111 protein-coding genes, 5 tRNA genes, 1 other RNA gene and 4 pseudogenes (2 of these 121 only partly in view) are annotated in these 112,415 nt (G+C 72.1%); 82 read left to right on the top strand and 39 right to left on the bottom strand.

Annotation, left to right across the window (positions count from 1 at the left end):
* The 5 genes from ACIOC0_RS10290 to ACIOC0_RS10270 all read left to right on the top strand — a co-directional run.
* Window positions 1-333, top strand: the end of a protein-coding gene (locus ACIOC0_RS10290; protein ID WP_402154289.1) for an ABC transporter ATP-binding protein. 675 nt of this gene lie to the left of the window's left edge; 333 of the gene's 1,008 nt are visible here — the last part of the coding sequence; its start codon lies off the left edge, out of view; its stop codon occupies window positions 331-333.
* Window positions 330-1,154 (top strand): ABC transporter permease, encoded by an 825-nt coding sequence (locus ACIOC0_RS10285; RefSeq protein WP_402154287.1) that lies wholly within the window; start codon window positions 330-332, stop codon window positions 1,152-1,154. The genes ACIOC0_RS10290 and ACIOC0_RS10285 overlap by 4 nt, the downstream gene beginning before the upstream one ends.
* A gap of 29 nt (window positions 1,155-1,183) precedes the next feature.
* Window positions 1,184-2,473, top strand: coding sequence for a sensor histidine kinase (locus ACIOC0_RS10280; RefSeq protein WP_402154285.1), 1,290 nt, complete (start codon window positions 1,184-1,186; stop codon window positions 2,471-2,473).
* Window positions 2,474-2,475: 2 nt separating this feature from the next.
* A complete protein-coding gene (locus ACIOC0_RS10275) occupies window positions 2,476-3,078 on the top strand; it encodes a response regulator transcription factor (RefSeq protein WP_351094487.1) in 603 nt (200 codons plus the stop codon).
* Between the two features lie 23 nt (window positions 3,079-3,101).
* Window positions 3,102-3,174: transfer RNA gene (locus ACIOC0_RS10270), tRNA-Gly, on the top strand.
* Window positions 3,175-3,455: 281 nt separating this feature from the next.
* Here the strand turns inward: ACIOC0_RS10270 and ACIOC0_RS10265 are convergent.
* The 6 genes from ACIOC0_RS10265 to ffs all read right to left on the bottom strand — a co-directional run bounded on the left by ACIOC0_RS10265 (window position 3,456) and on the right by ffs (window position 12,611).
* A complete protein-coding gene (locus ACIOC0_RS10265) occupies window positions 3,456-4,355 on the bottom strand; it encodes a phosphoribosylaminoimidazolesuccinocarboxamide synthase (RefSeq protein WP_402154283.1) in 900 nt (299 codons plus the stop codon).
* Between the two features lie 106 nt (window positions 4,356-4,461).
* The gene (locus tag ACIOC0_RS10260) at window positions 4,462-6,027 is read right to left on the bottom strand and encodes a N,N-dimethylformamidase beta subunit family domain-containing protein (protein WP_402154281.1); all 1,566 of its coding nucleotides are present in this window, start codon (window positions 6,025-6,027) and stop codon (window positions 4,462-4,464) included.
* Between the two features lie 291 nt (window positions 6,028-6,318).
* Window positions 6,319-8,076, bottom strand: coding sequence for a hypothetical protein (locus ACIOC0_RS10255; protein ID WP_402154279.1), 1,758 nt, complete (start codon window positions 8,074-8,076; stop codon window positions 6,319-6,321).
* 537 nt (window positions 8,077-8,613) lie between these two features.
* On the bottom strand, window positions 8,614-9,879 hold the full coding sequence (gene purD, locus ACIOC0_RS10250; RefSeq protein ID WP_402154277.1) for a phosphoribosylamine--glycine ligase: 1,266 nt from the start codon (window positions 9,877-9,879) through the stop codon (window positions 8,614-8,616).
* A gap of 91 nt (window positions 9,880-9,970) precedes the next feature.
* Window positions 9,971-12,442 carry a DNA polymerase III subunit gamma and tau gene (locus tag ACIOC0_RS10245; protein WP_402154275.1) on the bottom strand — a complete coding sequence of 824 codons (2,472 nt, stop codon included), beginning with the start codon at window positions 12,440-12,442 and terminating at the stop codon, window positions 9,971-9,973.
* 70 nt (window positions 12,443-12,512) lie between these two features.
* An RNA gene (gene ffs, locus ACIOC0_RS10240) (signal recognition particle sRNA small type) lies at window positions 12,513-12,611 on the bottom strand.
* Window positions 12,612-12,683: 72 nt separating this feature from the next.
* On the opposite strand from ffs, the gene ACIOC0_RS10235 reads away from it, so the two are divergent.
* A tRNA-Ser gene (locus ACIOC0_RS10235) sits at window positions 12,684-12,771 on the top strand.
* Between the two features lie 839 nt (window positions 12,772-13,610).
* Here the strand turns inward: ACIOC0_RS10235 and ACIOC0_RS10230 are convergent.
* Together ACIOC0_RS10230 and ACIOC0_RS10225 are read right to left on the bottom strand one after the other, a co-directional pair.
* Complete coding sequence (locus tag ACIOC0_RS10230; RefSeq protein WP_402154273.1) at window positions 13,611-14,012, bottom strand: PIN domain-containing protein; 402 nt, start codon at window positions 14,010-14,012, stop codon at window positions 13,611-13,613.
* Complete coding sequence (locus tag ACIOC0_RS10225; protein ID WP_402154390.1) at window positions 14,009-14,203, bottom strand: hypothetical protein; 195 nt, start codon at window positions 14,201-14,203, stop codon at window positions 14,009-14,011. Before ACIOC0_RS10225 ends, ACIOC0_RS10230 begins: the two co-directional genes overlap by 4 nt.
* Between ACIOC0_RS10225 and ACIOC0_RS10220 the strand changes: the two are divergent.
* Both ACIOC0_RS10220 and ACIOC0_RS10215 read left to right on the top strand, forming a co-directional pair.
* Window positions 14,198-15,007 (top strand): annotated as a pseudogene (locus ACIOC0_RS10220) (DEAD/DEAH box helicase); the annotation flags it as partial. The gene ACIOC0_RS10225 and the pseudogene ACIOC0_RS10220 overlap by 6 nt on opposite strands.
* Window positions 15,004-16,278 carry an SWIM zinc finger family protein gene (locus ACIOC0_RS10215; protein ID WP_402154271.1) on the top strand — a complete coding sequence of 425 codons (1,275 nt, stop codon included), beginning with the start codon at window positions 15,004-15,006 and terminating at the stop codon, window positions 16,276-16,278. The pseudogene ACIOC0_RS10220 and the gene ACIOC0_RS10215, both read left to right, overlap by 4 nt.
* 195 nt (window positions 16,279-16,473) lie before the next feature.
* Here ACIOC0_RS10215 and ACIOC0_RS10210 read toward each other — a convergent pair whose 3' ends face one another.
* The 3 genes from ACIOC0_RS10210 to ACIOC0_RS10200 all read right to left on the bottom strand — a co-directional run bounded on the left by ACIOC0_RS10210 (window position 16,474) and on the right by ACIOC0_RS10200 (window position 21,534).
* The gene (locus ACIOC0_RS10210) at window positions 16,474-18,294 is read right to left on the bottom strand and encodes a copper resistance CopC/CopD family protein (RefSeq protein WP_402154388.1); all 1,821 of its coding nucleotides are present in this window, start codon (window positions 18,292-18,294) and stop codon (window positions 16,474-16,476) included.
* A gap of 259 nt (window positions 18,295-18,553) precedes the next feature.
* The gene (locus tag ACIOC0_RS10205) at window positions 18,554-19,153 is read right to left on the bottom strand and encodes a GNAT family N-acetyltransferase (protein ID WP_402154269.1); all 600 of its coding nucleotides are present in this window, start codon (window positions 19,151-19,153) and stop codon (window positions 18,554-18,556) included.
* Entirely contained in the window at window positions 19,153-21,534 is a 2,382-nt protein-coding gene (locus tag ACIOC0_RS10200) for a penicillin acylase family protein (RefSeq protein WP_402154267.1), read from the bottom strand. The genes ACIOC0_RS10205 and ACIOC0_RS10200 overlap by 1 nt, the downstream gene beginning before the upstream one ends.
* A 76-nt stretch (window positions 21,535-21,610) precedes the next feature.
* On the opposite strand from ACIOC0_RS10200, the gene ACIOC0_RS10195 reads away from it, so the two are divergent.
* From ACIOC0_RS10195 to ACIOC0_RS10180, 4 genes are all read left to right on the top strand, one after another.
* The gene (locus tag ACIOC0_RS10195) at window positions 21,611-22,333 is read left to right on the top strand and encodes a siderophore-interacting protein (protein WP_402154265.1); all 723 of its coding nucleotides are present in this window, start codon (window positions 21,611-21,613) and stop codon (window positions 22,331-22,333) included.
* 89 nt (window positions 22,334-22,422) lie between these two features.
* On the top strand, window positions 22,423-23,019 hold the full coding sequence (locus ACIOC0_RS10190) for an HhH-GPD-type base excision DNA repair protein (protein WP_402154264.1): 597 nt from the start codon (window positions 22,423-22,425) through the stop codon (window positions 23,017-23,019).
* A gap of 111 nt (window positions 23,020-23,130) precedes the next feature.
* Window positions 23,131-23,463, top strand: coding sequence for a hypothetical protein (locus ACIOC0_RS10185; RefSeq protein ID WP_402154262.1), 333 nt, complete (start codon window positions 23,131-23,133; stop codon window positions 23,461-23,463).
* A 64-nt stretch (window positions 23,464-23,527) separates the two neighbouring features.
* Window positions 23,528-23,671 (top strand): hypothetical protein, encoded by a 144-nt coding sequence (locus tag ACIOC0_RS10180; RefSeq protein WP_165430369.1) that lies wholly within the window; start codon window positions 23,528-23,530, stop codon window positions 23,669-23,671.
* Between the two features lie 24 nt (window positions 23,672-23,695).
* Here ACIOC0_RS10180 and ACIOC0_RS10175 read toward each other — a convergent pair whose 3' ends face one another.
* Window positions 23,696-25,219 carry a helicase HerA-like domain-containing protein gene (locus ACIOC0_RS10175; RefSeq protein WP_402154261.1) on the bottom strand — a complete coding sequence of 508 codons (1,524 nt, stop codon included), beginning with the start codon at window positions 25,217-25,219 and terminating at the stop codon, window positions 23,696-23,698.
* 106 nt (window positions 25,220-25,325) lie between these two features.
* Here ACIOC0_RS10175 and ACIOC0_RS10170 point away from each other — a divergent pair, with 106 nt between their 5' ends.
* Together ACIOC0_RS10170 and ACIOC0_RS10165 are read left to right on the top strand one after the other, a co-directional pair.
* Window positions 25,326-25,622 carry a type II toxin-antitoxin system VapB family antitoxin gene (locus tag ACIOC0_RS10170; protein WP_004943146.1) on the top strand — a complete coding sequence of 99 codons (297 nt, stop codon included), beginning with the start codon at window positions 25,326-25,328 and terminating at the stop codon, window positions 25,620-25,622.
* 157 nt (window positions 25,623-25,779) lie between these two features.
* Window positions 25,780-26,400 (top strand): LytR C-terminal domain-containing protein, encoded by a 621-nt coding sequence (locus tag ACIOC0_RS10165; RefSeq protein WP_402154386.1) that lies wholly within the window; start codon window positions 25,780-25,782, stop codon window positions 26,398-26,400.
* A gap of 72 nt (window positions 26,401-26,472) precedes the next feature.
* Here ACIOC0_RS10165 and upp read toward each other — a convergent pair whose 3' ends face one another.
* Window positions 26,473-27,108 carry a uracil phosphoribosyltransferase gene (gene upp / locus ACIOC0_RS10160; protein ID WP_356682770.1) on the bottom strand — a complete coding sequence of 212 codons (636 nt, stop codon included), beginning with the start codon at window positions 27,106-27,108 and terminating at the stop codon, window positions 26,473-26,475.
* 154 nt (window positions 27,109-27,262) lie between these two features.
* On the opposite strand from upp, the gene ACIOC0_RS10155 reads away from it, so the two are divergent.
* From ACIOC0_RS10155 to ACIOC0_RS10120, 8 genes are all read left to right on the top strand, one after another.
* On the top strand, window positions 27,263-27,457 hold the full coding sequence (locus tag ACIOC0_RS10155) for a hypothetical protein (RefSeq protein ID WP_130439384.1): 195 nt from the start codon (window positions 27,263-27,265) through the stop codon (window positions 27,455-27,457).
* Between the two features lie 357 nt (window positions 27,458-27,814).
* Complete coding sequence (locus tag ACIOC0_RS10150; protein WP_402154384.1) at window positions 27,815-28,336, top strand: hypothetical protein; 522 nt, start codon at window positions 27,815-27,817, stop codon at window positions 28,334-28,336.
* Window positions 28,337-28,374: 38 nt separating this feature from the next.
* Window positions 28,375-28,806, top strand: a complete 432-nt coding sequence (tadA, locus tag ACIOC0_RS10145) for a tRNA adenosine(34) deaminase TadA (RefSeq protein ID WP_402154259.1) — start codon at window positions 28,375-28,377, stop codon at window positions 28,804-28,806.
* A 67-nt stretch (window positions 28,807-28,873) separates the two neighbouring features.
* Window positions 28,874-28,958, top strand: a tRNA-Ser gene (locus tag ACIOC0_RS10140).
* 83 nt (window positions 28,959-29,041) lie between these two features.
* Window positions 29,042-29,218, top strand: coding sequence for a hypothetical protein (locus ACIOC0_RS10135; protein ID WP_351338634.1), 177 nt, complete (start codon window positions 29,042-29,044; stop codon window positions 29,216-29,218).
* 18 nt (window positions 29,219-29,236) lie between these two features.
* Window positions 29,237-29,530 carry a Dabb family protein gene (locus ACIOC0_RS10130; protein ID WP_402154257.1) on the top strand — a complete coding sequence of 98 codons (294 nt, stop codon included), beginning with the start codon at window positions 29,237-29,239 and terminating at the stop codon, window positions 29,528-29,530.
* Between the two features lie 199 nt (window positions 29,531-29,729).
* Window positions 29,730-30,605 carry an RNA polymerase sigma factor SigF gene (locus ACIOC0_RS10125; RefSeq protein ID WP_402154382.1) on the top strand — a complete coding sequence of 292 codons (876 nt, stop codon included), beginning with the start codon at window positions 29,730-29,732 and terminating at the stop codon, window positions 30,603-30,605.
* Window positions 30,606-30,983: 378 nt separating this feature from the next.
* The gene (locus ACIOC0_RS10120; protein WP_352252218.1) at window positions 30,984-31,895 is read left to right on the top strand and encodes an RNA polymerase sigma factor SigF; all 912 of its coding nucleotides are present in this window, start codon (window positions 30,984-30,986) and stop codon (window positions 31,893-31,895) included.
* Window positions 31,896-32,124: 229 nt separating this feature from the next.
* Here the strand turns inward: ACIOC0_RS10120 and ACIOC0_RS10115 are convergent, their stop codons facing one another.
* A complete protein-coding gene (locus ACIOC0_RS10115; RefSeq protein WP_130439352.1) occupies window positions 32,125-32,322 on the bottom strand; it encodes a hypothetical protein in 198 nt (65 codons plus the stop codon).
* 252 nt (window positions 32,323-32,574) lie between these two features.
* On the opposite strand from ACIOC0_RS10115, the gene ACIOC0_RS10110 reads away from it, so the two are divergent.
* The 4 genes and pseudogenes from ACIOC0_RS10110 to ACIOC0_RS10095 form a co-directional block, all read left to right on the top strand.
* Window positions 32,575-33,105, top strand: coding sequence for a MarR family winged helix-turn-helix transcriptional regulator (locus ACIOC0_RS10110; protein WP_402154255.1), 531 nt, complete (start codon window positions 32,575-32,577; stop codon window positions 33,103-33,105).
* Window positions 33,106-33,118: 13 nt separating this feature from the next.
* Entirely contained in the window at window positions 33,119-35,686 is a 2,568-nt protein-coding gene (locus ACIOC0_RS10105) for an MFS transporter (RefSeq protein WP_402154253.1), read from the top strand.
* 112 nt (window positions 35,687-35,798) lie between these two features.
* Window positions 35,799-36,620, top strand: coding sequence for a YceI family protein (locus tag ACIOC0_RS10100; RefSeq protein WP_402154251.1), 822 nt, complete (start codon window positions 35,799-35,801; stop codon window positions 36,618-36,620).
* Between the two features lie 48 nt (window positions 36,621-36,668).
* Window positions 36,669-37,162, top strand: a pseudogene (locus tag ACIOC0_RS10095) (PPOX class F420-dependent oxidoreductase); the annotation flags it as partial.
* A 36-nt stretch (window positions 37,163-37,198) separates the two neighbouring features.
* Here the strand turns inward: ACIOC0_RS10095 and ACIOC0_RS10090 are convergent.
* From ACIOC0_RS10090 to ACIOC0_RS10055, 8 genes and pseudogenes are all read right to left on the bottom strand, one after another.
* A complete protein-coding gene (locus ACIOC0_RS10090) occupies window positions 37,199-37,960 on the bottom strand; it encodes a TetR/AcrR family transcriptional regulator (RefSeq protein ID WP_402154249.1) in 762 nt (253 codons plus the stop codon).
* Between the two features lie 93 nt (window positions 37,961-38,053).
* Entirely contained in the window at window positions 38,054-39,553 is a 1,500-nt protein-coding gene (locus ACIOC0_RS10085) for an MFS transporter (protein ID WP_402154247.1), read from the bottom strand.
* Window positions 39,554-39,785: 232 nt separating this feature from the next.
* Window positions 39,786-41,987: an ArnT family glycosyltransferase gene (locus ACIOC0_RS10080; protein WP_402154245.1), complete on the bottom strand. Its 2,202-nt coding sequence runs from the start codon at window positions 41,985-41,987 to the stop codon at window positions 39,786-39,788.
* Window positions 41,984-43,420 carry a glycosyltransferase gene (locus ACIOC0_RS10075; RefSeq protein WP_402154243.1) on the bottom strand — a complete coding sequence of 479 codons (1,437 nt, stop codon included), beginning with the start codon at window positions 43,418-43,420 and terminating at the stop codon, window positions 41,984-41,986. The genes ACIOC0_RS10080 and ACIOC0_RS10075 overlap by 4 nt, the downstream gene beginning before the upstream one ends.
* A gap of 14 nt (window positions 43,421-43,434) precedes the next feature.
* On the bottom strand, window positions 43,435-45,066 hold the full coding sequence (locus ACIOC0_RS10070) for an ATP-binding protein (RefSeq protein WP_402154241.1): 1,632 nt from the start codon (window positions 45,064-45,066) through the stop codon (window positions 43,435-43,437).
* Window positions 45,063-45,803, bottom strand: a complete 741-nt coding sequence (locus tag ACIOC0_RS10065) for a response regulator transcription factor (protein ID WP_351094350.1) — start codon at window positions 45,801-45,803, stop codon at window positions 45,063-45,065. Before ACIOC0_RS10065 ends, ACIOC0_RS10070 begins: the two co-directional genes overlap by 4 nt.
* A gap of 112 nt (window positions 45,804-45,915) precedes the next feature.
* Window positions 45,916-46,795: pseudogene (locus tag ACIOC0_RS10060) on the bottom strand (DUF2797 domain-containing protein).
* On the bottom strand, window positions 46,716-47,135 hold the full coding sequence (locus ACIOC0_RS10055) for an HGxxPAAW family protein (RefSeq protein WP_402154239.1): 420 nt from the start codon (window positions 47,133-47,135) through the stop codon (window positions 46,716-46,718). The pseudogene ACIOC0_RS10060 and the gene ACIOC0_RS10055 overlap by 80 nt, the downstream one beginning before the upstream one ends.
* Window positions 47,136-47,251: 116 nt before the next feature.
* On the opposite strand from ACIOC0_RS10055, the gene ACIOC0_RS10050 reads away from it, so the two are divergent.
* Window positions 47,252-47,746 carry a MarR family transcriptional regulator gene (locus ACIOC0_RS10050; RefSeq protein WP_351094344.1) on the top strand — a complete coding sequence of 165 codons (495 nt, stop codon included), beginning with the start codon at window positions 47,252-47,254 and terminating at the stop codon, window positions 47,744-47,746.
* Window positions 47,747-47,836: 90 nt separating this feature from the next.
* On the opposite strand, the gene ACIOC0_RS10045 is transcribed toward ACIOC0_RS10050, so the two are convergent.
* The gene (locus ACIOC0_RS10045) at window positions 47,837-48,232 is read right to left on the bottom strand and encodes a hypothetical protein (protein ID WP_402154237.1); all 396 of its coding nucleotides are present in this window, start codon (window positions 48,230-48,232) and stop codon (window positions 47,837-47,839) included.
* Between the two features lie 9 nt (window positions 48,233-48,241).
* On the bottom strand, window positions 48,242-48,973 hold the full coding sequence (locus ACIOC0_RS10040) for a hypothetical protein (protein ID WP_402154235.1): 732 nt from the start codon (window positions 48,971-48,973) through the stop codon (window positions 48,242-48,244).
* A gap of 103 nt (window positions 48,974-49,076) precedes the next feature.
* On the opposite strand from ACIOC0_RS10040, the gene ACIOC0_RS10035 reads away from it, so the two are divergent.
* The 3 genes and pseudogenes from ACIOC0_RS10035 to ACIOC0_RS10025 form a co-directional block, all read left to right on the top strand.
* Window positions 49,077-49,529 (top strand): hypothetical protein, encoded by a 453-nt coding sequence (locus tag ACIOC0_RS10035; RefSeq protein WP_402154233.1) that lies wholly within the window; start codon window positions 49,077-49,079, stop codon window positions 49,527-49,529.
* A 445-nt stretch (window positions 49,530-49,974) separates the two neighbouring features.
* Window positions 49,975-50,430, top strand: a complete 456-nt coding sequence (locus ACIOC0_RS10030; protein WP_402154232.1) for a hypothetical protein — start codon at window positions 49,975-49,977, stop codon at window positions 50,428-50,430.
* Window positions 50,431-50,651: 221 nt separating this feature from the next.
* Window positions 50,652-50,915, top strand: a pseudogene (locus ACIOC0_RS10025) (transposase family protein); the annotation flags it as partial.
* 74 nt (window positions 50,916-50,989) lie between these two features.
* Here the strand turns inward: ACIOC0_RS10025 and ACIOC0_RS10020 are convergent.
* The 5 genes from ACIOC0_RS10020 to ACIOC0_RS10000 form a co-directional block, all read right to left on the bottom strand.
* A tRNA-Arg gene (locus tag ACIOC0_RS10020) sits at window positions 50,990-51,062 on the bottom strand.
* 973 nt (window positions 51,063-52,035) lie between these two features.
* On the bottom strand, window positions 52,036-53,394 hold the full coding sequence (locus ACIOC0_RS10015; protein WP_402154230.1) for a chloride channel protein: 1,359 nt from the start codon (window positions 53,392-53,394) through the stop codon (window positions 52,036-52,038).
* A 292-nt stretch (window positions 53,395-53,686) separates the two neighbouring features.
* Window positions 53,687-55,465 (bottom strand): cation:proton antiporter, encoded by a 1,779-nt coding sequence (locus ACIOC0_RS10010; protein ID WP_402154228.1) that lies wholly within the window; start codon window positions 55,463-55,465, stop codon window positions 53,687-53,689.
* Between the two features lie 101 nt (window positions 55,466-55,566).
* Window positions 55,567-56,487, bottom strand: coding sequence for an aldose 1-epimerase family protein (locus ACIOC0_RS10005; protein ID WP_402154226.1), 921 nt, complete (start codon window positions 56,485-56,487; stop codon window positions 55,567-55,569).
* A 242-nt stretch (window positions 56,488-56,729) separates the two neighbouring features.
* The gene (locus tag ACIOC0_RS10000) at window positions 56,730-57,683 is read right to left on the bottom strand and encodes a DUF389 domain-containing protein (RefSeq protein ID WP_402154224.1); all 954 of its coding nucleotides are present in this window, start codon (window positions 57,681-57,683) and stop codon (window positions 56,730-56,732) included.
* A gap of 344 nt (window positions 57,684-58,027) precedes the next feature.
* On the opposite strand from ACIOC0_RS10000, the gene ACIOC0_RS09995 reads away from it, so the two are divergent.
* The 4 genes from ACIOC0_RS09995 to ACIOC0_RS09980 all read left to right on the top strand — a co-directional run bounded on the left by ACIOC0_RS09995 (window position 58,028) and on the right by ACIOC0_RS09980 (window position 63,298).
* On the top strand, window positions 58,028-59,848 hold the full coding sequence (locus ACIOC0_RS09995) for a glycoside hydrolase family 15 protein (RefSeq protein WP_402154223.1): 1,821 nt from the start codon (window positions 58,028-58,030) through the stop codon (window positions 59,846-59,848).
* Between the two features lie 3 nt (window positions 59,849-59,851).
* A complete protein-coding gene (locus tag ACIOC0_RS09990) occupies window positions 59,852-60,796 on the top strand; it encodes a cyclase family protein (RefSeq protein ID WP_402154222.1) in 945 nt (314 codons plus the stop codon).
* Between the two features lie 255 nt (window positions 60,797-61,051).
* Window positions 61,052-61,540: a gluconokinase gene (locus tag ACIOC0_RS09985; protein WP_402154380.1), complete on the top strand. Its 489-nt coding sequence runs from the start codon at window positions 61,052-61,054 to the stop codon at window positions 61,538-61,540.
* A 177-nt stretch (window positions 61,541-61,717) separates the two neighbouring features.
* The gene (locus tag ACIOC0_RS09980; protein WP_402154220.1) at window positions 61,718-63,298 is read left to right on the top strand and encodes a GMC oxidoreductase; all 1,581 of its coding nucleotides are present in this window, start codon (window positions 61,718-61,720) and stop codon (window positions 63,296-63,298) included.
* 88 nt (window positions 63,299-63,386) lie between these two features.
* On the opposite strand, the gene ACIOC0_RS09975 is transcribed toward ACIOC0_RS09980, so the two are convergent.
* From ACIOC0_RS09975 to ACIOC0_RS09950, 6 genes are all read right to left on the bottom strand, one after another.
* On the bottom strand, window positions 63,387-64,427 hold the full coding sequence (locus ACIOC0_RS09975; RefSeq protein ID WP_402154219.1) for a cytochrome d ubiquinol oxidase subunit II: 1,041 nt from the start codon (window positions 64,425-64,427) through the stop codon (window positions 63,387-63,389).
* Window positions 64,427-65,914, bottom strand: a complete 1,488-nt coding sequence (locus ACIOC0_RS09970) for a cytochrome ubiquinol oxidase subunit I (RefSeq protein WP_402154217.1) — start codon at window positions 65,912-65,914, stop codon at window positions 64,427-64,429. Before ACIOC0_RS09970 ends, ACIOC0_RS09975 begins: the two co-directional genes overlap by 1 nt.
* A 91-nt stretch (window positions 65,915-66,005) precedes the next feature.
* Window positions 66,006-67,346, bottom strand: coding sequence for an NAD(P)/FAD-dependent oxidoreductase (locus ACIOC0_RS09965; RefSeq protein WP_402154215.1), 1,341 nt, complete (start codon window positions 67,344-67,346; stop codon window positions 66,006-66,008).
* Between the two features lie 6 nt (window positions 67,347-67,352).
* Entirely contained in the window at window positions 67,353-68,159 is an 807-nt protein-coding gene (locus tag ACIOC0_RS09960; RefSeq protein WP_402154213.1) for an SDR family oxidoreductase, read from the bottom strand.
* 406 nt (window positions 68,160-68,565) lie between these two features.
* Window positions 68,566-69,003, bottom strand: coding sequence for a hypothetical protein (locus tag ACIOC0_RS09955; RefSeq protein WP_402154211.1), 438 nt, complete (start codon window positions 69,001-69,003; stop codon window positions 68,566-68,568).
* A 742-nt stretch (window positions 69,004-69,745) separates the two neighbouring features.
* Window positions 69,746-69,836, bottom strand: a tRNA-Ser gene (locus ACIOC0_RS09950).
* Between the two features lie 156 nt (window positions 69,837-69,992).
* Between ACIOC0_RS09950 and ACIOC0_RS09945 the strand changes: the two genes are divergently transcribed.
* Together ACIOC0_RS09945 and ACIOC0_RS09940 are read left to right on the top strand one after the other, a co-directional pair.
* Window positions 69,993-70,532: an SSI family serine proteinase inhibitor gene (locus ACIOC0_RS09945; RefSeq protein ID WP_402154210.1), complete on the top strand. Its 540-nt coding sequence runs from the start codon at window positions 69,993-69,995 to the stop codon at window positions 70,530-70,532.
* A gap of 216 nt (window positions 70,533-70,748) precedes the next feature.
* A complete protein-coding gene (locus ACIOC0_RS09940) occupies window positions 70,749-75,479 on the top strand; it encodes a PAS domain-containing protein (protein ID WP_402154208.1) in 4,731 nt (1,576 codons plus the stop codon).
* A 182-nt stretch (window positions 75,480-75,661) separates the two neighbouring features.
* On the opposite strand, the gene ACIOC0_RS09935 is transcribed toward ACIOC0_RS09940, so the two are convergent.
* From ACIOC0_RS09935 to ACIOC0_RS09920, 4 genes are all read right to left on the bottom strand, one after another.
* The gene (locus ACIOC0_RS09935) at window positions 75,662-77,320 is read right to left on the bottom strand and encodes a long-chain fatty acid--CoA ligase (RefSeq protein WP_402154206.1); all 1,659 of its coding nucleotides are present in this window, start codon (window positions 77,318-77,320) and stop codon (window positions 75,662-75,664) included.
* Between the two features lie 75 nt (window positions 77,321-77,395).
* On the bottom strand, window positions 77,396-79,033 hold the full coding sequence (locus ACIOC0_RS09930; protein WP_402154205.1) for a recombinase family protein: 1,638 nt from the start codon (window positions 79,031-79,033) through the stop codon (window positions 77,396-77,398).
* Window positions 79,030-79,464: a hypothetical protein gene (locus ACIOC0_RS09925; protein ID WP_402154203.1), complete on the bottom strand. Its 435-nt coding sequence runs from the start codon at window positions 79,462-79,464 to the stop codon at window positions 79,030-79,032. The genes ACIOC0_RS09930 and ACIOC0_RS09925 overlap by 4 nt, the downstream gene beginning before the upstream one ends.
* Entirely contained in the window at window positions 79,461-79,919 is a 459-nt protein-coding gene (locus tag ACIOC0_RS09920; RefSeq protein WP_402154201.1) for a helix-turn-helix domain-containing protein, read from the bottom strand. Before ACIOC0_RS09920 ends, ACIOC0_RS09925 begins: the two co-directional genes overlap by 4 nt.
* A 255-nt stretch (window positions 79,920-80,174) precedes the next feature.
* Between ACIOC0_RS09920 and ACIOC0_RS09915 the strand changes: the two genes are divergently transcribed.
* From ACIOC0_RS09915 to ACIOC0_RS09690, 46 genes are all read left to right on the top strand, one after another.
* Window positions 80,175-80,402, top strand: a complete 228-nt coding sequence (locus ACIOC0_RS09915; protein ID WP_402154199.1) for a helix-turn-helix domain-containing protein — start codon at window positions 80,175-80,177, stop codon at window positions 80,400-80,402.
* Complete coding sequence (locus ACIOC0_RS09910; RefSeq protein WP_402154197.1) at window positions 80,399-80,593, top strand: hypothetical protein; 195 nt, start codon at window positions 80,399-80,401, stop codon at window positions 80,591-80,593. The genes ACIOC0_RS09915 and ACIOC0_RS09910 overlap by 4 nt, the downstream gene beginning before the upstream one ends.
* Before the next feature lie 67 nt (window positions 80,594-80,660).
* Complete coding sequence (locus tag ACIOC0_RS09905; RefSeq protein ID WP_402154195.1) at window positions 80,661-81,044, top strand: hypothetical protein; 384 nt, start codon at window positions 80,661-80,663, stop codon at window positions 81,042-81,044.
* Complete coding sequence (locus tag ACIOC0_RS09900; protein WP_402154193.1) at window positions 81,041-81,421, top strand: hypothetical protein; 381 nt, start codon at window positions 81,041-81,043, stop codon at window positions 81,419-81,421. Before ACIOC0_RS09905 ends, ACIOC0_RS09900 begins: the two co-directional genes overlap by 4 nt.
* A complete protein-coding gene (locus tag ACIOC0_RS09895) occupies window positions 81,418-82,686 on the top strand; it encodes a recombinase RecT (RefSeq protein ID WP_402154191.1) in 1,269 nt (422 codons plus the stop codon). Before ACIOC0_RS09900 ends, ACIOC0_RS09895 begins: the two co-directional genes overlap by 4 nt.
* Window positions 82,683-83,324: a hypothetical protein gene (locus ACIOC0_RS09890; protein ID WP_402154189.1), complete on the top strand. Its 642-nt coding sequence runs from the start codon at window positions 82,683-82,685 to the stop codon at window positions 83,322-83,324. Before ACIOC0_RS09895 ends, ACIOC0_RS09890 begins: the two co-directional genes overlap by 4 nt.
* Window positions 83,321-83,536 (top strand): hypothetical protein, encoded by a 216-nt coding sequence (locus tag ACIOC0_RS09885; protein WP_402154187.1) that lies wholly within the window; start codon window positions 83,321-83,323, stop codon window positions 83,534-83,536. Before ACIOC0_RS09890 ends, ACIOC0_RS09885 begins: the two co-directional genes overlap by 4 nt.
* Window positions 83,537-83,606: 70 nt before the next feature.
* The gene (locus ACIOC0_RS09880) at window positions 83,607-84,506 is read left to right on the top strand and encodes a hypothetical protein (protein WP_402154186.1); all 900 of its coding nucleotides are present in this window, start codon (window positions 83,607-83,609) and stop codon (window positions 84,504-84,506) included.
* The gene (locus ACIOC0_RS09875; protein ID WP_402154185.1) at window positions 84,503-85,192 is read left to right on the top strand and encodes a cell surface glycoprotein; all 690 of its coding nucleotides are present in this window, start codon (window positions 84,503-84,505) and stop codon (window positions 85,190-85,192) included. The genes ACIOC0_RS09880 and ACIOC0_RS09875 overlap by 4 nt, the downstream gene beginning before the upstream one ends.
* Complete coding sequence (locus tag ACIOC0_RS09870) at window positions 85,189-85,749, top strand: hypothetical protein (protein WP_402154183.1); 561 nt, start codon at window positions 85,189-85,191, stop codon at window positions 85,747-85,749. Before ACIOC0_RS09875 ends, ACIOC0_RS09870 begins: the two co-directional genes overlap by 4 nt.
* Window positions 85,746-85,907, top strand: coding sequence for a hypothetical protein (locus ACIOC0_RS09865; protein WP_402154182.1), 162 nt, complete (start codon window positions 85,746-85,748; stop codon window positions 85,905-85,907). The genes ACIOC0_RS09870 and ACIOC0_RS09865 overlap by 4 nt, the downstream gene beginning before the upstream one ends.
* Before the next feature lie 145 nt (window positions 85,908-86,052).
* Entirely contained in the window at window positions 86,053-86,580 is a 528-nt protein-coding gene (locus tag ACIOC0_RS09860) for an HNH endonuclease signature motif containing protein (protein ID WP_402154180.1), read from the top strand.
* A complete protein-coding gene (locus ACIOC0_RS09855; protein WP_355717811.1) occupies window positions 86,580-87,074 on the top strand; it encodes a single-stranded DNA-binding protein in 495 nt (164 codons plus the stop codon). Before ACIOC0_RS09860 ends, ACIOC0_RS09855 begins: the two co-directional genes overlap by 1 nt.
* Window positions 87,075-87,158: 84 nt before the next feature.
* Window positions 87,159-87,887 (top strand): hypothetical protein, encoded by a 729-nt coding sequence (locus tag ACIOC0_RS09850; RefSeq protein ID WP_402154178.1) that lies wholly within the window; start codon window positions 87,159-87,161, stop codon window positions 87,885-87,887.
* On the top strand, window positions 87,884-88,021 hold the full coding sequence (locus ACIOC0_RS09845; RefSeq protein WP_402154176.1) for a hypothetical protein: 138 nt from the start codon (window positions 87,884-87,886) through the stop codon (window positions 88,019-88,021). Before ACIOC0_RS09850 ends, ACIOC0_RS09845 begins: the two co-directional genes overlap by 4 nt.
* Window positions 88,018-88,218, top strand: coding sequence for a hypothetical protein (locus ACIOC0_RS09840; RefSeq protein ID WP_402154174.1), 201 nt, complete (start codon window positions 88,018-88,020; stop codon window positions 88,216-88,218). The genes ACIOC0_RS09845 and ACIOC0_RS09840 overlap by 4 nt, the downstream gene beginning before the upstream one ends.
* The gene (locus ACIOC0_RS09835) at window positions 88,215-88,478 is read left to right on the top strand and encodes a hypothetical protein (protein WP_402154172.1); all 264 of its coding nucleotides are present in this window, start codon (window positions 88,215-88,217) and stop codon (window positions 88,476-88,478) included. The genes ACIOC0_RS09840 and ACIOC0_RS09835 overlap by 4 nt, the downstream gene beginning before the upstream one ends.
* Window positions 88,475-89,374: a hypothetical protein gene (locus ACIOC0_RS09830; RefSeq protein ID WP_402154170.1), complete on the top strand. Its 900-nt coding sequence runs from the start codon at window positions 88,475-88,477 to the stop codon at window positions 89,372-89,374. Before ACIOC0_RS09835 ends, ACIOC0_RS09830 begins: the two co-directional genes overlap by 4 nt.
* The gene (locus ACIOC0_RS09825; protein WP_402154168.1) at window positions 89,371-89,613 is read left to right on the top strand and encodes a hypothetical protein; all 243 of its coding nucleotides are present in this window, start codon (window positions 89,371-89,373) and stop codon (window positions 89,611-89,613) included. The genes ACIOC0_RS09830 and ACIOC0_RS09825 overlap by 4 nt, the downstream gene beginning before the upstream one ends.
* Window positions 89,604-89,858: a hypothetical protein gene (locus tag ACIOC0_RS09820; RefSeq protein WP_402154166.1), complete on the top strand. Its 255-nt coding sequence runs from the start codon at window positions 89,604-89,606 to the stop codon at window positions 89,856-89,858. The genes ACIOC0_RS09825 and ACIOC0_RS09820 overlap by 10 nt, the downstream gene beginning before the upstream one ends.
* A gap of 19 nt (window positions 89,859-89,877) precedes the next feature.
* Window positions 89,878-90,708, top strand: a complete 831-nt coding sequence (locus ACIOC0_RS09815; protein WP_402154165.1) for a hypothetical protein — start codon at window positions 89,878-89,880, stop codon at window positions 90,706-90,708.
* Between the two features lie 212 nt (window positions 90,709-90,920).
* On the top strand, window positions 90,921-92,267 hold the full coding sequence (locus ACIOC0_RS09810) for a hypothetical protein (RefSeq protein ID WP_402154163.1): 1,347 nt from the start codon (window positions 90,921-90,923) through the stop codon (window positions 92,265-92,267).
* Window positions 92,268-92,330: 63 nt separating this feature from the next.
* Window positions 92,331-92,957, top strand: coding sequence for a hypothetical protein (locus ACIOC0_RS09805; protein WP_402154161.1), 627 nt, complete (start codon window positions 92,331-92,333; stop codon window positions 92,955-92,957).
* A gap of 77 nt (window positions 92,958-93,034) precedes the next feature.
* On the top strand, window positions 93,035-93,490 hold the full coding sequence (locus ACIOC0_RS09800) for a hypothetical protein (RefSeq protein WP_402154159.1): 456 nt from the start codon (window positions 93,035-93,037) through the stop codon (window positions 93,488-93,490).
* A gap of 268 nt (window positions 93,491-93,758) precedes the next feature.
* The gene (locus ACIOC0_RS09795; RefSeq protein WP_402154157.1) at window positions 93,759-94,292 is read left to right on the top strand and encodes a helix-turn-helix domain-containing protein; all 534 of its coding nucleotides are present in this window, start codon (window positions 93,759-93,761) and stop codon (window positions 94,290-94,292) included.
* Window positions 94,293-94,298: 6 nt separating this feature from the next.
* The gene (locus ACIOC0_RS09790) at window positions 94,299-95,558 is read left to right on the top strand and encodes a PBSX family phage terminase large subunit (RefSeq protein ID WP_402154155.1); all 1,260 of its coding nucleotides are present in this window, start codon (window positions 94,299-94,301) and stop codon (window positions 95,556-95,558) included.
* 4 nt (window positions 95,559-95,562) lie between these two features.
* Window positions 95,563-97,041 (top strand): phage portal protein, encoded by a 1,479-nt coding sequence (locus ACIOC0_RS09785; protein ID WP_402154153.1) that lies wholly within the window; start codon window positions 95,563-95,565, stop codon window positions 97,039-97,041.
* Between the two features lie 36 nt (window positions 97,042-97,077).
* Window positions 97,078-99,330, top strand: coding sequence for a phage minor capsid protein (locus ACIOC0_RS09780; RefSeq protein ID WP_402154378.1), 2,253 nt, complete (start codon window positions 97,078-97,080; stop codon window positions 99,328-99,330).
* Between the two features lie 4 nt (window positions 99,331-99,334).
* Window positions 99,335-99,514 carry an Rmf/CrpP fold protein gene (locus tag ACIOC0_RS09775; RefSeq protein ID WP_402154151.1) on the top strand — a complete coding sequence of 60 codons (180 nt, stop codon included), beginning with the start codon at window positions 99,335-99,337 and terminating at the stop codon, window positions 99,512-99,514.
* Window positions 99,515-99,611: 97 nt separating this feature from the next.
* On the top strand, window positions 99,612-100,214 hold the full coding sequence (locus tag ACIOC0_RS09770; protein WP_402154149.1) for a hypothetical protein: 603 nt from the start codon (window positions 99,612-99,614) through the stop codon (window positions 100,212-100,214).
* Between the two features lie 15 nt (window positions 100,215-100,229).
* Complete coding sequence (locus ACIOC0_RS09765; RefSeq protein WP_402154147.1) at window positions 100,230-101,234, top strand: major capsid protein; 1,005 nt, start codon at window positions 100,230-100,232, stop codon at window positions 101,232-101,234.
* A 3-nt stretch (window positions 101,235-101,237) separates the two neighbouring features.
* On the top strand, window positions 101,238-101,426 hold the full coding sequence (locus ACIOC0_RS09760; protein ID WP_402154145.1) for a hypothetical protein: 189 nt from the start codon (window positions 101,238-101,240) through the stop codon (window positions 101,424-101,426).
* Window positions 101,427-101,431: 5 nt separating this feature from the next.
* Entirely contained in the window at window positions 101,432-101,821 is a 390-nt protein-coding gene (locus ACIOC0_RS09755; RefSeq protein ID WP_402154143.1) for a hypothetical protein, read from the top strand.
* Window positions 101,818-102,132 carry a hypothetical protein gene (locus ACIOC0_RS09750; RefSeq protein ID WP_402154141.1) on the top strand — a complete coding sequence of 105 codons (315 nt, stop codon included), beginning with the start codon at window positions 101,818-101,820 and terminating at the stop codon, window positions 102,130-102,132. The genes ACIOC0_RS09755 and ACIOC0_RS09750 overlap by 4 nt, the downstream gene beginning before the upstream one ends.
* Window positions 102,129-102,482 carry a minor capsid protein gene (locus ACIOC0_RS09745; protein ID WP_402154139.1) on the top strand — a complete coding sequence of 118 codons (354 nt, stop codon included), beginning with the start codon at window positions 102,129-102,131 and terminating at the stop codon, window positions 102,480-102,482. Before ACIOC0_RS09750 ends, ACIOC0_RS09745 begins: the two co-directional genes overlap by 4 nt.
* Window positions 102,475-102,897 carry a minor capsid protein gene (locus ACIOC0_RS09740; protein ID WP_402154137.1) on the top strand — a complete coding sequence of 141 codons (423 nt, stop codon included), beginning with the start codon at window positions 102,475-102,477 and terminating at the stop codon, window positions 102,895-102,897. The genes ACIOC0_RS09745 and ACIOC0_RS09740 overlap by 8 nt, the downstream gene beginning before the upstream one ends.
* Before the next feature lie 11 nt (window positions 102,898-102,908).
* Window positions 102,909-103,376 carry a phage tail tube protein gene (locus ACIOC0_RS09735; RefSeq protein ID WP_402154135.1) on the top strand — a complete coding sequence of 156 codons (468 nt, stop codon included), beginning with the start codon at window positions 102,909-102,911 and terminating at the stop codon, window positions 103,374-103,376.
* Window positions 103,377-103,378: 2 nt separating this feature from the next.
* The gene (locus ACIOC0_RS09730) at window positions 103,379-103,858 is read left to right on the top strand and encodes a hypothetical protein (protein WP_402154133.1); all 480 of its coding nucleotides are present in this window, start codon (window positions 103,379-103,381) and stop codon (window positions 103,856-103,858) included.
* A 77-nt stretch (window positions 103,859-103,935) separates the two neighbouring features.
* Window positions 103,936-104,058, top strand: coding sequence for a hypothetical protein (locus tag ACIOC0_RS09725; RefSeq protein ID WP_402154131.1), 123 nt, complete (start codon window positions 103,936-103,938; stop codon window positions 104,056-104,058).
* Window positions 104,059-104,111: 53 nt separating this feature from the next.
* Entirely contained in the window at window positions 104,112-106,160 is a 2,049-nt protein-coding gene (locus tag ACIOC0_RS09720) for a hypothetical protein (protein WP_402154129.1), read from the top strand.
* Window positions 106,161-106,162: 2 nt separating this feature from the next.
* Entirely contained in the window at window positions 106,163-107,497 is a 1,335-nt protein-coding gene (locus ACIOC0_RS09715) for a phage distal tail protein (RefSeq protein ID WP_402154127.1), read from the top strand.
* A 12-nt stretch (window positions 107,498-107,509) separates the two neighbouring features.
* Window positions 107,510-108,517, top strand: coding sequence for a hypothetical protein (locus ACIOC0_RS09710; protein ID WP_402154125.1), 1,008 nt, complete (start codon window positions 107,510-107,512; stop codon window positions 108,515-108,517).
* A 10-nt stretch (window positions 108,518-108,527) separates the two neighbouring features.
* A complete protein-coding gene (locus ACIOC0_RS09705; protein ID WP_402154124.1) occupies window positions 108,528-109,625 on the top strand; it encodes a hypothetical protein in 1,098 nt (365 codons plus the stop codon).
* Between the two features lie 53 nt (window positions 109,626-109,678).
* Window positions 109,679-110,443 (top strand): hypothetical protein, encoded by a 765-nt coding sequence (locus ACIOC0_RS09700; protein ID WP_402154122.1) that lies wholly within the window; start codon window positions 109,679-109,681, stop codon window positions 110,441-110,443.
* 2 nt (window positions 110,444-110,445) lie between these two features.
* The gene (locus ACIOC0_RS09695) at window positions 110,446-112,164 is read left to right on the top strand and encodes a collagen-like protein (protein WP_402154120.1); all 1,719 of its coding nucleotides are present in this window, start codon (window positions 110,446-110,448) and stop codon (window positions 112,162-112,164) included.
* A gap of 70 nt (window positions 112,165-112,234) precedes the next feature.
* Window positions 112,235-112,415, top strand: partial view of a peptidoglycan-binding protein gene (locus ACIOC0_RS09690; protein WP_402154118.1) — the 5' portion only. Its footprint extends 740 nt past the window's final position; only the first 181 of its 921 coding nucleotides appear in the window; it begins with the start codon at window positions 112,235-112,237; the stop codon falls past the right edge of the window.

The raw sequence follows: 112,415 nt of genomic DNA, 5'->3' as shown, positions 1-112,415 counted from the left end.
GCCGCCCAGCCGTCCCGGATCTCCTTCCGGCTGCCCGAGGGGTACTTCCTCGGCGACCTGCCGCCGCTGGGCGAGCTGGGCGTGTGCGGCCACGAGGTCGACGACCGGGTCGTACGGCTGCGGACACGGGAGTTGCAGCGGGCGGCCACCGGGTTGTTGGTCTGGGCCGAACGGGCCGGGGTCGAGCTGCGGGGGCTGGACGTGCGGTCGGCGTCGCTGGAGGAGGCGTTCCTCGGGATCGCCCGGGACGCGGCGGCCGCGGCGGGGTCAACGGGCGCGTCCGGTACGGCGGGTGCGGTGGAGACGTCTTCGGAGCGGGAGGTCGCGGCATGAGCGGCGCCATGGTCAAGGGTTCGGACACGGCGGCGAGCGGGGCGCGCCGGGGGGCGGTGACCACGTCGGCCGGTCGGATGACGGCTCTCGGCCGCGCCGAACTGTCCCTGCTCGGACGGAGCAGGGCCACGCTCCTCACGGGCGTGCTGGTGCCGCTCGCCCTGCCGTTCAGCCTGCAGCCGCTCCTCGAGGACATGGACATCGAGGACGCCGGGCTCACCGTCGGGCTCGTGCTGCTGCCCGCCGCGATCGGGTTCTCGCTGCTGTTCGGCGTCTACGCGGCGCTCACCGCGATCTACACCGCCCGGCGCGAGGAACTCGTGCTGAAGCGGCTGCGCACCGGTGAGCTGCGGGACGCCGAGGTCGTCGCCGGATCGGCGCTGCCGGTGGTGGTCCTGGGGCTGGTCCAGTGTCTGGTGATGGCCGTCGGCTGCGTCGCCTTCCTCGGCGTCCCCGCACCCGAGTCGCCCCAACTGGTCGTACCGGGCGTGCTGTTGGGCCTGGTGATGTGTGCGGCGCTGGCGGCTCTCACGTCGAGCGTGACCCGTACCGTGGAGAGCGCCCAGGTCACCACCCTGCCGTTCCTGCTGCTCTCGATGGCGGCCTCCGGCGTCAGCGTGCCCCTGGAGATGCTGCCCGACCGGGCCGCCTCCTTCCTCGAACTGCTGCCGCTCACCCCGGTCATCACCCTCGTTCGCAACGGCTGGAGCGGTGACCTGTCGGCGTACGAGGCGCTGGGCTGCCTGGCGACCGCGCTGGCCTGGACCGTGCTGGCGGTGTTTGCTGTACGGCGGTGGTTCCGGTGGGAGCCCCGGCGCTGACGGGCCGGGGGGACGGGGGAGTCGTGGGGATGGGCAAGGCCGGCGGCTGGTGGCGGCGCAAGAGCACGCCCGCGAAGGTGGAGACGTACACGCGGTGGACGTTCCACTTCTTCGCACTGGGCGAACTCAGCACGGCCGCCCTGCCGTTCGGCGGCGGCCTGTGGACCGGGGCCGCGCTGTGGCTGCCGGTCCTGGTCGTCGGACACTCCGTGCTCTGCGCGGTGATGGCCTCGCGGGCGCTGGACTGGACGCGTGGACGCCGCTCCCGGCCCGTCCGGCTGATGTGGGCGCTCGCCGCCGCCACGGCGGCGGTCGGCGTCCTGGCGGGGTGGATCGCCGAGCACAGCGGGGGTCACGACGGCATCGAGTCCGCCGCCGGCGGGGTCTACGGAGTCACCCTGGTCTTCGCCGCGGGCAACTCCACGCTGGGCGTGCGCGGCCGGCGGCACGTGAGCGCGGTCGTCGTCGGCTACAGCCTGGGCAGCGGGGCCCTGATGCTCGTCTTCGGCACACCCGTGCCGGACATCCTCGTCTCGACGGTGGCGCTGCTGCTCGGCGCCGCGTTCCTCGCCGCCACCTTCGTCTTCTCCGTCTGGCTCCTGGACGCCGTGTACGAGCTCGACGAGGCCCGCGAGACCCGGGCCCGGCTCGCCGTCGCCGAGGAGCGGCTGCGGTTCGGGCGGGACCTGCACGACGTGATGGGACGGAACCTGGCCGTGATCGCGCTGAAGAGCGAGCTGGCGGTGCAGCTGGCCCGGCGGGGGCGGCCGGAGGCCGTGGAGCAGATGATCGAGGTGCAGCGGATCGCGCAGGAGTCGCAGCGGGAGGTGCGGGACGTCGTACGGGGCTACCGGGAGGCCGACCTCGAGGTCGAACTGAGCGGTGCGCACGGGGTGTTGACAGCTGCCGGGATCGACTGCGAGGTGCGCGGAGAGGCGGCGGGACTGCCCGCCGAGGTGCAGTCGGCGCTCGGCTGGGTGGTGCGGGAGACCACCACCAACGTGCTGCGGCACGGCGACGCCGCGCGGTGTTCGGTGGAACTACGGGTGACTGAGGGGCTTGTGGTGCTGACGGTGGAGAACGACGGGGTGGGCGGGGCGGGTTCCGGCGGCGTTGGGAGCCGGGGCGGCCGGGCGGGTTCCGGCGAGGGCGGCAACGGCGGGAGCCGGGGTGGCGGATCGGGGCTCGCCGGGCTGCGGGAGCGGCTGCGGCTGGTCGACGGGACGCTGGAGGCGGGATTCGCCCAGGCCGGGACGTTCCGGGTGGTGGCCGAGGTGCCGCTGAGCGGGACCGCCGCGCTGAGCGAGGTCGCCCCGTGACGATGCGGGTGCTGCTCGCCGACGACGAGCATCTGATCCGGGGCGCGCTGGCCGCGCTCCTGTCGCTGGAGGACGACCTCGTGATCGTCGCCGAGGCGGCCACCGGCCCGGAGGCGCTGGCGATGGCGCGGGCGCACCGGCCGGACCTCGCCGTCCTGGACCTGCAGATGCCGGGCGCGGACGGTGTGAAGGTCGCCACATCGCTGCGGGCCGAGCTGCCCGACTGCCGGGTGCTGATCGTCACCAGCCACGGCCGGCCGGGACATCTGAAGCGGGCGCTCGCGGCGGGTGTGCGCGGGTTCGTCCCGAAGACGGTGAGCGCGCAGCGCCTCGCGGAGATCATCCGGACCGTGCATGCCGGGAACCGGTACGTCGACCCCGAGTTGGCCGCCGACGCGATCGCCTCCGGGGACTCGCCGCTGACCGCGCGGGAGACGGAGGTGCTGGAACTCGCCGCCGACGGCGCGCCCGTGGCGGAGATCGCGGAGCGGGCGGCGCTGTCGCCGGGGACCGTGCGGAACTACCTCTCGTCGGCCGTGTCCAAGCTGGGGGCGGAGAACCGGCACGCGGCGGTGCGTCTCGCACGAGAGCGCGGTTGGGTATAGTTGCTCTCGCGCCACGGCGCACTGCGGACGTAGCTCAGTTGGTAGAGCGCAACCTTGCCAAGGTTGAGGTCGCGAGTTCGAACCTCGTCGTCCGCTCCGTTTCGAAGGCCCCGGTCCGGTGGACCGGGGCCTTCGCGCGTTTCACGCTGGTGCTGTGACCGGAAAGGTTTGCCGGGAAGCTCGCGGCGTCCGGTGCCGGGGATACCTCCCACGCCTTTCAGGCAGTGGGGGAGCATCGCACGGCGGAGCATCGCCCGCGCACCGGACGTACGCGGGTGATGCGACAACGCGGCGGTGGGGCCCCCTCGCGAGCGAAGCCGAGCGGGAGGGGAGCCGTGCCGGACGCCGCGAGCCGGTGAACCTTTCCGGTCGCAGCGCTAGCTCCAGGCGGTGCCGGTCAGGAGCTCGTAGGCCTCGACGTACTTCGCCCGGGTGGCCTCGACGATCTCCTGGGGCAGTGGCGGCGGCGGGCGCTCGCTCGTGCGGTCCCAGCCGGACTCCGCCGAGGTCAGCCAGTCGCGCACGAACTGCTTGTCGTACGACGGCTGCGCGCGGCCCGGCTGCCACCGGTCGGCCGGCCAGAAGCGGGAGGAGTCCGGGGTGAGGACCTCGTCGGCGAGCACGAGCGTCTCGTCCTCGTAGCCGAACTCGAACTTGGTGTCCGCGAGGACGATGCCCCGCTCGCGGGCGATGTCACGGGCGCGGCCGTAGACGTCGAGGGTCTTCCGGCGCAGCTCGGCGGCGGTGTCCGCGCCGACCTGGCGGGCGACCTCCTCGTAGGGGACGTTCTCGTCGTGGTCGCCCACGGCGGCCTTGGTGGCCGGGGTGAAGATCGGGGCGGGCAGCTCGGATCCGTCCACCAGGCCCTCGGGGAGGGCGAGGCCGCAGACCGTGCGGGACACCTTGTACTCGGCGAGGCCGGAGCCGGTGAGGTAGCCGCGGGCCACGCACTCGACGGGGACCATCCGCAGCGACTTGCAGACCAGTGTGCGGCCCGCCCAGTCGGCGGGGGCGCCGGCGGGGAGTTCGGTGCTCAGGACGTGGTTGGGGACCAGGTCGGCGAGCTGGTCGAACCACCAGAGGGAGAGCTGGGTGAGGATGCGGCCCTTGTCGGGGATCTCCGTCGGCAGCACCCAGTCGTACGCGGACGTACGGTCGCTGGCGACCATCACGAGATCGCCCGCCTCGTCGCGGTACAGCTCACGCACCTTGCCGGTGTGGAGGTGCACCAGGCCCGGCACCTGAAGCGGCTCGGGCTTTTCTACGAATCCGGACACGGTTCCTCCCCGTGGTTCTGTACAGATGGCCTGATTGTCCCGTACACGGGGGCGGGCCGGGGACGGAGGGTCGGGGGGAGGGGCGGCGGGCAGGGGGCGACGGACTTCAGTCGCGCTTGCAGATGCGGTCCAGGAGGTTGGCCGTGGCGCGCTGGACACGGGGGTCCGCGTGGCCGGGGCGGTCGAGGGCGGGGGACCAGGCGAAGGTGCCGGAGGCGAAGACCAGGGCGCCGGAGGGGGCCCGGTACAGCGAGGTGTCCTGATGGCGCGGGACGCCTCGGGCGTCGGTGTAGGGCGAGTGGGCGAGCAGGACGCGCTCCTCGTGGGGCGGGAGCGCGGTGCGGGGGTGATAGCGGTCGGCCTCGCCCGCCACGAGGCCCTCGATCGCGTCGCCCTCGTGCGCCCCGGTCGCCTCCCACAGCCAGTGGCCGGCGTTGCGGACGATCAGCGGGTGCGGCTCGGGCACGCGGCCCGCGTACTGGATGCCCAGCAACTGCTGCTCGGCGCGGTCGATCTCCCGCCACAGGGCCGCCTTGCCGGGCCCCCTGCGTTTGCGGCAGGTGAGCAGCCGGCCGGGGACACCGGACGGCGACGGGCCCAGTTCGACCTGCCAGTAGAGGCTGTTGGCGGAGAGGAAGACGAGGGAGGCGCCTTTGCCCCGGGCGAGTTCGACGGTGCGGCGCATGCCCCGCGACCAGTACTCGTCGTGGCCGGGGAAGATCAGGCCGCGGTAGCGGGCGGGGTCGATCCGGCCGGCTTCCAGGTCGCGGGCGTCGGCGTAGGCGAGGTCGTAGCCGTAGCGCTCGGCCCAGCGGATGACGTCGTAGGCGTGGCCGACGTGCAGGGGCAGGCCCGCGCCCGCGTAGGGGCGGTCGAAGGAGACCGTCGTCGCGGCGTCGGCCTCGCCGAGGAGACGGCCGTCCTCGTCCCAGGCGTGGTAGAAGCTGGCGCCGGTGCGGCCGTCCTCCGGGTAGAGGTTGTACGCCTGCCAGGTCACGTCGGGCAGGACGAGCAGCAGGTCGGCGGGACGGTCGTCGCCGACCGTGAAGGGGATGTGGGAGCGGTGGCCGTCGGCGGTGGTGAGGACGGCGACGTACGCGCCGACGTTCCAGTACGACGGCACCTGGAGCCGCCAGGAGAGCCACCAGTGGTGGCAGGAGACCGTGCGGTCGGCGGTGAGGGGCGGGGGCTGGACGATCCCGGAGAGGCGCGGGCTGGTGGTGATCTTGGCGGCGCCGTCGCCCTGGTAGTGGCCGACGCGGTAGATGTCGACGCTGAACTCCTGCGGCGGGTCGACCGTGATGTGGAAGTCGGCGGCCTCGCCGGGGGCGACCCTGCCGGTTGAGGTGAACCCCTTGATCTGTCGGCGCACGTCGTCGGCGGACCGGGGGCCCCCGGTCGCGGCGCGCGGGAGGGGGATCCTGGGGGCGGCCGTACGGGTGGCGGCGTCGGCGGGGGCGGCCGGCCGGGCCTGTGTCGAGCGGGGGGACGACGCCGGTGCGGAAGCCGGAGCGGCGGTCTGGTCGACGTACCAGGGGACGAGCCGGCCCGTGTCGTCGAAGTACGTCTCGGCGCCACGCAGCCAGGGGAGGGGGCCCTGTCCGAAGGGGTCCGTCACGGCGTGCGCGAGCGCCCCCGACTCCCATCGGCGGATGTGCGGCTGTCCTCCCATGGTGCTCCCCTCCCTATGACCCCCGTGGTCGTGTGCGGTGCGGCGTTCGCGCGGCGCCCGGACGGCGTTGTGTGCGTGCTCGGCGTTCCACGTTCGACTGTTCGTGTGGTTGTCCTATGTCGCACGCCCATGCCATGGGCTCTATCGGTCCCAGCACATCACATAACGCGCGCAGGCAGTCACTATTCGTTGCGAATTGGCTGAAAGTGGAACCAAAGCTTCCTCACCGGTCCTCGCTCGCGGGTCACCGGTCGGTGGTCGGTGGTCGGTGGTCGGTGGTCGGTGGTCGCCTCAGCCGAGCCGCACCGGCTTCTCCGGGCGTATCCCCAGCTCGATCAGCCAGGTCCGCAGCGGCACCGCGTCTCCGTCCTCGACGAGGCTGAGCACTCTGGGCGTCAGGTCGGCCACGCGCACTCCGTCCACCAGGAGGGTCGGGCCGTCGAGCCAGTCCAGGCCGGGCGTGGCGCCGACGGTGTCCATCGCGGCACAGCAGACCATCGCCGTGACGTGGTCGGCGAGCAGCTCGCGCTCGGTGCGCGGGGGCTGGAGCGGGAAGAGCGGGAGCGCCGCGTCGTCCCAGAGGGCAGCGTCGAGGCCCTGGCCCGCGGCGGCCGCGACCGCGCCGTGCGTCGACTGCGGCCCGGCCTCGGCCTCCTCCCGCGCGACCTCGGCCCCGAGCCGGACGGCCAGGGCGCTCTCCGCGCCCTCGACGCTCTCGGTCTCCGGCGCGGTCGGCCCCGCGCCCTTCGCGCCTCGGCGCGCGCTCTCCGTGAGGTGGTCCAGCACCCGGGCCAGCGTCGGGCCGTCGGGCGACGGGACCGCGGGGTCGGGGGTGCGGCGGACGCCCAGGGCGTCGAGGACGCGGTGCAGCCGGGCCGCGTCGGTGCGCCACTTGCGGTCGACGACCTCGTCGGGATACTCCTGCCAGCCCACCGGAGCCCAGTCGGGACCGGACTCCGCGGGGCCGCCGTGGAAGAGGCGGGCCGCGAGGAGGGAGGCTGCCTCGTCGATCGCGCCGGGCTCCTCAAGGAGGTCGCAGGCCGGACGCTCGCCGAGGCGGGAGGCGAACCCCTCGGCGAGACGGTCGCGCCGGGACAGCTCGGTCAGGGCGGCCACGACGCCCGCGTCCAGCCGCGAGGGCCAGCGGCCCATCCGCCAGGCCGGCAGCGCCACGCGCGTGAGGAGGCGGTCCCAGCCCGCGTACGCGAGCCCCACCTGCTCCTGTGCGACGATCCGCAGCCCGTAGTCCACGGCCTGCGCGCGCTCCGCCGCCGCGGCGGCCACCCCGCGCTCCATCTCGGCGGCGTGCGCCTGGCAGGCGCGCAGCATCACGCGCGCGGCCCAGCCGATGCCCGCGCACACCAGCCGTACGCCGGGGCAGCGCCCGCGGTCGGCGGAGACGGCCACCGCGGCGTCCAGGCCGCGCACGAACCGCCGGGCCGCCGCTATGTCGGGGTGCGCGGAGGGGCCCGTACCGGCGACGACCGGCGCGAGGACGGCCCGCAGCTCGCCCACCCGCATCCACCACAGGAACGGCGAGCCGATGACGAGGATGGGCGCGGTGGCCGTACGGCGGTTCAGCCGGTGCTGGGCGGCGCCGGCGATCTCGTCGCGCTCCCGGGGCGGGGGCGGGCCGTGGGCCGGGTGGGTGCGGTCCTCCAGCCAGCTGTCGCAGTCCGGGGTGAGCGCTATGGCGGACGGCGCGGGCACGTCCAGCCGGTCGGCCAGGTCACGCACCATCCGGTACAGGTCGGGGGCCGCGCTCTCGGCGACGGCGACGGTCGGACTGAGGGCGGGACGGGCACGCGCGACGACCAGGGCGACGACGGCGGCGGCCAGCAGGACGAGGACCGCGAGGACGCTGACCGTCCAGCGGGCTGCGTCCCACCCCGGGCCCACGAGGTGGCCCGTGGAGCCACCGGCGAGCAGGATCACGGCGGCCGCAGAGGGCAGCAGCGCGACGGCGAGCGCCCGGCTGCGGACGCGCAGCACGGCAAGCGCCCGGGCGCGCGCGGCTTGCGCGCCCGCTTCCACTCCCGTTCCGGTCACGACCGGACGTCACCCCCTCCCCGCGGTCCTGGCGGTGCTTGCCGTGGCGGCACGCCCCGTCGGCTTCGTAGTGCTCACTCCCCCACTGTGGCACCCGCCACTGACATCGCAATGCCGGTGAGCCAAGTGCCGGAACGCTTGCGCCGCACCCTAGTTGGCGCTTCGGCCCGCGTCAGCCGGATGGGGCAGCGCTCACACGATGGAATGGCTCTGGGGAGAGGTGGATGCCGCTGGGCAAAGGTCAGGCCCCGGATTCCACGGCTGTCGCCGTGGGGGTTCCGGGGCCTGTCCGAGGGGCGTGCGGGGCCTGTTCGAAGGGGGCGCGCGGTCCGGTTTGCGGGGGCGCGGGGGTCTGCTCGAAGGGGCGTGCGAGGCGGCGCGTTCGAGCCGTGTGCGAAGTCGGCGCGGGGTGTGCGTCGTTCGGCGCCGCGGGTCCGTCCGGGTTCCTGGCGTGATGCTTGACCGGGTTCCTGGCTGCCGCGCGACTGGTCGGAGCGCGCGCCGATACGGCTCGCGCCCCTTGCGGAGCCGGACGGGTCACGCCCCCGTCGGGGCCTCCGTCGCCGCCTTCGCCGCGATGTCCGTGCGGTGCTGGGAGCCGTCGAGTCCGATGCGCGCGACCGCCCGGTACGCCCGCTCGCGGGCCTCTGTGAGGTCCGTGCCGGTCGCGGTGACGGACAGGACGCGGCCGCCCGCGCTGAGCACGGCGTCGCCGTCCCGCTCGGTGCCCGCGTGCAGCACGTACGCGTGCGGGGCGTCCTCGGCCACGACCGCGTCGAGACCGGTGATCGGGTCGCCGGTGCGCGGGGTGCCGGGGTAGTTGTGCGAGGCGACGACGACGGTCACGGCGGCCTCGTCGCTCCACCGCAGCGGCGGGAGGTCGCCGAGGTTGCCGGTGGCCGCCGCCATGAGGACGCCGGCGAGCGGGGTCTTCAGGCGGGCGAGGACGACCTGCGTCTCGGGGTCGCCGAAGCGGGCGTTGAACTCGATGACGCGGACGCCCCGGCTCGTGATCGCGAGGCCGGCGTAGAGCAGCCCGGAGAAGGGCGTGCCCCGGCGGCGCATCTCGTCCACGGTGGGCTGCAGGACGGTCGCCACGACCTCGTCGACCAGCTTCGGGTCCGCCCAGGGCAGCGGGGAGTACGCGCCCATGCCGCCGGTGTTCGGGCCCTCGTCGCCGTCGAGCGCGCGCTTGAAGTCCTGCGCGGGCTGGAGCGGGACGACCGTTTCGCCGTCGGTGATCGCGAAGAGGGAGACCTCCGGGCCGTCGAGGAACTCCTCGATGACGACCCGCTCGCAGCGCGCCGCGTGCGCCTTCGCCGCCTCGGCGTCACCGGTCACGACGACGCCCTTGCCGGCGGCGAGACCGTCGTCCTTGACGACGTACGGGGCGCCGAACGCGTCGAGCGCCTCGGCGACTTCCTCCGGCGTCGTGCACACGTAGGAGCGGGCGGTGGGCACGCCGGCGGCGGCCATCACGTCCTTGGCGAACGCCTTCGAGCCCTCGAGCCGCGCGGCCTCGCCGGACGGGCCGAAGACCGGGATGCCCGCCGCGCGCACGGCGTCGGCGACCCCGGCGACGAGCGGCGCCTCGGGGCCCACGATCACCAGCTCGGCGCCGAGCTCCGTGGCCAGCGCGGTGACGGCCCCGCCGTCCAGGGCGTCGACCTGGTGCAGCTCGGCGACCTCGGCGATGCCGGCGTTGCCGGGGGCGCAGTGCAGCGCGGTGACGGCGGGGTCGAGGGACAGTGAGCGGCACAGGGCGTGTTCGCGGGCGCCGTTACCGATGACGAGGACGTTCACGGGGGTCAGCCTAACGGGCTGAGGGCACGCGGGTTTGTGCGGGCTTCCGAGAGACGGGGGGCGGGGGAGCTGTGCGTTCCTCCAAGGCGGGCTACTCGTTGGTGAACTCCTCCACCACCGTCGCTCCCAGCTCGCGCATGATCAGGTCGTGCCCGGAGAGCGCGGACTCGTTGAGGTCGGGATCGTCGTCCTCGGGGATGTCGTCCTCGATGGACACCGGGTCCGGTGCGGAGGGCCGAGCGGCGGGGGTCGACGGCCGCTGGGCGGGCGCGGGACCGGAGGACGATGTGGAGCCGGAGGAGGGCGCGCCGGAGCCGCTGGAGGAGGCCGAGGACCCGGCGTTCGAGGCGGAGCCACCGCCGGAGCCGCCCTTGCTGCCGTGAGTGCCGGTGTTCCCGGGCGAGCCGGGATTGCCGTAGCCGCCGCTGTGGGCACCGCCTCCACCGTGGCCCGGACCCTGCCCGGACGAGCCGGGACCGCCCGGGCCGCCGAAACCGCCGGGCGAGCCCGAGTAGCCGGACGGAGCCGAGTGGCCGGACGGTCCGGGGCCGCCGAAGCCGCCGGACGGCGGGGCTGAGGCCGATCCGCCGCCGGACGGGTCGACGACCGCCTCGATCTTCCACTGGACGCTGAACTGCTCGCTCAACGCCTGACGCAGCACGTCCTCGCTGCCGCTGCCGGCGAAGTTGTCGCGGGCTCCGGCGCTCGCGAAGCCGAGCTGGAGCGTGGTGCCGTCGAAGCCGGTGACCTGCGCGTTCTGGCTGAGCAGGATCCAGGTGAAGCGCCGGCGGTTCTTGACCGCCTCCAGGATGTTCGGCCAGAGCATGCGGGGGTCGAGACCGCCTGCGGGGGGCGCGTAGGACGCAGGTCCCTGGGAGGCCGGGGCCGCGGGCTGGGGCGCGGCCTGCGGCCCGGGGGCGGGGGCCGAGGGGGCGGAGGGGGCAGCCGGTCCGGGGGCCGCCGGGGGCCTTCCGCCACCCGCGGCGGCGGCCGTGGGCCAGCCGCCGGGCCGACGGCCGCTGCCGGCGGCGGTGGGGGTCGGCCAGGCGCCGGGGGCGGGGGCCGCAGGGGAACCGGTGTCCGCGGGGGTGGCCGGGGCGGATTCCTGCGCGGCGGCGGGCTGCTGCGCGGGCTGGGGCGCCGGGGCGGGCGGCGTGGGCTCGGGGGCCTGGGGGGGCTGGGCGGCCTGACCGCCCGTGGGACCGCCCCCACCCGGACCACGCACCGCGGCACGGGCCGCGGCCGCACCGCCGCCGGGCGGCACAGGCACGGTGTCGCCGTGGGCAGGACCGCCGGCGGGAGCAGCCCCCGCCGCGAAACCGGAACCGGAACCGGAATCGCCGCCGTGTGCCTCCGGCCCCGGCACGTATCCCATCGAGGGCATGCCGCCGCCCCCGGCGAAGTTCACACCGCGCTCTATCCGGTCGAGGCGGGCCATGACGGACCGCTCGTCGCCGTAGGCGGCGGGCAGCAGCACGCGCGCGCAGATCAGCTCGAGCTGGAGACGGGGCGAGTTGGCGCCGCGCATCTCGGTGAGACCCTCGTTGACGAGGTCGGCGGCACGGCTGAGCTCGGCCGCGCCGAAGACCCCGGCCTGGGCCTGCATGCGCTCGACGACGTCGACGGGGGCGTCCAGCAGCCCCTTGTCGGCCGCGTCCGGAACGGCGGCCAGGATGACGAGGTCGCGCAGCCGCTCCAGCAGGTCGGCGACGAACCGCCGGGGGTCGTTGCCGCCCTCGATCACCCGGTCCACGACCTCGAAGGCGGCGGCCCCGTCGCCGGTGGCGAAGGCCTCGACGACGGAGTCGAGCAGCGAGCCGTCCGTGTAGCCGAGGAGGGAAGTGGCCATGGCGTACGTCACACCGTCCTCGCCGGCGCCGGCGAGGAGCTGGTCCATGACGGACATGGAGTCACGCACGGACCCCGCGCCCGCGCGCACGACGAGTGGAAGGACCCCCTCGTCGACGGGGATGTCCTCCTGGCGGCACACCTCGCCGAGGTAGTCCCGCAGGGTCCCCGGCGGGACGAGGCGGAAGGGGTAGTGATGGGTCCGCGACCGGATCGTCCCGATGACCTTCTCGGGCTCGGTGGTGGCGAAGATGAACTTCAGATGCTCCGGCGGCTCCTCGACGACCTTGAGGAGCGCGTTGAAGCCGGCCGACGTGACCATGTGGGCCTCGTCGATGATGTAGATCTTGTAGCGGCTGCGGGCCGGCCCGAAGAAGGCCTTCTCACGCAGGTCACGCGCGTCGTCGACACCACCGTGCGAAGCGGCGTCGATCTCGATGACGTCGATGGAGCCGGGCCCGTTGCGGGCGAGGTCCTTGCAGGACTCGCACTCGCCGCAGGGTGTCGGCGTGGGCCCCTTCTCGCAGTTCAGGCACCGGGCGAGGATGCGCGCGCTGGTCGTCTTGCCACACCCGCGCGGCCCGCTGAACAGGTACGCGTGATTGACCCGGTTGTTCCGCAGCGCCTGCTGCAACGGGTCGGTGACATGCTCCTGCCCGATGACCTCGGCGAACGACTCCGGGCGATAGCGGCGGTACAGCGCGAGAGACGACACGCTTACGAGGTTATAGGCGCACACTGACAACCGGCCCCGCCGTCCGGAAGGCCCCTCGACTCCCCCGGGAACGCAAAACGCCCCCCACGCACCCGCCAGAGCCAACCTACCCTTGCTGCCTTCCGGCCCTGGGGGAGTTCAGTCAGATAGCGCCGCGTGGGGAGCTGCGCTCAGGTTACCTGATCCCGCACCCATGGATCGAGTTCGCGAGCACTCCTCTCGGTCATGTAATGTTTCCGGCGGAGGATTCGCCTAGAGGCCTAGGGCGCACGCTTGGAAAGCGTGTTGGGGGCAACCCCTCACGAGTTCGAATCTCGTATCCTCCGCCAGTGCCTCACCGGGCACGATGTCGAAGGGCCTCACCGCTTGCGGTGGGGCCCTTCGGCGTGTCCGTCTCAGTTTCCGTCTCAGTTCGTTTTCGGCAGCCCCCAGAGCGCGTCGCCAACCTGCTGCGCGACCTTCCGGAGCATGGTCCCCGTCACATGCATGCAGCGGGCGGGCGCGCATACGGGCCGCTCCCTCAGGCTCCCACCCCATGATCGAGTCGATCACGACGTCAGGGATGCCGAGGATCGACAGTGCCTCGCCATCCAGGGCGACGGCGTGAAGCCGGCGGACAGCCCGAGGAGAACGGGGAGCCAGGTTCCGCTGGGGTCCGTCCCTCGCGAAGGGCGAGTGCGGGCGACGTCGGACGGCAGTACAGGCTTGGCCTCACGTCTGAACCAGTTGCCCGGATGCGGCTGGTTGGTGGTGACCACGAGCGTCGTCCCGGAGCCGTCCGCATGCTCGACCGCGAACGTGCACGGCGTCCAGGCCAGGGCCTGAAAACAGGTCGGCCTACGTCGCCGCCGCCAGCGGTAGGCCGTGCCGTCGGCGACGATCCGTCGTGAGCCCACGGCCCTGTACGCGGCACTGCGAGGCGCCAGCACAGTGAATGCGTTGGGGGCAACCCCTCACGAGTTCGAGTCTCGTATCCTCCGCAGCCGCCCGACCAGGCACCATGAAGAGCTGGACCGCTCATTGCGGTCCAGCTCTTCGGCATGCCCTGGTTGCAGTTTCAGATGCATTTACAGGCGACATTCGGGACATCCGCGTCAAGGGGGAAAGGTGCACGCTTGCACTCCGCAGGGCGACCGACGCAGACTCCGTGACGGAGCCACGGCGGCGGTCATAGTCCGATCATCCGGAGCTTGCTGCCGCACAGCCGGGCCATGTCCTCGACATCCGACGTGAGGATGGCGACCGGGCCAGGCTGACGCAAGGCCGCTTCCGCGACGGTGGCGTCGATCGCGTGCTTGTGTCCGTGCAGACCGGCGCCCTTGAGCAGTTGGGCCGCCGCCTTGGCCGCCGCCTCCGTGATCGGCTCCACCTTGACCCGGGAGAGCGCCCATTGCAGTCGGGACAGTTTCACCCTGGCGTGACTCACCTCCACGACAGTGTTGGCGCTGACGACAAGGTCCGCTCCCATGTCGTGGAACACCTGGAACATCGCCAGAACCTTTCGGTCCTGCGCCACCCAGGCCGACAGCCCCTCGCTGTCCAGGACGACGGTCTCGATGTGACCGCTCACGCGGCGCTCGCGCCGCCGGCGACCGACGTCGTACCGAAGATCCGCGCCCGCGCCTCGGCCAGCTCTTCCTCACTGAAGGACCCGTACTCGTCTGTGTGGCTGCGCAGGTCGGCCCCCAGGAGCTGGTGCCGGATCTGCCTGGCGACCGCTTCGGCCACGTAGCCGGAGATGTTGTCCGTGATCTTCTTCAGCGTCCCTTCCTGTTGCGCCGCAAGAAGTCCGACCCCGGCATCGCGCCCGAACTGCCGCCCAAGACCGAGACCGACCACGTCGTCCCACTGACGGCCGAGCAGAGCAGTCTGTACGAGGCACAGGTCCGCGAGACCATGGCGAAGATCGCGGAGTCGGAGGGCATGGCCCGACGCGGTCTGGTACTCAAGCTGCTCACCGCGCTGAAGCAGATCTGCAACCACCCCGCCCAGTATTTGAGAGAGCACAGCCTGCGCCAGTCCACTCCATTGCGGGGCCGTTCCGGCAAGCTCGACCTGCTCGACGAACTTCTCGACACCATCACCGCCGAAGGCGAATCCGTGCTGGTCTTCACGCAGTACAAACAGATGGCGGCTCTGCTGGAGAAGCACCTCGCGGAGCGCGGCGTCCCCGCCCTCTTCCTGCACGGCGGCACCCCGGTCGCGCGGCGCGAGGAGATGGTGGACCGATTCCAGCGCGGTGAAGTGCCGGTGTTCCTGCTGTCGTTGAAGGCGGCGGGCACCGGACTCAACCTCACCCGCGCCAGCCACGTCGTGCACTACGACCGCTGGTGGAACCCGGCCGTCGAGGACCAGGCCACCGACCGCGCCTACCGCATCGGTCAGGACAAACCCGTCCAGGTACACAAGCTCCTGGCAGAGGGGACCGTAGAGGACAAGGTAGCGAAGCTGCTCGAAGCCAAGCGTGCCCTCGCCGACGCCGTCATCGGCTCCGGTGAGGCGGCCCTGACGGAACTGTCCGACGCCGACCTCGCCGAACTCGTCGCCCTGGGAGGGCAGTCATGAGCCCCGCTGCCCCCGGCCCGCGCCGTGCGCCCGCCCGCGGCAAGCGAGCCTTCGCCGCGACCTGGTGGGGCCAGGCATGGGTGGCCGCCCTGGAGGACTCAACCCTGGACGCTGGACGGCTCTCGCGCGGACGTACCTACGCCCGCAAAGGCATGGTCGGTCCGGTCACCGTCGTTCCGGGCAAGGTCAGTGCCGCTGTCCAGGGCAGCCGCCCGCGCCCGTACCGCTCATCGGTCCACCTGCCCGTCCTCACCGACGCTCAGTGGGACACCCTGCTCGACACGATCGCGGCCCGCGCCGGGCATCTCGCAGCACTTCTCGACGGCGAGATGGCCGCCGAACTCGTGGACGACTCCCGGCGCGCAGGCGTCCCACTGCTCCCACTCCCCACCGAGCTCGATCCGGAGTGCTCCTGTCCCGACTGGGGATACCCCTGCAAGCACGCCGCGGCACTCTGCTACACCATCGGTGCCACCATCGACACCGACCCGTTCGTGCTCCTCGCGCTGCGCGGCCGTGGTCGCGAGGAGGTCTTCGCCCAGCTGCGCGCACTCCGTACGGCAGCTCAGGACACCGCCGCCCCACCAGCACCGGCCGGCATCCCGGCCGCCGCCGCGTACGCCCACTGGGCCGAACAGCCCCCCGAACTGCCCGGACTCCCGGAACCCGCCGCCCACCCCACAGCGCTGCCCGTCCCTGCGCCACCCGGCACCGGCCTGGCCGCCGCGGACCTGGAACGCCTCATGGCCGACGCCACCGCACGCGCCGCCCGGCTCCTCGCGGGCGACACCGCCGACCTGCACCTGACCCAGCACCAGGACGCCGTCCGCATCGCCGCAAGCAACCCCGGACCCGAGTGGTTCCACCACCTGATCCAGAACACCGGCACCAACCCCACTGTCTTCGCACGCCTCACCCGCGCCTGGCGCCACGGCGGCCCCACGGGCATCACTGTCGCCGAACAGCCCTACACGCCCGACCCGACGGTGATGAAGGCCGCCCGCACCGCCCTGGGCGCGGCCCTCGCCGAGATGACCGACTCCCGCACACACCTCAGAACCTGGCGCAACCGCCTCACCCTCACCCACCACGGCATCCAGCTGCGTCTGGGGCCCGACGCCCGCTGGTACCCCTACCTCCAGGACGACGACGGCGAATGGTGGCCCGCGGCCCCAGCCGACAGTGACCCGGTCACCGCGCTCACCGCGGCCTGGTCGCAGAACGGGGAGCAAGGAGGCGATTCCCCGCCGCCCAGGAATCAGGAGCAGTAGCTGGACACACTCACGCAGCTCCACTTCCGTGGCTGCAGTTCCGGTTGCATTCACCGGCGTACAGCAGCATTTGACGTTCCGGGTGACGTTCACGGCTTCAGCATGTGGTCGGCGACCAGGTCACCGCATGGGTGCGGTTACTCAGTCAGGCTTCGCCCACCGCATGAGTACGTGCAGCCGCAGGCGAGCTGTCTGTCAGCGTTCGATGCGTACCGGGCGGGTCACGCTCACCTGGTCGATCTCCGACACCCGCACCGTCAGCTTCATCTCCCAGGTGCCAGGGAGGGGAAGGTTGACGGAGGGGGTGCTCCAGTAGCCGCCCCGGTCGGCGAGCTTGGCGTCCAGGGGGCCTATGTCCTGGTTGGGGAGGGTGAAGGACATGCGCAGCTCGGGGAGGGGCACGAGCCCTCCGTCGACCGCGTAGGCCACGGCCTGGACCGAGTTGCTGCCGACGCGGCCCGGGTCGAGGGTGACCTGGACCTTGCCGCGGGCGTTGCCGACGGCGAAGGGGACGTCGGTCACGGAGGCGGCCGGCAGGCCCGCGGTCCGCTCCGCGGCGGCCGCCTCGGCCGCCGCCCGGCCGGGGAGCGTCGCGGTGAGGATCGTCGTCAGCAGCAGGACGATCACGGAGACCGCCACTTCCACGAGGACGGACCGGCGCAGGGCACGGCGGTGGGCGTCCTCCGGCGGAGCGACACGTGCCGGGTCGGTGGCCGGCGGCGAGGGTGTGCTGTCCGTCGCCGCGGTCGGCTTCGCCGTCATGTTCGCTCCCACCGCCACCGGGCTCGGTTCCGTCTTGGGCGCGGCCTCCGTCGCCGCCTCGGCCGTCGTCTCCGGCGTCGCCGTCGTCCATCGCTTCGTCCAGTGCCGCGACCACGCGCCGGCCAGGAGCAACAGGGCCACCGCCGCCAGCTTGGCGAGCAGGACCCGGCCGTACGTAGTGGTCGTGAGGGTGTCGAGCGTGCCGAGGCCCCGCCAGGACTGGTAGACGCCGGTCGCCGCCAGGACGATCACCGAGGCGGTGGCCACGCGGGAGAAACGGGCGGCCACGGCGGCCGGCAGGTCGGTGCGGTGCAGCAGGGTGAGCAGGGACGCCAGGCCGCCGAGCCACGCCGCCATGGCGAGCAGGTGCAGCGCCGACGAGGCCATCGCGGCCGGGACCTGGATGCCGGCCGAGGCGTGTTCGGCGGCGGCCCAGGTCAGGGCGAGGCCCACGGCGAGCACGGCGCCGGCGGCGAGGTACGCGCGCGTGGGCTGTTCACGGTCGCCCTGTCGTCGCAGGCGCCGCAGCCGCAGGAGCAGGACGGCGGTCGCCGCGAGCATGGCCAGCCGGGCGATCAGGGCGAGGCCCGGGCGGCCGGTCAGGGTGCGTTGCAGGCCCGCCAGGTCGAACGCCCCCGCCGGGCCCGTGCCCTCTTCGTAGGGGGCGCGCAGCAGGAGCAGGAAGACCGACGTGCCGACGAGGACCCAGAAGCCGGCCAGCAGCGGTTTGCGCAGGGGGCGTGCGTCCGGGGGCCGGCAGACCGCCACGAAGACTCCGATGCCGATGACGAGGGTCGCGGCGCCGTACGCGAGATAGCGGCCGATCTTGAACAGGCCGCTGGTGGCCGGGTCCTCGGTGGGTCCGGACGACAACACGGCCGTCGTCGGGGACGGCTGCCCGACGGAGAAGGTGAAGGCTCCGGAGACCGGGTGGCTGTCCGCCGAGACCACCCGCCAGGCCACCGTGAAGGTGCCGGTGCCGAGCTTCTCGGAGAGGGGGACCTGCGCCGTCTCCGAGCGGCCGTCCGCGTGCCGGGCCTCGCCGGTGTCGACCCGCTGGTTGTCCGGGTCCAGGACGCGGAAGGAGTCGTCGAGGAGGCTGACGGACTCGGTGAAGGTCAGGGTGATGCTGCCAGGGGAGCTCTTGAGGACGCTTCCGTCGGCGGGGTCGGTCGAGCGGAGGGCGGCGTGGGCCGACGCCGGGCCCGCGCCTCCGAGGACGAGCAGGACCAGCAGGGCGCCCAGCAGTACCAGCCCTTGAAGCCGCCGGACGCCGCTTCCGTCACCGCCCGCGCGTCCTGCGCCTCCCGCACCCCGGACCCGTCCGGCGCTTCCCGCGCCGTTCGCGTCCTCCGCGCCGGCTGCCGTACCGCGCCGTCGTCCGCCATCGTGCCCTTCGCTCACGTCACCGCTCCGTACGACTCGTGTGCTCGGGGATACGTACGGAGCGGGGGGCGGTCCTGCTCACCCGGGCTTCTCGCAGGTCACCGGGTCAGGCGTCCCGCCGCCCAGGTCAACGTGCCCCGGGGAAGGCCACCTCCCGGCGCAGGAACGCCAGTTGGGCCTTCTTCTCCGGCAGGAACACGTCCGGCAGGTCGATCTCCGGGAGGGTGACGACCGGCCCCGCCTCGAAGCCCTGCCGCAGGAAGCGGGCGATCGCCTTCTCGTTGCGCACGTCGGGGTCGACGACGACCCGCCGCCGGTCCAGGCCCAGCAGCACGTACGCCGCGAGCACGCCCATCAGCAGCGCCGACCAGCCTGACCGCGCGCCGCGCGCACCGGCGGGTGCGAGGAGCAGGTGGATGCCGATGTCGCCGGGCTCGACCTGGTAGCACTCGCTGACGCGGTCCGCGGCCGGGTCGTACGTCTGGAGCAGGCCGACCGGTTCGCCGTCCAGCTCGACCAGATGGGCGTGGTGGGTGTCGAGGCCTGCCATGTGGGCGTAGATCTCGGCGACCTGGTCGCGAGTCAGGCCGTTCATGCCCCAGAACGCGGCGCGTTCCTCGCTCGTCCAGCGGTGGACGACGTCCGCGTCGCCCTCGGCGTCGAGGGGCCGGATGCCGACGGTTCCGAACCCGTCGACGGTCTGCTCGTACGCGTACCGGTCGGACATCAGTGGTCGCTCTCCTTCTTCAGCAGCGCCCAGTCGGTGACGACCGGCGCGAGCTCGCCCGTGAGCCAGAGGGGGAGCTGGTCGTGGTGGTGGGGGCTGTCGGGGCGGCCGGAGGCGCCGAAGGGCACGACCCAGCGGCTGTCCTCGCGGCGGGCCAGGTCCCAGACGTAGCGGGCGGCCGGGCCGCGTGCGGCGAGGTCGGTCCAGCCGGGCACGGCCGAGGTGCACAGCACGCAGTCGTGGTCGCCGGAGAGGGCCGGGGCCTCGTACGAGGGGTCGGGCAGGGCCCGCCAGGGGGCGAGGCGGTGGGTGTCGCCCCAGCGGGCGGCCGGCTGTCCTGCGACCTCCTCGACGGCCTCGCGGACGAGCGCGCGGCGGTCGACGCCGTACAGCTCGTCGGCGCTGAGCAGGTGGGCGAGTGCGAAGCCGATGCGCGGGACGAGGGCCAGCCAGGGCAGGAGCACCTCGGGGTAGGCGGGCGGGGTGGTCAGGGCGGCGAAGGCCGGGTGTGCGGCGAGGCGGCGCACGACGGCGCTGCGCAGGACGGCGTAGGCGGCCGCGTCCCGGCTGTCGGCGTCCATGCGGCGGTCCCAGCGCAGCAGGCGTTCGCGCAGGCCGGCGGCCGGCCCGGTCAGGTCGTCGAGGGCGGCGAGGTGATCGAGGAGGGGGCCGGCGGACGCGAGGTGGGTGTCGGTGTGCAGGGCCGGCATGTCGGCCGCCGCCCACTGCCTGCGCCCGTCCAGCAGTTCCCGGATGCGGTCGGCGCGGTGCGGCGGGGCGAACTCGACGCCGAGCGGGGCGGCCGGGCCGCGCTGGTTGGCCATGACGGCGACGCCGTCGGTGAGACCGGCGCGGGGCGTCTCGTGCCAGCCGGTCCACTCGTGGCCGGGCTCCCAGGCGGGGACCAGCCGGACGCGGTTGGCCTCGGCGCGCACGGGCACGCGGCCGGCGACCCGGTGCAGCAGTCCGCCCTCGGTGTCGGCGGCCTGGACGACGTTGACCGGCTCGGCCCAGCGGTCGAAGGCACGGTCCACGTCGGCGACCCGGCGGGCGCGCAGGAGCGGCAACAGGGCGCTGAAACCGAGGTCGGCGGTGACGCGGGGCGGGTAGCGCAGGGCCAGGGCGAGCGGGGCGCAGGCGTGGTCGTGGTCCGGCGCGATCCCCTCGGGGCGGCCTGCGGTGACACCGTCACGGTCCGGCGCGATCCCCTCGGGGCGGCCTGCGGTGACACCGTCACGGTCCGACGCGATCCCCTCGGGGCGGCCCGCGGTGACACCGTCGGCCCCCGCCGAGGTCCCCCCTCGAAGCCCGCGAAGGTCCCCGATGCCGCCCGCGGCATCGCCGTCGGGGTCCGGCGCGGTCCCCTCAGGCCCGTTCGCGACCACCACGTCGACGTCCGCCGCGGTCCCCCCGCCCAGGCCCTCGGGTCCGCCCGCGATGACGGGCCCGCGTTCGGTCTCCAGGATCTCGACCTCGACGCTCTCCTCCCCCGCGACCCGGATCAGCTCGGTGTGGCGGGTGACCCGCCGCCAGACGCCGTCCGGGCCGAGTGCCTCGACGTCGGCGCCGATGCGGCGCAGACGCTCGCGGTAGAGGTCCTGGTAGTCGGCCATGGCGTTGGTGATGGCCCAGGCGACGGTTCCGGTGTGCCCGAAGTGGGCGATGCCGGGGATCCCGGGCACGGCGAGTCCCACGACGTCGAACTCGTCGCAGGCCAGGCGGATCTGCTGGTAGACGCCCGGGTCCTCGATGAAGCGGTGCGGGTCACCCGCGATGACGGCCTGCCCGGTGCGGGTGCGCTCACCGGCGACCAGCCAGCCGTTGCTGCCGGAGGTGCCGGGGCCGTCGGTGGCGAACAGCCCGACCGCCTCCGGGCCGAGGTGCCGGATCGCCTCCTCACGCCACAGCTTGGCGGGGAAGCCGGCGAACAGGATGTGGGTGGAGAGCCAGACGGCGAGCGGGGTCCAGGGTTCCCAGCGGCCGGGGGTCAGGCCGAGGTCCGCGAACTCGGGGGCGGGCGGCGTGGGGGGCTCCTGGGCGGTGCCGGCCCCGGTCAGGCCCTCGTTGACGCCGTCCACGTACGCCCGTGCCCAGTCGGCCGTCTCCGGGTCGCGCTCCTCCAGGGCGGCGAAACAGCGGCGGGCGGTGTCGTCGAGGCGGGCGCGGCGCACGAAGCGGTCCCAGGGCAGGGCGTCGGCGCCCAGGAAGGACGCCGAGGTGCCGCGGGCGCGGTGCCGTTCGACCTCCAGCTGCCAGGCGCGGTCGCGGGCGGTCACCCGCCCCTGGAGCCGCGCGAGTTCGCGGGCGCTTCCGGCGCGCAGGTGCGGGATGCCCCAGGCGTCCCGGAAGACGCCCTCGGGTCTGTCGGTCTCGGTCGTCACCCTGTGACCCCTCTTGCTTTTAGGTTAGCCTCACCTAACGATCAGGCAGAAATCGTACGCGAGAGGTGCAGAGGTCATGGGGCAGGGGCGGGGCTGGGAGGGCGCGGTCCTCAAGTTGATGCGGGCGAAGGACTACACGCTCACGGTGACGGACGCCGAGGACGTCACCCCGCACTACCGCCGGGTGCGCCTCACCGACGGCGGCCTGCTCGCGGCGACCGGGGTGCACCCGACGATGTGGGTCCGGCTGTGGTTCACCGACGCGGGCAAGCCGCACCAGCGGGCGTTCACCCTGGTCGACCCGGATCCGGCGGCGGGCGCCTTCTCCCTGGAGTTCGCGCTGCACGAGGGCGCGGCGAGCGACTGGGCGCGGGCGGCGGAACCCGGCGACACCATCGAGGCGACCGTCCAGGGCACCGGGTTCGAGGAGCCGTCGCCGTCCCCCTCGCACGTCCTCGCCGTCGGCGACCCGGCCTCCCTGCCTGCGATCAACTCCCTGCTGGACGCCCTGGGTTCGGCGCCGGCGACGGTGTGGTTCGAGGGCGACGCGGACGGCCTGCCCTTCCGCGCCGACCCGTCCCGGCACGAGATACGGCACGTGCCCCGCCGCGACGACGGGGCGCACCTCGTGGAGCGGGTGAAGGCGGAACTCCCCGAACTCCTCCGTCTGACGCCCGACCCGTACGTCTGGATCGCCTGCGACACGCGAACCACGCGCGCGCTGTCGACGTACGTGCGCAAGGAACTGGGCGTGACGAAGGACCGCGCGCACGCTCTGGGGTACTGGCGGGCGGATTGAGCCGGGGGCCGGGGGCGGCTCCGATGAGCCGCCCGGACGGGAGGGCGCACGGCGGGCAGCCCCGGCCCGTACGCGGGATGATCGAGGGCATGGACGTCACCCTTCACCTCGCCCAGGACCCCGACGCCGACGAACTCCTCGGACGTTCGCCGCTCGCCGCGCTGGTCGGGATGCTGCTCGACCAGCAGGTCCCGATGGAGTGGGCGTTCAAGGGGCCGCGGACGATCGCCGACCGGCTCGGCGCGGACGACCTCGACGCGCACGACATCGCCGCCCGCGACCCGGAGGCGTTCGCCGCCCTCCTCTCCGAGAAGCCGGCCGTGCACCGCTACCCGGGCTCCATGGCCAAGCGGATCCAGCAGCTGTGCCAGTACCTCGTCGAGCACTACGACGGTGACGCCGCCGCCGTCTGGAAGGACGCCGGCACCGGCAAGGAGCTGCTCAGGCGGCTGGAGGAACTGCCGGGCTTCGGCAAGCAGAAGGCGCGGATCTTCCTCGCGCTGCTCGGCAAGCGGCTCGGCGTGCGGCCGACGGGCTGGCGTGAGGCCGCCGGCGCCTACGGCGAGCCCGATTCCTTCCGCTCGGTCGCCGACATCACGGGCCCGGAGTCGCTGGCGAAGGTGCGGGCGCACAAGCAGGAGATGAAGGCGGCGGCCAAGGCCGCCAAGAAGGCGCCTTCGAGCTGACGCCGCACGCACCAGGGGACTCGCGGCCGAGCGGGCGGGTGCTGCTCCGAACGGGCGGTTCCCGGGCTCCGCGTGCTGGGCGGCCTGTGCGTCGTGGGCAGAGCACCTCCCATGAGCACCGCACGACGTCTCCCGCGCAGCCGCCGCTGGCTGCGGGTCCTCGTGCTGCTGCTCGCCGTCCTCGTGCCGGGCGCGGCCGCCGAGGCCGCCGCCGTTCCGGAGCTCCCCGCCGCGGTCGTCGAGACCGCCGAGCACGACGGCTTCGACGCCGCCCCGCGTCCCCCGGCGGGCGGCGCCCACCGCGCCGTCGCCCCCGCCCGGCCCTCGTCCCGCCCGGCCCGGCCGCCCGCCGCTCCCCCGGGCCGCCTCCTGCCTCCTCGGGCCTGCCCGCAGGACGCCCTGGACGTGGCGGACATCCTGCGCACCGTCGTCCTGCGCTGCTGACCGGGACCGCTCCCGCGTAAAGCCCGTCAGCACCAGGTACGAACGAGGAACACAGGACCCAGCCATGCCTACAGACCCTTATGCCGTTCTGCGCGCCCTGCTGCGCGCGGAGGCGGCTCGCAGTGCGCCGAAGTCCCGGTCGACGATCAAGGACCGGGAGGAGTCGCGGCAGGTCCCGGAGGACCACCGGGGCGGCCGGGGCCGCTGACCGGGGGACGGGACGGAGGCGGGGTCACCGCCTCCGTCTCGCGGTGCCGAAGAGCGAACGGGTGATCTCCCGGCCGATCTGCGTGCCCACGGAACGCGCCAGGGACTTGAACACACCGCTGTGGACGACCTGTTCAGCCAGGGAAGGCTCGTGGTCGGCGCGTCCGGCGGGCCTCCGGCTCTCGGCCTTCGGCCCGCCGGGGGCGTCGGCCGGACCCCGCGCCGCCGCCAGCCGCTCGTAGGCCGACTCTCTGTCCACAGCCTGTGCATACCGCTCGAACAACGCCGAGGCGCGCACCGCTGCGTCCAGGGCCGCCGCGTCGACCGGGCCCATCAGGGACGCCGGGGCGCGCAGCCTGGTCGCCGCGACCGGGGTGGGGGCGCCGTTCTCATCGAGGACGGTGACCACCGCCTCGCCGGTGCCCAGCCCGGTCAGCAGCTCCTCCAGGTCGTAGGCGGAGTCCGGGAACGTCTTCACCGTGGCCCTCAGGGCCTTCTGGTCGTCCGGGGTGAAGGCGCGCAGGGCGTGCTGGACGCGGTTGCCGAGCTGGGCCAGGACGTCCGCGGGCACGTCCTTCGGGGTCTGTGTGACGAAGAACACGCCGACCCCTTTCGAGCGAATGAGCCGGACGGTCCGCGTGAGGGCCTCCAGGAACGCGCGGGAGGCGCCGTCGAAGAGGAGGTGCGCCTCGTCGAAGAAGAAGACGAGCTTGGGCCGGCCGACGTCGCCGACCTCCGGCAGGTCGTGGAAGAGGTCGGCCAGGAGCCACATCAGGAAGGTGGAGAAAAGCTGGGGTCTGTCCTGCACGGCGGGAAGTTCCAGCACGGAGACGATCCCGCGCCCGTCGCCCGCCGTGCGCAGCAACTCGCCCGTGTCGAACTCCGGTTCGCCGAAGAAGTCGGCCGCACCCTGCGCCTCGAACACGGTGAGGGTCCGCAGGATCACCCCGGCGGTGGCCGGGGACACCCCGCCGACGTCCTTCAGCTCGCTCCTGCCCTCGTCGGAGGCGAGGAAGGCGACGACGGCCCGCAGGTCCTTGAGGTCGACCAGGTCCAGGCCCTTGCGGTCGGCGTAGTGGAAGATCAGGCCGAGCGACTGCTCCTGGGTGCGGTTGAGCTGGAGCACCTTGGCGAGCAGCACCGGCCCGAAGCTGGTGACGGTGGCCCGGACGGGGATGCCGTGGCCGAGACCGCCGAGCGCGTAGAACTCGGCGGGAAAGCCGGCCGGCGCCCACCGCTGACCGACCTCGGCGGAGCGGGAGGCCACCTTGGGATTCGGCGCGCCCGGCGCCGCGACGCCGGACAGGTCGCCTTTGACGTCCGCGAGGAAGACCGGCACGCCCTGCGCCGAGAGCTGCTCGGCCATGAGCTGGAGCGTCTTGGTCTTGCCGGTGCCGGTGGCGCCGGCGACGAGGCCGTGCCGGTTCAGCACGGCGAGGGGGACGCGGATCGGGGTGTCCGGCTGGCAGGCCCCGTCCCACAGGAGGGCGCCCAGGTCGAGGGCGGGACCGGTGAAGGCGTACCCGGCAGCGATCTCGCTGGCACTCATCGACGGCCCCTCGCTCCCGTTTCGCCCCCGTTCAGCTTGTTTTTTCCAGCGTCGCACTCGCCCGCCATGGCTGCGCCCGGAAGGTCTGGGCCGGTAGGCTTTCCGTGTGATCTTCAAGCGCATCGGAAACGGCCGGCCGTACCCCGACCACGGCCGGGAAAGCACCCGGCAGTGGGCGGACGTCGCGCCGCGCCCGGTCCGCCTCGATCAGCTGGTGACCACCAAGCAGCAGCTCGACCTGGAAACCCTGCTCGCCGAGGACTCCACGTTCTACGGCGACCTCTTCGCGCACGTCGTGAAGTGGCAGGGCGACCTGTACCTGGAGGACGGCCTCCACCGCGCCGTGCGGGCGGCCCTGCAACAGCGTCAGGTGCTGCACGCCCGGGTGCTCGAGCTGGACTGACGGCTCCCCGGCGCGGCTGACTCCCTGTCGGGCGGCTGCGCCGGCCTTCGCGGATTGCCCCTTTCGGGTTCTCCTGCGGGAGTCGAATGATCATCTAGTAGGCATGGCCGCCGCGGCGCACTACGCTGCGTTCATGAGCATGCTGACTCCCCCGGGCATGGGCGGCAAGTACCGGATCACGGGGGACAAGTACCCGCGTATGCGCCCGCCCCGGCGGCGGGGCCGGCTGGTCGTCGTGGTCGTCGCCTGTGGCGCCGTGCTGGGCGTCGGCGGCTGGGGGACGCTGCAGCTCATCGACGTCTTCACGGGCGGCGGGGGCACGGCCTCGACGGCGGGCTCCAAAGCCGGCTGCACCACCAAGGCGGCCAAGGCGAGCCCCGCGGCCGCCGCGCTGCCGGCGCCCGCGCAGATCACCGTGAACGTCTTCAACGCCACCACGCGCGGCGGCCTCGCCAAGACCACGGCGGACGAGCTGAAGAAGCGCGGCTTCAAGATCGGCCAGGTGGGCAACGCGAGCAACGAGTACGACAAGAAGGTCCCCGGGGCCGGTGTCCTGCTCGGCCCCGCGGCCTCCCTGAACACCTCGCTGCCGGTCCTCGCCACCCAGCTCACCACGGCCGAGCGCCGCACCGACGCCGCCCGCACGGGCCCGGCGATCGACCTGATCATCGGCAACGCCTTCACGGCCCTCACCGCCCGGCCGGAAGCCACCAGGGCCCTGACCGCCCTGACGGCCCCTCGCCCCGCGGCGACGGCGACCACGAAGGAGCACTGCTAGGGCCGAGCCGCGAGTCCGCAAGGGTCCCGCCACGGCTCGGCCCGGCGGTGGCGTGGTGGGCTCCCCGGAGGATTACTCCGCCGCGCCGTACAGGCGGTCGCCCGCGTCGCCCAGGCCCGGGACGATGTAGCCCTGGTCATTGAGGTGGTCGTCGACCGCCGCGGTGACCACCGTGACCGGGGTGCCGGCGAGGTCGCGTTCCATGACCGCCACGCCCTCGGGGGAGGCCAGCAGCACCACAGCCGTGACGTCGTCCGCGCCGCGCTTGATCAGCTCGTGGATCGCCGCGACCAGCGTGCCGCCGGTGGCCAGCATCGGGTCCAGCACGTACACCTGGCGGCCCGACAGGTCCTCCGGCATGCGCGTGGCGTAGGTGGAGGCCTGGAGCGTCTGCTCGTCACGGATCATGCCCATGAAGCCCACCTCGGCGGTCGGCAGCAGCCGCACCATGCCGTCCAGCATGCCGAGCCCGGCCCGCAGGATCGGCACCACCAGCGGACGCGGGTGGGACAGCTTGACGCCCGTGGTCTCGGCGACCGGCGTCACGATGTCGACCTGTTCGGTGCGCACGTCACGCGTGGCCTCGTAGGCGAGGAGGGTGACCAGCTCGTCGGCCAGACGGCGGAAGGTCGCGGAGTCGGTGCGCCGGTCGCGCAGGGTGGTGAGCTTGTGGGCGACCAGGGGGTGGTCGACGACGTGAAGACGCATGTCCACAACAGTAACCGGGCCCGGCCCGCCCGCCGCCCGCCCGCCCGGCGAGCCCGGTGACGACCCCGCGACGGCAACCGCGGTGAGCCGTCCGCCCGCATCAACCGCCCTTCGGGGGGAAACCGGACTGGACGGACCGGGGTGGTGAACAGCAATGCATGACCTGCCTGACCAGAAGGCACGAGAGGCGGACGCGGCGCCGCTGACCGAGGCGCAGCGCCGTCGGCGGCGCGCCCAGTTCCTGCGCGAACTCGCCGAGGCCCGCGCGCTGCGCGACCGCGTCCAGCCGCGCCGCGCCAAGGTCGCCCGTCTGCGACACGCGATGCGCATGCGCACGTTCCGCTGGTAGTCCCGCCGGCCGCCCGCCCGTGGCCCGTACAGGGACGATCGCCCGCCCCCGGCGCGAAGATCGCCGGCGTCACGGGCGCCGCAGGGGGTGGTCGTGCGTGGGCCCACGGGAAACCCGCGTACGATCCGCTCGTGACGGCAACGAGTGCGCTGGTGGGTTGCTCGTGGACGGACGTGCGCGGACGCGTACGGACCCGCGATCAAAACGACCGGACACAGGGAGCGGAAGACGTCCCCTGAACGCCTTGTTTCTGCCACGATTCCGAGTGGGCGGGGCTCGGAGCACAGCTCTCTCCGCCCGTAACCTCCGCCGGGGGGACCCCCAACCGGCACGCCTATGACCAGTGGGAGAGTCACGGTGTACTTCGCCGCACTGCTCGCGCGCACCGAAGACGGGTGGGAAGCGAGCGACACAGAGCTCGACGATGTGGAGACCCTGTCGGATCTGGCCGACCTGGCCCGGGAAGCCTCTCCCGACGAGGACACGGTGCTCGTGCTGATCGAGCAGGAGGACTCCTGGTTCGGGGTCGTCCGCATCGACGGCGAGGAGGACCCTCGCATCTACGTCTCCGACGCCGCCGCCGCCGCCCGCAGTTCGTACGGCGAGATCCTGCTCACCGACGAACTGCTCGGCCGGGATTCCGACGCGGCCGACGACCTGGACGCCCTGGACCTCGACGGCACCGAGGACGGTGAGGACGACTCCGACGAGGACGACGGCTCCACCGGCGGGGCAGTGCCGCACGGCCCGGTCGGCGACCCCGGCATCCTCGACGACCTCGGCGTCGGCGTGAAGGAGCTGAAGTCGCTGTCCTCGGACGCGCTCACCGAGATCGCCGAGGCCCTCGGCGCCTCGGAGGTCCTGGAGACCGTCCGCTGAGCGCACCCGACCCCGTACGCGATCCCTGGCGGGCCGCCATGCGGCTCGCCCTGACGGAGGCCGCGCTGGCCGCCCGGGGCGGGGACGTCCCGGTCGGCGCCGTGGTGCTGGCCCCCGACGGCGTCACCGTCCTCGCGGCCGGTCACAACGAGCGCGAGGCCGGCGGCGACCCGACGGCGCACGCGGAGGTCCTCGCCCTGCGGCGGGCGGCCGCCGAGACGGGCGCGTGGCGGCTGACCGGCTGCACGCTCGTCGTGACGCTGGAACCCTGCACGATGTGCGCGGGCGCGCTCGTGCAGTCCCGCGTGGACCGTGTCGTCTACGGCGCCCGCGACGACAAGGCGGGCGCGGCCGGCTCCCTCTGGGACGTCGTCCGCGACCGGCGGCTCAACCACCGGCCCGAGGTGATCGAAGGCGTCCTCGCCGACGAGTGCGCGGGCCTCCTCACGGAGTTCTTCCGCACCCGCTGACCTCGGCGGGCCCCGGCTGCGGATATCGATTTCGGAGCACGCCCCGGCGTGCTGTAAGGTCTCCCTCGGTAGCGTGTCCGAGCGGCCGAAGGAGCTCGCCTCGAAAGCGAGTGTGGCGCAAGTCACCGAGGGTTCAAATCCCTCCGCTACCGCTTGAGAAGGGCCCCGTCGTGAGACGGGGCCCTTCGTGCGATCATGTGCGCTCATTCAGCCATCAGTGACAGGGGAGGCCGCGGTGGCGGTGAATGCCAAGAAGATCGCCGTCTACGTGCTCGTGGTCTTCGCGCTGTACGTGATCATCACGGACCCGGCCAAGGCCGCCGACTACGTCCAGATAGGGTTCGAGGGCATATCGGACGCCGCCAAGGCCATCGGCGACTTCTTCACCTGGCTCGCCGACGGGGCGAAGTAGCACGCATCGGGAGTGCCCATGATCCGCCACCTGGTCCTCTTCAAGCTCCACGACGGCGTCCGGCGCGACGACCCCCGCGTGGTGGCGGGCGAGGCCGCCTTCCGCGCCCTGGGCGGGCAGATCGAGGAGCTTCGCTTCTGGGAACTGGGCTGGAACATCAGCGAGCGCCCCGTCGCCTACGACTTCGCCATCAACTCGGCGGTGGAGGACGCGGACGCCCTGAAGCGCTATCTCGAGCACCCGGCCCACCAGGCGGGCGTCGCCCTGTGGCGGGAGTTCGCCACTTGGGTGGTCGCCGACTACGAGTTCTGAGCCGCGCGCCCGCGACAGGGCCGCAGGACCCAGGGAAGCCCTCCACCGGAACGGCGGGGGGCTTTCGCGTGCGCCGGGCGGCCGGGTCACACCTCAACTTGTCCCTCAACACGGGGTTATGGGGTGCTTGCACACAGTGCACATGTCTTGTGATGCTATGACCGCTTTTGACGGATGATTGACCGATGAAGAGGTGGCGTTGACCGTGTCGGCCAGTACTGCGCCGCCCCAGGTGGAGGCATCCGCCGCTCCGGCCCCCGACCCCGCCGCCCCCGATCCGGGCGCCGACCCGGCTCCCGCACCGGAGAAGCGCCGGGGCGCCGACACCCGGGCGCTCACCCAGGTGCTCTTCGGCCAGCTGAAGGAGCTCTCCCCCGGCTCACCCGAGCACAACCGCGTGCGCGGGGCGCTCATCGAGGCGAACCTCCCGCTCGTGCGCTACGCGGCGGCCCGGTTCCGCTCCCGCAACGAGCCGATGGAGGACGTCGTCCAGGTCGGCACCATCGGCCTGATCAACGCCATCGACCGCTTCGATCCCGACCGCGGGGTGCAGTTCCCGACCTTCGCGATGCCGACGGTCGTCGGGGAGATCAAGCGGTACTTCCGCGACAACGTGCGCACCGTTCACGTCCCGCGCCGGCTGCACGAGTTGTGGGTGCAGGTCAACAGTGCCACGGAGGACCTGACCACCTGCTTCGGCCGCACTCCGACCACCGCCGAGATCGCCGAGCGGCTGCGGATCGGCGAGGACGAGGTGCTGTCCTGCATCGAGGCCGGACGCTCGTACCACGCCACCTCCCTCGAGGCCGCGCAGGAGGGCGACGGGCTGCCCGGACTGCTGGACCGCCTCGGCTACGAGGATCCCGCGCTGGACGGGGTGGAGCACCGCGATCTGGTCCGCCACCTCCTCGTCCAGCTCCCGGAGCGGGAGCAGCGCATCCTGCTGCTGCGCTACTACAGCAATCTGACCCAGTCCCAGATCAGCGCGGAGCTCGGGGTCTCCCAGATGCACGTGTCCCGGCTGCTGGCGCGCAGCTTCCAGCGGCTGCGCTCCGCGAACCGGATCGACGCCTGACCGGACGGGAGCTCGACCGGACGGGGGCCTGACCGGACGGAGGCCCGACCCGGCGATGGACGGAGTGAATCGGCGTCTGCCGGACAGAAGACTGACGGACCGACACCCGACCGGACAAAGGATCGATCCGTCACCGTCCCGAGCGAATCGCTCACGAGGACGGATCCCGACAGATTTGCCCTGATACCCCGTCACACCCTCTGTTTCCAGGGCTGTTTCGTCACTCAGATGTCGACATGTCACTACAGCGCGTTGCCGACATGTGACATTCTGCGGGAAGAGCGTTTGCCGGGGCTTCGGCTCCGGTATTCAGGTGAAGGCCGACCTTCCTCTCCGGGAGCGTCAGCCGCGACCGTCCCGCGACCCAAAGGGGGTGGCATGTCCGCAGACCAGGGCAGCTCGAAGGTGCTCACGCTCACGCCGAGCGAAACCGCGCCCGCCGAGCCCGTCACGCCGGTCGAGCCCGACGTGCTCGACGACGTCACGGCCCTCGAGGCCGCGCCCGCCCCGGCCCTCCCGGCCACCGGGGCCCTCGACACCCGCACCCTGTCCCGCTCCCTGTTCCTGCGGCTCGCCGCCCTGGACGAGAACAGCCCCGAGCGCGCCTACGTCCGGGACACCCTCATCGAGCTCAACCTCCCGCTCGTGCGCTACGCGGCGGCCCGGTTCCGCTCCCGCAACGAGCCGATGGAGGACATCGTCCAGGTCGGCACCATCGGCCTGATCAAGGCGATCGACCGCTTCGACTGCGAACGCGGCGTGGAGTTCCCGACGTTCGCGATGCCGACGGTCGTCGGTGAGATCAAGCGCTTCTTCCGGGACACCTCGTGGTCGGTGCGCGTGCCGCGCCGGCTCCAGGAGCTGCGCCTGGCCCTCACCAAGGCCAGCGACGAGCTCTCCCAGAAGCTGGACCGCTCGCCCACGGTCGCCGAACTCGCCGCCGTGCTGGGCGTGTCCGAGGAGGACGTCGTCGACGGCCTCGCGGTCGGCAACGCGTACACGGCCTCCTCGCTGGACTCCCCGGCCCCCGAGGACGACGGCGGCGAGGGCTCCCTCGCCGACCGCCTCGGCTACGAGGACACGGCCCTGGAGGGCGTCGAGTACCGCGAGTCGCTGAAGCCGCTGCTGGCCAAGCTGCCGCCGCGCGAGCGCCGCATCATCATGCTGCGCTTCTTCGCGAACATGACGCAGTCGCAGATCGGCGAGGAGGTCGGCATCTCCCAGATGCACGTCTCCCGCCTCCTGACCCGCACGCTCTCCCAGCTGCGCGAGGGCCTGATCTCCGACTAGCGCCTGTCCGGCGGCTCAGACCGCGGACGCACGATGATCACGGCGGCGCGAGGAACGCGTCGCCCGTGTGCCACGACATGGCCGCCGGGGCGCCCTTGAGGGCGCGCCGGCGGCCGTCGTCGTGTACCCGGGCGGTAGCGGCCGGGGAGGCCCCGGCCCGCCGGACGGCAGGCGGGTGCGTCCGGCCGGCGGTGCTCTGTCTGCGAGGGGAAGTGCCGTTCGGTGGGGGCTACTTGAGTGCCAGCCAGGCGACTGCCGCGACGATTGCCACCGCCACCACTACGCCCACGATCAGACCGATGCGGGGGCCGGCGGGAGCGGGGGCCTGGCGGGAGGACTGGGGCGCGCCCTCGTCGACGAACGCGCGGAACATCTGGGTGCTGCCGGCGGGGTCGTGGTTGCCCTGGGGGCCCTGGGTGTTAGCCATGCCCCGAGACCCTAGCGAAAACGCCGGTGCCGCCCCAAGTGGGCCCCTCCCGACGGTCGTCCCTCCCACCCCCGCACAGTCTCCACACCCGCTTCCATCGGGATCCGGCCCGACTCCGGCCCGCCCCACCTGCGCGTTTACTGCCGCAATACTTGCCTTTGCCAAGTTTTTGCGGCCGCCGCCCACTATTTATTTGCCTGTAGCAACCAAACGCTCCTATGGTTGCCCTAAGCAACAAACACGGGAGGTGTGATGGCCGAGCAGGTGCGATACGCGCAGTACGCGGAACTCGCGCGTCAGCTCAGCGGCGTAGGCGCCGTGAAGCGGGACCTCGGGCGGATCCTGCCCGCCGACTGCTCCGCGGGCTCCGCGGCGGTGCTGACGCTGCTCGGACGCCACGGCGACCTCCGGATGAGCGCGCTCGCCGAGCTGCTCGCCGTCGACATGTCGGTGACCAGCAGGCACGCCGCGCACCTCGCCGAGCGGGGCTGGATCGAACGCTCCCCCGACCCCGCCGACAAGCGCTCCCGCATCCTGCGCCTGACCCCCGAGGGCACCGCGATGCTCCTCGAACTGTCCCGCCGCAGCACCGACCTCCTGGCCGAGCGGCTGAGCGACTGGACCGAGGACGAGGTGGGCCAGCTCATCCTGCTGATGACCCGCCTGCGCGCCAGCTTCGGCGACTGCCGCACGACAGCGCACCGGCCGCCGCCCGCACCTCCCTCGCCCCCTCCCGTTCCCGGGAGCGAACCGACCACCCGTACACCCGCACAAGCGACGTAAGAGAAGGAAGCCCATGGCAACGACCACACCAGCCGGTGTGCGGGCGCACGCGAAGCACGCCGGAGGGCACGGCGACGACGCCCCGATGACGCACCGGCAGATCATGGAGGCCCTCTCGGGCCTGCTGCTCGGGATGTTCGTGGCGATCCTGTCGTCCACGATCGTCTCCAACGCCCTCCCGGAGATCATCGGCGACCTCGGCGGCGGCCAGTCCGCCTACACCTGGGTCGTCACCGCCACGCTGCTGGCGATGACCGCGGCGACCCCCCTGTGGGGCAAGCTCGCCGACCTCTACAACAAGAAGGCGCTCGTCCAGATAGCGCTGGTCATCTATGTGCTCGGCTCGATGGCCGCCGGTCTCTCGCAGAACTCCGGCATGCTGATCGCCTGCCGCGTGGTGCAGGGCGTCGGCGTCGGCGGCCTGTCCGCCCTCGCGCAGATCGTGATGGCCGCGATGATCTCCCCGCGTGAGCGCGGGCGCTACTCCGGCTACCTCGGCGCGACGTTCGCGGTCGCGACCGTCGGCGGCCCGCTGCTCGGCGGCGTCATCACCGACACCAGCTGGCTCGGCTGGCGCTGGTGCTTCTACGTCGGCGTGCCCTTCGCCGTCATCGCCCTGATCGTGCTGCAGAAGACCCTGCACCTGCCGGTCGTGAAGCGGGACGTCAAGGTCGACTGGGCCGGCGCGTTCTTCATCTCGGCGGCCGTCTCGCTGCTGCTCGTCTGGATCACCTTCGCGGGCGACAAGTACGACTGGCTGTCCTGGCAGACGTACGCGATGGTCGCGGGCGCGGTCGTGCTGGCGCTGGTCTTCCTGCTCGTGGAGTCCAAGGCCAGCGAGCCGATCATCCCGCTGCGCCTCTTCCGCAACCGCACCATCACCCTGTCGTCGATCGCCTCCCTGTTCGTGGGCGTCGCGATGTTCTCCGGCACGGTGTTCTTCGCCCAGTACTTCCAGCTGGCCCGGGACGAGTCCCCCACCATGTCCGGCGTGCTGACCATCCCCATGATCGGCGGCCTGTTCGTCTCCTCGACGGTCTCCGGCCAGCTCATCACCCGCACCGGCAAGTGGAAGGCCTGGCTGGTCGGCGGCGGTGTCCTCATCACGGCCGGCCTCGGTCTGCTGGGCACGATCCGCTACGACACCGACTACTGGAAGACCGCCGTCTTCATGGCGCTGCTGGGTCTCGGCATCGGCATGATGATGCAGAACCTGGTGCTGTCCACGCAGAACCAGGTCGACCCGGGCGACCTCGGCGCCGCAAGCTCCACCGTCACCTTCTTCCGCTCCCTCGGCGGTGCGATGGGCGTCTCCGCGCTGGGCGCCGTCATGGCCCACCGGATCACCGACTACGCCCGGGACGGCATCGCCGACCTCGGCCCCCGGTACGCCTCCCTCGCCTCCGGCGCCGGCTCCACCGGCGAGATCCCGGACATGGACAAGCTGCCCGCGCCGCTGCGCACGGTGATGGAGAGCGCGTACGGCCACGGCATCGCCGACGTCTTCCTGATCGCGTCGGTCCTGGCGCTGCTCGCCTTCCTCATCACGCTGTTCATCAAGGAGGTTCCGTTGCGGACCAAGGGCGCGCTGGCGCAGGCGGCTGCCGGAACCACGGAGGAGACCGCCCCCGCCCAGACCGCCACCGCGCAGACCGACACCGCGCAGACCGACACCGCCGTCGAGACCCCGGCCGGGGCCGTCGCCGAGGAGAAGGTCCCGAGCTGGGCCGTCGCCGACGACGAGAGCGACGGCACGGCGAACGCCACCGAGCCGATCCCGGCCGTCGCCGGCGCTGCCGAGGACACCGCCGGCACCGGTGCGAGCATCCCCGTCCACGGTCACGTCCGCGGCGCGGAGAACACGCCCGTCCCCCGGGCCGCCGTCACGCTGATCTCCCTCGCGGGCCGGCAGCTCGGCCGGTCGGTCGCCCAGGCCGACGGCTCCTACACGCTGGACGCGCCGGGCGCGGGCTCGTACGTCCTGATCGCCTCCGCCGACGGGTTCCAGCCGCAGGCGTCCACCGTCGTCGTGAACGGCGACCCGGTCGCGTACGACATCGTGCTCAGCGGCACCAGCGGACTGCGCGGTGTCGTGCGGGCCGCGGTGACCGGGGAGCCGGTCGAGTCCGCGATGGTGATCGTGACCGATGTGCGCGGGGACCTGCTGGCCACCGGCACCACGGGTGAGCAGGGCGACTTCTCCTTCGCCGAGCTGGTGCCGGGCGCCGTGACCGTCGCGGTGAACGCCGCCGGGTTCCGCCCGCGCGCCCTGCCCGTCGAGATCGGCCTCACCGGGGTGACCCGTACGGAGGTCGTCCTCGACGCCGGGGCACGGCTCCGGGGCGTCGTGCGGGCGCCGCACGGTCCGCTGGCGGACGCGCGCGTCACCCTCGTCGACGCGGCGGGCAACGTGGCCGGCACGGCCACCACCGGCGACGACGGTGCGTACGCCTTCACCGACCTCGACGGCGGCGAGTACACGGTCATCGCGACCGGCTACCCGCCGGCGGCCACCTCGCTCACCGTGAGCGGCCCGGGCGTCGACGACCACGACATCGAGCTCGCCCACCCGGGCGAGTAACGGGTCCGTCCCCTTCGGGACCGACCAGAACGACCAGCGACCAGCAGGACACACGGCCCGTGGCGGGGCGATCCCCCGCCACGGGCCGTGCCTTCAGGAGGAGTTGCCCGAGATGGGACTGACTGCCAGGATCCGCACCAGGGACGGATGGGCCGTGTCGCACGCGATCGTCACGGTGACCGACATGACGGGCACGCAGGTGCTGCGCGCCGAAGCCGACCCCGAGGGCGTCGTACGGGACACGACGGCGCTGGCTCCCGGGGCGTACACGGTGATCGTCACCGCGGTCGGGTACGCGCCCGTCGCCTCCAGCGCCCTCGTCACGGCGAGCGGACGGGCCGAGGTGGGCACGGTGACGCTCGCCCGGCAGGGCGGGGCCGAACTGCCGCCGCCCGGCCCGTGGACCGTCGACCCGGCGCACTCCGCGGTCGGCGCGGTCGCCCAGCACCTGGGGATCTCCAGCGTGCGCGGCCGGTTCACCGACTTCTCGGCGCGGGTGGAGATCGCCCCGCACGACGTCACCGAGTCCCGGGTGGAGGCCGTGATCCGGGCCGCCTCCATCGACACCGGCAACAGCATGCGCGACACCCACCTGCGCTCCGCCGACTTCCTGGACGTGGAGACGTACCCGGAGATCACCTACCGCTCGACCGGGCTGACGGCCGCCGGTCCCGACCGCTGGACGGTCCACGGCGACCTCACCCTGCGCGGGATCGCCCGCCCCGTCGACCTCGACCTCGCCTACCTCGGCACCGGCGCCGACCCGTGGGGCGGCACCCGCGCGGCCTTCCGCGCCACGGCCGACCTGGACCGCGAGGACTTCGCCATGAACTACAACCAGATCCTCCAGGCCGGCATCGCGGCCATCGGCACCACCCTGAAGGTGGAGCTTGACGTGCAGGCCGTCCAGGGCGCGTCACTGCCGCAGGCGTAGGGCCGACAGGGTCGGTCTCCCGGCCTCCGCTGCGCCTTCGCTGGCGGCATGGCACCGAACATCGCGACCAACACCTCGGTCACCCTCGACGAGCTGCTGGACTTCGTACGTCCCCGGCACCGCGCGATCCTGCTGACCAGGCGGGCCGACGGCAGCCCCCAGGGGTCGCCGCTGACCTGCGGCGTCGACGACTCGGGCCGGATCGTCGTCTCCACCTACCCGGAGCGGGCCAAGACGCGCAACGCCTGGGGGTAACGCCCAGGCCCTTGAGGCACTGGGGGAGGGACGAGCGGGTGAGCCTGATCGTGCTCAGCGACGAATGGAACGGACCCTCGGTCCAGATCGACGGCACCGCCGAGGTCATCGACTCGCCGGACTCCGTCGAGCCGCAGGTGGAGTACTTCCGCAACATCTCCGGCGAGCACCCGGACTGGGACGAGTGCAGGGCGGCGATGGTCGAGCAGGGCAAGTCGATCATCCGGGTCACCCCGCAGAAGTGGGGACCGGTCGCCACCGGCGGCTTCCCGGCACGACTGGCGCCGGAGCAGTGGAGGGGGCGGAGCCCTCAGTCGCAGCCCTCAGTCGCGGTCCACCATCGCCTCGATGCCCGCGACCAACAGGTCCAGGGCGAACGTGAAGTCGCGGTCCAGCATCTCCGCGACCGTGTCGCCGCCTCGGGCCGCCATGATGTCCTTCGACTGCTCCACCATCTCGGCCGTCTCCGGCACCCGGGTCACCGATGCCATGGCGTTGTGGAAGTACTCGTCCGCGCTCATGCCGGTGTCCGCCGCCCGGCCGAGGAAGTGGCTCTCGATCGTGCCGTAGCCGTACACGAACTGGAAGACGGCCGAGATCGCGCCGGTGATGCGGTGGGCGGCGAGTCCGGTGCCGCGGACGACCTGCTGGACCGTCCGGGAGAACGCCAGGGAGTTCGGCCCGATGTTCAGGTACCGCCCGGCCAGCGGGGACAGCCAGGGGTGGCGGACCAGCAGCGTGCGGTATCTGGTGGCCAGCGTGCGCAGCTGCCCGCGCCAGTCCTCGCCCGCGGCGTCCGGGTCGGGCAGCTCCATCTCGCCGAAGGCCGCGTCCAGGGCGAGTTCGAGCAGGTCGTCCTTGGTGTCGACGTACCAGTACACCGACATCGCCGTCACGTTCAGCTCGGACGCCAGCCGCCGCATGGAGAACTTGTCCAGTCCCTCGGCGTCCAGCAGCCGCACGGTGGCCTCGATGATGCGGTCCCGGTCCAGTCCGGAGGGCTGCCCGCCGCCGCGACGCCGGTGCGCCTTGCCCTCCAGCCAGACACTGGTCCGCGCCGCCTTCCCGGCATCGGCCTTCGCCATGGGCGCAACCTTCCGACGTCGCTGTTCCTGGGGAGAATGCTAGGGCGTGCCGCGAACGGCACCTCCGCCCCGTATCCCCTGGTCCCGCGCCTGTCACTCCGGCGGAGCCGCCCGCTCCGCCCGGCGCAGCAGCGCCGCCGCGACCAGACCGCCCAGGAGGACGGCGACCGCCCCCACCAACTGGCTGGTCTCCAGCCCGGAGGCGAACGCGTCGGCGATCCGCTCCCGCTCCCCCGCCCCGTCCGCCGCGGCCAGCGCCGCCGGGAGCGACGCCGCGGACACCGCCACCAGGGACGCGAAGCGGGAGTTGAGCACGGCGCCCAGGACCGCGACGCCGAGCCCGTTGCCGAACTCGGCGAGCGTGCCGTTGATCCCCGCCCCGACGCCCGCCTTCTCCGGCGGGATCGCGCTCATGATGGCGTTGGCCATCGCCGGCATCGACAGCGCCACGCCCGCGCCCATGACGACCAGCCCCAGCAGCGTCCCGCCGTAGCCGTGCCCGCCGAGCAGCGCGATCGCCGCCAGCCCGGCCGACACCAGCGTCATCCCGAGCGCGATGGCCGCCGGCGTGCCGGCCCTCAGCACCAGTTTCGCCCCGACGCCGGTGAAGTTGAGGACGACGACCGTCAGGGCCAGTGGCGCGGTCCGCAGCCCGGCGTCCAGCGGCTCGTAGCCGTGCACGAACTGCAGGTGCTGGGTGAGCAGGAAGAGCGAGCCCGTCATGCCGAACGCCACCAGGATCGCGCCCGCGACCGCGCCCACGAACCTCTGGTCGCGGAAGAAGTGCATGTCCAGCATCGGGTGCTCCGTGCGCAGCTCCCACAGCACGAAGAGGCCCAGTACGACCGTCCCGGCCGCCGCCGGGACCAGCACCCGCGCCGAGGTCCAACCGTGCTCGGGGCCGGTGATGATGGCGTACACGACGGCCGTCATCCCGACGGTCGACAGCACCGCGCCGACCAGGTCGGGCCGGTCGCCGGCCTTGTGCCTGGACTCCGGTACCAGTGCGGCGACCGCGACCAGGCCGAGCAGGGCGACCGGGATGTTGATCAAAAAGATCGCGCCCCACCAGAAGTGGTTCAGCATCACCCCGCCGATCAGCGGCCCGGCCGCGAAACCGAGCGAACTGACCGTCGACCACAGCGCGATGGCCTTCACCCGCTCCTGGTCGTCGAAGATCTCCACGACGACGGCCAGGGTCGTCGTCATCAGCAGCGCGCCGCCGATGCCCATGCCCGCACGGGCCGCGATCAGCTGGGCCGGGCTCTGCGACAGCCCTGCCGCCAGCGAGCCCAAGCCGAAGACTGCGAGGCCCGACATCAGCATCAGCTTGCGGCCGTAGCGGTCGGCGGCGTTGCCCGCCGTGAGCAGCAGGCCGGACTGGACCAGGGAGTAGGCGTTCATCATCCACTGCACGTCGGCGGTGGTCGCGTCCATCTCGCGGGTGAGCGAGGGGATCGCCACGTTGAGGATCGTGTTGTCGAGCAGCACGGTGAGCTGCGCGAGACAGATGACGCCGAGGATCAGCCAGCGCTGAGGGTGACCGGCCGACGTGGTCTCGGGCAGGGCGGTTTCCTGGGGGGACATCGTCATGCTGTACACCGTAGAACGGCTCTCGTACGGTGTACAACGAGGTTTCCGGGCACGGGGGTTTCCGGGGTTTCCGGGGTTTCCGGGGTTTCCGGGGTTTCCGGGTCCGGGGTTTCCGGGGTTTCCGGGGTTTCCGGGGTTTCCGGGGTTTCCGGGTCCGGGGTTTCCGGGCACGGGGAAGGGCGGTGACCTGAGGCCACCGCCCTTCGCCGTGTCGTGCGCGTTTCCCGCGGGGTCAGCCGCTCGCCTTCTGCGTCAGGTCGTAGAAGGTGGCCGAACCCACCGTGACCTGCTTGAAGTTGGCCTGCACCCATGCGCTGATCTGGGCGGACGTGCCGTTGTCGCTGCCGCTGCCGCGCATGCCGCCGCCTGAGCCGCCGGAGATGAAGTAGTGGATCTTTCCGTCGGTCACGTACTGCTTGAACTGGGCCAGTGTCGGGGACGGATCGGTGCCGTTGAAGCCGCCGATCGCCATCACCGGGTCTCCGGTGGAGAGCTGGTAACTCGCGGCGTTCTGGGCGCCGATGGCCGCCGCGACCCAGGTGTAGTCGCCCGAGTCGGTCTCCAGCAGCTTCTTCGCCTCGTCGGAGACACTGGCGCCGTTGATCAGACCGCCCATGCCGCCACCGCCGCCCATGCCGCCCATGCGGCCGCCGGTGCCGTTCTGCTGGTTCTGCCGGCCATTCTGCTGACCCGGCATTGCGCCGCCGAAGCCGCCGCCGGGGAAGCCGTTGCCGTTCTGCTGGCCCTGCTGACCCTGCTGGCTGTTCTGCTGCCCCTGCTGGTTCTGGCCGTTCTGGCCGTTCCGGCCCCCGCCGGGGAAGCCCCCGCCGCCCGGGCCGCCGCGACCACCCGCGACCGCCGGGCCGGCGGTGACGATCGAGCCGGTGTGGCCCTCGTTCACCGTGGTCAGCGTGTACGCCGTCGGACCCGCCAGCGCCGCGACGACACCGATGCCGGCGACGCCCAGGGCCAGCCCCCGCCCCAGCCTGCTGACGAAGATCAGTCCGAGCGCCGCGGCCAGGCCGCCCACCAGCACGAGCCACTTCAGCCAGGGCAGGTAGTCGGAGGAGCGGTTGAGGAGGACGTACCCCCACACCGCGGTGGCCGTCGTCGCGCCCGCCAGCGTCAGCGACGCCCACGCCCTGCCCCGCAGCTCCCACAGCGTGACCGCGCCCATGCCGATCAGCGGCGCGATGTAGGGAGCGAGGGCGACGGTGTAGTACTCGTGGAAGATCCCCTGCATGTAGCTGAAGACCACCATGGTGATCAGCAGCGCGCCGCCCCACACCAGGAACGACCCTCGGGTGACGGACGTCCGTCGGGCCCTGCCCGTGGCCACCAGGCCCGCGACGAGCAGGATCAGCGCGGCCGGGATCAGCCAGGAGATCTGGCCGCCGATGCCGGAGCCGAACAGCCGGTCCCAGCCGGTCTCGCCCCAGTTGCCGCCGCCGTTGCCGCCGCCACCGCCGCCGACGCTGCCGGTCTCCTCGCCGTTGAGGCGGCCGAGACCGTTGTAGCCGAAGGTCAGCTCCAGGAACGAGTTGTTCTGCGAGCCGCCGATGTACGGGCGGGAGGAGGCGGGCCACAGCTCGACGATCGCGACCCACCAGCCGCCGGAGAGGACCAGCGCGCCCGTCGCGGCGGCCAGCTGTCCGAACCGCTTCCTCACGCTCACCGGCGCGCAGACCGCGTACACGACCGCCAGCGGCGGCAGGATCAGGAAGGCCTGGAGGGTCTTGGCGAGGAACGCGAAGCCGATCGCGGCCCCGGCCCACATCAGCCACTTCGTCCGGCCGTCCTCCAGGGCGCGGATCACGAAGTAACAGGCCACGGCCATCAGCAGGGCGAGCATCGCGTCCGGGTTGTTGAACCGGAACATCAGCGCGGCCACGGGGGTGAGCGCGAGCACGGCGCCCGCGATCAGGCCGGCCGCGGCGCTGAACCGGCGGCGCACCGCCGCGTACACCACGGCGACCGTGCCGACGCCCATGAGGACCTCGGGGACCAGGATCGCCCAGGAGCTCAGGCCGAAGATCCTCACGGACAGCGCCATCGGCCACAGGGACGCCGGCGGCTTGTCGACGGTGATGGCGTTCGCCGCGTCCAGGGAGCCGAAGAAGAAGGCCTTCCAGGACTGGCTGCCGGCCTGCACGGCGGCGGAGTAGAACGAGTTGGCGTAACCGGAGGCGCTGAGGCCGTAGAGGTAGAGGACGAGGGTGGCGGCCAGCAGGCCGAGGAAGGCGGCACGGGCCCAGCGGGGGTCCTCGGGGCGGCCGCGCCACAGTCTGCGCACGAAGGGCTGCTTCGGCTCACCCGACTCGGGGGCCGGGACGAGCGGTTCGCGTCCGGCGTCCGCGGCGTTCTCCCCCGTGGGCGTCTGCGGCGGACTCCAGGCGGTGGTCGCGGTCGTCGTCGGGTCGAGGTGCGTGGTCATCGGGCGTCCCCCGGGTCGGTGTCGTGGGGGCGCACCGGCTGCAGCCGCATGGTGGCGTCGGTGGCATCCCCCCAGGTGCCGTCCGCGGCTTCGCCGGCGCGGAACTGGGTGGCGGAGTCGTACGAGCCACGCGGGTCGTACGGGTCGTCGTGCCGGACGGAACCCGCCGCCGGCGTCGGTTGTGCGTCGTCCCCCCGCCGGTCGGCGAACACCCACGCGCGGAAGAGCAGGAAGCGCAGGACCGTCGCCGCGAGGTTGGCGGCGACCAGGACCGCCAGTTCGGTGGAGTGCGCGGGGTCGGAGGTCGCCGCGTTCAGGGCGAGGAGAGAACCGCTGGTCAGCGCGAGCCCGATGCCGAAGACGACCAGCCCCTGCGCCTGGTGGCGGACGGCGCCGCCGGGACCGCGCACCCCGAAGGTGAGGCGGCGGTTGGCGGCCGTGTTGGCGATCGCCGACACCAGCAGGGCGAGCGCGTTCGCGATCTGGGAGCCGGCGAACAGCCTGAAGCCGCTGTAGAGCAGCAGGTAGAACAGCGTGGAGAGGCCGCCGACGACACAGAAGCCGACGAGTTGGCGGGCCAGGCCCTTGGGTACGTCCATGATGTCGCGGTCGCGGGGGTCGTCGCCGAACGGCCTGGTCAACCGGTCCAGGGGGAGCGAACCGGTGGCCAGGGCCTTCCCTACGCGCCATACCCCCTTCAGGTCGTCGGTCGCCGTCTTGACGATGTGCACCGTGGAGTCCGGGTCGTCGACCCAGTCGACCGGCACCTCGTGGATACGGAGTCCGGCCCGCTCGGCGAGCACCAGCATCTCAGTGTCGAAGAACCAGCCGGTGTCTTCCACCAGGGGGAGCAGGATCCGGGCGACGTCACGGCGGATCGCCTTGAAGCCGCACTGGGCGTCGGAGAAACGGGCCTGGAGCGAGCCGCGCAGGATCAGGTTGTAGGAGCGGGAGATGAACTCCCGCTTCGCGCCGCGCACCACGCGTGAGCTGCGGGAGAGCCGGGAGCCGATCGCCAGGTCGGAGTGGCCGGAGATGAGCGGCGCCACCAGCGGCAGCAGCGCGTTGAGGTCGGTGGACAGGTCGACGTCCATGTACGCGAGGATCGGGGCGTCCGAAGTGGACCAGACGGTCCGCAGCGCACGGCCGCGGCCCTTCTGCGCCAGCCGGAAGGACCTCACCTCGGGGATCCGCGTCTCCAGCAGTCGCGCCACGTCGGGTGTGGCGTCCGTGGACGCGTTGTCCGCGATCGTGATGCGGAAGGAGTAGGGGAACGTCCGCGTCAGGTGGTCGTGCAGTCTCCGGACGCACGGCTGGAGGTCCTTCTCCTCGTTGTAGACGGGGATCACTACGTCCAGGACAGGCGTACCGGCGGTGGCGGCCGGGAGGTGCTCCCGCGCCGGCAGGGTGCCGGGAGAAGAGTCGGTTCGCATGAGGACGACTTTCGTCAGGCGCCCTGTCGCACCCGTGTGCCGGCCCTGTGCTGGTCCTGTGAGTCCAGTTGCCAGTTCGTTTCGGGCGCGGGCTGGGGCAGGGCGGGGCCGAGGGCGGGCAGGTGCAGGGTGAAGACGGTCCGGCCGGGCACGCTGTCGACGGTCACGGCGCCGCCGTGCGCGGCCGCCACGGCCTGCACGATGGCGAGGCCCAGACCGGTCGAGCCGGAGGCGCGCGAGCGCGAGGAGTCGCCGCGGGCGAACCGTTCGAAGACGTGCGGGAGCAGGTCCGGCGGGATGCCCTGGCCGTCGTCCTGGACGTCCACGCACAGCCAGGGGCCGCGCCGACCCACCCGTGCGGTGACGGTCGTGCCGGGCGGGGTGTGCGTGCGGGCGTTGGCGAGGAGGTTGACCAGCACCTGCTGCAGCCGGGCCGAGTCCGCCGACACCATGGCCGGCTCGTCAGGCAGGTCGAGCCGCCAGATGTGCTCGCGGCCCGCGGCACGGGCGTCGCTGACGGTGTCGATGACGAGGGGGACGAGGTCGGTCTGCTCGAACTGCAGCGGGCGGCCGGCGTCGAGGCGGGCCAGCAGGAGGAGGTCCTCGACGAGGAGGGTCATGCGTCCGGCCTCGGACTCGATGCGGCCCAGCGCGTGCCGGGTGTCGGGGCCGACCTGCTCGCGTCCGCGGCGGGTGAGCTCGGCGTAGCCCCGGATGGAGGCCAGCGGGGTGCGCAGTTCGTGGCTGGCGTCCGCGACGAACTGCCTCACCCGCGTCTCGCTCTCCTGACGCGCGTGCAGCGCGCCGTGGACGTGGTTCAGCATCCGGTTGAGCGCCGCGCCGACCTGCCCGACCTCGGTGTGCGGATCGGTCTCTGACTCCGGGACCCGCTCGCTGAGGTTGACCTCGCCGGTGTGCAGGGGCAGTTCGGAGACACGGGTGGCGGTGGCGGCGACCTTGCGGAGAGGGCGGGTGGCCACGCCGACCATGACGGTGCCCGCGAGGCCGGCCGCGATGAGTCCGGCGGCGGTGAGGCTGATCTCCACGAGGATCAGGGTGTTGATGGTGTTGTCGACGTCCTTGGTGGGGATGGCGACGTAGTAGCCGGAGTCGTCGTTCCACGCGTACCTGACGCGGTACGAGCCGAGGCCGGGGAGTTCCACGGTGTGCGGCTTCCCGTCCCGGGAGACGGAGCTGAGCGCCTTGACCTGGGCCGCGTCGAGATTCGCGGCGGTCATGGTGAAGGCGTCGGCGGACGCCACACCCCGCTTGGCCTCGGTGACGGAGCCGTCGACGACCTTGGCCGCGACCGTTCCGGGGGGCTGCGGTCCCTTGGTGACGAAGTCGGAGAGGTCGGCCACCTTCAGCCTGCCCTGCTGCGTGGGCGTCCCGGCGGCGTTCGTGAGCCGACCGGGCAGCCCACCGAAGTCGCGCGGCGCGACCCGTGCCGCGGCCTCGGCGAGCCGCCCGTTGAGCTGGCCGTACAGATGGTCCCGCAGCACGATCGTGGTGACGGTGCCGATGACCGCGCAGACCACGGCGATCAGGGTGACGGAGACGACGACGAGCCGCGTCCGCAGGGTGCGCGGTTGCCCGGTCCGTCTCTTCGCCGTCCTCGGCTTGCGCGGTCGCCGCCGCCCGCTCATGACGCGGCGGGCTTGATCAGGTATCCCGCGCCACGCCGGGTGTGGATCATCGGCTCGCGTCCCGCGTCTATCTTGCGCCGCAGGTAGGAGATGTACAGCTCGACCACGTTGGCCTGCCCGCCGAAGTCGTACGACCACACGCGGTCCAGGATCTGCGCCTTGCTGAGCACGCGCCGCGGGTTGCGCATCAGGAAGCGCAGCAGCTCGAACTCGGTGGCGGTGAGGTGGATGTCCGCGCCGGCGCGGGAGACCTCGTGGCTGTCCTCGTCGAGGGTGAGGTCCCCGACGACGAGCATGGAGTCGGAGCGGCGGTCGGCGGCGCCGGAACGCCGGATGAGCCCGCGCAGCCGCGCCACGACCTCTTCGAGGGAGAACGGCTTGGTGACGTAGTCGTCGCCGCCCGCGGTGAGGCCCGCGATCCGGTCCTCGACCGCGTCCTTGGCGGTCAGGAACAGCACCGGGACGTCCGGCAGCTCGCGCCGCAGCCGGCCCAGCACGGTCAGACCGTCCATGTCGGGCAGCATCATGTCGAGGACGACCGCGTCCGGCCGGAACTCCCGGGCGGTCTGGACGGCGCCGGTGCCGTCGCCGGCGCTGCGGATCTGCCAGCCCTCGTAGCGCAGGGCCATGGACAGCAGCTCGGTGATCGACAACTCGTCGTCCACCACAAGCACTCGGACGGGGCTCCCGTCCGGCCTCAGCAGTTCGGTGCGCCCCTGGGGCGAGGTCGTGGTCATACGGCACACGATGTCGAGGGGCTCTGAGAGCACGCTTTCGGCTGTCTGTGATTTCCCTGAGAAACGCACAGCCGGCTCTCAGCCGAGCCGCCTTGCGCGGGCTGTCACTCCCTCAGAACAAGCCGTCCTGGAGGCTCGAGTTGGTGAACTCCTTCACCGGCAGGGCGACTTCGGGACTTCCCTCCACCGGGACGAGCTGCCACCCCCGCATCAACCGGGTGTCGAGCACGACCGCTCCGGTCGGCGTCCCCAGGTGGAGGTCGGGGCCGGCGGCCGCCAGGAGTTCGCCGTTCAGCATGCCGCCGGGGACCAGTTCGCTCACCTGGCCCAGCGGTGCCGGTGTGCCGTCGATCCCGAACGCGCGGACATGGTCCACGGGGAGGAATGGCTCCCGCCGCAACGACTCGGGCCAGGAAGCCAGTTCGACGGCCGACGGCCTGTGCGTGCAACTCCCTGATCTCCGCGGCTCTTTCCTCGGGTCTCAGCGGCAACTCGGCGCGTACGGCACGCTTCTCGGCGTACGGGATCCGGTCCGGGACGCGCAGGGCGGCCCGCAGCAGCTCCTCCGTGCGCCGGGCGGCCATCAGCGGGCCGGCGCCGAGCCAGCTGAAGCAGACCGCACCCTGCTCCAGCAGCCGGGCCGAACCCCGCTCGACCGCCGTGATCCCGACCTTGACCATGCCGGGCCCGAACCATGCGAGATACACCCGGTACGGCCGGGGATCGTCGGCGATCCCGTCGGCGGCCACCGAGTGCGCCCGGTCCAGCCGCGCGCACTCCTCGCACCGGCCCCCCGTGCTCCGCCCCGGCACCTGCGCCCGCACCGGACACGGATGCCCTCGCGCCCCCGCGCACTCCCGCACACCCCCCTCCACGACCCCGAAGGCCACCCGCTTCCCCCAGGACAGCGGACTACGACGCCCGCCGTCCCACATCAGCTCGGGCCCCCGCTCCGACCACCGCAGCCCCGCGCACTTCCATGCCTGTGCCATCGCCCACCACCGTAGGCCCTGCCACTGACAAAGCCCCCGCCCTTCCGCGCCCACGCCCGGCGAGGCGGCACCCCAGGCACTCCGGGTGGCCGCCCCGGGCATGCGGGTCGCGCACCCGCATGCCCCACTCCTCCCGCGGCCGCACCCCGGGCGGCTTGCCCCACCCCGTCAGATGCAACACCCAGGTGACCAGCGCGGCCAGGGCGACGATCACCAAACCGACCGAGACCAGCGCGCCGGAGGAGACGCACACCCCGACGCCCGCCACCGAGCCGCCTACGGCCGTGACGGCGACCCCGGTCCAGCCGGCGATCGTGTGCCCTTCGTCGTACAGAGACATAGACCCCTCACGCTCTAAGAAGTTGTATTGCTTAACTTCTTACAAGGTAAGAGAAACCGAAAGCGGATAACAAGGAGCCAGCACCACCGGAACCGGAGAGGAAGCGAACCCCCGCGATGACAGCCGCCCAGCCCCCTCGCCCCGCCGCGACCCCAGCCCAGGCGCTGGCCGCGATGGACGACCTCATCGCGGCCCACCTGGTCGGCCAGCAGGAGATGGCCCAGCGCCTGGGCCTGAACGTGAGCGACCTCACCTGCCTCGGCTACGTCTTCCAGGCCGGCGAGGACCTCCTCACCGCGGGCGACCTAGCGACCCGGGTCCATGTCACGACCGGCGCGGTCACCGGCATCCTCAACCGCCTCGAACGCGCCGGCTACGTCACCCGTCGCCCGGACCCCCGGGACCGCCGCCGCGTCCGTGTGGCCCCCCGACCCGATGCGGCGGCACGCGTCCAGGCCCTCTACGAGCCGTACTACGCCCGCCTGAACGCCCTCTTCGCCGACTACGCCCCCGAGGAGATCGCCGTCCTCACCGACTTCTTCACCCGCACGACGAACCTGGCCAACGCCTACCGCGAGGAACTCCGCGACCAGGCCGACGAGTCCTCCTGACCACGAGAAGCCGCCGGGCCACCGCGCTCGCACACGACGAAGCCCCCTCCGGGAGGTCCCGGAGGGGGCTTCGATACGCCGAGACGGATGTCAGCCGACGAGGCCGACGGACACGAGCCCGCCGCCCGCGGCGATCGCGCAGGCGATCCCGCGCTGCCACCACGTGACGGTCTCCGGGCGTCCGCGTGTCGCCATCACCAGGACGGAGTTGGCGGCGAACGCCGGGAGCAGGACGCCGAACAGGGCGAACGTCCCGACCGCGGACAAGGACAACTCCACCCGCGCCATCAGAGCGCCCACGGCCATGGCGACGGCGGCGAGCGCGTACAGCGCCGCCGAGACGAGCGTGATGTCGTCCTTCTTCAGCGGCACGGGACCGCGCCGCTTGTGGTGGTTCCAGTGACGCCGCTCGGTGCCGAGCCGGGCCAGCACCATGATCACCACCTCGACCGCGAGGGCGATCACCGCCACGTGCTCGATCGTCATGCCGTCACCTCACTTGTGGCAGGCCTGGGAGATGGCCGAGATCCCGATGAACGCCTTCACCGCCTCACGCTCCGCGGAACCGACAAGCTTGCCGTTCACGAAGCGCCAGATGATGTTCGCGGTCTTCTTCGCGCCGTACCTCTTGAACAGCGCCACGGCCCGGACGACCTTGATGCTGGAACCGGCCGGCGCGAAGCTGATCAGGACGGCCGCGATGGCCGCACCGCACGTGACGACGAACTTGGTCTTGTCCCACCACCCGAAGGCGGCGCCCGGGTGGCCACCCTTGCTGCCGCCAATGAGCTGGGCGAGGACGGTGTCGCGCACCTCCGCGTTGGCGAAGACGGGCAGCAGCGCGGCCTGGGCCTCGGCGTCGCCGGGGTAGGCGGCCTGCACCAACCGCTGGGCGGTGGGCTTCGCCGGCAGCGCGGCCAGACGGGCCCGGAAGGCCTCCGCGTCCGGGGCGGGGCGGGTCAGCGCTGTGTCCAGCGCGGCGGCGAACTGCTCCTCGGTCACGCCGAGCGCGGACACGCTCTCCGAAAGCGCCGCGCCCTGCTCCTTCTCCGCGGGCGTGAGGCCCGAGTCGTCGACGGCCACGGCGGCGCTGACAGCGGTCTGCGGCGCCGGCTCCGCGGCATGGGCGCCGGTGGCGGTGGCGAAGAGGGCCCCGGCGGTCACCGCGGCGACGATCATCGCGCTGGTGCGGTGGAACGTGCTGCGCGGCCCCGTACTGGTGGTCATGCTCAAGTCCCCGTGTTTCATGTTCACTTGTATGAGGCGGTGTGTGCCTCGGTGGTCGAAATGAACGTATGACTTCGGAGAAGCCCCGTAAAGGATCTTGAGGATGATCAGAGCCGGCGACGAGCGGCCCTCGGGTGACGAGACCGTCGTGGGCTTCGGCTACAAGACGTCATGGCTGGCGGTGCCCGGTGCGGTTGGCGGCGAACTCGCTGACGCACTGAAGCTGACCGGGCGAGTGAGGATGGACCGGGAGGCGGCCTACCGGCGGGGTGCGTTCATGGCCTCCCCGGTGAACGGCTGGCCCCTGACCCACGGCTGGGCGAGGGTGCAGACCGGCCGAGTCGTCCGGGCCTACCGCTACGACGGCGCACGCGGCGACGTGGCCCTGCGCGTCGGCGAGCCCACCACGATCGAGCACCAACTCGACGCCGGCCACCGAGCCCTCGGACCCCCGTCGCCCGGCTGCCGCCGACCCCGGAAACGCGAGAGGCCCCGGATCTCTCCGGGGCCTCTCGCCTGTGTGCACTCGGCAGGATTCGAACCTGCAACCTTCTGATCCGTAGGATCGGGCAGGCCGTTGGGTGGGGGCGCCGTCTTCCTCCCGGATGATTGCTAGCGATCGTGATCAACAGCGTATGTGTGCCGTCGTTGCCGTCAGGGTTGCCGTCGGTTCGGACGGCGCACACCGACCAGCGACAGCTCCCAGCATGCGCAGGACTCCGGTCCCAGGCTCAGATCACGGTCCGGCCGACGGGGCTTGCTTGCCGAGTGATCAGGCCGGATGACCTCAGCGACTTCCCCGCCCGTAGTTCGCATCGAGCGGGTAGTGAGTGAGCTGTTCCAGCAAGTGGTGCCGGAGGCGCCGGCCCGGCCTCAAGGCGGTGGCAGGCGTCGGCACGGTGACCGTGAGGTGCTGGCCGCGACAGTTTTCGTTGCCACGTCGGACTGCACATGCCAAGATCGCGCCTGACTTTGATCGCTCTGATGCGGAAGGGCTTCTGATGGCCAAGATGAGGAACCGGATCGTCACCCTGCTGGCGGCGACCGCCGTGATGGTCGGCGTCTCCTTCGGCGCCGGCGCGGGCACCGCCGCGGCAGCGCCCCGGCTCACCTACACGACGAGCTGGTATCAGGACTACGATTCGGTCATCGTCTACCTCTACGCCGACGGCAACTACGCCGGATATGTGAACTGGAACTCGGACCCGGACAGCTTCGGCACCCCCGGAGACGCGCTCCGGGCGCATGACGGCGGGGCCGACGGGTGGGGCGTCGAGGGGACCGTCATGAACGGCCAGGTCTACCGCGTGGCTTCGACGGCGGGCCACGCGTCCCCCTACACGACCCCGTGGCAGACCGGCGACATCCCCGAGGGGCAACGGATGATGCTCGACGCGTGCCTGGTGAAGGGCTCGGAGGAGGTCTGCACCGGGTTCGACTTCTACGTCTACGCGTAGACGCGATCGCCCCACCCGGGCGGGCGGGGGTGTGGCGGCAGGGAGCAGTGAGCCTTTTCAGCGTGGCCACCGATCGGGTGATGCCTTGGTGCCCGCAACGGACAGGGCTCCTGTGCCGTTGGGTGAAGTGTTCGACGCCTCAACCTGCCGGTCCAGGAGCCCTGTTGGTTCCCTATCCTGCCGCACTCGACCTGCCTCATGCGCTGGTCGAGTAGGTCACGATGCTTATCGTCACCCGTGAGGGTGACCGCCGCTGCAAGCTCCCGCCGCACCAGCGTGCATTCGTCGCTCTCGCCTATCTGCGCAAGCACGACACTCTCGGGCAGATCGCCGCCGGGTTCGGCATATCCGTAGGCACCGCCCACGCCTACACCACCGCCGTCGTGCAACTCCTCGCCGACCGGGCGCCGGGCCCGCTCAAGACCCTGCGCGAGCACGACCCGGACTTCGTGCTCCTGGACGGCACCCTCAGCGAGTGCGACCGACCCTGCTGTACTTCGCTGCTGTACGGCACGACAAAGCCCCCTCCGGGATGATCCCGAGGGGGCTTTGACCTGTGTGCACTCGGCAGGATTCGAACCTGCAACCTTCTGATCCGTAGTCAGATGCTCTATCCGTTAAGCTACGAGTGCTTGTCTGTTTTCAGTTTTTGTCTTCGCTCTCGGTCCTTTCGGCCCGCTCGCGGCGACAGGAAGAACATTACATGACTGCCGCCGCCATGTGAAATCCGATTCGCACACCCCTTGTGACCTGCGGAAACGCCGTGATGGCGGGGTAACGACGAAGCCCCGGTCGCGGGGACCGGGGCTTCAGGATCTGCGGAGGCGGAGGGATTTGAACCCTCGATGGGCCGTGAGGCCCAAACCGCATTAGCGGTGTGCTGGGGCTCGTCCGAGCATGATCCGCTTCGCCCGACGGCGACCCGTGTGCCCGGCTCATGGGTAGTTGACCGATGGCGACGGATGGCGTCCGAACGCGTCCCGCGCTCTTGGTGCCGTCCGTCTGCCATCACCGTGCCGACAGCTCACACACTCCCGGAGCGCTCCGCCGTGGGCGTACGGCGGGGCCGGCCCCCTTGCGCGAGCGGCGTTCGGCGAGCTCGCGCTCCGCGGCGAGGAGGGCCTCCTGGTCCTCCTCGGTGCCGTGCTTCGCGGCACCAGGGCGCGCAGGTGGTCCAGGAAGTCCGCCCCTGGGACGGCCGCTGGACCCAGCGCCCGCCCCTCGTGGGTCCAGCACCCCCGCTAGGAGCGAAACCGGGCCTTGACCAGGCAACTGGTGTCTGGCAGGGCTCGGCCCGGGAGGCGGGAGCCCGCCCGGAACCGAGGTGATGAGTCCGATGCTCGCCGCTGTGGCAACCGCCCTCTTCGGCCTGCTCGGCTACTTCGCCTTGTGCGCGGCCGGCCGTTCGCCCCGTGCCGGAAGTGGGCCGGCACCGCAAGACCAAGCACTTCGGTAGGGCCTGGACGTGCTCGCGTTGCCGGGGCAGGAAGCACCGGATCCGGGTCGCCAGGCGCCTCCCACACCCCCCCCCAGACCGTCGGCACCACGCCTTACCGGCCAGTACGCAATCCTCACGACCGGAAAGCAACAGCTTCCGACGGAGTCTCAGAGCTGTTGTCGGTTTGGCTCAGGTGCCCCTTCCGGCTCTGGGCGGGGAGGCGGTGTGAGCCTGGCGGACAGGACATGCGAGACCACGACCGAGACGATCACCAACGGCATGACGGTGAGCCCCTGAGACCCGAGCAGCAGGGTGGCGAGCAGGACCGAGACCAGGGGAAGTCTGAGCATCGCGGCGCTCATCGCTCCGACGCCCATGGCGAACCCCGCGACGAGGGACAGCCCCGGCAGATGGGAGAGCAGGATGCCACCGGCCGCTCCCACGAACATCGAGGGGAAAACCGGGCCTCCCCGGAAACTGCAGAGCGAAGCGCAGTACGCCAGGCCCTTGCACGACACCAGCAGCAACAACGCTCCGATCGAGTACGCGGTGCTGTGCGCGAGGAACGGGCCCAGCGCCGACTGTCCCGAATACAGCACGTCGGTCGCCGGCTTGCCGGTGCCCTCCGCATAGCCGATCGCCAGTCCCGCCACGGCCAGGCCCATGACCACGGTGGCCGGCACACGTCGACGTTCGACGTGCGTCTTCAGGTGAACGGCCAGCCATCGGATTCCCACGCCCACGCAGGCGGCCGACAGCCCGATGACAAGCGCCCAGCCGAATTCCGCGACGGTCGGCGTCGATGCCTCGGGCACGTCGGGAAGTGCCAGCGAGAAGGTGCCCAACCCGGTCCAGGATCCCAGGCCGACGAAGATGAGCGCGCCGATGCCCGCGGCGAGCAGGCCGGGCACCAGCACCAGGGCCAGGGTCGCCCCACCGAGCCCCGAAGCCTCCATCAGGAGGAACGCGCCGAGCAGGGGCGACCCCAGCAGGGAGCTGATCGCCGCGAAACTGCCTGCCGCGCCCATCATCGCGGTCACCCGCTCCGGGGCGTCACGTTTGACGAGGCGCACGGCACCCGCGGCCAGTCCCCCACCGAGAGCGATGAGAGGCGCTTCCGGTCCGAGGACCGCACCGAAGGCCAGAGTCGCGAGGGCGGCGAAGAAGACTCCGGGAAGCTCGACAGGTGTGGGGGCGCCGGCGCCGGCCTTGAACCCGCCCGACGGCTCGTGGCCTCCCGTCCCCGGCAGGTACTGCACCGTAAGCCCCACGAGCAGTCCCCCGACGGCGAGCAGGGGCAACGGCCACCACGACGGAGTGCCGCGGAAACCCAGCGCCCTGGGCAGATCGGTGTAGAGGATCGGCTGGAGTTCGGCGACCAGCGCGAGGAAGCCGAAGGCCGCCGCGGACACCGGCACGCCGATCAGCGCGGCCATCACCAGAAGCACGACGTAGCTGCGGCTCCGGAGGACCGTGAGCGGATCCGGCGGTGACGCGTCCGAGGGTTCCGCCTTGGCGACCGGCATGCGCCTTGCCTCCTTGTGACGCCGACCCGATACGTGGTCAGTTGCCCGCAGTGAACCCCGACCGCCCCGGCACGCGCTCCCGGCGGCGTTCCCCACCCTGGCACGCCCTTCACACCCCGGCATTCCAGGGCCGCCCGTGCAGGTCGATCGCCCCACTCCCTGCCCGACGCGGCTGGTGGTCGGACGTCGCCGGCGCCGCCCCGGCGACTGATCCACGCGGTCAGAGACGGCCTGCGCGAGATCCGTCCGTGCAGAGCGCGCTCGTCCGGCAACCGGGTGGGCAGCGGCCGGTCTACTCCGGCGGACTCTCGGCACCGCGTCCGCCCGGGGTCAGCAGGATGACCGTGTCCCCCGGCCCGGGCAGTGGTCTGTGGGATTTGGTGACCGGATCGAGGCGACCGTCCGGCCCTACGAGGAACAGCATGTCGGCGCCGTGCGGCAGCGCGCGCCCGGCGGGCTGCGCCAGGACGACGGCCCCCTCCTCGTATCTGCGGGAAAGAGTCGGCCAGGTCAGATCTGTGCCGAACAGGACCTCGCCCCCGATGAACGGCGCTACCACGCCGCTGCTCTCGGGTGGTGCGCCGAGGTGGTGGACCACCCCCTCCACGCTGCCACGCAGAATCGTTGCCGCCAGTGCGTTGAAGTCGTCCTCGGCGGTGAGGAAGAAGACCGCCGTGATGCCTTCGAGCTCGGGGTCCTGGCCCGTGACGGCGGCCAGCAGTTCACCGGGCGCCAGCTCGATCCCGGCCCGCCTGATCCGTTCGCGCTGCCGCTCCTGCCCTGCCCACATCAGCACCTCCAGCCCCGCCGATTTCAGGACCACCCCCAGGTCGACCACCCACGGGTCACCGCCGACCAGGAGCGGACGCGAGCGGGAAGGGCGCACGACGCCCAGACGCCGGGCCACGGGCGAGGCGGTCAGGCCGTAGAGCGTCACGGTCGCGACGATGACCACGAACGTGGTCGGGAGGATCTTCGACGCGCCACCGATCCCCTTGGCCACGAGGCCGGCCGAGAACGTCGACGCGGTGGCGGCCGCGACGATGCCTCGCGGCGCCATCCAGCCGATGAAGCCCCGCTCACCGCGCGTCAGGTGGGTGCCGAGGGTGGACACGGCCGCGACCAGTGGCCGGACGGCCAGCACCAGGAAGGCGGCGAGGCCGAGGGCGGGCAGCCCCACATGGCGCAGCGACTGCGGCGTGACGGTGGCCGAGATGGAGATGAAGAGCAGGCCGAGGATCAGGCTGACCAGGGTCTCGAAGAACGGCCGGCGCGCGGGGACGTCGATGCCGGGGAGGTTGGCGACGGCCAGGCCCATCGTCACCGCGGCGATGAGTCCTGTGTCGTCCCGCAGGACGTCGCAGAGCGCCGCCACACCGATCACCGCGGCGAGCTGGGCCGTGGTGCCGAGGACCTCGCCCAGCCTGAGCCTGCGGAACAGCACCCACAGCAGAGCCGCCCCGATCACTCCTCCGGCCGCTCCGATACCGATGCTGGCCAGGAAGCTCGCTACCCCGCTGACGAGCCGGTGCTGCGTGCTCGCCGAGACCGCATGGAAGACCAGCGCTCCCAGAATGCCTCCGACCGGGTCGATGAGGGAGCCTTCCCAGACCAGGATGTGCTGGAGCCGGTCCTTGGGTCGTACGAAGCTGAGCAGGGGGCCCACGACGGTCGGACCCGAGACCACGAGGATCGCGCCGATCATGACGGCCGCGCGCCGGGACATGCCCAGGAGCGGCGCGGCGAGGAGCGCGGCGAGCAGCCAGGTGATCAGGACACCGATCCAGATCAGTCTGACGACGACGCGCCGGGTGTGCCCCTTCAGCCTCGTGACGTCCAGGCCGAGGCCCGCGTCGTAGAGGATCACGGCGACCGCCAGGGACACCAGCGGTGAGAAAGCCGGCCCCAGCAGCCGCACGGGGTCGACATCGTCGATCAGAGCACCGGCGGCGAAGCCCACCGGCAGCAGGACGATGAGGGCCGGGATGCGCAGGCGGCTCGCCAGGATCTGCGATCCGACGGCGAGGACCAAGGTCAGGCCCACTCCGGTGAGCACCTGATTCGTCGTCACGGACGGCCTCTACGTCGCGGGGTGATGAGTCGGGTGGGACTGGCCCATGAGACGGCAGTGGCGATCTCGGCCTCTACGACCACGGCTTGGTGACGGTGCCGTCATGTCCCCCATGGCCTGATCCCCCAGCGGACGGTGTGCCGCTCTCCCGGCCCGAGGCGGACGAGAGCTGTGCCGCTGCCGAAGGCGTCCGGCGGGCACGTCATCGGTTCGACGGCGATCGCGCGACGGCGCTCCCCGGGTGGGAGGGTGTCACCGGTGTAGAGCTGCACGTAGTCGGCGCCCTCACCGAGCCACACGTCCGTACCGAACGCACCCGAGGGATGAGCCAGACGGACCACGGCCCGGCCGTCCGTGTCCCGGTCGAGGTCGCCGAACGGGGTGTCGAGTCGGCGCGCTCCGAGTGCCTGGGGTGTACGCAGGTCGTACGGCGTCCCGGCGACCGGCTCGGCGGCCACCGGCAGGCCGCGCTCATCGGTGCGCAGCCATGTCCGTGCGGGGACCGTCAGCACCGCCTGGTCGACCACCGCGGTGCCCGCCGTGATGTAGGGATGCTGGCCGAACCCGTAGGGTGCGGCGCTCGTGTCGAGGTTGCGCGCGGTGACGGCGACAGCGAGCCCGCCGTCACCCAGGGCGTACTCGGCGCGGACGCTCAGGTGGAACGGGTAACCCGGCTGCGGCCACAGCGAGACCTCCAGGACGACCCGGCTGTCGCTCGCCTCCACGACGTGCCACGAGGTCCACCGGAGCAGTCCGTGGATGGCGTTGCCGTCGGCCGGCTCGGTGAGCGGCAGCTGCTGGTCCGCTCCGTTCCAGCGGTACCGGCCGTCGCGGATCCGGTTGGGCCACGGCACCAGGATCTGGCCGCGCCCGCCGGTGATCCGGTCCTGTGCGGCGAACCCGTCGAGCACCGCGCGTTCACCGAACGAGTACGACCGGAGTGCCGCGCCCAGCTCGACGACGACCGCACGGTGCGCGCCGTGGCTCAGGGTCAGTTGCCGTCCGGTGCGGCTCTCCGGCACGCGTGGCCTCCTCGGTCCGCCCGGCCGACATCGTCGGCGTCATGGTGGCCTGCGGTTTCGGCCTCCTCGTCGGGAGGGTGCGGCCCCCCTCCGGCCCGGTCAAGCGCGACACGTCGCTGCCGGCTGAATCGCCGGGCACGTTCGCCCGGTGGGGTCACCGGCGGCGGAGTGACGGCTCCGCCCGGCTGCGCGGCGGCCGGTCGGCGCATGGGGATGTGCCGCTTCCGGACGGGACGGCGGCTTCATCTGCTGTCGGAACGCCCGCTGCGCCGGCTGATGTACCGCCAGGCAGCCCGCTGGAATCTGAGCGTCAGCAAGCCCACGACGATCAGCAGCACGATGTTGAGAAGGAGTTGCATCAGGGATCCGCGCGCCTCGCTCCAGCTGGAGAACGCGCAGGAGACGCCGATGTCCGCGGCGGCGGGGATGGTGGTGACCGAGATGAAGACGCCGAGCAGCGCGCTCGTCCTGGCCTGGGTCAGGGACATGATCCCGACGATGCCGGCCAGCACCGCGACGACGACGGAGAAGATGTCGGGGGCGTCGATCAGCTTGGAGACCGGCCGGATGCCCAGGTCGTATGCCGCTGATTGAAGGCCGAGGCTCCGGATCACCCATGAGAACAGGAAGGTCACCAGGACGGCCGACAGGAAACCCACGGTCAGCGCGAACAGGCCCTGCCGGATCCTGGTGCCGTTGCCACGGTCGAGGCCCAGCGCGACGCTGGTGATGGCGCCGTACTCCGGTCCGACGACCATCGCCGCGACGATCAGGATCTGGGAGTTGGTGATGATGCCGACCGCCCCGATGACGCCGGCGATGACCAGGTAAACGTAGAAGCTCGGCAGATACGTGCCCTCGGCGCGAATGCGCGCTTCGACCTCCTCCCAGAAGGGCGCGTGCGCGAGCGCCCCGAGCTGCCGCTCCTCCGCCTCGGCGGCTGTTCCGGAGAAGGCCATCTCGACCGGCTCGATGACGATGGATCCGCGGCGGTCGACTTCCAGATCGCGCAGGCCGCGCAGCACGGCGTTGGCCGCGCCCGCGAGAATGTCGCACTCGACCGCGTCGCCGTCGGGGTTCTGCGCCCGTCCGGGAAGGACGACCAGGTTGAAGACATAGCGGTCATCGGTGAGCAGCCCGACTGCCCGAGGGGTGAGATCCACCGGGCTCACCAGTCGGACGTGAATCATCTGCATCCACAGCCTCCGTCGCTCGGCATACGGCCGAACGGGGTGTCGGTGCCCGCGTGCCGGGGTCGTGGCCCGCTCGTGTCCGGCCGAACACAGTCAGTAACACCCCAAGGAGGGCGCACAGCAAGCCGAAGGCGCTGCTCGGCTCCGGCGTCCGGGGTGACTTCGTCCCCGCCGGGCGCCGATCACCGCGCCTGCGGCCGGTCGCCGTCGCACCACGAGGGTGTCGGCGCGCGGGCTGTCGTGCGGCCCTCGGGCAGGCGGCCCTCGACCGCATCGACATGGCAGGGACGACAGGGGTGCCGGATAGTGGATGGACGTGGGGGGTTTCGGGAGACCTGGGAGCAGCAATGGACCGTTACCCTCCGATCGCCGACCACGGCCTGGTGGGCGACCTGCAGACCGCCGCGCTCGTGTCGTCGCAGGGCGTCGTCGACTGGTTCGCGGCTCCCCGGTTCGATTCGCCCAGCATCTTCGCCGCGCTGCTCGACCACGACGGCGGCGGGTACATGCGGCTGGCCCCCGAGCATCCCGACGCGATCTGCAAGCAGCTCTACTACCCCGACACGGCCATTCTGGTGACCCGGTTCATGTCGCCGGACGGGGTGGGCGAGGTGGTCGACTTCATGCCTCCGGACCGGACCCGCACGGCGACCGACCGTCACACCCTGATCCGCGTCGTGCGCGCCGTGCGAGGAACCGTCGACTTCACGCTGGAGTGCCGGCCGCGCTTCGACTACGGCAGGGCCGAGCACACGCTCGAGCTCGGCGAGAACGGCGCGCTGTTCAGGGCCCCCGGGATCGACGGGCACCTGCGGTCCACCTTCCCGCTGGAGCGAGAAGGCCAGGACGTGCGCGGCACGGTGACGCTGAGGGCCGGCGAGTCGGGCGGCGTCGTGTTCACCGTCTGCGCGTCCGGCGGCGAGGCGCCGACACCTCCCACGGTCGACGGGCTCACCGAGCAGCTCGAGGAGGTCAGCCGGTTCTGGCAGCACTGGCTGCGCCAGTCCCGCTACCGGGGACGGTGGCCCGAGCTGGTGCACCGTTCGGTCATCACCCTCAAGCTCCTCACCTACGCCCCCACCGGCGCCCTCATCGCGGCGGCCACCACGGGCCTGCCCGAGCAGATCGGCGGAGAGCGCAACTGGGACTACCGGTTCACCTGGATACGCGACGGCGCGCTGTCGGTGCGGGCCATGCTGGACCTCGGCTTCGTCGAGGAGGCCACCGCCTTCGTCCACTGGCTGGTGGACAGGCTGCGTGAGCGCGAGGGCAAGGAGGGGGAGCCGCTCCAGACGATGTACCGGATCGACGGCAATCCCGACCTTCCGGAGGAGACACTCGACCACTTCGAGGGCTACCGCGGCTCCTCCCCGGTCCGCATCGGCAACGGCGCCGCCGGCCAGCTCCAGCTGGACATCTACGGCGAGGCCCTCTACGCGTTGTCCCAGGGGCGCGAGATCGCCCAGCAGGCCAGCTTCGAGGGATGGCAGACGCTCGCCAGGATGCTGGACTGGTTGGCCGACCACTGGGACCGGCCGGGCGAGGGCATCTGGGAGACCCGCGGCGGCCGCCGGAACTTCACCTACAGCCGGGTGATGTCGTGGGTCGCCTTCGACCACGGGCTGCGCCTGGCCGACCACTTCCGCCGGCCCGCCGACGTGGAGCGGTGGCGCAAGGCGAGGGACACCGTGTTCGAACAGGTCATGGAACGCGGCTGGAGCGAGAAGGAGCGCGCCTTCGTCCAGCACTACGACGGCGACGTCCTGGACGCCTCGCTGCTGCTCATGCCCAGGGTCGGGTTCACGCCCCCCCGGGCCCCTGCTTGGCTCTCCACACTCGACGCGATGGACCGCAAGCTCGTGTCCGACAGCCTCGTCTACCGCTACGATCCGGCGGCGTCGCCGGACGGGCTGCGCGGCTCGGAGGGCACCTTCAGTCTGTGCACCTTCCTCTACGTCGACGCGCTGGCCAGAGCGGGGCGGCTGTCCCAGGCCCGCTACACCTTCGAGAAGATGCAGACCTACGCCAACCACGTCGGCCTGTTCGCCGAGGAGGTCGGTCCGACCGGGGAGCAACTGGGCAACTTCCCGCAGGCGTTCACCCACCTGTCCCTGATCATGGCCGCCATCACGCTCGACGAGGCGCTCGACGCGGAGCACGGACGCTGACCCATGGTCACGCATACCCGCCCGGCAGAACCGCCGCGGCTGACCGAGGGCGAGTTCGACGTGCTCTACCGGCGCATGGTGTCGCGCGCCGCCTGGGCCGAGGATGACCGGGGTGCTCTGGCCGCGCTCACTCCCGCCCGGGTGCTCGCCGCCACCCGGGAGGTGCGGACCGGCCGGACGGTCACGCTCGCCGCGCCGGTGGAGACGCTGTCCGGTCCGGACAATCCGCAGCCCGCGCGGCACCGGATGAGCGGGCAGCCGGAGGAACACGCCTCGACCGGGCTCCGCTTCGCGATGGACAGCTTCGCGATGAACGTGCACGGCGACGCCGACAGCCACATCGACGCCCTGTGCCACGTGATCTACGACGGCACGCTGCACGGCGGCGTGACCGCGAGCAGCGTCACGGCGGACGGGGCCACGGCGCTCTCCGTCGAGGCGGCGCGCGACGGGATCGTCGGACGCGGCGTGCTGTTGGACATCCCGCGGCTGCGCGGCGTGCCGTGGCTCGAACCGGGTGACCACGTGACCGTCGACGACCTCATCGCGGCCGAGACCGCCCAGCATGTCCAGGTGGGCGAGGGCGACCTCCTGTTCGTCAGGGTCGGCCACCGGCGACGCCGCGGGGAGCTGGGCGCGTGGCACGCGGCGGACGCACGTGCGGGGCTGCATCCGTACGCGTTGGAGTTCCTGGCGGACCGGCGGGTCGCCGTGCTCGGCGGCGACGGGAACAATGACACCGCCCCCAGTTCCACGGAGGGCGTCGACTTCCCCGTGCATGTGCTGGCGGTCCACGCCATGGGCCTCCACCTGTTGGACTACCTGCAGTTCGAGGACCTGGCACCGGTCTGCGAGGCGGAGGGACGGTGGTCGTTCCTCTGCGTGATCGCCCCGCTGAGGCTGCCGGACGCCACCGGCTCACCGGTCAACCCGATCGCCGTTCTCTGAGACGTCGAGGGGCCGCGCTCAACAGGTGGGACAGTCATCGCAAGGAGGTGACACGACTCCCGATCACACGTTTGGCCAGCGGATTCACCCGATCTCCTGGTCGGTCCGCGCGTAAAGCGCGGACGAGAGGGTGTTCGTCTGTCGTCACACGGGTGTCGGACACCCTCATTCCTCACCGGCAGCCGGCTTCGGACAGGCGCCATCTCGGAGAACGTTGTGCGAGCAACTCACAGGGTGCCCAGAGTCGTCGTGGTCATGGGTGTCTCGGGGTCGGGGAAGTCCACTGTGGGGCGACTGCTCGCGCAGCGGCTCACGGTGCCCTTCCTGGAGGGCGACGACGTCCACCCTGCCGCGAACCGCGCCAAGATGGCGGCGGGGCGTCCACTGGACGACGAGGATCGCAAGCCCTGGCTGCGGTCCCTCACCCAATGGATCCGCGAGGCGATCGATGACGGCACGGGCGGGGTGGTGGCGTGCTCGGCCCTCAAGCGCGAGTACCGGGATGCGCTCCGCAGGGCAGGCGCAGGTGTGTGGTTCCTGTACCTGGCGCTCGACCGGGCGACCGCCGACCAGCGGGTCGCGGACCGCGTCGGCCATTTCATGCCCGCCCGGCTCGTGGACTCCCAGTACGCCACCCTCGAACCGTTGCAGTCGGACGAACACGGCCTGACCGTCGACGCGGCGGCGACCGCTCCGCAGGCGATCGTCGACGAGACGGTACGCACGCTGCGGAAGGCCGGGTAACCATACGTGTGTTCGATCTTGTCGGGTCGCGGCCGCCCGGACCACCCGATATTTTGGGAGTTGGCGCCCCATGTCCGGATTGTGCGAGTGTCCGTGCGGATCAGCACAGTCCCGCAGACCCCTCGGACGGGCGCTACGGCCAGGACGGCTGACGACTCCCAGAACGGGGACCCTCTCATGGCCGACGATCAGCACTACGACGTCATCATCATCGGTACGGGAGCGGGTGGCGGTACGCTCGCCCACCGGCTGGCCCCCACCGGCAAACGGGTACTGATCCTGGAGCGTGGCGGTTACCTGCCACGGGAGCGGGACAACTGGGACTCCACCGCTGTCTTCGTCAAGGGCAAGTACCGCGCGCCCGAATTCTGGTACGACAAGCACGGCAAGGAGTTCCCCCCGGAGGTCAACTACTACGTCGGGGGCAACACCAAGTTCTACGGCGCCGCACTCTTCCGGCTCCGCCCCGAGGACTTCGGCGAACTGCGCCACCACGACGGCATCTCTCCGGCCTGGCCGATCCGCTACGAGGACCTGGAGCCGTACTACACCCAGGCCGAACACCTCTACCTGGTGCACGGCCGCCACGGCGAGGACCCCACCGCAGGCCCCACCAGCGCGCAGTACGCCTATCCGCCGGTCGAGCACGAGGAGCGCATCCAGCAACTCAGCGACGATCTGGGGAAGGCCGGCCTGCACCCCTTCCACCTGCCGATCGGTGTGAACCTCACCCAGGACGAGCACGGCCGCCCCACCCACGACAGCGTCTGCATCCGCTGCGACCGGGTCGACGGCTTTCCCTGCCTGGTGGGCGCCAAGTCCGACGCGCAGGTGATCTGCGTCGACCCCGCGCTCACGTACGACAACGTCACGATGGTGACCGACGCCCATGTGCGGCGTCTGGAGACCGATCCGACCGGACGCACCGTCACCAGGGTCGTCGCCGAGCTCAAGAACGGCGCGACCGAGACGTTCGGCGCCGACATCGTGGTGGTCGCCGCCGGCGCGGTCAACTCCGCCGTTCTGTTGCTGCGTTCGGCCAACGACAGGCACCCCGGCGGCTTGGCCAACAGCTCGGACGTGGTGGGGCGCCACTACATGCGTCACAACAACCTGGCGCTGATGGCGGTGTCGAAGGAACCGAATCCCACCAAGTTCCAGAAGACCCTGGCGCTGAACGACTGGTATCTCGGCGCGGACGACTGGGAGTATCCGCTCGGCGGCATCCAGATGCTCGGCAAGTCGGACGCCGACCAGATCCACGGCGAGGCGCCGCGCTGGGCCGGTGCCGTCATGCCCGACATGCCCTTCGAGGTCCTGGCGCACCACGCCGTCGACTTCTGGCTGTGCGGGGAGGACCTTCCGCTGCCCGAGAGCCGGGTCACCCTCGACCAGGACGACGCCATCCACCTGGCTCTCGACGAGAAGAACAACATCGCCGGGCTCAAGCGTCTCCAGCACAAGCTGCGGGGGATGCTCGGGCACCTGGGCATGCACGAGCACCACCTGCTGGATCACAGCATCTACCTGCACAAGGGCATGCCGATCGGCGCCACCGCGCACCAGGCGGGCACCGTGCGGTTCGGCGACGACCCGAAGAGTTCGGCCCTCGACGTCAACTGCAAGGCCCACGACCTCGACAACCTGTACGTCGTCGACACCAGCTTCTTCCCCAGCATCGGCGCGGTGAACCCGTCCCTGACCGCCATCGCCAACGCCCTGCGGGTCGGCGACCACATCGCCGCCCGGCTGAATTGACGGGGGAGTCGCACGCGGCGTCGGGGCCGGCGGCGGGTGGGCGTGCCACCCGCCGCCGTTGCTCGTTGCGCGAACCGGCGCTGCGCCGCTACACGTTGTCCCCGGGTGTTCTGGCGGCCCCGGTGTCGGCGTCGGTGAGCTCCTCCAGCTCACCCATGGTGTCGAGCCGGTAGAGCAGCACCAGCGCCGGACCGACCAGCACGATCGCGATGCCCGTGACGATCATCAGCCAGCGCAGGGTGTGCGCGGCGCCGGCCGCCTCCGCCACGGTCAGCGAGGTGGGAAGCACGTAGGGCCGCTGCGCGAAGCCCCAGGCGCCGACGGTCAGGGCGACGCTCGCCACCGAGGTGTAGCGGGACCAGCCGAAGGATCGGCGCCACAGCAGCAGCACCGTGGCCAGACCGGCCACCGCGGCCAGAATGATCAGCAGCAGTCCCAGCCCCCCGGTGAGGCCCTCCCAGACGTACCGGGCGTCGTCGTGGGTGACGGGCAGACCGATGAGGGCGAGGACGACGACCGCGGCGAAGGCGAGCATCGCGCGCAGACGGAAGTAGTCGACGAGGTCGTCGGCGCCGAACCGCAGGGCGTCGGAGCAGAGGAAGACCGCTCCGAGGAACGCGGTGGCGGCGATGGCCAGCAGTCCCACGAGGACGGAGGTGCCATTGGCCCAGGCGTCCGCGGAGGCCGTCGTGCCGACCTCGACCCGACCGGAGGCGATGCCGCCGAGCACGGCCCCGAGGAAGAACGGCGTCACCAGCGACGAGACGGCGAACATCGCGCCGTACACCCGTTGTTGGGCCAGGCGGCGGGTCGGCTTGCGCAGGGCGAACCCGGCGCCGCGCAGGACCAGGCCGACGGCTGCGAGGGCGAGCGGCAGCCACATCGCGGAGAAGACGGCCTGGAACATCGTCGGGAAGCCGGTCCACATGATCACCAGGACGAAGATCAGCCAGACGTTGTTGACCTCCCAGACCGGTGCCATGGCGTGATCGATGAGCCAGCGGGGCCGCTTGCCGCGCTCCGCGCCGCCGGCCAGGAGGTCCCAGAAGCCCGCCCCGTAGTCGGTGCCTCCGGCGCAGGCGTAGGCGGCGATCACGATCACCAGCACCCATGCGATGAACTCGGCCATTACGACGCACCGCCGGAGGTGTGGCCGGACCCGCCGTCGGGCGCGGCCCCGGCGCTGGTGGGCTCGGGCTCGCTTCTGGGCCCGTACGGAGTGTCGGTCTCCGGCGGCAGCTCGGCGCGTGCGACGGCCGCACCCTCGTCGGCGATGCGCCAGCGGGTGCGCATCTTCAGGACCACCGCGAGGAACGCGCCGAACACGGCCACATACACGACGATGACGATGCCGAGCATCGTCCACAGCGATCCGGCGCCTGTGCTGGTCACCGCCTCCGAGACCCTCATGTGGTTGTAGACGATCCAGGGCTGACGACCGACCTCCGTGGTGATCCACCCGCACTCGACGGTGACCAGGCAGGCGACTCCCGCGAGCGCGGCGCAGCGGTAGAACCAGCGGCTGCGGGGGTTGTCCCGATGCCGCCACCAGCACCAGGCGTACCAGAGCGCGAGCAGGATCAGCACGCTGCCGATGGTGGCCATGATGTCGAAGGCCCAGTGGACGATGGTGGCCTGAGTCGCCGTCGGGCGGTCGCTCGCCGCGACCGACGACAGGCCCGTCACCTTGGTGTCCGGACTGAAGCCGGCGAGGATCGAGTCCAGCTGGGGGATCTTGAGACCGCCGGACGTCGTCCCGTCGGGATGCAGCCGCCCGAAGATGTACTCCGGTACGTGGGTGTCGGTCTTCCAGACGATCTCCATGGCGGCGAACTTGATCGGCTGCTTGTGGAAGACCGAGCGAGCGGCGGAGTCGCCGAGCATGAACTGGACCGGAGTGAGGATCGCGGCAACCGTGAACGGCACGGTGAAGCCGAGCCGGTGGTAGCGGTCACGCCGCCCCCGCAGCCAACCGACCGCGTACACACCGGCGACCACGTAGCCGGCGGTCAGGAGCATCGCGACCACGAAGTGCCAGTACTCCGGGCCGAACATCGGTGTGAAGATCGCCTGCCGGACGTCGACGTCGACGGGTCTGCCCTGGGCGTCCAGGCGGAACCCCTGCGGGGTGTTCATCCAGGAGTTGGCCGCGATGATGCCGAACGCTCCCATCAGGGCGGCCAGCGGCAGCGGTACGGCGAGCCAGAAGTGGGTCCAGGGCTTGAGCCGGCGCCACCCGTAGAGATAGATCGCGATCAGGACGGCCTCGAGGAAGAACGCCCATGCCTCGACGCCGAACCCGAGGCCGAAGACATCGCCCCAGCGGCCCATCATGCCGGGCCACAGCAGCCCGAACTCGAAGGACAGCACGGTGCCGGTGACGATGCCGACGGCGAACTGGACCGCCATCACCGCCGACCAGCGCCGGGCAAGCTTGAGGGCGACGGGATCGTTGCGGCGCAGCCCCCGGTGGTGCATCAGCAGCGTGATGAACGGCAGTGCCACCCCGAACGGGACCAACAGGATGTGCGAGGCCAGAGTGAAGGCCATCAGTTCGCGAGCCGGCAGGAGCTGGGCCGGGGCGTCGTTCGCCAGAAGAACGGCTGTACTGAGCATGTGCGCCTCGATGGTCTGCCCTGCGGAGATGGGCTGAGGAGGGACAGGATGCGGAGGGTGCCCGTGGAGGAATCGGCCGGCGTGCCCGAGCTCAGGGAGGCGGCGGGGGCGGCTTCCGCCCGGGCGCCCGGGCGGCCGAAGCGTCCGTGTCGGGCATGGTGAAGGCGCGTTCGCGGCGCGAGCCGTTGGCGAAGGCGACGGACCAACTGAGCACCGCGCCCAGCCTGCTGCGGAAGCCGGTGAGGAACGCCAGGTGGATGAAGAGCCAGGCCAGCCAGCCGGTGAGGCCCGACATGTGCAACGGTCCGGCCTTGACGACGGCCCGGCCACGGGCGATGTAGGCGGCGCTGCCGAGATCCACGTACTTGAAGGGCTTCGGCTGCTTCGTCCTGCCCTCGACGGCGTGGCGCACGCTCCGGCCGGCGTACGCGCCCGACTGCATGGCGACCTCGGCCAGTCCGGGCAGCCTGTTCAGGCTCATCACGTCGCCGGTGACGCGGATCTCCGGATGACCGGGGATGCTGAGGTCGGGTTCGACGAGGATGCGTCCGGCCCGGTCCTGTTCGGCGCCGGTCGCCCGGGCCAGTGCGGCGGCGATCGGCGGGGCCTCGACGCCCGCGGTCCACAGCACGGTGCGGGCGCCGAACCGGGTGGTCCCGCCCGCGTGGTCTCGTACCGTCAGGCCGTGCACGTCGATGTCGGTGACCATCGTGCCCAGGTGGAGTTCGACACCGAGGTTCCGCAGGGTCCGGGCCGCACGGTGAGCCAGCGGAGGGCCGAACGCACCCAGCACCGCGTCGGACCCCTCGAAAAGCAGGACCCTGGCCTTGGCGGAATCGATCCTCTGGAACTCCCGGTCGAGCGCGTGTCCGGCGATCTCCCGGATCTGTCCGGCGAGTTCGACACCGGTCGGCCCACCGCCGACGAGCGCGAAGGTGAGCCACTGCTGCCGTTCCCGGTCGTTCGCCGCCGTTTCGGCCATCTCGAACGCCCGGTAGATCCGTCGGCGGATGTCCAGCGCGTCGTCCAAGGTCTTCATGCCGGGGGCGTGCGCGGCGAACTCGTCGTGCCCGAAGTAGGACTGGCGCATGCCCACCGCGACGATCAGATCGTCGTAGGGCAGCTGGACGATGCCGCCCCCGGGCCGGCGGGCGTGCACCAACCGGGCGCCGACATCCACGTCGGTGGCCTCGGCGAGCACGCACCTCACATTGTGATGGCGCCGAAGGACCCGGCGGAGCGGTTGCGCGATCTGCCCCTCGGACAGGATCCCGGAGGCGCACTGATAGAGCAGCGGCTGGAAGAGGTGGTGGGCACGCCGGTCGACCACGGTCACCGCCACCGGTGACTTCCGCAGGGCACGGGCGGCGAACAATCCGGCGAAGCCCCCGCCGAGGATCACCACCCGGCGGGGCGTGATGTGATCCTGCATCGGGGATCAGCCCCCGGTGGCGAAGCCGGGGAAGAGAGTCATGCCGCCGTCGACGTAGAGGGTGGTGCCGACGACGTAGTCGAGCAGGTCGGACGCCATGGCGACGACGGCGTTGGCGATGTCCTCCGGGTCGCCCACGCGGCGGTACGGGATGAGGCGCAGCAGTTCGGCCTCGGCCTCGGGGGTGGACCAGGCGTCGCGGTTGATCGGCGTGCGGATGGCACCCGGCGCGACCGCGTTCACCCTGATCCGCTTGGGGGCCAGCTCCTGGGCGAGGGTCTGCATCAGCATGCCCACACCGCCCTTGGAGGAGGCGTAGTTCACGTGCCCCGACCACGGGACGATCTGGTGCACCGAACTCATACAGATGATCTTCCCGGCCGAACGGGAGACCTCCTCCACCACGCCGCGCCGCATGAACTCCTTGGCGGCCTCCCGCGCGCACAGGAACTGGCCGGTCAGGTTGACGTCGATGACCTTCTGCCACTGGGCGAGCGTCATCTCCGTCACCGCTGCGTCCCGCTGGAGGCCCGCGTTGGCCACCATGATGTCGATGGTGCCGAACTCCTCGACCATCCGCGCGACCATGGCCGTCACCTGGTCCTCGTCGGACACGTCGGCCTCGTGGGCGTAGGCGCGGACCCCGAAGCCCTCGATCTCCTTGACGACGTTCTCTGCCTCGTGCGCACCGACGACGTAGTTCACCACGACGTCCGCTCCGGCCCGGCCCAGAGCAATGGCGGTCGCCAAGCCGATGCCCGAGTTGGCACCGGTCACCAGCGCCTTCTGGCCCCTGAGAAGCTGCGCGGGCATTTTCCCGCGGCTCTCCTTGACGTTTCCTGCCACCACGATCTCTCCTTTGGCTTTTCGGACGGCACGCCCGCCGAGAACGCGCGACGCGCATGACAAAGCCGGGAGTCGGCCGGCCCGCCAGGACAGCCCCAGGAGCCGTCGTGCGCCCGGCCACCAGACGAAAGCACCTTGCTTCGCGGGCGAGACAGACCGGCGCGCCAGGGGAGGGCGATTCGGCTGGGCATGTCACACCGTCGGACTACGAGCCGCCCCGGCCCCTCCCAGACACTCCTCCGGTCGTACGCGCGGGCGGGCGGGCGCCCCCTGGCCGCCATCGGATGCGGCCACCCGCCGGCCACCCTCCTCGACTCGTTCCACACGCCGGATGTCCCCCGTGTCTTCCGCCTCGGGCCGGCGGCCACAGGTGTCAGACCCGCATGCCCGGGACGTGCCGCGGTTCGGCGACCAGGCCGAAGATGACGAGCACGGACAGGGCCATGGTGACGACCGACCACCACGGGAACGCGGACAGGAACATCAGCTGGCCCACCAGGCAGGCCGAGGCCAGCACGATCCCGGTGAGCCGTGCCGCCCGAGACCCCACGAGCACGCCCACGCCCGCCAGGACCTGGGCGATGCCCACGACGATCCAGATCCAGCCCCAGGCGTCGTAATTGAGGATGAGGAGGCGTTGGCCGTGGTCGTAGGTCGTTTCGTAGTAGCCGTTGTCCAGCAGGGCGACGAAGCCGTTGATGATGTCGAACAGGCCGCTCAGAAGCAGCAGGATCGCCGCGAAGGCCACCCAGTGCGACCGCTCCAGCGGTGGCTTGGGGTGGTCTTCCTGGGCGGAGGGCTCGGGCTGCATGCCTCCACTCCACTGCTGGGCCCGGGGTGCCGCAAGAGATGATGAGCCGCTGGGGTGAGGTCTGACGGCGCGCGTTCAGAAGCAGTGGGCTGGGGTTCGTCCGAGCATGATCCGCTTCGCCCGACGGCGACCCGTGTGCCCAGCTCAGCCGATCCGCTGGGTCATCGCCCCGGCCCCCCTCGTCGCCGACCAGACGCAGCAGGAGCCGACCGCCGCGCCGGACCCGGCCGACGTCTACGCCCCGGAGGAGATGCCGGAGACCCCGCCTCATCGACGCCGGGGAGATCCCGGTGCCGCTCGTCAAGGACGGCGCTGAGGTCCCGGCCGTCGAGGATCCACAGGAGCCGCCGCGTCCTGTGGACAACCCCGACCTGCCCGCGCCGGGCGTCGTCGACTGCCGGCGGCGGCCGATCATCGCGCCGTGGCTGACCAACCGCCGTGCCCTCCTGGCCACCGTCGAGCGGGCCTCCGGGCGGGTGCTCTACGCGTCGCTCCACCACGGGCTCCGCGCGCCCTGGTACGGGAGTACGCGGTCGTCGCCGAGGAGATGGCGGCGGACGCCACGCGCCGGATCGCGGCGTTCATCCCGCGTGCGGACCGGGCCTCGGGACAGGCCGCAGAAGTGCCCGCTGCACCACTCTCAGCCGTTGGTGCCGTCACCGTGCCGTCAGGGGGTTGGAAATGGCCCTGAACGCGACTCAGGGAGTCCAGTCGAAATCAGCCGAACTCCCTGGTCAGAGGGCGGAGGCGGAGGGATTTGAACCCTCGATGGGCCGTAAAGCCCAAACCGCATTAGCAGTGCGGCGCCATAGACCGGACTAGGCGACGCCTCCAGCACAGCCGCTCGCTCGTGTGCGAGTGGTGCGTGCAGATGATGACACAGTCGAGCGTCGTGTCACCAATCGGCCTCCACGGTACTAGGCAGGCGGGTCGCAGGGCAAAGCCATTGGGCGGCGCAACGTCCGCGCGCCGGTCGCGTTGGTCAGGTCATGCCGCAGGTCATCTCACGAGTCGTGTCACAGCGCGCGCCGCTCCGGCGCCTCGCCGTCACCGCCCTCGTCCTCGCCGTCTCCGTCACCTCGTCCGCCGCCTTCGCCGCCTCCGCCGGGCCCCTCGTGCCGCCGCCTCCGCCTGACGACGACCGGGTGTTCGGCGATCACCTCACCGTCACCGTGCGCGACGCGGGCGAGGGAGCGGACGGGACGTTCGAGCTGTACTGCCATCCCGCGGGCGGCACTCACCCGGACCCCTCGGAGGCGTGCCGGGCGCTGGAGCAAAACGCCCGGTGGGGGACGGACACCTTCGCCCCCGTCCCGGACGACAGCGTGTGCACCATGCTGTACGGCGGCCCCGCCACCGCCCATGTCACCGGCCGCTGGGCCGGCCGTCCGGTCGACGCGACCTTCGACCGCGCCGACGGCTGCCGCATCGAGCGGTGGGACCGCTTCGTACCGCTGCTGCCCGCGGTGGGCGGGCAGACGCCCGCGATGGCCGACGGGGCGGGTGGGGCGGGCGGCCGGGTTCCGTGACGGAGGGCGGGGCGGGGTGTGGACGTCGCGGGGAGGTCACGCGCAGTCGTCGGGGGCGGTCACACGTTCTCCGTCACTTCGTCGTGCGAGCTCCCTCGCATCCGGCACCGGCAGCCCGGCCCGAGCCCTTAGACTCCCTCGCGTGACACGCTGCGGGACGGTTGGCAAGATGGCCCGAGCGGTCGGCAAGGTGCGGTAACAGGGAGGAAGCGACTCGTGAGCAGCAGGCCATCCCGAGGCGCTGCTCGCCTCGCAGCCATACTGGACGCCCTTCCCGACGCGTTGGTGCTGGTCAACGCGAACGGGACCGTCGTCAACGCGAACACCATCGCGCTGGAGGCCTTCGAGGCTCCCGGGACCGCCCTCGTCGGACGGGGGCTGCTCGATCTGCTTCCGCAGTTCGACTCCAAGCTCATCCCCGGCTCCATGCGACGCCCCGACCACATGGATCCGCGCGGACGCACCAAGCCGACCAGGATGGTCGCCCGGCGCACCGACGGCACCGAATTCCCCGTCGAGGTCACCAGCGCCAACCTGGAGAACGCCCAGCAGGCCTACGACAACCAGGGCTACGCCGGCGACGAGCTGCTGATGCTCGTCGTACGCGACCTGTCGGGCACCGTCGACACCGAGGCCGAACTCGCGCGCTCGCAGCGGCAGACCGAGATGATCCTTCGGGCCGCCGCCGAGGGCGTCGTCGGCACGGACACCGACGGGCGGATCGTGCTCGTCAACCCCGCCGCCGCCCAGATCCTCGGCTACCGGGCGAGCGACCTCGGCGGCAAGGAGCTGCACGCCCTCGTCCTGCACTCGCGCACGGACGGTACGCCGTTCCCGTACGACGAGTCGCCGCTCGCCGACACCCTGCGCTCCGGGCGCAAGCACCGGGTGCGCGGCCAGGTGCTGTGGTCCAATAGCGGGGACAAGGTCTCCGTCGACCTGACGACCGCGCCCGTGCGCGACGGCGACCAGCTCGTCGGCGCCGTCATGACCTTCACCGACCGCCGGCCGTTCGACTCGCTCGCCGAGGAGAAGGCCGCAGTCGAGAAGCGGCACGAGGAGGCGCTGGAGAAGCTCTCCGAGGAGCACGCCTCCGATCTCACCGCGCTGCGCCAGCAGCACGTCGCCGAGCTGGAGGAGCTGCGCGACAAGCACGAGGAGGAACTCGCCGCCGGCGAGGAGCGCTACGCCGCGCTGGGCGAGCGGGAGAAGGACCGCTACGAGGCCCTCGCCGCCCGGCACGAGCAACTCCTGACCCTGCTCGGCCGTTCGCTGCGCGGGCCGCTGGACGAACTGCGCCGTGAGCTGTCCGCGCTCGCCGCCGACGACGCCGGGCAACTGTGGCCCGAGGCCAACCAGGTGCTGCACCACCTGTCGGCCGGGTACGCGCGCATCACCACCCTCATCGACAACGTCCTCGGCTACCAGCGGCTCGACGCCGGCGGCGAGGGGGTCAGCCGTACGAAGGTGATGCTCGACGCCGTGGTCGCCGCGGGTGTGGACGGGGCCGTCGAACTCGTCGGACCGGGGCGGGTGCAGTTCGCCGTGCACGCGCCGCCCATCGAGGCCGAGGTCGACGCGCGGCTCCTCGCGACCGCGCTCGCGCACCTGGTGGCCGACGTCGCCGGCGTCGACGCCACCGGCAACGCGCCCGTCTCGACGGGCGGTTACATGGACAACACGGTCGTCGTGGCGGCCGCCCAGCGCGGCGAGGTCGTCCGGATCGAGGTGCGCGGGCCGTACGCGGGCGGCGACCCGGTGCACGAGCCGATCGTGCGCGGGATCGTGCGGGCGCACGGCGGTGTGCTCCAGACCCACGAAGTGCCGGGCATGAGCGGCAACGCCTACGTCCTCGAAGTCCCGTTGGGCGGCGGGGCCGGCGCGGTCGCCGCCGCCCCGGCCGCCCCCGTGGGCTCCGCGCTCGCGCTGCCCGCGCAGGCGGGGCACGAAGGCATGGCGGCGGGCGCGGGAGCGCTGGAGGCGGTGGCCCCCGACGGCATGGCCGCGGGCGCGCCGGGTTCCGGCGCGGGGCGGCGGCGGGCCCGGCGGTCCGTGGACGCCTTCCTGGAGAGCGACCTTCCCGGCGCGGCCGCGGACGACGGCGAGGCGGAGGCCGCCACGCCGACCGGACGGCGGCGCCGGCGGGGGCCGGCCGCCGAGGAGCCGCAGGCCGAGACGCCGGAGGAGCAGACGGACGCCTCCGGGGGCACCGGGCGGCGACGCGGACGGCCGGCCGAGCCCGCGGGCGTCGACGCGGAGAACGCCGCCCCGGGCACCGGTTCCGGTGTCTCGGAGGGCGCGGTCGTCACGGCCGCCGAGCACGCGGCCGGGACCGCGGCCTCGGGCACGGGGCTCGGCGGCACCGTTCCGCCGCAGGGCGTGCCCGCGCCCGCCGGACGCCGTGCGCGGCGCGGCGGCGACGAACAGCACGCCCTGCCGCCCGCCCTGCCGGCGGTGGCGGGAGCGCCCGCGCCGGGCGAGGCGGCGGACGGCGAGGGCGGCGGCGCGCAGCCGACCGGACGCCGTCGGCGCGCCCTGGCCGCCGCGAACGAGCGCGCCGCCGCGCAGGAGGCCGCGCCCCGCACGGTGTTCGCCCTGCCCCCGGCCGAGGCGGACCGGCCGGCCGAGGACGAGGCGACCGCCGGGGTTGAGGCCGCCGCCGGAGCCGAGGGGGCTGCAGGAGCGGTCGCGGGAGCCGGCGGCGGTGCGGGAGCACAGGCCGTGGGACAGGTGCCGGGGCCCGACGCGCAGCCGGCGCCCATGCCCATGCCGATGCCCATGCCGGTTCCGGTTCCTGTGGTTCCGGTTCCTGCCGCGGGCCAGCAGGTTCCGGTGCCGGGTCAGCAGATCCCTGTGCCGGGGCAGCAGGTCCCCGTGCCGGGGCAGCAGGTCCCCGTGCCGGGGCAGTCGGTGCGGATCCCCGCGCCCGGGCAGCCGGGGCCGATCCCGGTTCCCGTAGCGGGACAGCAGGTCCCGGCGCCCGCTCAGGCGGTCCAGCAGCCGACGCCGGCTCAGGTTCCGGCGCAGGGCACGTCCGAGGACGCCCTGCTCGAACACGCACGCCATGACACCGCCCCGCTCGACCAGGCCGACGACCACACGCCTCCCCAGCCGCATCCGACGAGCGCGCCCACGGGACGTCGTAGGCGTGCCGTGGGTCAGCCGGCGGCGGAGGCCGCCGCGGCGCCCGGCGCTGTGCCGCCCGGTGCCGTACCCGCGCAGGCTCAGGCGCAGGAGAACGGCGGGGCGTCCGCGCCGGCCGCAGGGCAGCCCGTCGCACAGGTCCAGCCGGATCCGGCCGGGCGGCAGCCGGGGGTCGCCGCACCCGTGCAGGGCACGGCAGGTCAGGCCGATCCGGGTCAGCCGAACCCCGGCCGGCCGGCTCCCGCGCAACCGCCCGCCCCCGGGCAGCCCGCCGCCGCACCCGCCGCCGCGGCCGGACAGGCCGCCGCGCCGGGGCAGCCGCTCCCGGTCCAGACGGCCCCGGCTCCCGCCCAGGCACCGGCCCCCGCTCCTGTGAACGAGGCGGCGCCGACGCCCACTCCGAGCACCGGCACCCCGTTGCCGCCGGAGGCCGCCGTGGCCCAGCCGCGGGTCGCGCAGCCGCTGCCGGCGGAGACCGCCGCCCGGCCCGAGGACCCCAACTCCACGCAGGGACGCGCGATCAGCGTCCGGACGCTCGGCCAGGGCGTGCCGTTCACCCGGCAGGCCGCCCAGGTCCAGCAGGCGGCGCGTCAGGTGCCGCAGCCGCTCCAGCCCTCGGGCACGCCCGCGCCGAACGCGCCGGGCGGTTCCGGCCGCCGCCGCAAGCTGGGCACGCCGCCCGACCCGGCCGCGCGACCGGAGCAGACGGCACGTCCGCACCCGCAGAACGAGCAGCCCGCCGGGGCGCAGGCCCCCGTGCCCCAGGCGCCGGCCACCGCTCCGCAGGCCGCGCCCGCGCCGCAGCCGTCCCTCGCGGGCCAGCCGCTGCCCGGGCAGTCGATGGCCGGACAGCCGCTGCCCGGACAGCCGCTGCCCGGACAGTCGCTGCCCGGACAGTCGATGCCCGGACAGTCGATGGCCGGGCAGACGCGGCTCGCGCCCGGGACCGAGGGGATCGGGCGGTCGTACGCCATAGGCGCCCCGGACGAGAACGCCGCCGAGGGGCCCGAGCCGCTCGACGGGCCGGGCGGGGCCGTCGAGGTGGCGGACCCGCCGCGTCCGCAGCCGCTGGACGACGAACTGCCGCCGGAGCCCCTGGACAACCCGCGTCGGCTGCTGGTCTGGCCGGCCCCGGACGTCAGCACCCAGCAGGCGCTCAGCGACCGCGGGTACCGTCCGGTCATCGTGCACTCCCGCGAGGAGGTCGACGCGCAGATCGCCGCCTTCCCGGCCGCGCTGTTCGTCGACCCGCTGACCGGTCCCATCACGCGCACCGCGCTCCAGTCGCTGCGTCAGGCGGCGGTGGCTGCCGAGGTGCCGGTGCTGGTGACGGCCGGTCTCGGACAGGCGACGCGCGAGGCGGCGTACGGTGCCGATCCCGCCGTTCTGCTGAAGGCGCTCGCCCCGCGTGACAGCGAGCAGCATCCGCCGCGGGTGCTGCTCATCGAGGAGCACGCGGAGATCGCGCTGGCGCTGACCTCGACGCTGGAGCGGCGCGGAATGCAGGTGGCCCGGGCGGCGAGCGACGCGGACGCGGTCACCCTGGCCTCGCAGCTGCGGCCGAACCTGGTGGTGATGGACCTGATGCAGGTGCACCGCGGGCGGGCCGGGATCGTCGACTGGCTCCGGGCCAACCAGCAGCTCAACCGCACCCCGCTGGTCGTCTACACCGCCGCCGTCGACCAGGCCGACCTGCCGCGGCTGGCGTCCGGCGAGACGGTGCTGTTCCTCGCGGAACGGTCCACCAGCGCGGAGGTCCAGGACCGGATCGTCGACCTGCTGGCCCGCATCGGCACCAACTGACGCCCGCCGCCCCGCCCTCCGAAGGGGTGCGGGGCGGTCCCGTCGGTCCACCGCCCCCCTTCGGCGCGCGATGTGCCCGGCCCGGCACACAACACGCGTGCGGCCTCACCGGCCCGACTCGGGCAAGCGCACGACAGGAGCCCCCGACTTACCGGGTCGGGGGCTCGTGACTGCTGTTGAGGTCAGCTGAGAGTGGTGACGTCCAGCTGACCCGACCTGTGCGCTTCGCGAATCTTCTTCTTGTCGAACTTGCCCACGCTCGTCTTCGGGACCGTCTCGACGATCGTCCAGCGCTCCGGGAGCTGCCACTTGGCGATCTTGCCCTCTTCGGCGAGGAAGGCGCGCAGGCTCTCGAAGTCGGCGGTGGCGCCCTCCCTGAGGACGACCGTGGCCAGCGGGCGCTCGCCCCACTTGGCGTCCGGGACCGCGACCACGGCGGCCTCGGCGACGTCCGGGTGGGACATCAGCGCGTTCTCCAGGTCCACCGACGAGATCCACTCGCCGCCGGACTTGATGACGTCCTTGGCGCGGTCGGTGAGGGTGAGGAAGCCCTCGGGGGAGATGATGCCGACGTCACCGGTCTTGAGCCAGCCGTCCTCGCTGAACTTGTCGGCGGGGCGCAGGGGTTCGGCGTCGGGTCCGTTGTAGTAGGCGCCGGCGATCCACGGGCCGCGCACCTCCAGCTCGCCCGCGGACTCGCCGTCCCAGGCGAGGCGTGCGCCGCCGGGGCCGGTGAGGCGGGCCTCGACGCTGGCCGGGAAGCGGCCCTGGGTGAGGCGGTAGGCCAACTCCTCGTCGGTGCCGACCGCGGCGGCCGGCGGGCGGGCGATGGTGCCGAGCGGGGAGGTCTCCGTCATGCCCCAGGCGTGGCAGACCCGCATGCCCAGGTTGTCGAAGGCCGTCATCAGGGAGGGCGGACACGCGGAGCCGCCGATGGTGACCTGGGTGAGGGAGGAGACGTCGCGCGGCTTGGCGGTGAGCTCGGCCAGCAGACCCTGCCAGATGGTGGGGACGGCGGCCGCGTGGGTCGGCTTCTCGCTCTCGATCATCTCGGCGAGCGGGCCGGGCTGGAGGAAGCGGTCCGGCATCAGCATGTTGATGCCGGTCATGAACGTGGCGTGCGGCACGCCCCAGGCGTTGACATGGAACTGCGGGACCACGACGAGCGAGGTGTCCTGGTCGGTGAGGCCCATCGACTGGGCCATGTTGACCTGCATGGAGTGCAGGTAGATGGAGCGGTGGCTGTAGATCACGCCCTTGGGGTCGCCCGTGGTGCCGGAGGTGTAGCACATGGCGGCGGCCTGGCGTTCGTCCAGCTCGGGCCAGTCGTAGGCGGTGGGCTTGCCGGCGATCAGGTCCTCGTACTCGTGGACCCGGACGCTCGCGCCGGCGAGGAGGGAGCGGTCGCCGGGGCCGGTGACGACCACGTGCTCGACCGTCTTGAGGTGCGGGAGCAGCGGGGCCAGCAGCGGCAGCAGCGAGCCGTTGGCGATCACGACCTTGTCGGCGGCGTGGTTGACGATCCAGGTGAGCTGCTCGGCGGGCAGACGCAGGTTCAGCGTGTGGAGGACGGCGCCCATCGAGGGGATCGCGAAGTAGGCCTCGACGTGTTCGGCGTTGTTCCACATCAACGTCCCCAAAACACTTCCCTCGGTCACTCCGAGGTCATCGCGTAGGGCGTTGGCGAGCTGTGCGGCGCGGTCGCCGATCTCGGCGAACGTGCGGCGCTGGGGTTCGGCCTCACCTGTCCACGTCGTCACCGTCGACCGGCCGTGAACGCGTCGGCCATGTTCGAGAATCCGGCTGATCGTGAGGGGAACGTCTTGCATGAGACCTTGCACGGCAAACCTCCCGGTGGTCGTCGCCACGTCGCGACGGCGTGCACAGAGCATGCACACATACCACGCGGTATGTCACTAGCTGTCGGCTGGTTCTTTCCTTGTCGTGGGGGGCGGCTCCGGCCACGGGTCCGGCTCCCACACGGGGTGAATCTCTATCGTGTGGTTCTCAGTTCCGGGGCCGTGCCGGGTGATCGCTACTCGTCTGATCAGCTTCCGAAGCATCGCGTTCCGCTCGCGCGTTTCGAGGGCCGGCCACTCCTTGACCGTCCCGACCGCCAACGGCACGAACTCGCCTCGGTCCGGTAGCGGCTCCGCCTCCGGAATGCTGTCGAGTAGCGTCTGTGCCTCGGCCCGCTTCTTACGGATCAGGTCGGCGGCCTCTTCGTACTCGCCCGGCCCAAAGTCGTCCGGGTTCGCCGCGCGCTCGGCGCGGAGCCGCGCGAGCGCCTGGCGCTGTTTGTCGACCTCGGCCTGTGCTCGGGCGCGCGCTGCGATGTTGGCGGCCTGCTCCGCGGCGAGGTTGCGCTCGGGTGACTCGGTCTCGGTCGGCGGGGCCGCGTCTATGTCGTCAGCGGCCTCGCGCTTCAACCATTTGAACACCTCCTCTTCGACGTCAAGCCGATCAATGAGGATGCCCGTGCACGCAGTCGCGCCCGACTTCGCTCGCAGGCTGCACCGGTAGGCGAACCCCGGTACGTTGCGCCCCTCGCGGCGTGCCGTGTTCAGGCTGGTTCCCTTGCGGCAATGGGAGCACTTGACCAGGCTGGTCAGTTCGTAGATGCCCTCACGAGAGCGCGGTACGGTCTCGGCGACTTCCTTCCTGCGCTGCCGGTAGCGCTGCCACAGGTCAAAGTCGATCAGTTCCTCTTGGGCCCCCTGGATGTAGACGCGGTTTCGGCAATGGCCGTCGGTCTTCCGGCACCGGCATTCGGGGTCGTGCACGATCAGCAACCCCGCCGCAAATCCGCTGTCCATGTAGCGGGACAGGGTCTCGGTCTGCCAGACCCGTCCCTGAGTGGTGCGGTGTCCGGCGCGGTTGAGCCTGCCGCACAGTGCGCTGAAGCCGGTACCGGCGACGTAGTCGCGGTACAGGTCGGCGACGAACGGCCCGATCACGGGTTCGGGTTCGTACCGCTCTTTCTGCACTTTCCCCGTGGCGGGGTCGTATCGGCGGTGCCAGATGTAGCCGAAGCGCCGGCGCCCGCTCGCGGGCAGGTGCAGCTTGTAGCGCCGGTGGTCGTGCGTCTCCTTCCACTGCTCCCCGGCGCGGTCGGACTCGAACGCTGCGAACTCCAAGATCATGCCGCGCTGAAACCGACCGATGGCGGTCGAGGCGTCGACCGGTTCGGTCGCCGACTCCAGTTCGCCGCCAGCCTGCTGGAGTCGGGCGAGGTTGATCGCGTTGCCTGTGCGGTCCCGGCCGAACCGGGAGTAGCGCCAGACGGCGACGCCGCGCGCCTCGCCGCCCTCGACACGCTCGATGCACTGCATGATCTTGCGTTTGAAGTGGCGACCGGACACGTCGAGATCTTCGATCCATCCGACGATACGGCGCCCGGTGCGCTTGGCCCAATGGCTGATTGCGTCCCGTTGCAGCTCGGGACTGATCTTCTCCTCTTTCCATGTGCTGACGCGGATGTATGCGAGCCACGGCTCGCCGTCCTCATCAGTCGGTGAGCCGTGGAATGTTGCGGGTGTTTCCGCTGGTGTCATACCGCTTTCCAGTCGTCCTCTTCGTCTTCGCGCGACCGGATCGGCCGCACGTTGTCGGGAAGATCTTCGCTACGGATGATCGACATCCCTTGCGTGTCTTCTTCCTCGACGCCCTCGCCCCCGTCCGGCGGTGCGGCCGGCGAGTCGAGGAGTCCCATGTGTACGTGCTGGAGTGCGAGTTGGTAGCCGGCGCGGTGCGTCTCGGCGAGCTGGTCGTCGCTGTTCTGCGTGGCGCGGTTGGTCAGTGAGTAGCAAAGGGGTGGGATAGCTCCGACCGTGACGAGCAGGCCGAAGTGATGCATAGGCATGTGGTTGAGGAGGACTCCCAGCGCCGCAATGCAGAAACCAAGAGCAACGGCGGTAACCGACGGGACGTAGAGGCGTCGGGCGAGGTGTGACATGTGCGGGTGTCCTCCGTGCTTGTCGATCAATCGGCGAGTTTGTGTTCGCCGTCATTGGGTGCGGAACGGCTAAGGGTCTGCGTCATGTTCACGAACACCTTGCGTTCCGCGGGGTCTGTGATGCCGAGTTCGTCGGCGGCCTCTTCGGGGGTCATGCGTCGCCCGGGTGCGGGGCGTCGCTCTTGGATGGCTGCCAGTTCATCGGGAGTCATGACGCCGGCGCGTACCAGCACCTCGGGATAAGGGACGTCGATCGACTCGGCGAGCGTCCGCAGGATGCGGGTATCGGTGGGCATCTCGCCCCTTAGCAGGCGGGTGACTGTCGATGGACTAATGCCGGAGTCTTCGGCGAACGCTGTTCGGCCGCCGCTGCGGGGTCCCGACAGGTTGTAGCCCTTGGCTTCGAGCCGCTGGGTAAGCCACCTGCCGAACTCGGCAGACGCACGAGCGGCATCGTTGGTTGTATCGCGCTTGCTGTTTTTCATGGTTGAAAACTAGCGCACGGTCCATTCGATGGACACGCCACCTTTCAGACATGGCGTTTCGTCCCACTTCGCCCCCCCTTGGCGTGCGGCTTTGCGCCGAAACCGACGCTCCGGTTCGTACGCGTGACCGATTCTCATATGTCCTGTCACGGCCTGTCAACGCGTGTTTCGGATCTGTGAACACCCCTCAACTTTCGAACTTGAAAGAAAGGTGTTACTTTCTGTCCTGGCAGGTAGCTGCCGAGACAGAAAGGTATGCGCTTACTCATGTACGACCGCGCCCTGTTGCACACCGCCGCCCGCATGCGCGGCATCGACACCCCCTCCGCCCTCGCCCGCGAGGCCGGCCTGTCTGTGCCCACCGCGTGGCGCATTTGGAACGGCGTAGGCGCCCCCCGCGGCGACCACGCCGACCGCGTCGCCGACATCGTCGGTATCTCCGCGTCGACCCTCTACACCCGCTCCGCCGAGGCCGCCGCATGACCGGCGACGTCATCCCCCGCGACCAGGCAATCGCCGCCGCCCGCGCCGTACTTGACCGCGCCCGCGTCCGCATCGCCCGCGACCGCGCCGCCGGCCGCCTCTCCCCTGAGCACGAACTGATCTGCCGCCGCCTCGAACGCGAGCAGGCCCGCCGCGCCGCCGAGCAGACCCCCCGCCGCAACGCGGCCTGAACACGAAAAGGGCCGCCCCGGACGCGACCCGGAACGGCCCACACGACCGCCCAGAAAGGCACCGATCGTGAACTCCCAGCGTATCCAGACACCCCGCGTCGTCCTCGCCATCAAGGGCGCCCAGGCCGCCCGCCGCCGTACCCGATTCGTCGCCACCGTCGCCCGCCAGCTCGACGCGATCGCCGCCGGCACGGTCCGCGTGCACACCGCGCCGACGACACATTTCGGCCGCGAAACCAGGCTGGTTGTCCTGTTTTCGAGGTCCGGCAGCGTCCTGCCGACGACGCGCGAGCAGCGCAGCGCCGCTTACGGCCTGCTCGATCGAGCGTTCCCGGGCGCCGATTGGAGCCGCGCCCGCACGTACGACGCCGCTACCGGCGTCCTCGCCGTCGACGAGCCGATCGCCCCGGCCGAGCTCGGCCTCGACACCGCGCCGGAGGCCCGCCAGTGATCCGCCCCCAGCTCAGCGCCGACGGCCTCGCCGTCCGCCTCCCGCTTGCCGAGCACGTCGACCCCCTGCTCGACGAACTGGCCCTCGCGTACGCCCAGGACCCCGACGCCGTCGGCCGCCTGCTCGCCGCCCACGCCGCGAGCGTCGTCGCCCTCGACTACATCGCGTGCAGCGGCGACGCCACCGACTACGAACGCGCCATGCGCGCCGCCGAGGCCGACGCCACCCGCGAGGCCCTGCTCGACGACTGCCCGGCCGCCGCCGCCGTCGACCCCCTGCTCGACCCCGACGACGCGATCAGCCTCGCCGGCCGCATCACCCGGGCCGCCGCCCACATTCGCCACCGCACCGCACAGAACAGGAACGCCCGCCCGTGACCGTGACCACCCTCCCCACCGCCCACGCCCCGGCCGCCGTCGCCCCGGCCCGCGGGGGCGCCCTGTCCCTCTCCCACATGTCCCCGTATGAGGCGTGGCAGTTCTGCGAGTCCCTGGCCAACACGCCTCTACTGCCCGACGCCTACCGCAAGCAGCCCGCATCGGTCCTGTGGGCGATGGAGTACGGCCGGGCACTCGGCCTCGACGTCGTGACGACGATCACGACCATTCACGTGATCAAGGGCAAGCCGTGCCAGTCGGCCGACCTCATGCTCGGCCGCGCCCGCAACGCCGGTCACCGCGTACGGATCAAGTCGGAGCGCACCCGGTGCGAGGTGCGCATCATGCGCCACGACGACCCCGACGACGAGACCGTAATCGAGTGGACCCTCGACGACGCGGTAATCGCGGGTCTGTGCACGCTCCGCGACGGCCGCCCGTACGCCCGCGACCAGAAGAACCAGCCGCAGCCGTGGGAGAAGTTCCCCCGGGCGATGCTGCGGGCCCGTGCGATCGCCGAGGCCGTACGTATCGCGTGCCCCGAAGTGCTGCACGGCGCCATCTACACGCCCGAGGAACTAGGGGCCGTCGTCGACCAGGAGGGGAACCCGGTCGTCGTCGAGCGTGTCGACGCCCCGCCCATGCAGCAGGGCGTGACCGTCGTGCAGTCGACGCCGAACGGCCCGCCGACCGCGCCGACCGAGCCGACCGTGCCGCCGCGTGACTACCTCGCCGAGGCCGCCGAGACGGCCGACGCCGACCAGCTCGCCGCCATCATCGGCGACGCCCAGGCCGCCGGCGCCCCCGCGGAGTACATGACGTGCCTCGCCGAACTCCGCGACGCGCACGCCGCCGAGACCGTCGGCCCCGTGCGCGAGCTGCACGCCGCGGCTCAGGCCCGGGGCGCGCACCCCGACCACCTCGCCCGTCTCGCCGCCATCGGCGCCACCAAGCCGGGCGCCAAGCAGCAGGCCGGCGGGGGCGAGGAGCAGTCGACGCCCGCCGAGCAGGGCACGCCGGCCGGACCGACGCCGCACTCGGTTTCTGACGCGGTCGCCGCCGAAGCAGCGATACCCGCCGGCGTCGCCACCGCCGAGCAGGCAGCCGCCGAGGCCGAGAACGCGCTCAGGCTCGCCGCCTCGCGCGCGAGCCTCCCCACCCTCGACGCCGATTTCGAGCGCGTCTACGGGGTGCCGATCGAGCAGGCCCCGGCCGCCCAGCTCGACGCGTTCCGCGCCATGATCGAGAACGGGGGCGCCCGATGACCGAGCAGCCCACCCCCGAGCAGACCGAGGGCAAGCCGGCCGCGCCCGACCCGGTCAAGGTCCGCGACGCCGTGACCCGACAGGCAGTGCTCGGCGCCCTGCTCGACGAGGTCAAGAGCGCTTACAAGGACGCCAAGAAGGACGCCGACGACCTGCTCGACAGGGCGTACAAGGCCGGCGGTACGACGAAGTTCGACGCACTACTCCCCGACGGGACGAAGGTCGGTTCGTCGTCCCGGCAGGGGGGCGAGCGCGAGGCCCAGGTCGTCGACGCCGAGTTGTTCCGCGCGTGGGTTCGGGACCACTACCCGACCGAGCACGTCGTCGAGTTCGTGCCCGCCCAGGTGATCACCAGCGTGCGCCCCGGTTTCGCCGGCAAGGTGCTTGCCGAGGCGACCGCGGCCGGTACCGCGAAGTACGTCGACCCCGGCACGGGCGAGGTGCACGAGGTGCCCGGCGTCGAGTTGAGGCCGTCGAGGGCCGCCTCGCACCGGCTCACCTACACCCGAGGCAGCAAGGCCCAGCCGACCGACGGCCGCGCCCTGGTCGCCGCCGCGTGGCGAGCCGGCGCCCTGGTCGAGCATCTGCCCGCCCTCGCCCCGGCCGCGCCGCAGGCCGCCGGGAGTGGTGCCGAGTGACCCGCGACAAGGTCGCACAGAAGATCGCCGAACGCTTCCCGGACGTGCCCGGACAGCTCGCCGTCGAGGTCCCGGCCGGCGAGGACAAGCCGCCGAAGGTGTGCGACTACGGCAACCCCCGATGCGGAGCCGTACCCGTCCGCTTCTACCCGAACGGCTGGAAGTGCGACGAGCACCAGCCGGCCCGCACCAGCCGCCGCACGACCCAGTGATCAGCCCCGGGGCGAGGAGACGACCGCGCCCTCGCCCCGGGCGCCCCACCCCCGACAGGAGCGACACCCCGTGACCCTCGACGCCATGGATTGGGTGTGGACCCGTGCGAAGTCGCGCGGGAACGCCCGCCTAGTCCTGCTCGCCGTCGCCGACGCCACCACCGGGCCGGACGCCACCGCCCGCATGGGTACGGCCGAGTTCATGCGCCGGCTCGCCGCGTCCCGCTCGACGACGCGAGCCGCCGTCGACGCCGCCCTCGCCAGTGGCGAACTGATCGAGGACGAGCCCGCCCAGGGCAGCCGCGCGACCCGGTACAAGATCCCCGGGGCCGTCGGGTACGTCCGTACCTACCGCGCTACCGGGCCGGAATCCGGCCCCATAGCCGAGACGACCCCCGGGCCGGAATCCGGCCCCCTACCCGCTACCGGGCCGAATCCCGGCCCCTCTACCGGGCCGGAGTCCGGTCCCCCCGCCGATATCCCCGACACCCTGTTTGGGACCGAGATTCGGCCCCCTATGGGGCCGGATTCCGGCCCCCATCACTCACCCATAGAGGGAGTGAGTGAAGGAGTGAGGGAGCGCGGGCGCGAGGTCGCAGTGATCCCGGAGTTCGCCCGTCCCCTGGTCGACCAGATCACGGCCGCCCAGATCTACCCGGCATGGACCCTCGCCCCGGCCGAGTGGTTCATCGTCGACAGCCTGATCAAGCGCAGCGGGCCCGACATGCTCGCCGCCGCCGCCGTGCAGGCCGCCCAGCGCGCCCGGAACGGAGTCGCCCACGCCCGCTACTTCCTGCGGGCGTGGCAGGCCCTACCGCCCGCCCCGGCGCCCGGCACCGTCCCGGCCGCCGCCCCGGCCCGGCCCGCCTCGAACGTGATCCCCCTCGACCGCGCCCAGCCCCGCGGACGCGTCGCCCAGTCCGCCGACTACCTCGCCGAAGCCCTCGCCGCCATGGAGGCCCAGCAGTGACCCCCCGCGAAGTCGCCGCCCTGATTGCGTACGTCGTCAAGCTCGACCCCCGGCTCGCCCTCGACGACCAGGCCGCCGCCGCCGAACGGCTCGCCCAGTGGTGCGACCTGCTCAGCGACGTACCCGCCGAGGCGCACGGGTGGGACGCCGCCCGCGTCGCCCGCGACTACATCGCCCGCAACCCCTACCGCATCCAGCCGTCGGACATCTCCCGGCCGTGGCACACCCATAAGGCCGATGTGATGAGCCGGCACGTGGGCACGTTCGAGCCGACCGCGCACCCCGAGATCAACCCCGACGACGAGACCGGCGACGCGTATGTCGCCGCACTCCGTGCCGAGCGCCAGGCCGTCGCCGCCGGCCAGCAGGCGCCCGTAACGCACCGCGCCCTCACCGCGGGCCCGGCCGCCGCCCAGGTCGAGCGCCGACTCGCCGCACTCGGCGAGTACATGCCCCCCAGCGTGAAACAGGCCCTCGCCCGTCACCGACCGCGCCGCGCCCAGCGCGAGCAGGCCGCCGCCGCGAACCTCCCCGACGCCCTCGACGTCGCGTGCCCTTACGAGCACTGCCTCGCCCCCGCCGGCGACCCGTGCCGCAACGCCCGCCGCGCCCAGCGCAGCACCCCGCACCCCTCCCGCACCGAACTTGCCACCGCCAGGCACTACGCCCAGGAGAGCGCAGCATGAGCCCGACCCCGAAGCAGGCCCGCCAGCACCGCCGTAAGGCCGTGCCGACCGACCGGACGAAGAACGTCACGTCGTGGCGCGTCGAGGCCAGTTGGGACCACCGCCCCGACGCCCCGGTCGTGATCCGCACGTCGGACAAGAAGCGGGCCCGCCGCAAGGTGACCGAGCTCGCCGACAAGGGCGCATACGTGATCTTCCAGGAACACGAAGGGTGGGACCGGTGGCGCACGCTCCGCGAGGTCGACGGCGCCGCCCTGCTCGCCGAGCGCGACGCCGAGCAGCAGCTCGCCGCCGTCGGCCACCCGCCGACCCCGCCGGCGTACCGGCCAGAGGCCGAGGACCGTCACCGCACGTGGCTTGCACGGATGGACGCCCGCGCCGAGGCCGACCGCCGCGCCGCCGAACAGGCCGCCCGCGAGCAGGCCGAACAGGGCGCCCGCCGCCGTCGCCTCGCCGCCGAGGCCGCCCGCGACGCCCGGGCCCTCATGTCGCCGCCGGCGATCGTCCGGCCCGAGAACCGGCAGCGCGCCCGGCACATCACGGGGGCGCAGCGATGACCCCGGCCGCCCTCGCCGTCGTCCGGGCCGCCGTCGAGGACGCCCAGCGCGACCGCGTCGAGCAGCCGGCCGCCCTCGCCGCCCGGATCGTCGCCGAGCTACGCGACCAGGGGTGGACGCTCGCCCCGCTCGACCAGGTCGAGCAGCAGGCCGCCTAACCCCCGCAGGACAGGGGGGGCGTACGCCCCGCGACACCGCGCCCCCCTACCTGCTAACTTTCTGTCTCGGCAGAAACGTATCTGTCGAGAAAGATCTCTCCCACGTCCCGTAGGCCGCCGCACATCCCCCGGAGGTACGTCCCCGATGGCTCGCACCACCTCGACGCCGGCCGAACGGTTCGCCGCCAAGACGACCCCCGGGCCCATCCCCGCCGGCCCCAACACCCCCGACACCCCATGCGCGTTGTGGCCCGAGACCGCCCTCGACCGCGACGGATACGGCCGCTTTTGGGTTGACGGCCGGTACGTCTCCGCCCACCGATGGGCGTTCGAGCAGGCCCGCGGACCCGTCCCCGACGGCCTCGACCTCGACCACCTGTGCAGCGTCCGCCGATGCGTCGCCGACGACCACCTCGACCCCGTCGACCACCGCACCAACGTTCTTCGCTCGACCGGCCCGTCGGCCGTCAACGCCCGCCGCACCAGATGCGTCAACGGCCACGACCTCACCGACCCGGCCGTCGTGCACGTCAGCTACCCCCCGTCGCACCCGCATGGGATGCGCAAGTGCCGCGTGTGCGCCCGCGACCGCGCCCGCCGCACCCGCGAGCCCCAGCTCGCCCCCGTCGCCCTGATCTCCACCCGCACGACCCCCGAGAGGACTGCCGCCTAATGGCCGGAGAGACCCCGATCACCGTCGTTGGCAACGTCGTTGCCGACCCCGAGTTGCGATTCACCCCGTCCGGCGCCCCCGTGGCGAACTTCCGTATCGCCTCGACGCCCCGCACGTTCGACCGCGTCACGAACGAGTGGAAGGACGGCGACACCCTGTTTCTGTCCGTCAGCGTGTGGCGCCAGCAGGCCGAGAACGTCGCCGAGTCCATCAGCCGCGGCGACCGCGTGATCGTCGTCGGCCGTCTGGGACAGCGCCAGTACGAAAAGGACGGCGAGCGCAAGTCGTCGTATGAGGTGCAGGCCGACGACGTCGCCCCGTCCCTACTCCGCGCGACCGCCCAGGTCACCAAGAACGGCCAGCAGAACGGCCAGCAGCAGCGCGCCCAGGGATACGGCCAGCAGGCCCCGCAGAACGGCTACGGAGCCCCCCAGGGCGACCCGTGGAACCAGCAGCAGCGCCCCCAGGGATACAGCGCCGAGCCCCCGTTCTAAGCCTCGCCGCGACCGGACGCGGGCCCGCTCACGCGCGGGCGCGCACGCGAGTACCGACCACCACTGACACCCCGGAGCGACCCCATGCCCCGCATTCCCGACGCCGTCGCCGTTGCCTCCCTCGACACGCACCGTCTGATCGTCGCCGTCCCGAACGACGGCCCGGCCGAGATCACTTGCAACCTCCCCCGCCCCGTCGCCGCGTCCGTACTGCGCCAGCTCGCCGACGGCCTCGACAGCCCCGCCGGCCGTTGCGAGACCGCCCTCGCCACCGGCCACCCGTGCCCCGTGCACGACGCCCCCGCCCCGATCTCCGAGGGCATGCTCGCCGCCGGCCGCCAGGCCGCCGAAGGGTTCGCCCGCGGCATGGCCAAGGCGCAGCGCCCCGCCGGCCTCGACGCCCTGCTCGACCACGTCGCCGCCGCCATGACCCCCGACGGCGACCAGGCCGTCGAGGAGCCCGACCAGCTCACCGCCGGCGACGTGCGCGACGCCCTCGCGTTCAACGCCGACGACCGCGACCCCACCCTCGCCACGCTCCGCGACGTCCTGCTCGACACCACCGCGACGCGCACGCCCGAGCAGGCCCTCGCCGCCGCCCGAATCCTGCTCGAAGCGCACGCCCGGCAGGTCGCCGGCCTGGTCGAGGCGCACTACCGCGCCACCCGGACCCGATGGGGGCTGTCCCGCTCAACTCGCGGCCTGCTCACCGGATACGAGGGCGCCCGGAAGATCGTCACCGCGTACGCCGACGGCCTCGCCGACGAGCAGGCCCTCGCCGAGAGCGCAGCGAACGAGCAGAGCGAGCAGTGACCCCGGCCGTCGCCGTCGCGGCGAACCTCGCCGTCGCCGTCGTCCTGCTCGCCGCCGCCGTACGGCTGATCGTGTGGGCCCTGTCCGGCGAGCCCGGCCGCGCCCACCACGGCCAGCAGGACGGCGAGCAGTGACCCCGGCCCGGACGTGTCGGGCGTGCCGCCGCCCACTCCGCGCACCCTCGCCCGACGGATACGGGCCCAAGTGCCGGCGCAAGCAGCAGCCGCCCGACGCCCGGGCCCACGAGGGAGCCCTGTTCAGCCTCGCCCAGCAGCCGCGCCCCGCCCCGACCGAACAGCCCACCCTCGACGACACGGAGCCCGAGCAGTGAGCACCGCCCCGACCGAACCCGAGCAGTACGCGACCGACGCATACGGCACGCCCTGTTACCGGCACACCGACCCCGACGGCGACCAGTTGCTCGCCGCCGCGTCGCTCATCCCCGAGCAGGGCCCCGGCGTGTACTTCCGAACCAGCCCGGCCGGCGCATCGATCCCCCTCGACCACCTCGACCAGTTCATCGCCCGTTTGCAGACGATCGCCGACGTCGCCAAGGCCGAGGCCGCCGCCAAGGAGCAGCAGACCGCATGACCCGCCGCCCTTACCACCGCCCCCCAGAGGGCCGCGACCGCGACCGCGCCGACCGCGACCGCGTCGTCGACGTCCTGCTCGCCCGAATGCACCGGGGCGCCCTGTCGCCGGCCGAGGCCGCACTACTCGCCGAGCACGTAGGCGAATACCGGCGCCTCGCCGACGAGAACCGCCTCGCCATGGCCGGCACAACCCGCGCCCTCGCCAAGCACCGCGAGGCAGCCGACGCCGCCATACGCGAGGCCGAGCAGCGCGCCGAGCAGGCCGAGGAGATAGCGCGCGCCGCGCACCAGTGCAGCAACGAGGCCGAGAGCCACCGAGCCGCCGCCGAGCAGCAGCTCGCCACGGTCGAGGCCACCCTCGCCGAGGTACGCCGCCGGCACCGCGGGGCGTGCGAGCGCGTCGACCAGTTGCTCGGCGTCCTCGCCCGCGTCCGCAAGGCTCAGTCACTCGGCGAAGCCCTCGCCGTCGTCGCCGAGCACGACGGCATGTCACCGACCGCCGCCCGCATGCACGGCCGCATCCTCGACCGCGCCGACTCGACCGAGGCCCGCCTCGCCGAGCAGCAGCGCGACCACGACATCGCCCTCGCCACCGCCCGCCGCAACACCGTGGCCGCCGCCGAGGAGGCCAGGGAGCAGCGACACCGGGCCGGCCGGTACCGGACGGCATGGCTCGCCGCCCGCCGCGACCGCAAGGCCGACCGCGCCGCCATGGCCGCCGACCTCGCCACCATGCAGGCCGCCGAGCAGCAGCTCGCCGCCGTCCGGGCCGCACTGCCCGACGAACCCCGACCGCGTCTCGGTCTCCCGAACACCCTCGCGTATGAGGACGGCCGCCACGACATGGCCGACGCCGTACGCGACGCCCTCGCCAAGGAGCACACCACCGCATGAGCACCGCCCGAACCACCGTCGCCGCCGGCGCCGCCCTGGTCGTGCTCGGCGCCGCCGCCGTCGTCGCGTGCAACGCCTCGCCCGCGTGCGCCGTCGTCGTCCCCCGGCCGGCGCCGGCCCCCGCGCCGCGCGTCGTCACCCCGAAGACGCCCAGCACCCCGAAGACGCCGAAGGCACCGCGCACGCCGTCGAGCGTCGTCCCCGTCCCCGTCGTCGTCGACGCCGACCCGTGCGAGTGACGACCCCGGCCCCGGCCGTCGACCCCGAGCGCGTGCGAGCAGCCGTCGAGCAGATGCGCGCCGCACTCAGGGCGTGGGGCGAGGCCGTCGCCCCGGCAGTCCGCGCCATGGCCGAGGAGTTCGCCCGCCTCGCCCAGCACCTACGCGAGGCCGGCGTCGTCGACGACCACGGCCGCCCCGTCCGCCGCGACCGCCCCGCATGGCAGAGCCCCTACGGGCCGCCGCCCCGCCGCCGCCAGCACTGAGCACCAGGAGCAGCACGACATGACGACCACCCCCGGCCAGCAGGCCGCCGACGACCTCGCCGCCGTCCGCGAGCAGTGGGGCGACCTGCTCGCCGCAATAGCCGAGCCGCCGCGCGCCGCCGATTGGATGCCGTACGAGCGCCGCGGATTCCTCGACCAGCTCGCCGCCGACGACCGCCTCGACGACGACCCGGCCCTCGCCGAGGCCGCCGTCGGCCGTCTGCCGCTCACCATCCGCGAGCACCCCGCGCCGGCGAACCTGCGGGCCCTCGACGCCGCCCTCGACGTCGAGCGAGAGGTGTTCGACATGTGCGACGCCGTCGCCGAGCGCGTGCAGCTCCCCGCCCGCGACCGCGCCGGCCGATGGACACTCGGCAGCGACCCGAGCGACCCGCGCTTGTGGCACGTGCCCACATCCCGCGACGCGGGCCCGGCGACGATCGCCTCGACCGGATCACGCGTGTTCGGTCTCCACTGGGCCGCCGTATGGCTGGAGGGCCGCGCCCTCGACGACGACCCGGCCGACCGCGCCCTATTCGCCCCCACGCCGGCGACCCTGGTCGACCAGATCGCCGACGTCGCCCGCACCGCGCGCCGCAGCGTCGAGGGCGCACTCGGCCGCGCCGCCCGGACGATCACGCTCGACGACGCGTGCCCGTTCTGCCGCGCCGGCCGCGTCACCGTGCACAACGGAGGAGGCGACCCGCGCGCCGCCGTGGCGACCTGCTCGACCGGCCCGTCGTGCCCGGCACCGGTCGACACCGAGCAGGGCCGCCGCGCGTGGCGTGGGCCCGCCCTGGTCGGCCTGTTGACCGCACTGGAGGCCCGCCGCACCGCCCCGGCCGCGTAGGGCGAGCAGGCCCACACACCCCCGGGAGCCGGCGCCCGGGGGTGCCGTCGTTCCTGGCCCGGACCGCCCCGCATCACGCTTCGGTAACGCTTGCTGTAACCATTGCTGTAATCGTTGCTGCAATGACTACTGTGGGCATTCCTGACGGGCCCTCACCCCGGCAGGACCGCCGGCCCTCACCCGGCACCCACACCGACCAAGGGAGCGACCCCATGGCAACCGTGACCATCCCCGGCGCCCTCGCCGACCACCTCGCCGACCACTTCATCAGCGACGACGAGACCCGCGCCGCCCTCGACGCCGCCCGCCGCGGCCGGGGCCGAACGCTGATCATCGAGCCCAAGAGCACTCGCGTACTGCACGTCATCAGCCGCTTTGCCGAGCACATCCTCGCTATCCCCCGCGCCTACACCCGCGCCACGCGCGACGCCGCCCGCCTGTGGATCACGCGCGCCGGCCACTCGCCGGCCGTGATGGTTCACCACTTCGACAGCACCGGCAGCGCGTACAACCAGACGCAGTGCCGCGACGACATCCGCGACGGCGACGTGCTGGTCGTCGAGGGCGAGGGCGTCGTCGGTTTCCTCCGTAGCGCGTGGCCGGCCGCCGTGACCGTCGCGTATGGCGAGCTGCACCGCATCGAGGGCGACCCGCGCACCCTCGACGACGGCCAGTACGCCGGCAGCGTCGAGGCCGCCGAGCAGATCGCCCGCGAGCACGGTTTCGCCCTCCCTGCCCAGCAGCCGGCCGACGTCGTCGAGGTCGCCGTCGAGCAGTTCGACCGCACCGCGCGCGCCGTCGACGCCGTCGAGTACGCCGAGCAGGTCGAGGCCGCCGTCGCCACCGTCGAGGACGCCGAAGCGCTGCACGCCGTGCAGCTTGTCACCGAGGCCGACGCCACCGACGGCACGTGGCGGGGCGCATGGATCGGCGAGCAGCAGGCCGACGACGCCTTGTTCGCCCTCGACCTCGACGTCGAACAGGGCGCCCTGTTCGACGACCGCGCCGCCGCGCCGGCCGCCGTCGAGGTCAAGGTCGAGCGCGTCGACGCCGCCGCCCCGGAGCAGCCGGCCGTAACGCCCAACTGCCCGCCCGAGGTCACCCGCGCATCCGTCGACGCCTACCTCGCCCGCGAGTACCCCGCCCTGTTCGCGCCCGAGCAGCCGCAGCCCCTCGCACTCCCGCCCGTACAGATGTGGTCCGTATCGCACCGCGTCGTGATCCGCGGCGAGTGGCAAGGGCTGATCATGTGCGGACTCGGCTACCGCGAAGCCCAGGACCGCGCCGGCGTACTGCGCGCCACCGGCAGCAAGGCCGTTCAGGTCGAGCTGTGCGAGCACGGGCCCCACGCCCACCGCGACGCCCAGCTCGCCGCACGCTGCGAGGGGTGCGGGTACCCGATCCCCACCGGTACCGAGTGGCACGACGCGTGCCGCCCCCGGCCGCGCCCGACCCCGCTGGAGCGCGCCCGCCGCGCCGCCGCGCGCGACGCCGGGTACGCCCGCGCCCTCGCCGCGTCCGACCGCGTCGCCGACCTCGACGGCGAGCCCCCGTTCTAACCACCATCCGGCCCGCCCTCGCCCGAGGGCGGGCCCAGTACCGAACCGACAGGAGCACCGCAGATGAGCAACGAGCAGCCGCCCCCCGACGACGAGCAGGGCGACGAGCCCACCGTCGCCGAGTACCACCGCGCCGACGCGTCCAAGTTCCCCACGGTGCCCGCCGGACAAATGGCCGCCGTTGAGGCCATGGCCGCCGCCGCGGGATTCCTCCCCGACGACGACTCGAAGCTCGCCGAGCACAACCGCAAGATGTTGCGCCGCCAGTTCGGCACGGCCGACACCAGCACGCCCGCCGGCAAGTTTCAGGCCCAGATGCTCGACGCCATCGAGCAGTACGAGCGGGAACGGGCCGCCGAGCGCGCCGCCCAGGGCGATACCAACCCGTACGACCTCGCCCCTTGGGAGGACGCGCACGGCCTCACCAACGAGTACGAAGCGGCCCGTGCCAGCAAGGACCCCGGCGCCCTCGACCTGTTCCTCGACAACCTCGCCGAAGACTTCCACCTCGACGACGTTCGAGCCCTACGGACGGCCGCCGCCGCCGTACAGGCCGCCATGGGCCGGATTGCCCTCGCCGCCCGCGTGAAGGGCATGAGCCCCGACCAGATCGCCGCGGAAACGGGATACACGGCGAGCCGCATCGCTCAGTTCATCCGCGAGGAGAAACAGCGCCTCGCCACCCCGTAAGCCCGCACACGACAACGGGCCCGCCCGGTTCCTCACAAACCGTATGGGCGGGCCCTACCACCAAGGAGCGACCCAAAGTGGCTACCGAGAAGCCTACCCAGCGCCGAGCCCGGCCCATTGCTGGCACCCGACCGAACGTGCGCCTCGACCAGCAGCTCGCCGACGACCTCGCCCTACTGATGACCGACGGCAGCAGCCTGACCGACGCCGTGCGCGACGCCGTGCACATGGTCGCCGAACTCCGCCGACAGGCCGCCGACGACCTCGACGTCGTCACGCAGACTGCCGACGGACTGACGACGGCCGTCCGCATGGGGGCGACCATGTACCGCACGGCATGGCTGCACCGCGTCGTCCCCGTCGGCACCGCGCCGACCCTCGCGTCGTTCAAGTTCGTCGAGAAGCCGCCGCAGCCCGGCCCGCCGTCCCTGCCGTGGGCACCGGGCAGCAGCCTGACCAGCGCTGATGACAGGCGCCGACAGGCCCCGCCGACACCGCCCCGAGCCGTCCGTCGCCCGGCCCCCGTCAGGTAAGCGTCCGTCGGCACCTCGACCGCGCCCCGTCCGCCGCACCGTCGGTAGGCGGGGCGCAGCGATGCCCGGCCGTCCGCAGTCGTCAGCAGCCGCGCCGACCGGTCGCGCCGGCCCCCCGCGCGCGAGCCGATCAAGGTTGCGTCGTTATCGATTCGTGACCTAGAGTTGGGGCCGTCTCCGGCGTGCCCGGAACACCCCAGACCCAACGCCCCGCCGGCCCCCGTTCCCGGCGGGGCGTTCGCATGCCCCGGCGAGGAGGTGACCGCCGATGGCACGCCCCATCACGGACGCCGACCGCCGCAAGGTGCGCGAGCTGCACGCCGCGGGCAAGTCCCGGAACCAGATCGCCCGCCAGATCAACAGATCGCCCTCGACCGTGTCGAAGATCGCCGGATCGTTCGACCCCCCGTTGACGTTCGACCGCGCCGAGCAGGTCGAGGCCGCGACCCGTGTCCGAACCGCCGACCTCGCCGCGCGCCGCGCCGGCCTCGCCCTCGACCTACAGGGCGCCGCCGAGCGCCTGCTCGGCCAACTGTGGCAACCGACCACGCACGGGGAGTTCGCCGGCCGCGACGGCGAGTGGCACGAGACCCACCTCGCCCAACCCCGGTTCGCCGACCAACGGCAGATCATCGCGTCGGTACAGACCGCCGTCGGCACCTCGCTACGCCTCGCCCCGGCCGAAGGCGGAGAGAACGCCGAGCAGGTGCGTTCGATGCTCGGCGCACTCGGCGAAGCACTGACGCACGCCGCCACCGACGACCAGGCCCACGACGACGGCGGGGGCGACGCCGGGGGGTGAGCCGCGTTGCTCGACCTCGACCGTCTGCCCCTGTCCCGTAAGCAACTCCGCTCGATTGGGCAGGCGACCGGCCGTATCAACCTGTGGCACGGCAGCGTCCGCAGCGGTAAGACCATCGCGTCGTTGCTGGCGTTCGTGATCGCCGTCGCCACGGCGGGCCCGTCCGGTCTGATCATCGTTGTTGGTCGGTCGTTGCAGACGATCGAGCGCAACGTGTTGGAGCCCCTACAGGACCGCGCCCTATTCGGCCCCCTCGCACGGCACGTCGTGCACACCCGCGGGGCGACCACGGCAACGATCCTGGGGCGCACCGTCCACCTGATCGGCGCCGCCGACGCCCGCGCCGAGGGCCGCCTACGTGGCCTTACCGCGCAGCTCGCCTACGTCGACGAAGCAACGTTGCTCCCCGAGGCGTTTTGGACTCAGCTACTCGCCAGGTTGAGCGTCCCGGGCGCCCGCCTGTACGCCACGACCAACCCCGACAGCCCGCGGCACTGGCTCAAGGTCGGATACCTCGACCGCATCGGCGAACTGGACATGCGGGCGTGGCACTTCCGCCTCGCCGATAACCCGTCCCTGTCCGCCGAGTACGTCGCGTCGCTCGCCGCCGAGTACACCGGCCTATGGCGTAAACGCATGATCGAGGGCGCGTGGGTTGTCGCCGAGGGCGCCATCTACAGCGAGTGGGACGAAGACCGGCACGCCGTCGACGAGTTGCCCCCCATGCGCCGGCACTGGTTGGGCGTTGACTATGGCACGACGAACCCTTTCTCGGCCGTCCTGCTCGGTCTCGGCGCCGACGACCGCCTGTACGCGGTCGCCGAGTGGCGATTCGACTCGCGCGCCGCCCACCGCGCCATGACCGACGCGCAGTACAGCGCCGCCGTCCGGGCGTGGCTCGCCGACATGGACGTCGCCCCCGAGTGGACGTTCATCGACCCGAGCGCAAAGTCGTTCAGCACCCAGCTTTGGCAGGACGGACACCCGGGCGTCGCCCGCGCCGACAACACCGTCGCCGACGGCATCCGATCCGTGGCCGCCCTGCTCGCCGCCGGCCGCCTGTTCGTGCACCGGTCGTGCGACGGCCTGCTCGGCGAGCTCCCCGGTTACGCATGGGACCCCAAGGCCACCGAGCGGGGCGAGGACGCCCCGTTGAAGATCAACGACCACAGCGTCGACGCACTGCGCTACGCCATCCACTCGACCTCGCACGAGTGGCGCCACCTGCTCACCGCGCGCACGCCCGACCCCACGACCAGGAGGTGACCCCATGGCACTGCCCGAGAACGGCGCAGCGTGGCCGCCCCCCGAGTGGGCCGCGTACTACGACCGGATAGCCGTCGACGACGCTTGGTACTCCGGCGACCGGGGCCGGCTCGCCCGGATCTACGGCCGCGAGACCAAGACGCCGCGCCGCCGTCTGTGGAGCCGCCGCAGCACCGCGCACCGCCCCGGCCGCGACACCCGCCTACACGTCCCCCTCGCCGGCGACATTGCCCAGACGTCCGCCGACATGCTGTTCGCGGACATGCCGCGGATCGTCGTCGAGGACGCCCGGACACAGACCCGCCTCGACCAGATACTCGACGCCGGCCACGTTCAGCAGATGCTCTTGTCGGCCGCCGAGCAGTGCGCCGCCCTGTCCGGGGTCTACCTCCGCGCCACGTGGGACCGCGACCTTATCGACCGGCCGCTACTCACCGCCGTGCAGCCGGACAACGCCGTGCCCGAGTTCAGGTTCGGCATGCTCGCCGCGGTGAACTTCTGGCGTGAACTGTCGGGCAGCACGACACAACTTGTGTGGCGCCACGTCGAGCGGCACGAGCCCGGCCGCATCGTGCACGCCCTCTACCAGGGCAGCGGCGACAACATCGGCCGGCGCGTCCCGCTCACCGAGCACCCCGACACGGTCGCCCTCGCCGGCAGCATCGAGAGCGACGGCGAGTCGACGACGACCGGAATCCGGCAGCTCACGGCCTGCTACGTCCCGAACATGACCCCGAACCGGTTGCACCGCGGGTCGCCGATCGGGCGCAGCGACTACGCCGCCCCCATCTATGACCAGCTCGACGGCCTCGACGAGGTGTGGACGTCATGGATGCGCGACATTCGCCTCGCCCGCGCGCGGCTGATCGTCCCCGACGGCTACCTACGGAGCAACGGGCCCGGCAAGGGAGCGTCGTTCGACGAAGACGCCGAGGTGTACGCGCAGTTGAACATGCCGCCCACGGAAAACGGCGGCATCACGTTGAGTCAGTTCGATATCCGCGTCGAGGAGCACCAGCGCACGGCCGAGGCACTGACCCGGCAGGCCGCCCAGTCCGCCGGGTACGCCGCCCGTTCGTTCGGCCTCGACCAGGACGGAGGGCAGGCCCGGACCGCGACCGAGGTCGACAGCGACGACGATAAGAGCATGATCACGCGCAGGAAGAAGGCCGGCCACTGGAAACAGGGCCTCGCCGACATCCTGCTCGCCCTGCTCGACCTCGACGCCGTGCACTTCCGTACCGGGGTGATCCCGGAGCGCCCGCGGGTGGAGTTCTCCGACGGCGTCGCAGAGTCGCCGATGGACGTTGCGCAGACCCTCGACCTGTTGAACCGGGCGCAGGCCGTATCGACGGCGACCCGAGTCAAGATCCTGCACCCGGATTGGGACGACAAGGAGGTCGCCGCCGAGGCCGCCGCGATCCTTCGGGAGACCGGCACCGCCGCCCCGGACCCCGGCGACACGTACCCGCTCACCGCGTAGGACGACGGGGGGTGACCCGTGCCGATTCACCCGGGCATGGTCGAGCCGTTGGCCGAGACGACGCGCGACATGTACGCCGCCGCCGAGGAGCGGCTGTTGGGCATCATCGCGCGCCAGCTCGCCGCCGGCCTCGACGCGCCCGGGTGGGTCGAGGCCAAGCTCGCCGCCGTGCAGCCGCTACGCCGCGCCGCACAGGCCGTCGTCGACGAGCTGGGGCGCGCGACGCAGCTCGAAGTGTTCGACGCGGTCGCCGAGGCGTACAACGTCGGGCACCGCGCCGCGGTCGCCGAGCTCGGCGCCCTGTCCGACGACGCGCGCGCCCTGGTCGACGACCGCGTGCCGAACGCTCAGGCCGTCGACAGGGTCGCGCAAGAGGCCGTCGACGTCGTCACCGCGACGCACCGGTCGATCTTGCGTGCCGTCGTCGACACGTTCCGGGCCGTCGTCACGTCGGTGGCCGCCACGCCGCTACTCGGTATCGGCACCCGCCGGCAGGCCGCACAGGACGCCATGCGGGCGTTTGCCGACCGCGGGATACGGGCGTTCGTCGACCGCGCCGGCCGCCGTTGGCAGCTCAGCTCTTACGCCGAGATGGCCGTAAGGACGGCGACCGCACGGGCCGCGACAGAGGCGCACATGCGCACGCTCGCCGAGGCCGGCGTCGAGTTGGTCGTCGTGAGCGACGCCCCCCGCGAGTGCCCTTTGTGCGCCCCGTGGGAGGGCCGTGTGTTGACGATTGGCGGGCCCGCGGGGGCGCGTACGGTCGAGGTCGAGCACGCCGTCGAGGACGGCCGCATGGTCCCCGTACGGGTGGCCGGCAGCCTCGACCAGGCCAGGGCCGCAGGGTTGCAGCATCCCAACTGCCGCCACAGCGTGAGCATGTACTCGCCCGGCTTGACCAGGGTCGAGCAGGCCACCAGCGACCCGGCCGGGTACGAGGCCGGGCAGCGTCAGCGCGAGATCGAGCGGACCATACGGAAGTGGAAGCGCCGCGAGGCCGCCGCCGTCACCCCGGAGGCGCAGCGCGCCGCCCGCGCCAAGGTCCGCCAGTGGCAAGGCGCCATGCGCCAGCACCTCGCCGACCACCCCGACCTACGCCGCAACCGCGTACGCGAACAGATCGGCGCCGGCAACCTCCCCGAGCCCCGGACGGAGGCGACCGCCGAGCAGGTCGAGGCCGCCCGCGTCTGGTCGGGCGACGACGCCAACGTGCGCGAGATGAGCGACGACCAGCTCGCCGCCGCCATGCGCTCGAACCTGCTCGACGACCGCGCCCGCCGCCGGCTGGAGGTCGAGGCCGACCGCCGCGACCTCGACGCCCTGCTCGACCGCGCTGCGCCCCGCGGCACCCTCGCCGCCGATCTGACCCCGTTCAGTGACGCGGAGTTGGGCCGCCTGGTCGGCCACGTCGACGACGCCGACGCCCTACGGATCGCCGCCGAGCTCGACCGCCGCGACCTCGCCGCACGGCTCCCGGGCGTCCGCCCGGATCTGGTCGGCCTGTCCGACGACGAGCTCGCCGCCCGCGTCCGCTACGCCATCGAGCACGGCCTCGACGACGTCGACCAGCTCGCCGCCGAGGCGCACCGCCGCGACCTGCTCGCCGCACTGTTCCCCGGCGGGCGCCTGCTCGACGACCTGTCCGGTCTCGGCGACGACGACCTCGCATGGGCGATGCAGTACGCCGACAACGGCGAGCTACTGCGGATCGCCGGCGAGATGGACGCCCGCGAGGCCGTCGAGCTACCCGAGCCGGCCGACACCGGCGACGCCGTCGAGGACCTGCTCGCCGACCGCGACGCCCTCGCCGAAGCCATGGGCGACACCGTGCCCGGGCCGGCCGCGTGGGGTGCCCTCGCCGCCGACCAGGCCGTCGACGACCACCTCGACGACGACGCGTTTTGGGCCGACCTACGCGACGCCTCAGCCGCCCTGTACGGGGGCGACGACGACGAGGACCAGGACAAGGACGAGCGGCACCTGATCACTCGCCGCGAGGCCCGGGCCCTTTACGACGAGTACGTATATCGGCAGTACCTACAGGCCGAACAGGACTGCAACGGCTACCTACTCAACAAGAAGGCCAAGGCCGCCGGGCACAACCCCGCATCGCTGTTCAGCGGGCCCGCGCGCATCGCATACGCGCGAGCAAGCGACGAGCTGAAAGAGTGGTGGAAGGAACACGGCCGGCTCACGCAAGCCGAGTTCATCGAGTCCGTGACCGGCAAGGCCCAACGGTGGGCCGACGGCGCCCGTAAGAACGAGAGCGACCAGCAGAACAAGAGGTGACCCCATGGGCACGCGCGAGGAGATCGTGAGGGCACTCACGGCCGGCCGCGAGGCAGGCGACCGGGGCGACCCGCCGACCGCGTGCCCGTACCCGCTCACCTCGACACTCAGCACCGCGTGGATACGCGGATATGCCGAGCGCCGCCCCGTCGCCGACCAGGGCGACCAGGACGTCGACGACTGACAACCGAACACCGCAGCACGACCCCGAAGGGGGGTCCGCCACCACGGCGGGCCCCCCTTTCGTATGCCCGATTCCGCCCCGTCCCAGGAGAGCCACCGTGCCCGACCCGAACCCGAACCCGAACCCGTCGGCCGACCCCTCGACGGACCCGGCCAACCCGCCCGCGCCGCCGGCCAACCCGCCGGCCCCGGCCGCACCCCCGGCCAACCCGCCGGCGCCGCCGCAGGGCGACCCCCAGACGCCCGCCGAGGGCGACGTGTCCGCGCTCCCCGAGTGGGCCCAGCAGCTCATCAAGGACGCCCAGCAGGCCCCGAAGGAGCCGGCCCCGGCCGCGCCCGAGCCGGCCGCCGAGGGCGACCTGTCCCGCCTGCCGAAGTGGGCACAGCAGCAGCTCACCCAGGCGCAGGAGCAGGCCCGCACCGCCGCCGTACAGGCCGCCGTACTGCGCACCGCGCCGACCGCCGGCGCCAACGCCGCCGCCCTGCTCGACTCCCAGTCCGCCATGACCGCGCTCGCCGCGGTCGACCCCAACGACCACAACGCCGTGACGGAGGCGATCAAGGCCGCCGTACAGGCACAGCCGCACCTCGCCGCCGCCGTCGGCCCCGCCCGCGGGGGCGCCGACTTCGGCAGTGCCACCCCGCAGGAGCGCCGGCCCGGTTCCCTCCACGACGCCATCGCCGCCCGTCTGGGCGCCTGAACCTAGGAGCACCCCATGCCCGTCACTCTGACCGAGGCGAAGAACAACGCGCAGGACGACATAGACGTCGCGGTGATCGACGAGTTCCGCAAGGAATCCGCGATTCTCGACTCTCTGACGTTCGCCGACGTCGTCAACCCCGCCGACGGGGGCGACACCCTCACGTACGGATACCGCCGGCTGATCACCCAGCCGACCGCGTCGTTCCGTCCGATCAACACCGAGTACACCGCGTCGGAAGTCCAGACGCAGCGATACACCGTCGACCTCAAGGTGATGGGTGGATCGTTCCGCGTCGACCGCGTCGTCGCCCGCATCGGCCCGGCCGCGTCCGGTGCCGTCACGCTGAACATGCAGCAGAAGATCAAGGCGACCCGTACGCAGTTCCAGGACACCGTCATCAACGGCGACACCGCCGTCGACGCCGAGTCGTTCGACGGCCTCGACAAGGCACTGACCGGCACGGCGACCGAGTTCCGCGCCGGCGCCGTCACCGACTGGTCGGATTTCGACACCGACCCGCGCGCCGAACACAAGGCCCTCGACGCCATCGACGAATGGCTGTCCCTGCTCGACGGCTCGCCGACGATCATTCTCGGCAACAAGCGTGCGCTTGCCCGCGTCCGCGCCGCCGCGCGCCGCGCCGGCATGTACACACAGAACCCGCTCGACGGCCTGCTCGGTCCCAACGGCCGGCCGATCGTCCGCGAGCAGTACGGCGACATCGTGTTCGCCGACCCGGGCGACAAGGCCGGATCGAACGACCCGATCATCCCGGTTGAGAACCGGACCGTCGGGGGCACGCCCGCGACCGGCCTTACCGACCTGTACGCCTACCGCGTCGGCCTCGACGGCTTTTTCGGCGTCGCGTGCATGGGCGGGACCGTCGTTCGTCAGTGGCTCCCCAACTTCGACACCCCGGGCGCCGTCAAGTTCGGCGAGGTCGAGCTCGGTCCCGTCGCCGTCGCGCTCAAGAGCACCAAGGCCGCGACCGTCTTCCGAAACATCAAGGTGGGCTGACCCATGGCAGTGATCCGCACCCCCGTGAAGGACTACAGCGGGCCCGGCGTGGCCGGCCTGCACTTCGTCGACGGCCAGGCCGAGACCGACGACGAGGCCGTTATCGCCTACGCCCGCCGGCGCGGGTACGACGTCGAGGACACCGCGCCGAAGCGGAAGGCCCCGGCCAAGACCGAGACGCCGAAGGAGTAGCCCCGGTGCCCCGTGTCTACGCGACCCCCGAGCAACTGGCCGCGTGGACGGGGGAGCCGGCCCCGCCCGACGCCGAACGGTTGCTCGCCCGCGCGTCCGCCGACGTCGACGCCGCCCTGTTGTGCGCGTTCTACGCCACGAGCGACGCGGGAATGCCGACCGAGCCGCACGTCGTGCAGGCCCTCGCCGACGCGACGTGCGCACAAGTCGAGTACCAGCTCGCCACGGGCGACGACGGAACCGGCGCCGCCGGCAGGTGGGGCAGCGTCTCTATCGGCCCGGTGTCTCTCGGCGACCGCCGCGACGACCCGCGGGCCCCGGGCGACCTCGACCTCGCCCCCCGCGCGCACCGCGCCCTGATGTTGGCCGGCCTGCTCCCGGGGGTGATCTGGTGAACGTCCCCGGGTGGCTGTTGCGCCACCGCGTCACGGTCGAGCCGTACGACGGCGACAGCGCATACGGCCCGACCTACCGCCCGGCCGTCGAGGTGCGGGCCCTGGTCGCCGAACAGACCAAGCTCACCCGCAACCGCGAGGGCGTCGAGGTCACGTCGACGACGCAAGTCATCACCGCGCCCGACCTCGACTGCCCGCCCGAGTCCCGCCTCACCCTGCCGTCCGGGCGAGTGACCAAGGCGATCAACGTCGCCAACCACACCGCGCCCGGCCTACCGGTGCCGCAGTCCACGGAGGTGATGTGCGAGTGACGCAGCGATCCCGACTCAGGCTGAACGGGGCCGCCGTCATGCGCGGCACCCGGGCCGGCGCCGTCCGCGGCCTACGCCTCGCCGCCGAGCACGTGCTCACCGAGTCACGACGCGTCGTGCCGATCGAAGAGGCCACCCTCGAACGCTCCGGCGTCGCCACCGTCGACGAGTCGTCGCTTACGGCCGCAGTCAGCTACGACACCCCGTACGCCGTCCGGCAGCACGAGGAACTGACCTATCAGCACGACGCGGGCAGGACGGCGAAGTACCTCGAACGGCCCATGTCCGAGGAGGCCGACACCGTCGGCGAGATCATCGCCGCTCAGGTGCGGAGGTCGCTGCGTGGCTGATGTGACCGACGGCGTCGCCCGCCTGCTCGACGGCCTCGACCTGCTCACCTACGACCCGACCGGCAAGACCGGCGACACGTTCGTCGAGCGCATGCCGTCGACGCCGGATGCCGCCGTGTGCCTGTCCCTGTACGACGCCGGCCCCCCGGACGCGCGCAACGCCTACGACACCGTACGGCTTCAGGTGCGCGTGCGCGGGGGCCCGGACCCGCGCACCTCCCGCGACCGCGCGTGGGCGATCTACCGCGCGTTGCACGGCCTCGCCGGCGTCGAGTTGCCCGACGGAACGTGGCTCATCCTCGCCGCCGCCCGCGCCACCCCCGGACCGATGGGCGCCGACGCCCAAGGCCGTCACGAACACGTCGTGAACGTCGACCTCGACGTGTCGTCCCCCAGCACCCACCGAACCGAATAGGAGGCCCCAGCATGGGCAGGCCCATCGACGCCCGCGGCTGGTATTTCGAGGTCGAGGACCCGACCGGAACCCCCGCCACATGGCACCGCATCGGCAACGTCAACTCCTGGTCGTACAGCCCGTCGGAGAACGAGGAGACGGCCGACACCACGACCAACGACTCGGAAGGCGGATACGAACAGGACGTCATGCAGCGGGGCGCGACGCTGGAGGTCACCGGCCTTTGGTCGCAGACCGGCACCACCCGCGACCCCGGACAGAACTACATCGACAACACGTGGGCGTGGAAGCTCGGCAGCGAGTCGCGTGGCCGGATGCGCTACCGCCACAAGTCGCAAGCCGACTGGACCGTGTGGGAGTGCACCGTTACGCCCGGCGAGCAGGGGGGCGAGCACAACGCGAAAACGTCGTGGGGCGCCACCTTCACCCGGTGCGGATTCCCGGACACCGAGCCCGTCACCACGACCCCGGAGCCGTAACCATGATCGAGCAGCACGACCAGGCCCTCGACGTCGACCAGCCCGTCGACGACGTCGCCGACTTCGACGCGTTTTTCGCCGAGCAGGCCGAGCCGGAACGCCGCGGCGTACCGCTGCGCCTGTACGGCCGTACGTACACCCTGCCGCCGAGCCTGCCCGCGCTCTACATGCTCCAGCTTCACCGCGTCATGCACAGCGCGCGCCCCGAGGACATTCGACGCCTGCTCGGCTCGCTGTTCGGCCCCGCGGCCGTCGACGACTGGGCAGAGGCCGGCATGGACGACCGGAAGCTCGGCATCGTGTTGATGTGGGCGACCGCCAACGTCGCCGACCCCGGCTCGCTGAGCATGGAGCAGGCCGCCGCGGCGTACGACAAGCGCGAGGCCGCCAAGGCGGGAAAAGCCCCGCGGCCGGCGACGCCGCAGAGGCCGAAGAACCGCCCGAAGGGCAAGGGGAAGGGTCGCAACTCTGGTCGGCGGTAGTCCGCCACTGGGGAGCGGTCGAGGCTGACCTACGCCGCGAGTACCAGCTCACCGCCGGCGAGGTCGCACGGCTCACCGTGCGCGAGTTCCTGGTGTGTCTGGGCGGCCTGACGTCCGAGTCCCGGTTCGCCCGCGTGTGGCAGTCGACGCCGCGCGTCGTGACCGACCCCGACGAGATCGCACGACTCACCGGCAGGTGACCAGCACGACAACTGAATAGCGCGCCCCGCGGGGCGCCGATGGGGGGTGCAAAGTGGCCCTCACCATCGGCGAGTTGGTCGGGTATATCGACCTCGACGACTCCGGGGCGCAACGCGGCGTCGACCGGACCGAGGCCGCCCTCGCGGGTCTCCAGCGCGACGCCGACGGCCGGTTGCGCGACATGCGAGGTCGCTTCGTCGCGGCCGGCGCAGAGATGGGGGGCGCACTCGGCGACGGCATCGGAGGGGGCGCCGAGGAGGCCGGTCGCGGCCTCGCCGGTATCGGCCCGCTACTGGGCGCCGCGGCGACCAGTACCAAACTCCTGTCTGTCGGCGCCCTCGGTGCCGCGGGCGCCCTCGCCGCTGTACCGCTCGCCGTTATCGGTCTCGGCGCGAAGGTTCTCGCCGAGAACGAGCAGGTCAAGAGCGCATTTAGCGACCTGGGCGAGCACGTCAAGGGGCGAATGCAGGAGCTCGCCGAACCCCTGGTCAAGCCGTTCACCAACGCGGCCGGACAGCTACAGGGGATCTTCGACGACCTCGCCCCGCAGATCGGACAACTGTTCGAGGGCGTCGCCCCGCTGGTCGAGCCGCTGGTCGACGGCATCGGCGCGTTGGCCAAGGGCGCCATGCCCGGACTGGTGTCCGCGGTTGAGGCCGCGGGCCCCGTGATCGACGCCCTGTCGTCCGGTCTCGGCGCGGTCGGCGACGGCATCGGGGGTTTCTTCGAGGGCGTCTCCACGGGTGCCGACGGGGCCGCCGAAGGGCTGGGCGGACTGCTCGGCGCGGTAGGCGAGATCCTGCCCGCACTGGGCGGCCTGATCGGGACACTCGCGGAGGCCGGCGGGCCCGTCCTCGCCGCGGTCGCTAAGGCCCTGGTGCCGGTCGTAACCGGCCTCGCCGATGCGCTGGGCCCCGCGCTCGCCGCACTCGGGCCGCCGCTTGAGACGTTCATCGGCGCACTCGGCGACGCCCTGGTGCCGATCGTCGGCGAACTCGGCCCGGTCCTGGCCGCCCTGGCGGAAACGTTCGGCCTAGTCCTAGAGGGCGTATCGCCCATACTGCCCATATTGGGGCAATTGATCGCCGCGGTCCTGCCCGTTTTCGCGGAGCTGCTGACCGCCGTTCAGCCCCTACTCGTCACCCTGGGCGAGGCGTTCGCGCAGGTCATGACCGCACTCGAACCACTGGTGCCGATCATCGGCGAGCTACTGCTCGCCGCCCTCGACGCCCTCATGCCGATCATCGAACCTTTGATCGGCCTGGTCGGAAAGCTCGCCGAGATCCTGGCCGCAGGACTCGCGCAGGTGATCACGTCCGTTGTCCTGCCGATCCTGCAAGCCCTGGTCGCGCTGCTGCAAGGCGACTTCGACAAGGCGTGGCAGCTCGCCAAGACGGCCGTACTCAACGCAGCGAAGCTGATCGGCGAGGCTGCCGGCAAGCTCGCCGAGTGGGTCGGCAAGGGCATATCCGCCGCCGTCGACTGGATCAAGGGACTCCCCGGCCGCGCGTACAACGCCCTTGCGCCGTTCGCCGGCCAACTCGCCGAGCGCGCGCGCTCTGCCCTGTCGTCCTTCAAGACCAGTGTGGTCAACAAGGCCAACGAGGCGATTTCGTGGATGCGTGGTTTGCCCGGCCGGATCTCCAGTGCCATCGGGAATCTTGGTTCGCTGCTGGTCGACAAGGGCCGCGACGTCGTGCGCGGCCTGCTCAACGGCGTAAAGAGCATGGGCGGTTGGCTCCGCTCGCAGTTGATCAGCTTCGCGAAGAACATGATCCCCGGGCCGATCGCCGATGCACTCGGCATCGCCTCGCCCTCGCGCGTCATGGCGAAGGACGTCGGCCGGTGGATTCCCGCCGGCCTGGTCAAGGGGATTCAGGGTGGAGCCGGCGCCGTCGACCGCGCCATGCGGTCGCTGGTCACCACGCCTGCCGTTCCCCAACTCGCCCCCGCCGGCGCCACCGTCGGCGCCTACGGCTCGCCGTTCGCCCCGGCCGCCGGGGGCGTGACTGTCCAGATCGAGCATTGGCACGCCGCCGAGCACGGCGGGCCCGACGACAACGCGCGGGCCCTCGCATGGCTCGCCAAGGCAAGGGGGTGACGATGCCTGTCACCGCCATGGGCGCCGCCGGCGCCCTGGTCACCCGGCCCGGACATGTCCAGTACGGCGACCTGTTGCTCGGCCCCGACACCCCGTACCGGTGGCGGACGCTCACCGGGTGGGGCGACCTCCCGCCCCTCGACTCAGGCACCGTGCAACGGGCCGACGCGCACGGGGCGTTCCCCGGCCAGTTGCTCGCGCAGTCCCGCACGATCGGTCTCGACGGCCTGGTCGTGCGCGCACCGCGCGCGCAAATCGGCGAGGTCGTCGGCCGGCTGGAGGCCGCGACCGCGCCGCGCGTCGACGAGATTCCCCTCGTGGTGTGGCTCGACGAGCGCGGGCCCCTGCTCGCCTACGCCCGCGCCGTACGCCGCGCCGTCCCCACGACGACCGGTTACCGACTCGGAACGATCATCGGAGGAGCGATCGAGTGGGTCGCCACCGACCCGCGCCGCTACGCCCTCGCCGAGCAGGCCGCCACGGCAACGCTCCCCGTGTCCGAGGCCGGCCTCGCGTGGGAGTCGGCCGAGGTCGAGGTGTTGCCCGCCAGCCAACGCGCGGGCGTGGGCGAGCTGTGGCGATGGTGGAGCGACGGCGACCCCGTCATCAGCGGCGACGGCACCGGCCCCGTGTCCGTGCGACCCCTCGCCGAGTTCGCCGAACTCATCTGGGCCGCCGCCGGCAGTAACTACGGGTGGGCCGTCGCCGCCGGCCAGACCGTCACGTTCGCATCGCAGGTCGCCGCCGAGCAGGACGCCACGACGACGCTCCGATGGTGGGGACCAGGTGGGCAGCACCTCGCCGACCAGGCGAGCGCACCAGGCGACGCGTCGCTCACCGGCACCGCGCCGGCCGGCGCCGCGACCGTGCAACCGGTCGTCAGCTTCCCGGCCGCCCTCGCCTCGCCCGTGCCCGTGGGCACGTCGTCGCTACGGATCAGCACGACCGCCGGCGTCCTCGCGTGGCCGCTCAACTTCGGTACGCCAGGCAGTACCGGCCGCATGTCGGCCGTCAATACCGGCACCGCGGAGACGCACCCGGTCGTCGAGTTCCGGGGCCCGGTCACCGCGCCGAGCCTGACGAACATCACGACCGGCGACGTCCTCGAATACGACCTCCCCCTCGCCGCCGGCGACGTCCTGGTCGTCGACACCCTCGCCGGAACCGTGACGCTCAACGGCACGGCCTCGCGCCTCTACACCGCGAGTAGCCGCAGCGTGCCCGAGCAGACGTTCACGCTCGCGCCCGGCACAACCCCCCTGATGTTCCGCGCCGCGCCCGGCAGCAACGACCCGGCCGCGTCCGTCGTCGTGCGCTACCGCGCCGCCTACTGGTAAGGAGCCCCCGCCGTGACCGTGCGCCCCGCATGGCTGTTGCCGCTTGGGCAGACGAGAGAAGACACCCGCCTCGCCCCCGTGGGCACGTGGTCGCCCGACGGCGAGATACGCACGCGCGACGGCGTGATTCCGGGCGGGAACCCGTTCGCCGCGACCGGCGCCGGCGCCATGTCCCTACAGGTTGGTATCGGTCGGGCCGCCGTGCAGGGGACGACCGCGCAGGGCGCCTACCCCGTCGCCGTCGACGCCCCCGAAACCGTCACGTTCACCGACGGGAACGCCCAGTTCGCCCGCATCGATTCTGTGATCTTGCGCGTGTACGACGGCCTGTTCGACGAGAGCGACAACGCCCTCGCCCGCGTCGAGGTCCTGGTCGGCACAGCGTCGGCGACGCCGACCGCGCCGACCCTTCCCCCCTGTTCGCTGCGACTGTGGGACGTCACCGTGCCCGCGGGCGCGTCCGCGGGCGTGGGCGGTATCAACTGGTCGTCGGCCCTCGCCGACCGCCGCCGCTTCACGGCCGCCGTGGGCGGGATCATCCCCCAGGGGTGGGGACTCAGTTTCAACGGGGCGTACGACGGCCAGTACCGCGACGCCGACGGCACCCTCGAACGCTGGAACGCAGCCGACGGCACGTGGGAGACCTACCGGCCGCCCGAGCGCGCCACGGAGACGATCAGCGGAGGCGTAAGCACCGCGGCCGGCTGGTCGCTGAACACTTTCGGCGCCCGCCGCCGTAACGGCGTCGTACAGATCGTCGGTTACTGGACCCGGACCGGCGCGACCCTGCTCGCTAACCCCAACCTCGCCGACACCCTGGTCGCCACGCTCCCGATCGGGTGGCGCCCCGTCCTGCTGGTCGAGGCCGTCGCGTCGAACGGTTACGGATTCGGCGCATGCGCCATCGGCGCCGACGGCCTGATGACGCTGCGTTCGTGGGCGGGGGGCGGACCGGCCCGCACCGACAACGCCCTCGAAAAGGACACGAACGTGCGGATCTCCGCGACGTTCGTGCAGTAGGGGGCGCCGCGTGCAGACCCCTTACCGGTTCGTGTTCACCGACCTACGAAGCGACCAGGTACTCGACGCCCTGCCCGTGACCGGCGTGAGCCTCGACGACTACATAGGCAAGGTGGGTCGGCTCACCGGCAGTGTGCCCATTCCGAACCGGGAGATCGCCGAGCGGGCCCGGCGGGCGTTGCAGCCCGGCCGTACGGGCGTATGGGTCGAGCGCGGGCGCGACATCTGGTGGGGCGGCATCCTGTGGACGCTGCAAGTCGCGTCCAGCGCACGGGGGTTCCTCACCGCACAGATTCAGTGCGGGGGGTGGGAGTCGTACCTGTACCGGCGCCTACTGCTCGACACGCAGCTCGCCGAGCAGGTCGACCAGTTCGACATCGTGCGCGGCCTGCTCGACTACGTGCAGTCGACGCCCGGGGGTGATATCGGCATCACCTACGACGGCGAGCCGTCCGGCATCGTCCGCGACCGCGAGTTCAGCCGCTACGACCTCCCCACAATCGGCGACCTTATCGACCAGCTCGCCGCCGTCGAGAACGGTTTCGAGTGGCGCGTCGCCAGCTACCGCGACAGCAACGGTCGGCGCGTCAAACGGCTTGTGCTCGGTCACCCGATCATCCGCACCGGCACGGCCGAGATAGTGCTCGACCACCCCGGGCCCGTCCTCACGTACACGTGGCCGCACGACGCGTCGGCCCTCGCCAACGGGTGGCAGTCCCGGGGCGCATCGATCAACAACAACCAGGCCGCCGACTCCGTGCCGCTCATGTCCGAGCGGCTGGTCGCCGACGACGACATCGCCGCCGGGTGGCCGCGCCTCGACGGATCGTCGGATTACACCACCGTCGAGCAACCGAAGACGCTCGACGCGCACGCCCGCGCCGACTGGACCGCCGCCCGCCGGCCCGTGCAGATACCCGAGGTCGAGGTGTTGCTCGGCGACAACGTGAGCCCCGCCCTGCTCGGCGCCGCCGTCCGTCTACGCATCCGCGACCTATGGCACTCCGACGTCCTCGACGGCCGGTATCGCGTCGTCGGCCTTTCCATCAACCCGCCCGAGCGAGGCCGCCCCGAGACGGCGAAGCTCTATTTGGAGGTAGCCGAGTAATGGCGTACGTCCCACAGGATCTACTCGACCGCGTCGCCGCCCTCGAACGCGAGGTGCGCACCCTCCGCGGCCGGGCGCAGATGCGCCCCGCCCTCAACCAGGTGTTGGCCGGCGACGTCGTGATCGGCGAAGGGGGGCGCCTGTTCGTCAAGGACCCCGACGGGACCGCCGTATTCGAGACGGGACAGTCGCCGACCGTCGGCGATTACTTCACCGCCATGCGCCGCGACACGGGCGACATCGCGTTCGCCATCGGCGCCAACAGCTATCCCGACGACGACGCCCCCCGACAGATGGTCCGCATATGGGACCGCAATCGGAACGTCATCGTCATGGATGACTACTACAGCGACGAATTCCTCGGTCGCCCGTGGATGCCGGTACAACTGCACCCCACCGAACGGCAGGACTACACCGGCACCACGTATCAACCGGCGTGGCAGGGCACGACCCCGGCCCATAACGCCGTCCTGTACCTGTCTCTGACGACCTACGCCAACACCGGTGGCGCACAGGTGCGCGTCGTCCTCACGCACGACGGCGTCGAGACCGAGCTCGACGAGTGGGATTGCCCGGCCGGCCAGTGGACCGGCCGGCAGATCACGCGCCCGCTCGACGGCCTGCAATTCCTGTCGTACTTCACGCTGCGAGTCGAGCACCGCGCCAAGTCGGCCAGTCAGAACGTCGAAACCCGCCTGTACTCCGCTTACACCCGGAACACGTTCACCGAGGCCGAGGCGCCCGACGTGCCGACCGGCGAGGCCGCCAACGCAGCGACCGCCGAGCCCACCGCCGCCGCACCCGTCGAGGAGGTGTAACGATGCTGCCCGACGGAATCCCCACCGTCCGAGTCACCGGCCGATTCCTCACCCCGGCCGGCGAACCCCTCGCCGGGCAAGTCGTCTTCCGGGCCCCCGGCATGGTCACCTTCCCTGACTCCGACGTGATCCTCGGAGGGCCCGTTACCGCGCCGCTCGACGCGACCGGGGCGTTCGCCGTCACCCTCCCCGCCACCGACGCCCCCGACATGAACCCGACCGGCTGGTCGTACAGCGTGGCCGAGCAGCTCGCCGGCGTGGCGATGAACCGCGTCTATCAGGTGTTGCTGCCGGCCGACGACCCCGAGGTCGACCTCGCCGACATCGCGCCGACCGACCCGACGACCCCCACCTACGTTGCCGTACGCGGCGACAGCGCGTACGAGGTCGCCGTTAAGGCCGGTTTCGTCGGCACGGTCGCCCAGTGGCTCGCGTCCCTGGTCGGCCCCCAGGGCGTCAAGGGCGACACCGGAGCGACCGGCCCGGCCGGCCCCCAGGGCGTCAAGGGTGACACCGGCGCCCAAGGGCCGGCCGGCGCCCCGGGCGTCGTGCAGTCCGTCAACGGGCAGTCGGCCGCCGCGGTCGTCCTCGACGCCGACGACGTGGGCGCCGTGGCCGCGACGAACGGCAAGGTAACCGGCACGCTCACGCTCGACGGCACGGCCGCCACGTTCCGGCCGATCAAGCTACAGACGGCCGGCGTCGACCGGTGGCAGATCCAGAACGACGGCACGGCCGAGGGTGGCACCGACACCGGCTCGAACCTCCGTATCGCCGCCCGGCACGACGACGGCACCGACAACGGCGTCGCCCTGTTCATCCGCCGCGACAACCGGCGGGTAGTCATCAACGGCACGTCGACCGCCGGCGAGTCCGTACTCACGGCCACGGGCGCGATCGGCGCGAAGGACATCGCCGCCGACCCGGCCACGTCCGCCGGATCGATCCAGCTCTATTCCAAGGCCGGATTGCCGTACATCAAGCAGGGTGACGGCACCGTGTTTCAGGTGGGCACCGCAGGCACCGCGCCGGTTACCTCGGTCAACACCAAGACCGGCGCCGTCGTCCTCAACGCCGCCGACGTCGGGGCCCTCGCCACCACCGCGCGGGGCGCAGCGAACGGCGTCGCCAGTCTCGGCAGCACCAGCAAGGTTCCCGACGCGCAGCTTCCCTACGACGGGTGGAGGCCGAGCGATCTCGGCATGAAGGCGTGGGCGTTCGACCCCGCCGTCGCCCAGTCCGCCGGCCGCGTCCCCTCGACCGGATCGTTCCGGATCATCGCCATACCCGTGCGGGAGACGATCACCGCGTCGTCGATCGTCTTTCACGTGTTCGGGTACGAGGGGACCGGCCTCGACGCCGGATCGCGCGCCGGCATCTTCAACACCGCGGGGACCCGCCTCGCCCAGACGAACGACATGGTCGATACGGCCGTGATGATCGACGTACACAACGCCGGCGGGCAGACCGTCACCTGTGCACTGTCCGCGCCGCTCACGCTCAACGCCGGCATCTATTACGTGGCCTTTCGGTTCGTGATCGGCAACAGCGCGAACGCACCGGTACTGATGACCGCCGACTCGACCGGCGCATGCCCCGTGACCACGCTCAACACCATTCGACCGTTCGGCGTGATCTCCGGCCTTGCGTCGTGGCCGGCGTCGTTCACCCCGTCCGCGATCGAGACGGACCCGATCAAGTTTTGGGCCGCCCTCGCGTAGCCCGCCCCCCTTCCACGCCGCACGCCCGCGCACCGCGCCGGGCGTTTTTTCATGTCTGGAGACACCACCCATGGCACGCATGCCCGGCGCCGAGTGGCGCCCCATCAGCGTCAACCACACCAACAACGGACAGGCCGAGGTGCGAGGCGTCGTCGTCCACATCATGGCCGGCACGTTCGAGGGCACCGACAGTTGGTTTCGCAACCGCGCCGCCAAGGCGTCGAGCCACTTCGGGACCAGCAAGACCGGCA

Origin of the sequence: Streptomyces sp. NPDC088254, assembly GCF_044740925.1 — a bacterium.
Taxonomy (GTDB): Bacteria; Actinomycetota; Actinomycetes; order Streptomycetales; family Streptomycetaceae; genus Streptomyces.
Note: the sequence above shows the minus strand (reverse complement) of the source record. Positions and strands in the feature narration are given on the sequence as shown.

Coding starts and splice junctions, on each gene's coding strand:
- ACIOC0_RS10050 (WP_351094344.1), top strand. CDS start 47,252: ATGACAGCCGCCCAGCCCCCTCGCCCCGCCGCGACCCCAGCCCAGGCG.
- ACIOC0_RS09695 (WP_402154120.1), top strand. CDS start 110,446: ATGCTGCCCGACGGAATCCCCACCGTCCGAGTCACCGGCCGATTCCTC.
- ACIOC0_RS10185 (WP_402154262.1), top strand. CDS start 23,131: ATGAGCACCGCACGACGTCTCCCGCGCAGCCGCCGCTGGCTGCGGGTC.
- ACIOC0_RS10070 (WP_402154241.1), bottom strand. CDS start 45,066: ATGAGCGGGCGGCGGCGACCGCGCAAGCCGAGGACGGCGAAGAGACGG.
- ACIOC0_RS10035 (WP_402154233.1), top strand. CDS start 49,077: ATGATCAGAGCCGGCGACGAGCGGCCCTCGGGTGACGAGACCGTCGTG.
- ACIOC0_RS10105 (WP_402154253.1), top strand. CDS start 33,119: ATGGCAACGACCACACCAGCCGGTGTGCGGGCGCACGCGAAGCACGCC.
- ACIOC0_RS09865 (WP_402154182.1), top strand. CDS start 85,746: ATGACCCCGGCCGCCCTCGCCGTCGTCCGGGCCGCCGTCGAGGACGCC.
- ACIOC0_RS10110 (WP_402154255.1), top strand. CDS start 32,575: ATGGCCGAGCAGGTGCGATACGCGCAGTACGCGGAACTCGCGCGTCAG.
- ACIOC0_RS09960 (WP_402154213.1), bottom strand. CDS start 68,159: ATGCCCGCGCAGCTTCTCAGGGGCCAGAAGGCGCTGGTGACCGGTGCC.
- ACIOC0_RS09990 (WP_402154222.1), top strand. CDS start 59,852: ATGGTCACGCATACCCGCCCGGCAGAACCGCCGCGGCTGACCGAGGGC.
- ACIOC0_RS10055 (WP_402154239.1), bottom strand. CDS start 47,135: ATGTCTCTGTACGACGAAGGGCACACGATCGCCGGCTGGACCGGGGTC.
- ACIOC0_RS10155 (WP_130439384.1), top strand. CDS start 27,263: ATGCATGACCTGCCTGACCAGAAGGCACGAGAGGCGGACGCGGCGCCG.
- ACIOC0_RS10275 (WP_351094487.1), top strand. CDS start 2,476: ATGCGGGTGCTGCTCGCCGACGACGAGCATCTGATCCGGGGCGCGCTG.
- ACIOC0_RS09785 (WP_402154153.1), top strand. CDS start 95,563: ATGGCACTGCCCGAGAACGGCGCAGCGTGGCCGCCCCCCGAGTGGGCC.
- ACIOC0_RS09915 (WP_402154199.1), top strand. CDS start 80,175: ATGCGCTTACTCATGTACGACCGCGCCCTGTTGCACACCGCCGCCCGC.
- ACIOC0_RS09920 (WP_402154201.1), bottom strand. CDS start 79,919: ATGAAAAACAGCAAGCGCGATACAACCAACGATGCCGCTCGTGCGTCT.
- ACIOC0_RS10205 (WP_402154269.1), bottom strand. CDS start 19,153: ATGTCCGACCGGTACGCGTACGAGCAGACCGTCGACGGGTTCGGAACC.
- ACIOC0_RS10030 (WP_402154232.1), top strand. CDS start 49,975: ATGGCCAAGATGAGGAACCGGATCGTCACCCTGCTGGCGGCGACCGCC.
- ACIOC0_RS10190 (WP_402154264.1), top strand. CDS start 22,423: ATGGACGTCACCCTTCACCTCGCCCAGGACCCCGACGCCGACGAACTC.
- ACIOC0_RS09805 (WP_402154161.1), top strand. CDS start 92,331: ATGAGCAACGAGCAGCCGCCCCCCGACGACGAGCAGGGCGACGAGCCC.
- ACIOC0_RS09760 (WP_402154145.1), top strand. CDS start 101,238: ATGGCAGTGATCCGCACCCCCGTGAAGGACTACAGCGGGCCCGGCGTG.
- ACIOC0_RS09910 (WP_402154197.1), top strand. CDS start 80,399: ATGACCGGCGACGTCATCCCCCGCGACCAGGCAATCGCCGCCGCCCGC.
- ACIOC0_RS10130 (WP_402154257.1), top strand. CDS start 29,237: ATGATCCGCCACCTGGTCCTCTTCAAGCTCCACGACGGCGTCCGGCGC.
- ACIOC0_RS09965 (WP_402154215.1), bottom strand. CDS start 67,346: ATGCAGGATCACATCACGCCCCGCCGGGTGGTGATCCTCGGCGGGGGC.
- ACIOC0_RS10080 (WP_402154245.1), bottom strand. CDS start 41,987: ATGACCACGCACCTCGACCCGACGACGACCGCGACCACCGCCTGGAGT.
- ACIOC0_RS09975 (WP_402154219.1), bottom strand. CDS start 64,427: ATGGCCGAGTTCATCGCATGGGTGCTGGTGATCGTGATCGCCGCCTAC.
- ACIOC0_RS10065 (WP_351094350.1), bottom strand. CDS start 45,803: ATGACCACGACCTCGCCCCAGGGGCGCACCGAACTGCTGAGGCCGGAC.
- ACIOC0_RS09955 (WP_402154211.1), bottom strand. CDS start 69,003: ATGCAGCCCGAGCCCTCCGCCCAGGAAGACCACCCCAAGCCACCGCTG.
- ACIOC0_RS10120 (WP_352252218.1), top strand. CDS start 30,984: ATGTCCGCAGACCAGGGCAGCTCGAAGGTGCTCACGCTCACGCCGAGC.
- ACIOC0_RS09850 (WP_402154178.1), top strand. CDS start 87,159: ATGCCCCGCATTCCCGACGCCGTCGCCGTTGCCTCCCTCGACACGCAC.
- ACIOC0_RS09795 (WP_402154157.1), top strand. CDS start 93,759: ATGGCACGCCCCATCACGGACGCCGACCGCCGCAAGGTGCGCGAGCTG.
- ACIOC0_RS10045 (WP_402154237.1), bottom strand. CDS start 48,232: ATGACGATCGAGCACGTGGCGGTGATCGCCCTCGCGGTCGAGGTGGTG.
- ACIOC0_RS10040 (WP_402154235.1), bottom strand. CDS start 48,973: ATGACCACCAGTACGGGGCCGCGCAGCACGTTCCACCGCACCAGCGCG.
- ACIOC0_RS10175 (WP_402154261.1), bottom strand. CDS start 25,219: ATGAGTGCCAGCGAGATCGCTGCCGGGTACGCCTTCACCGGTCCCGCC.
- ACIOC0_RS09930 (WP_402154205.1), bottom strand. CDS start 79,033: ATGACACCAGCGGAAACACCCGCAACATTCCACGGCTCACCGACTGAT.
- ACIOC0_RS09815 (WP_402154165.1), top strand. CDS start 89,878: ATGACGACCACCCCCGGCCAGCAGGCCGCCGACGACCTCGCCGCCGTC.
- ACIOC0_RS10215 (WP_402154271.1), top strand. CDS start 15,004: ATGAGCCCCGCTGCCCCCGGCCCGCGCCGTGCGCCCGCCCGCGGCAAG.
- ACIOC0_RS10195 (WP_402154265.1), top strand. CDS start 21,611: ATGGGGCAGGGGCGGGGCTGGGAGGGCGCGGTCCTCAAGTTGATGCGG.
- ACIOC0_RS09730 (WP_402154133.1), top strand. CDS start 103,379: ATGATCGAGCAGCACGACCAGGCCCTCGACGTCGACCAGCCCGTCGAC.
- upp (WP_356682770.1), bottom strand. CDS start 27,108: ATGCGTCTTCACGTCGTCGACCACCCCCTGGTCGCCCACAAGCTCACC.
- ACIOC0_RS10285 (WP_402154287.1), top strand. CDS start 330: ATGAGCGGCGCCATGGTCAAGGGTTCGGACACGGCGGCGAGCGGGGCG.
- ACIOC0_RS09775 (WP_402154151.1), top strand. CDS start 99,335: ATGGGCACGCGCGAGGAGATCGTGAGGGCACTCACGGCCGGCCGCGAG.
- ACIOC0_RS10000 (WP_402154224.1), bottom strand. CDS start 57,683: ATGCAGATGATTCACGTCCGACTGGTGAGCCCGGTGGATCTCACCCCT.
- ACIOC0_RS09970 (WP_402154217.1), bottom strand. CDS start 65,914: ATGCTCAGTACAGCCGTTCTTCTGGCGAACGACGCCCCGGCCCAGCTC.
- ACIOC0_RS10100 (WP_402154251.1), top strand. CDS start 35,799: ATGGGACTGACTGCCAGGATCCGCACCAGGGACGGATGGGCCGTGTCG.
- ACIOC0_RS09945 (WP_402154210.1), top strand. CDS start 69,993: ATGCCGCAGGTCATCTCACGAGTCGTGTCACAGCGCGCGCCGCTCCGG.
- ACIOC0_RS10115 (WP_130439352.1), bottom strand. CDS start 32,322: ATGGCTAACACCCAGGGCCCCCAGGGCAACCACGACCCCGCCGGCAGC.
- ACIOC0_RS09830 (WP_402154170.1), top strand. CDS start 88,475: ATGACCCGCCGCCCTTACCACCGCCCCCCAGAGGGCCGCGACCGCGAC.
- tadA (WP_402154259.1), top strand. CDS start 28,375: ATGCGGCTCGCCCTGACGGAGGCCGCGCTGGCCGCCCGGGGCGGGGAC.
- ACIOC0_RS09765 (WP_402154147.1), top strand. CDS start 100,230: ATGCCCGTCACTCTGACCGAGGCGAAGAACAACGCGCAGGACGACATA.
- ACIOC0_RS09870 (WP_402154183.1), top strand. CDS start 85,189: ATGAGCCCGACCCCGAAGCAGGCCCGCCAGCACCGCCGTAAGGCCGTG.
- ACIOC0_RS09715 (WP_402154127.1), top strand. CDS start 106,163: ATGCCTGTCACCGCCATGGGCGCCGCCGGCGCCCTGGTCACCCGGCCC.
- ACIOC0_RS10280 (WP_402154285.1), top strand. CDS start 1,184: ATGGGCAAGGCCGGCGGCTGGTGGCGGCGCAAGAGCACGCCCGCGAAG.
- ACIOC0_RS09860 (WP_402154180.1), top strand. CDS start 86,053: ATGGCTCGCACCACCTCGACGCCGGCCGAACGGTTCGCCGCCAAGACG.
- ACIOC0_RS10085 (WP_402154247.1), bottom strand. CDS start 39,553: ATGACGATGTCCCCCCAGGAAACCGCCCTGCCCGAGACCACGTCGGCC.
- ACIOC0_RS09890 (WP_402154189.1), top strand. CDS start 82,683: ATGACCGAGCAGCCCACCCCCGAGCAGACCGAGGGCAAGCCGGCCGCG.
- ACIOC0_RS09780 (WP_402154378.1), top strand. CDS start 97,078: ATGGTCGAGCCGTTGGCCGAGACGACGCGCGACATGTACGCCGCCGCC.
- ACIOC0_RS09825 (WP_402154168.1), top strand. CDS start 89,371: ATGAGCACCGCCCGAACCACCGTCGCCGCCGGCGCCGCCCTGGTCGTG.
- ACIOC0_RS10165 (WP_402154386.1), top strand. CDS start 25,780: ATGGGCGGCAAGTACCGGATCACGGGGGACAAGTACCCGCGTATGCGC.
- ACIOC0_RS10075 (WP_402154243.1), bottom strand. CDS start 43,420: ATGCGAACCGACTCTTCTCCCGGCACCCTGCCGGCGCGGGAGCACCTC.
- ACIOC0_RS09735 (WP_402154135.1), top strand. CDS start 102,909: ATGGGCAGGCCCATCGACGCCCGCGGCTGGTATTTCGAGGTCGAGGAC.
- ACIOC0_RS09980 (WP_402154220.1), top strand. CDS start 61,718: ATGGCCGACGATCAGCACTACGACGTCATCATCATCGGTACGGGAGCG.
- ACIOC0_RS09810 (WP_402154163.1), top strand. CDS start 90,921: ATGGCAACCGTGACCATCCCCGGCGCCCTCGCCGACCACCTCGCCGAC.
- ACIOC0_RS10180 (WP_165430369.1), top strand. CDS start 23,528: ATGCCTACAGACCCTTATGCCGTTCTGCGCGCCCTGCTGCGCGCGGAG.
- ACIOC0_RS10090 (WP_402154249.1), bottom strand. CDS start 37,960: ATGGCGAAGGCCGATGCCGGGAAGGCGGCGCGGACCAGTGTCTGGCTG.
- ACIOC0_RS09855 (WP_355717811.1), top strand. CDS start 86,580: ATGGCCGGAGAGACCCCGATCACCGTCGTTGGCAACGTCGTTGCCGAC.
- ACIOC0_RS10015 (WP_402154230.1), bottom strand. CDS start 53,394: ATGCCGGTCGCCAAGGCGGAACCCTCGGACGCGTCACCGCCGGATCCG.
- ACIOC0_RS10260 (WP_402154281.1), bottom strand. CDS start 6,027: ATGGGAGGACAGCCGCACATCCGCCGATGGGAGTCGGGGGCGCTCGCG.
- ACIOC0_RS09995 (WP_402154223.1), top strand. CDS start 58,028: ATGGACCGTTACCCTCCGATCGCCGACCACGGCCTGGTGGGCGACCTG.
- ACIOC0_RS09985 (WP_402154380.1), top strand. CDS start 61,052: ATGGGTGTCTCGGGGTCGGGGAAGTCCACTGTGGGGCGACTGCTCGCG.